A 114,280-nucleotide genomic window follows, 5' to 3' on the forward strand; every position below is an offset into this window, starting at 1 on the left:
GTGCATGGCGGAGTAGGCTATCTTGCAAGCGAAGGCGAGATAGGGGGTTACCAGTGATGCCTGATTGCCTTACGGCGCGCGCCTCTAATTTTTGTCTGTCGTGAATCGGAACGCGCCGGGTGGGCGAGCACTGTCAACTCATCGCTCGAGGTCGGTTATCGGCTGGAACGGGCCCCCACCAGATGCCCTGGCGTGGGCAAGACGGTGCTGGGTTTATCGGGCGCGGCACATCACACTTCCGAACACCAAGTCGTGTGGTTGTTGGAGGGATCTGCGGGCTCCCCGCCGGACCTCCAGCCGACGAGTAGCGTTCGGCGGCCTGTGGATCTCAACTACGTTTCAGTACAACGAATAGGGGAAGAATAATGGGCACGGCGGTCGGCATCGGCGACGTACGAATGAGTCGTGCAAGGTTATATGTCCTTATTGATGGTTTCGAGCACGATATGCGCAAGGTAATCGAAACAACGTTACTTGCTGATTATTCCGAGCGTGAGTTGTTAACTGAAAGCGAGTTCATCGAAGCAGTAAATCGGCAGGATAGAGACGAGAACAGCGACGCTGCGAGTCTAATTCACTATATGGATCTTCGGGCGACATACGACCTGTTGCTCCGAAACAAGGACGAACTGCCGTACGCTTTAACTACCGAGCTCGCCAAGAACGCGCCACGCATCCAGAGCCTGGTCCCGATTCGGCATCGAGTAATGCACGGTCGCCCTCTTAATGCGGATGATCTATTGCAGGCCGTATCTATCCTGGATGAATTTCAAACACGGTATTGGCACAACGTGAAAACGACGCTCACTCGATTGCGAAAGGATCCGGCATGGGAGCCATATTTCGAGCGGTTGTCGCCTTCGGACGAAAAAATTGTACATAACCTTCCTGAGGTTGATTACGACGAGACCACCTTCATTGGAAGAAAGGACGAGGCGGAAAAGCTGCTGCGTGACCTGAAGCGACGTCGCGACGCTGTTATTACCATTATCGGCGAAGGAGGGATCGGGAAAACGGCGTTGGCACTGGACATCGCATATAAGCTGCTTGATAGTGATGACAATCCGTACGAAGCCATACTGTGGGTTTCTCTCAAGACGGAACGACTGACGGCACACGGTGTAGAAGCAATTAGAGGTGCTATTGACGCTGTGCCTGAATCTGTCGTTGAGATCGGCCGTGGAATTTCGGGCGATTTCTCGGGTAGTCTGGGTGATCTAGCTTTTGCCCTGGATGGAATCCAATGTCTCATAATTATCGACAATCTTGAAACAGTGCGCGGCGACGAAGTTGTCGAGATGTATGACCGTCTGCCTACGACGGTCAATTACTTGTTCACAAGCAGGGTTGGAATCGGGCAGATAGAGCGAACTTTCAAACTTCCGCCTCTCAGCGAGAAGGAATCCAAGCTGCTGTTGAGAAAGTTTGCTTCGGCCCGAGGACAAAAGTCTCTACTCCGGATGTCGGATAAAGACCTTGGCGAGACCGTCCGAAAACTGAGGTTTAGCCCATTGGCAATACGTTGGTATGTTCTTTCGGCTGAATCAGGGAGAGTCCCCCTCGACGTGGTCACTGATCAGGGGCAACTTCTCGATTTTTGCGTGCGGAACGTGTATGAACGATTGAGTGACGAATCCCATGTCATACTGAATATATTGCGAACACTGGATCGCGCTATCGGATTCGCTGAATTCTCGGTATTGACCAACTTTGCGATCGATGATCTTCGACGCGCCACACAAGAGCTTAATCGTGGCTCTCTGGTAAGTATCGAGGCCGATTCGAACGGTGCTGCCGCTGGGAAATTGGTGCTGACAGAAACGGCTCGAATATTTCTTCCGCGGCCAGATCTGCAAGGTAGATTTATATCAGAAATTTTGCGTCGTGAGCAGGAACTCCGCGAGTCTGCAAGGGTCGGTATCGGAGGCAGGATCGATCGGATCGACACCACAAGGGTGCTCGCTCGCGATGAGAACGATCGATCTGCAGTATTCCTTCTGAATCGAGCGTTGCGACTCGCGAAGTCGGGCCAATATGCACTGGCTCATGACAATATTGAGCGAGCGGAGGCATTCGCTCCTGAATATTCCGAAGTGCATCGGGTATCTGGTCACGTTCACAAAATGGAGGGTAATCATGGGACTGCCGTTGAGAAGTTCCAGCATGCACTTGGTTATGCTTCTGATGATGCATCTGTCGCGACAACCAGTTTTGAGCTTGCGAACGTACTCGCTAGACAGAGGCTGGACGCCGAGCTGGCAGTCCCCCACGCTCGCAAAGCATATGATCTCGTTCCAAGCCAGCCCACCGCGCTGCTCCTGGGTCGGGTATTGACCTGGTATGGTGCGTTCGATGAGGGCCAGGGCTATATTGAAAAGGCGCTGGAAAATGCGTCTGGCAGGCATAAGTTGATTGCTTGCTCCGCTTTGGTGGAAAATTGGTGCAAGTGGGCAGACCATGCTATGAAGACAGCTGACTATCAAGGCGCATTCGAAAAGGCTGCTAATGGTGTCCAGGTGGGGTCTGTAATCCTTCGGGAATTTTCGGATGATAGCAAGCTGTACGAGAGGGTTGCGGAATGTGCCATTCTTCTGACTCAATCGAGTAGCACGCTGGCACGCCGCGGTATCGGTCATCCGGAGATGGCATCTCAAACGTTCAAGTCCGTTTACAAGTTTGTAGAGGAAGGCGGCAGCAGGATACCGTTTCGCAAGAGGCGTGTGCTGCATGATGTTCTGGAGACTGCTGCGGCACTATCTAACGGCGGAGACGAGGTAGGGGTATTTCAGGCTCGGACTATTGGAGCTCTTGGCAAGAGTATGACAATTGAGAATACCGACTGACACCTCGGCGACTAAGGCGACAGGATGATATCACCGATAAACGTATTCAGTACGCGACGGCTGGTTTTCGGCGGTACCTGATCATCCTGTTGGAGCAGAATGAGGAGTCGTCGAACCCACAGGCTCGACGCACGTTGATCGGAGCGAGGTATGGCCGACCGGGTGGTCGTCGTTGTCGGTGCGGGGATCGTGGGACTCGCGGTTGCCCGCGAAATCGGCCGCCGGCATCCCGGGGACCGTGTAGTGGTTCTGGAGAAGGAAGACCGGGTAGCTGTGCACCAGACCGGGCACAACTCCGGGGTGGTGCACGCCGGGATCTATTACCAGCCGGGGAGTTTGAAGGCCGTTCTCTGTGCGCGAGGGCGGGGGATGCTGCGCGACTATTGTGCCGAGCGGGGTCTGCCCTACGAGGAGTGCGGCAAACTTGTTGTCGCGGTGGACAACGAGGAAATGGGTCGCCTGGACGTCCTGGAGGCGCGTGCGGGGCAGAATGCTGTGCCGGGGCTGCGGCGGGTGGATTCGGCGGGTATCCGCGATATCGAACCGTTCGCGGCGGGAGTCGCGGCGCTGTACTCACCGTATACCGCGATCACCGATTTCCGGCGCGTGGCCGAGGCGTTCGCGGCGGACGTGGTCGCCGCGGGTGGTGAGGTGTGGACATCGAGTCCGGTCCATCGGATCACGCGTATCGCCTCGGGCGCCGAGCTCGGCACGGGGGAGCAGGTTCTGCGCGCGGATCAGGTCGTGCTCTGCCCCGGATTACACGCCGACACCGTGGCGGGGATGGCGGGAGCCGAATCCGGCCCGCGCATAATCCCTTTCCGCGGTGAGTACATGAACGTCGCGCCGCGGAAAGCCGGTTTGGTGCGTGGGCTGGTGTATCCGGTCCCCGATCCCCGGTATCCGTTCCTGGGAGTGCATTTCACGCGGCGGGTGTCGGGGACGGTGGAGGTGGGGCCGAACGCCGTACTCGCTTTCGCGCGGGACGGTTATCGACGCTCCCGCGTGTCACCGCGAGATCTCGCGAGTACGGTGAGCTGGCCGGGGTTCCGCAGGATGGCGCGGCAGCATTGGCGTACGGGGATCGAGGAGATGTACGGGTCGGTATCGACGGCGGCCTATATGCGGAAGGCGCAGCGCTACATCCCCGAGATCGGCGCGGCGGATGTGGTGCGCGGCGGAGCCGGAGTGCGCGCACAGGCGTTGGATGCCGACGGCACGCTGGTCGACGATTTCCGGATCGACCGGTTGGGCCCGATCACCGCTGTCCGTAATGCACCCTCGCCCGCGGCGACCTCCGCGCTCGCCATCGCCGGATACGTCGTCGATGTGATCGACGGTCAGGACGAGGGTGCGCTGCGCTGATCACCACCAGGACCGGGGCCGCAGATAATTGGCCAGGTCGATCAGGGCGTACCGCTGTAACCGCCGCGGTGCGGTGCGGGCGATGTGACGCAGCACCAGCTCGATCCCCTTACGGAGTTCCTCGTCGGTGTAACGCAGGCCGAGGATGGTGGCATCCGGGTCCTGCGGGCCTTCGCCTTCTCGCAGCCAGGCCAGGGCGGCGCCCAGGACGAGGGCTCGCATCTGCTGGAGGCGGGGTTCGTCGGGGAGCTCCTGCAGGCGCTCGGCGGCCGCGTCGAGATCGGATCGGGTGAGGTCGGCAATCGGACGGGAGACCAGCAGCAGGCAGCCGGTCAGCCGTGCCACATTGTGGTGCCGTGAGGTCTCGGGCATCAGTTGCAGCGTGGCGACTGCCCCGGTGGTGTCGCCGGCGGCGGCGAGCCGGCGGGCGAGGCCGAATGCCGCACTCGCTACGCCGTGATTGGTCTGCCAGACGGCCCGGTAGTACTCGATCGCCGCCCGGTTCCAGCGATCCTGATCCGGTGCGCCGGTGTCGAGCAGGAGTTCGGCGGTCGCGGCCAGAGCCAACTGTGGTGCGATCTCGCCGGGAACCGTGGAATGCACGAGATCGAATTGCTCGTAGGCCTTCTCGTAGTCGCCGCTGGTGAGTTCGGCAACTCCCGAATACCAGTCGATACGCCAGTCCGTGCGGCTTTCCAGCCGCAGGCCGGTGAGTTTGGCGCGCACGTATTCCACCTCGCCCAGATCGAGATAGGCGCGGACCTCTGTCAGGATGCCTTCCAGTTCGAAGTTACCGGGTGTAGCGATCTTGCCGGTGCGCATGTCCTCCCGGGTCTGGCGCAGCGTGTCCAGGGCGCGGCGCGGCGCGCCGTGCAGTAGCGGCAACAACAGATCTGCGGTGGGATCTTCGCTGTCGATCAGGGGTACCGGCAGTGCGGAAACGACACTCGCCGGATCGAGGACGGCCACCCGGTGCACGCCGTCGACGATGCCGTCGGTCTGCCGGATCAGGGTGTCGATTCCGAAATCGCCGCGCGGAGCGCCGAATACGGTGGACACCTGCGGGTAGTCCCGGTCGTTGTCCTCGGCGAGGACGGCCCGCAGCACGCCGAGGAGCTGGCGATACATCGCATAGGCGGACGGAAAGCGTTGTGCTGGGTCCTCTTCGGTGGCTCGTGCCAGCAAGCGTGCGAACGACGGATAGCGGCGCAGCACCGGTTCGTCATCGGGGGAGGGAAGGCCGGGCAGCTTATGGCTGTGCCGGTCGGTCGAGATCTTCATGGTCAGGGCGGCCAGGGTGCGGCCCACCGTATAGATATCGGAGGCCACGGTGGGCCCGGTCCGGGCGAATTCCGGCGCCTGGTATCCGAGGGTCCCGTACAGGCTGCCACCGGACTCCCGGGCAGCGACCGCGCCGAGGTCGATGAGTTTGACCTCGGCCTCGCTGACCATGATGTTGTCGGGCTTCAGATCGTTGTACGCCAGGCCGAAGGAATGCAGATAGTCCAGTGCTGGAAGGACTTCCAGCATGTAGGCGATGGCCGCGGCGACCGGGAGGTGATCCGGGGCGCGGAGATCCAGCTCGGTCCGCAGGGAGCGTCCGCCGACATACTCCATCACGATGTAGCCGATCGGAATCCTGTCCCCGGACTGGTGTTTGACGAAGTTGAAGATCTTCACGATCGCCGGATGCGCCATCTCCGAGAGGAACTGACGTTCGGCCAGTGCCACCACATGAGCCTCGATATCGAGAGGATTCTGCAGCCCTTTCAACACCACCCAGCGGCTGCTGACATTGCGATCGCGGGCCAGGAATATCCATCCCATCCCGCCGTAGGCCAGGCAGCCACGCACCTCGTACTGACCGGCGACCAGCTCGCCGGGCTCGAGCAGCGGCCGGAAGTTGAACGGTGATTCGCAGTGCGCACAGGTGCCCTCGGAGCTACCGTGCCGGCCGTTACCGGACCGCCCGACCGGGTGCCGGCATTTCCAGCAGAACCGTTTGTCCTCGGGCACTTCGGGATTGCGCAGCACGGCGGCCGCCGGATCGAGCGGTGTCACCGGTGGCAGCGTGATCAGCCCGGCCCCGATCCGGCGCAGACCGGGGCGGGACCGTCCGTCCGAATCCGGCTCCGCCGGCCGTGACAGGTCGGCATCCTCCTCCGGTTCCCACGGACTGGTTCGGGTGCCCAGTGTTCGCCGAGTGCCCCATCGATCCGGCGTATCGGTGGCATCGTGCAGCTGCCCGGCGGCCGAGGTGAGCGGCTGCGGGTGGCCGGATGGGCTGGAGTTCTCGACCATTCGCCTTCTCAGAACCTCGAACTTTCGCAGTGGCCCGGAAAATCCGACCGCTCCGCAGCCGGAGGGAATCCGTGCTGCGGAGCGGGGCCGGTTTCGATGGCGTCACGGTCGAATGCCGGGACCAACGGGCATCAGTGCGATTGTGCCTCATCATCCGGCGGGGTGCGACTCGCCGACGGCGGATCCGTGATATCCCCGGCCGATGAAACACCGCCCTCATTACGGTGTTTCATCGGCCGCTCGGGGAGCACCGGGAACTGCCCGGTGTGACCCTCACGGGCCGCCGCCAGGGCCAGCACCCGGCGCCGGGCCAGGAACCAGCCGCCGACCATGAGCGGCGCCACGATGCACACCATGCCGATGACGGCACCGCGCTGCACTATGTCGTCGCTGGTGGCCATGATGACGACCACCCCCGCCAGGAAGACCAGCGTCGCGATACTGGTGTACGGCGCGCCGATCAGGCGGAAGGCGGGGCGCTCGACCTTGCCTTCCCGCGACCACCGCCACAGCTGCAGCTGGCAGAGGATGATCACCGTCCAGGCGAACAGTGTGGCCATTGCCGACACATTCAGCACGATCTCGAACGCCTGGGCCGGGACGATCGCGTTCAGGCCGACACCGGCCAGCGCGACCGTGCCGGTGGCGAGGATGCCCACATACGGCACACCGCGGGTGGACATCCGCGAGTAGATACTGGGCGCGCTGCCGTTCACCGACATCGACCGCAGGATGCGGCCGGTCGAATACAGGCCGGCGTTCAGGCTGGAGAACGCCGCGGTCAGCACGACCAGGTTCATGACCGTCCCGGCGCCCTCGACGCCCAGCTTGCTGAAGAACGTCACGAACGGGCTGGTCTCCGAGTCGAAGTCGGTATAAGGCACCAGCAGGGCAAGCAGTACGAGCGAGCCGACGTAGAACAGCGCGATACGGGCGATCACCGAGTTGATGGCCCGCGGCATGATCTTCGCCGGATTCTCCGTCTCACCGGCGGCGGTGCCGATCAATTCCACCGAGGCATAGGCGAAGACGACGCCGGTGATGGCCAGGACCAGTGGCATCGCACCATGGGGCAGCAGGCCGCCGTTATCGCTGATCACGCTGATCCCGGTAGCGGCGCCGTCGATCGTGAACCGGCCGGCCAGGAAGATGGTGCCGACGATCAGGAAGGTGACCAGGGCCACGACCTTGATCAGGGAGGCCCAGAATTCCAGTTCGCCGAACCACTTCACCGAGATCATATTGATCGCGACCACGATGACCAGCGCTATCAGCGCGATCACCCACTGCGGAACCACCTCGAAGGCGCCCCAGAAGTGCATGTAGGTGGCGATCGCGGTGATATCGACAATGCCGGTCATACACCAGTGGAAGAAGTACATCCAGCCCACGCCGAAGGCCAGTTTCTCCCCGTAGAACTCGCGGGCGTAGGAGACGAACGACCCGGAGGACGGGCGGTGCAGCACCAGCTCGCCGAGGGCTCGCAGGACGAAGAAGACGAAGACGCCGCAGATCGCGTAGGCCAGGAACAAACCGGGGCCCGCAGTGTGGAGCCGGCCGCCCGCGCCGAGGAACAGTCCGGTCCCGATGGCGCCGCCGATCGCGATCATCTGGATCTGGCGGGGCTTCAGGGACTTGTGGTAGCCCGCATCCTCGGCATTGAGAGCGTGGGATTCGGTGCTGGGGGGAGGTTTGACGGTGGTCATGATGGGACCTTTCCAGTGATGCCGATCATACCAATGTTCGGTGTAACGTACCGCTGAAATATGGCACATGCAAGACCTCGCGCGATCGATTAACGCAGAGGAAACCCCAAGTCCGAGATCGCCGGTCGATCGCTACGCTGCGGGTAGGGATAGGTTTCGGTGTGGTTTCCTGGAGGTATGGCAGTGGATTCGGAGTTCACGATCGACGAACTGGCGCGCGAGGCCGGTACGACGGTGCGCACGCTGCGGGTGTACAACGAGCGCGGTCTGCTGCCGCCCCCGGAACTCAAGGGGCGCACCGGCTTCTACGGCGAACAGCACCTCAATCGGGTGCGTATCATCAGCCGTTTGCTCGAGCGTGGGATCAAGCTCAGCGGCGTGCGTGATCTGCTGGACGCGTGGGACCGCGGCGACGACCTGGCGGAGGTGCTCGGCATGAGCGTCCAGGCCGCACCCGCGCCGCCGAAGCCGGCCGGATCGGATGTCGAAACCACCATTGCCGCAACCGATCTCGCCGAACGATATCGGGAGATCCCGAACGGACTCGCGCGGGTCGTCGCCGTCGGGTTGTACGAGCCGGCGGACGCCACCACCTACCGTGTCAAGGATCCGAAGCTGGTCGATATCGCCGCGCAGTTGCTGGGCGCCGGCGTGGCACCGGCCAGAGTGCTGGACGAGCTGGACCGGCTGCGCGACGATTGCGACCATATCGCCCGGCAGTTCGTCGATATGTTCGAGCGGACCGCGGTCCGGGAATTTCGCCGCTCGGAACGCGAATCGCACGATGTGGCCGAACTGGTCGGGCACCTGTCGATGACCAGGACGATGCCGGGGCGGGTGGCCGCCGAGCTCATCGGACAGTACGTCGCCCGGTATCTGGAACACGTGACGCGAGAGCTGGGCGACGTGCTGCCCGACGAGACCTGAAACGGGGTCGTAACGTTCGTCGGCTCTGCGCCGGGGCCGGGGCAAGGTCGCCTGGCGCGACGGTTACGTGCACGGCACACTTGGCCGTGTCTGCGATGGTGTACATCCATCGCAGTGATGAGGAGGACAACAGCGAATGAACCATCCGCACCAGGACTCCGCCGCAGGCGGCGAGACTCCGGACGTTGTCTTCCGCGTGGGCGGTCCGCAGTCGTCCGCGGCACCGTCATCGCCGGCCGCCCACGGTGATTCCGGCACGGTGGACCCCGACGCGCCGACGGCGGATGGTTCGGCCGCGGCCGAAGCAGGCAACTCGACGGCAGCGGACGGCTCGGCGGCCGTGAACGACTCGGCCGCGCCGGCGGCCGAGTCCCCCGACGCCGCCGACGACTCGTCCTCGATCGAGCAGCAGGCGACCGAGCTCACGCACACTATCGCGCGCGAACTCGCCGGCGCGGGCCCGGAAGGATGGCAACGCCTCGAGGCGTACTTCGCCATCACCGTCGCGGGCGGGGTGACCTACACGCTGTACTACGACGACGCCGACCGGGTGGCCAGGCTCGAACCATCCGAGGCGGTCGTCGAACTGGTCCGGCAGCAGCGTGAGATATCGGCCGGGCTCGGTGACGGTCCGTGGTGGCGGATGGTGGTCCAGCTCGATGTCACCGGCGAGCTCGAGGTCGATTACGACTACGGCGACGAGCCGTTCCCGGACGATCAGCTGCTGGTCCCGGACGCGTATCTGGCGGATCTGGAGGCGTTTCCGCGCGACCGCGTGCCGGTCTGGCTGGCGGCCTATGTCGGCCACGGCAACCGGCAGTGGCGGCCGCCGCAGCTGGCGGAGACGCAGGCACGCGCCGACCGGGACGCCGGCATCGCCGCGGTACCGTCCACCGATGATTTCCCGGAGCTTCCGCTGCTGTGGGCACGCTGGGCGACGATCGCGGCGGCCTTCGTGGCCGTCGGCTCGGAATGGGGTCCCCGAATCCTGCCCGCGCTCGGTGTTTTCGAGGGTTCCGCGCGCAGCGGTGCCACCCTGTACGTGCTGCCCGGCGACCGCGCGGTGCTGTCGGGTGGCGTGTGGAACGCCCCTGAACTCGTTGCCGCCTATAACGACGGCGCGTCCATGCCGGACGTGTACGCGGGCGCCCCGGCGTGGGTAGCGAATCAGGTGCTCAATCCGCGGGCGGCGCGCGGCCTGCTCTCGTTCTGCTATTGGTGGGAGCACGGCCGCTGGTTCCGCGGTGAATCCGCAACAGCGGACCTGATCAGTGCGGCAGTCCCGGGCGTGTGGTCGGCGCAGACCGCGGCCGATGTCGTCTGCGGTGTGGTGAGCGCGGACCCGAATGAACAGCAACGCGCCGCCGCGGCCGATCTGGTGACCGCCGCGGAAGCCGGTGTGGTGACCCGCGATACGCTGACGGCCCTGTTCGACAACCCGTCCGACGATATCGCCGGCGCGCTGTATCAGCTGACCCTGGCCGGTCTGGTGGCGGAGGTTCCCGAAGCGCTGCCGCACGATCGCGCGCTCGCCGCGGTGCGCGACCATATCCTCGGGCTGGGCATCGACACCTCCGATTATCCGGTCGAGGAGTTGGTCGCCGAGCGGTTGAGTGTGGGCTGGATGGTATTCGCGCCGACCCAGCCGGGCGAGATCGCCATCGGCCGCGCGATTTTCTACATCGCGGACGACGGGATAATCGAGCAGTCGTCGTCCTCGACCGCACCGTCCGTCTACACAGCGGGCTTCGAGGAACGCTTTCATCAGCGGCACACCGGTACCGCCGATTTCCGATCGGTCGAGTCGGTCGACGGTGCGTAATGTGGAGATCCCCGCGAAGGCGCACGGGAACATCGGCTCGGAAACCTGTGCGCGGAATCGTTGAACCGCTCTCGGATAGGTGAAGGTATCGAACCCCACCGAATACCCGTCCGTCAATCTGCTCGACGCACTATCGGTAGCTGTATCGAGGTGCGGTACAAACCGATTCGCAGGTGCTCGAACGACGCGCGAAAAATTCGCTGTCCGAAGTAATTTCGGTGTCTCAGTTGGTTCCGGTCCGGTCCCTCCCGACCCGGAATTAACGACGCCGAGACCGGAAACTCCGGGTCTCCGCCACATACTGAACCGCGTGAATGGTTACGTCACAGTTGACTTGACAAAAACCGTTCCGGTCGAGACTGTATAGCAAGTGACGACACGAACCGAGCACGATCTGCTCGGCGACCGCGAGGTCCCAGCACAGTTTCTCTACGGGGTTCACACCGCCAGAGCGGTGGAGAATTTCCCTATCACCGGCGTGCCCATCGCAGTACATGCGGAGCTCGTCCGGGCGCTTGCCGCAGTCAAGCAAGCCGCAGCACGAGCAAATCGCGAGCTCGATCTACTCCCGGGCGATATTGCCGAAGTTCTCGATGCAGCGTGCACCGAGATCCACAACGGGAGCTGGCACGATCACTTCGTCGTCGACGTCCTGCAGGGCGGAGCCGGTACCTCGACGAATATGAACGCCAACGAGGTGATAGCGAACCGCGCCCTGGAGTTGCTCGGCCTGGCCCGCGGCCGGTACGACCGGGTTCACCCGATCGACCACGTCAACCTCGGCCAGAGCACCAACGATGTCTATCCGACGGCGATCAAAGTGGGCCTGCAAGCCGCAATGGCCGGTCTCCGTGCCGGATTGAGCGAACTCGTCGCGGCGCTGCTGGCCAAATCGGAAGAGTTCTCGGGAGTTCTGAAGGTCGGCCGCACCCAGCTCCAGGACGCGGTCCCCATGACACTGGGCCAGGAGTTCGGCGCATGGGGCCTGATGCTGCGCGAGGATATCGAGCGGCTCGCCGAATCGGCTTCGCTGATTTCCGAGATCAACCTCGGCGGCACTGCCATCGGCACCGGGCTCAATGCGCACCCACGCTACGCCGAGCTGGTGACGGCCCATCTGCGGGAAATCACCGGATTCGATGTCGTGACCGCCTCCGATCTGGTCGAGGCCACCCAAGACGTGGGCGTGTTCGTGCAACTCTCCGGCGTATTGAAGCGCACCGCGGTCAAGATGTCGAAGATCTGCAACGATCTCCGGCTCCTGTCGTCGGGACCCCGGGCCGGTTTCAGCGAAATCACCCTGCCCAGTGTGCAAGCCGGGTCATCGATCATGCCGGGAAAAATCAACCCGGTGATACCGGAGATGGTCAACCAGGTTGCCTACCGGGTGATCGGAAACGATCTGACTGTCACCATGGCCGCGGAAAGCGGCCAGCTGCAACTGAACGCATTCGAACCCGTGATCGCGCACTGCCTGTTCAATTCCATCGAACTGCTCGAGCGTGCCTGCAGAATTCTCGCCACGAGGTGCATCAGCGGAATCGAGGCGAATACCGAGCGGTTACGCGAGATGGTCGATATTTCCATCGGTGTTGTCACCGCGCTCAACCCCTACCTCGGGTACCGCACAGCCTCCGATGTGGCCGCTGAAGCCCTCGCCACCGGGAGAACTGTCGCATCCCTGGTGCTGGAAAAAGCGTTGATGACGGAGGAACAGCTGGCCTTCGCATTGTCCCCGGAAAACCTCGTGCACGGACTGCCGTCCGAGCCCGTCGTGCCGGTGCGCTGAACTATTGAACAATGCGCTTTCGGCAGCTGTCGAAAGCGCCCGGCCGCGCCTTGAACGAGCTCCCGGCGCTCAGTGCTCGCCGACCAGAAATCGCAGATAGTGTTGCGGCCTGGCCAGGAACTCCCGGGTTACCGTCACCGGGAGAGCCTGGTCATAAGCGACGGTATCGATGGGCCGTCGTCGATCTGGTAAATGGTCGCCGCTGCCGTTCTCGCCCACCAGGAAAGTCGCCCCGGCCCCGATCGGTAGACCGGCGGTCTCGCCCAGGTAGCGCACCGTGGGGAGGTCGAACGGATAGCCGGTCACGCCGGTGGTGTCGAGGCGAATCTGCCGGAGGTAGTGACTGGCCCCGTTGCGCAGAGGGCGATGGTAGCCGGGCGCGAAATCGGCGGGTCAGGGGAAGAGGTTGATCGGGTTGATGATGTCGGCGGCGAGGGTGAGCAGCATGTACGCGCCGCCGATGACGACGGCGACGTAGGTGAGCGGCAGCAGTTTCAGGTAGTCGACCGGAGCGCCGGGGGCGAGGCCCTTCCAGCCGCGGAAGGTGTTGCGGATCTTCTCGTACAGGACGACGGCGATATGGCCACCGTCGAGCGGTAGCAGCGGCAGGATATTGAACGCGCCGAGGAAGAAGTTCAGGCTCGCCAGGACGAGGATGAACATATTCCAGTACCCGCGTTCGGCGGTTTCGCCGCCGATCTTGCTGGCGCCGTACACGCTGACCGGGGTTTCCGGATCGCGTTCCCCGCCGGTCACCGCATCCCAGAGCGAAGCTACCTTCGCGGGCATCTGCGCCAGCGATTCGAACGTGCGCACGAACATTTCCCCGGTGAACGCCCCTGCAGCGGGTAGCGCGCCGAGAACGTCGTACTGGACCGGTTCGTAGAATTCCTGACCCACGCCGACGACGCCGACCTCGCGGCCCGGCCCGCCTTCACTGGGGTAGCGCATCGTCTGTTCCGGAACGACCTGGATATCCATCGTCTGCCCGCCGCGTTCGATGGTGTAGGTGAAGGGGCCGTTCTGCTGCTGGGTCAGCGTCTGGAATTCCTTCCAGGTGTCCACGGGCTCGCCGGCGACCGCGGTCACCACATCACCGCGCTGCAGGCCGGCGCGCTGTGCGGGGCCTTCTCCGGTGCAGGTGCCGACCGTGCCGTCGGGGTTCTGTGGCGCCACGCAGCTCATCTCGCCGAGCGCGGTCTCCGGCGGCTGGTTCAGGTTGGGCAGTCCCCAGCCGACCGCCAGCACAACGATCAGGAGGAAACCGAGCAGGAAGTTCATCCCGATCCCGCCCGACATCACCACGAGACGTTTCCAGGTGGCCTGCCGGTACATGGCGCGGTCGACTTCCTCGGGTTCGAGTTCGTCGAGTGCGGTCATTCCCGCGATATCGCAGAAACCACCGAGCGGGAGCCATTTGACCCCGTACTCGGTTTCCCCGCGCCGGAACGAGAACATCTTCGGGCCGAAACCGATGAAATACCGGCGCACCTTCATTCCGGTGGCCTGCGCGGTCCACATATGGCCGCATTCGTGCAGTGCGATCGAAATCGTGATGCCGAGGGCGAACAGCACGAACCCCAACACGAACAGCATGTGGTCTACAGCCCTCCTGCGATGCGCAGCTCATTACTCCCGGCCCGCACGGAGACCGGAGTGGCCGCGAGCACGTGTCCACAGTAGCCGTCCGGGTGTCGGGCCTCGACCATCTGGGACACGGATTACCGGCCGATCAGGGTGCGAGCGCGGTCACGGGCCCATTCGTCGGCCGCGAGGACCTCGGCGAGTTCGCCGGGCTCGGCGCGCCACTGCCCGGCGTCACGGACCGCCTGCGCGACGGTGCGCACGATCTCCGGGAAGCGGATCCGGCCGTCGAGGAACGCCTGGACCGCGACTTCGTTGGCCGCGTTGTACACCGCGGTGACACAACCACCGGCCGTACCGGCCTCCCTGGCGAGTTCCACGGCTGGGAACACCGCATCGTCGACGGGTTCGAACGTCCAGGTGGCCGCCGCCCGGAAATCGCAGGGCGCGGCGGCGCCGGGCACCCGGTCCGGCCAGCCCAGTGCCAGCGCGATGGGCAGTTTCATATCGGGCGGGCTGGCCTGCGCCAGGGTCGAGCCGTCGGTGAAGGTGACCATGGAGTGCACTATCGACTGCGGGTGCACCGTGACCTCGATCCGGTCGTAGGGGATCCCGAACAGCAGATGTGTTTCGATCAGTTCCAGGCCCTTGTTGACCAGCGACGCGGAGTTCAAGGTGTTCATCGGCCCCATCGACCAGGTGGGATGGGTTTTCGCTTCGGCCGGATTCACCCCGTCCAGCATCTCGGTGGTCCAGCCCCGGAACGGCCCACCGGAGGCAGTGAGGACCAGCCGGTCGACCTCCTCGGCCCGCCCGCCGCGCAGACATTGCGCCAGGGCCGAATGCTCCGAATCGACCGGCACGATCTGGCCGGGCCGGGCCGTCCGGGTGACCAGCGATCCGCCCGCCACCAGCGATTCCTTGTTCGCCAGTGCCAGCGTCGCCCCTGATTCCAAGGTGGCGAGGGTCGGTTCCAGCCCGAGGGAGCCGACGAGTGCGTTGAGCACCACATCGGCTTCGGTACTGCGGACCAGTTCCGTCGCCGCGCCCGCACCCGCGAACGGAACCCCGAGCTCGGCCGCGGCGTCCGGATCGGCGACCGCGACATTGGCCGTACCGGTGGCGGCCATCTGCGCCGCCAGCAGATCGGTGTTCCCACCGCCGGCGGCCAGGCCGACGATCTCGAATCTGTCCGGGTTGCCGGCGATCACCTCGAGCGCCTGGGTGCCGATGGACCCGGTGCTGCCGAGCAGGAGGACTCTGCGGAGATCTGACACCCGCTCATTGTCACCGACCGCGCCCCTACTGGCTACGACGGGCGGTCGTATGCCACGATATCGAGCAGTATCCGTTCTCTCGAGGAGGAGCGATCGTGGCCGCCACGGACGTCGAACCCGCCACTGACCAGCATGTCACCACGGTGGACCCTGCGGAGGTTCCGTCGGCGGCCTGGGGGTGGAGCGGCGAATCGCGCAAGACCTTCCGAGTGGCCGCGGTGGTGGTGATCATCGCGCTGCTCGGCATGCTGATCGGCAACCATTCGGGTCAGGTCGAGAATCTGTTCCTGATCGGGTTCGCGGCAGCGCTCGCCGGGATCCTTGTCTACGACGTGATCTACCGTCGTAAACCGCGCTGACCTGCGCTTTCGTCGATAGTGCCGACCGTGCCGGGCATCGCCGGGGTTGCGCCCCGGTGAAGCTCGGGTGCTGGTCGCCGGTGTAGTCGATGTCTCGGCGGCGCCTCACCGCGGCGCGACTAGACTCGGCACCGACCGGCCGGACCAGTACGAAAGTAGGCAGCCGAAAGTGACCAGCACAATCGGATTGGGGATGCCGACCGCACCGGTCGCGGTGCTCGCACCGCGACGCAAAACCCGTCAGTTGATGGTGGGTGGGGTCGGTGTGGGCAGCGACCACCCGATCTCGGTGCAGTCGATGACGACGACCAAAACCCACGATGTGAACGCGACCCTGCAGCAGATCGCGGAACTCACCGCATCGGGTTGCGATATCGTGCGCGTGGCGTGCCCCCGGCAGGAGGATGCCGACGCGCTTCCCACGATCGCGAAGAAATCGCAGATCCCGGTAATCGCCGATATCCATTTCCAGCCGCGCTATATCTTCGCCGCGATCGACGCGGGCTGCGCGGCGGTGCGGGTGAACCCGGGCAACATCAAGGAATTCGACGGACGCGTCAAAGAGGTCGCCAAGGCGGCCGGGGACGCGGGTATCCCGATCCGGATCGGCGTGAACGCCGGCTCCCTCGACAAACGGATGATGGAAAAGTACGGCAAGGCCACCCCGGAAGCGCTGGTGGAATCGGCGCTGTGGGAAGCGAGCCTGTTCGAGGAGTACGGGTTCGGCGATATCAAGATCTCGGTCAAGCACAACGACCCGGTCGTGATGGTCGAGGCGTACCGGCAGCTCGCCGCGCAATCGGACTATCCGCTGCATCTCGGTGTCACCGAGGCCGGCCCGGCGTTCCAGGGCACGGTGAAATCCGCGGTCGCGTTCGGTGCCCTGCTGAGCGAGGGGATCGGCGATACGATCCGGGTCTCGCTGTCGGCGCCGCCGGCCGAGGAGGTCAAGGTGGGCGGGCAGATCCTGCAATCGCTGAATCTGCGGCCCCGCAAACTCGAGATCGTGTCCTGCCCGTCGTGCGGGCGGGCGCAGGTCGATGTGTACACCCTCGCCAACGAGGTCACCGCGGGCTTGGACGGTTTGGAGGTGCCGCTGCGCGTCGCCGTGATGGGATGCGTGGTCAACGGCCCGGGGGAGGCGCGGGAAGCCGATCTCGGAGTCGCGTCGGGTAACGGGAAGGGGCAGATCTTCGTGAAGGGCGAGGTCGTCAAGACGGTGCCCGAGGCGCAGATCGTGGAAACCCTCATCGAGGAAGCCATGCGGATCGCCGAGGAGATGGGTGAGGACGCCGGGACCGGTGAACCGGTCGTCAGCGTGGGCTGACCGAGCCGGGATATCCGCTCGCGGTGGCCGCGAGCGGATATCCGCTGTCTCGGCTCGCCCACGGCACCGCACGCTTTCGGGATATCTGTACCGAACAGCGGCGGTTCATGGCAGGCTGTACTAGGTGCGGAGTCTGCTGGAGCCGACCCGGCGCGCGAAATACGTTCCCGCGCGTCAGCTCGCCAAGCGGGACCTGGGGCAGGTGCTCAGGGTGCTCGACGACGATCCGGTGGCTGCCTGTATGGTCGCCGCCCGGCTACAGGAATACGGGCTGGACAACAGGTGCGGCCAGGGTGAGCTGTGGAGTCACGGCGGCCCGGCGGAATCGTTGTGCTTCTCCGGAGTGAACCTGATCCCGCTGCGCGGTGATCGCGAGGCGATGCGGGCGTTCGCGGATCGCGCCATCCGCTGGCCGCGGATGTGCTCCTCGGTGGTGGGGCGCCGGGAACTCGCGCTCCCGCTGTGGGAAATGCTGGCCGACCATTGGGGCCCCGAGCGGGAGTTGCGGGACAGACAGCCGTTGCTGGCGCTCACCGGCACCGCCCTCGCCGCGGCGGACCCGGAGGTCCGCCAGGTCCGGCCCGACGAGCTGGACCGCTATCTCGCCGCCGCCATCGCCATGTTCATCGAAGAGGTCGGGGTGGACCCCCGCGCCGGGGACGGCGGCCGCGGCTATCGTCGCCGGGTCGCGGGTCTCATCGGGGCCGGCCGGGCCTGGGCCCGCTTCGTCGACGGTGAGGTGGCATACAAGGCCGAGGTGGGGGCAATGTCGCGGCGCACCGGCCAGATCCAGGGTGTCTGGGTACATCCGGATCACCGCGGGCAGGGCCTGGGAACCGCGGGAACGGCGGCCGTGGCGAACTCGGTGGTTGCCACCGGGCGGACGGCGAGCCTGTACGTCAACGACTACAACGAGATCGCGCGCCGCGCCTACCGTGCGGTCGGATTCCGGCAGATCGCCACTTTCGCCACCGTATTGCTCGACTGACCGGGCCGGATCCGGTGTGCCGCAGGTGATCACCGGCGTGGGGTCGCTACCATCACCCCCGATGAGGTTCCGTCCGGTACTGGTTGTCGCGGTCGCGGTGCTTGCTTTCACCACGACCGGATGCCTCGTGGGTTCGCAAGGCCCGATCACCGCCGCCGACGGTTTCCTGCGGGCGTTCGCCGAGCGAGACCTCGAGGCCGCGGCCGGGCGCACGACCCGCCCCGATAACGCCCTTCCCGCACTCACTTCCGCCTGGACGGAACTGGGCGCCGAGGAACTGGATGCGCGGTCCGGCGCGGCGCGGATCTCCGGGGATACCGCCACCGTCGACTACACCTACGAATGGCGGCTGGCCGGCGGGCGCAGCTGGTCGTACACGGGCCGGTTACCGCTGGTCCGTAGCGGTAGCGGCTGGACCGTCCGGTGGAGCGGCGCGGCGGTCCATCCCCGGCTCGGTGATACGCAAACCCTGGCGTTGTCGGTGCGCCCGGCCCCGGGCGCCCGGGTGAATGAACAGTCCGGTAGCGATGTGCTGATCCCGGGCACGGTATCGCGGGTGACCTTCGACGCCGCCGAGAGTTCGGATCCGGAACGTGTGGCGGCAGCGTTGTCGCAGGCGCTGACCGGGGTCGACGAACGGCTGACGCCGGAGCGGATCCTGGATTCCGCACGCGCCGCCGACGGGCTGTACACGGTGATCGTGCTGAACGAAACGGAATTCGTCCGAGCCGGTCCGCAGCTGATCGGGTTGCCCGGAGTCCGGGTGACCCAGGAATGGGACCTCACACCGGTCGACCGGTCGTTCGCGCCGGACCTGATGACCCAGGTGCGGCAGGCGGTGATCGGCGAGGTGGACGGCCGGGCCGGCTGGCGGGTGGTGGCCCGCAATGCGGGCGGCGCGGAGACCGGGGTGCTGCACGAGGTAGCGGCCCGGCCCGCACCGTCGTTCACCCTCAGTGTGGATCGTCATATCCAGAACGCGGCCCAGCGCGCGGTCGACGGGCGCCGCGAGCAGGCCATGATGGTAGTTCTCGAACCGTCCACCGGAGGGATTCTCGCGGTCGCGCAGAACGCGGCCGCCGACCGCGACGGCCCGGTCGCCACCATCGGCCAGTACCCGCCCGGTTCGGTGTTCAAAACGGTGACCGCGGCCGCCGCGATGTCGGCGGGTCTGGCGGCACCGGATACCGTCGTTGCCTGCCCGAGCGCGATCACCATCGGTGAGCGGATGATTCCGAATTACAATGGTTTCACGATCGGGAATGTCCCGATGTCGGCCGCATATGCGCGGTCGTGCAATACGTCGTTCGCCAAGTTGGCCAGTGAATTGCCGGCGGAGGCGCTTTCCGGGACGGCGGCCGCATTCGGGATCGGCCCGGACTATTCGATCCCCGGATTGCCGGCCTATTCCGGCTCGGTACCCGTTTCCGCGGACCGCACCCAGCGGACCGAGGACGGAATCGGACAGGGCCGGGTTGTGGTCAGCCCGTTCGGCATGGCGTTGACGGCCGCGGCGATCGCGCACGGCAGCGCGCCGACGCCGTATCTGATAGCCGGCCGCGAAACGATTGTGGACGGCCACCGGTCGGCACTGGATCCCGTGGTCGTGCGAGGGCTCCGGGCGATGATGCGCGAGGTGGTCCTGACCGGAACCGCCAACCGGATCGCCGACCAGGGCGAGGTGTTCGGCAAGACCGGCGAGGCGGAAGTGGTCGGGGGCTCCCACTCCTGGTTCGTCGGCTACCGCGGTGACCTCGCATTCGCGACGTTGCTGGTCAACGGCGGTAGTTCCGATAACGCGGTCGCGGTGACCCGCGAGATGCTGGCCGCTCTGCCCGAGGGTTACTGATGTGTCACCGGAGCGGTTACGGTCCGGTGGCCGGGGTGGCGGGTCCGGTTGCGTAGCGGTGACCGCTGTCGGTGCTCACCGGATCGCTGACGCGGGCGGGAGCCACCACCGAAACGGTCCGGTCGGAGACCGGTGCCGAGGAGGCGGTATCGGTGCCGAGGATTTCGACGACTCCGGTGCCGCCGAGAATCAATCCGGCGGTGATGAGAGCAACGGTGGAACGCTTCATTTTCCGGCTCCCTCCGGTTCAGAGGTTCGACAGATAGCGAGCTCGGGTGCCGGGCTCTGCGGAAGAGTTATCTGATGATTTGCTGCTCAGGTCAACCTAAGCCGGAATTGCGCATCGAGACAAGATGGAAAGCTACGGAAAATCGGCGATGAGCAAATCGTGACCCACGGCCTCGAAATTTGTGACGAGTTCGTTACGCGCAGTTCAGACCTTATGCAAACTGGCCGCCAGGTGATCCTGTAAGGGCAGGCCCACGGCGCCCATCTGCAATGTGTAGTCGATGACGCCACCGTGCATGTGGATGGTCCGGCTGAGCGCGGTGACCGTCTTGGCCGTGCTGCTCAGACCGATCGCGGTGGATTCCAGTTCCAGCCGGATCTCGTCGTCGGCGAGGGTGAGTTTTCCTTCGCAGATCTCGGTGATACCGGTGGGATGGGACAGGATCAGCTCCACCCGGTCGGGCCCGGGACAGCGCAGGTAGCCGGTCTCCACGTGCAGCGGGCGGTTGTCGTCCGCGTGCCGGGTGCGCTGCCGGTAGGTCAGGAACGGGCGGCCGAGGTGGCCGAAGGTGATCTCCTCCAGATAGCCGAACGGCTCGATGGTGGGGTAATCGCCCTGTCCGGCGCCGCGCCAGGTCCCCAGTAGGCCCGCCAGGGGCGCGATAGCGGGATGCGGGGCGGCGGGTGTCTGCGGTTCGGCCACGGCCCACAAGCGTAGACCCTCGGCCGGTGATCCAGTACACCCGTCCGGCACCCGCGTGCCGCGTGACCGCTCCTACTTGTTCTTGCGGCGGCCGAACGGCCAGAACGAACGGGTCCGGCGCCGCGGCAGTGCCGCGTACACCATCGTCATCTCGGCGTAGACGCCCGCTTCGCGTTCCCGGTCGGCGCCGAAATCGTCGCGGCCCAGGATCTGGGTGATCGAGCCCGGGGCGATCGTGGCCAGCGCGTCCAGCAGCGAGGGGTTGAGGGCGCCGAGGGAGATCCGGGTGATATCGGCGTCCTCCGATCCCGGGCCGCCGTGGCCGAGCAACATATGGCCGACGGCGTGCAACACAATATGGTCCGCATTGCGTCCGGATGCCGAGGCGTCGTAGACGATGATGTCGTCGTGTTTGCGTGCGATCCAGAGACCGTTGCCGTTGCATCCCAGTTCGGTCAGCGCCGACCGGTGCGCCGGTTGTAGCGAAATCGGCCGCTTCCGGTACGCGGCCACCTCGGCGAGATAGGTGTTGAGATCCCACGGGCTGGGCAGGGGCACCGACCCAGCCGCATCGCCGAATCTGGCGTCCATGCTTGTCATCGGCGAATACGTTACCGATCGCGGGGGCGCTCGTCACTTCAGCGAATTCGGCCCGCTCCCGGCCGGCCGGTGCGGCGTACGAGGGGTGCGCGGCTAGATATCGACCCCCGGACCGAGGGGGCTGACATTGTGCGGTTTGTTCCACGCCGCGGTGAGTGCCCACAGGACCACACCCACAGCCAGCAGGACACCCGCGATCACGTATTGCTGCGGGTTGCGGTCGGTGAACGGCGTGGCCAGGTACGCGCAGCACACCGCGCCGAGCACGGGCAGCGGCGTCGGGGTACGGAAATGACGGTGCTCGACGCGGTCGCGGCGCAGCACCAGCACCGCGATATTGACAATGGTGAACACCACGAGCAGCAGCAGCGCTGTCGTACCACCGAGTTCGGGTACCTCGCCCACGATCAGCAGCAGACCCAGCGCGATCAGTGTGGTGAAGATGATGGCGATATACGGTGTGCGCCGGGCCGGGTGCACCCGGCCCAGTGAGCGGGGCACAACCTTGTGTTTGGCCATTCCGTAGAGGAGCCGGCTCGCCATCAGCATATTGATCAGCGCCGAATTGGCGACCGCGAACATGGTGATGAAGGCGAAGATCTGCGTCGGGAAACCGGGTGCGCCGATCTCCACCACCTGCAGCAGCGGAGTATCCCCCTCGGACAGTTTCTCGGTGGGTACCAGCGCCACCGCAGTGATCGAGACCAGAACGTAGATCGCGCCGGTGATCAACAGTCCGGTGAGCAGGATCTTCGGAAAGATCCGGCTGGGTTCTTTGGTTTCCTCGGCCATATTCACCGAATCCTCGAACCCGACCATGGCGTAGAACGCGAGCGTCGTCGCGGCGATCACCCCGCCGAAGGCGGACCGGTCGCCGGTATCGAATTCGATGATGCGGCCGAAATCACCGTTACCGAATCCGAGTGCCCACAGGCCGATACAGATCACGATCAGCAGACCGGACAATTCGACACAGGTGAGCAGGACGTTGGCCTTGACGCTCTCACCGACACCGCGCAGATTGATCGCCGCGACCGCGGCCATGAAGGCCAGCGAGATGAGGGTGAGCACCAGTGTGTTCGCGCCGTCGAAGTCGAAGGCCTCGGCGAAATTCGCCGCGAACGCCTTGGCCGCGGTGGCGGCGGAGGTGATACCCGAACTCATCACCGCGAACGTCACCATGAAGGTCAGGAAATGGATACCGAAGGCTTTGTGGGTATAAAGGGCCGCGCCGGCCGCCTGCGGATACTTGGTGACCAGTTCCAGATAGCTGAGGCCGGTGATCAGGGCGACCCCGAAGGCGACCAGGAACGGCACCCACACCGCCCCGCCGACCTCACCGGCGACCCGCCCGGTGAGCGCGTAGATACCGGTGCCGAGAATATCGCCCACGATGAACAGCAGGAGTAGCCACGGGCCGATGACGCGTTTCAGTTCGGGCTGCTGCTCCGGATCGGTCCGGGAGGTGATGTCTGCCAAGGTCCCCTCATCTCTCCGCGACGGCCGGCAAGAACGGTGATCGGCCTGGTGCGACCTATATACCCGTTGTCCCGCCCGGCGACTCCTGAGTCGAGTGTCTTCGCGCGTGTTCCGTTGTCAGCTCATGGCTTCGGCGGCCTCGGCGATCACCACGGCGGAGTCGCGGGGGCTGAGGGCCATCGCGCGCAGCTGGTCGAACATCACGCCGAACCGGCGGATCTCGGAATGGCCTTCGACCAGCGCGTCGCCGGAAATGCCTTCGACATAGACCAATTCGGGGTCGTTGGGGTCGGGGAAATCGAGAATGGTGAAGGAACCGGCCATACCGGGGTGCGCGCCCGCGTCGAACGGCAGGATCTGCAGGATCACATTCTTCCGTTTGGTTGCCTCACCGAGCCGCCGCAACTGGCCGCTCATGACCTCCGGCCCGCCGACCACGCGGCGGATGGCGGCCTCGTCCAGGACCACCCACAGTTCGAGCGGTTCGTCCTTGGCCAGGACGGCGGCCCGGTCCATCCGCGCCTGCGCCCGGCGTTCCAGGTCGGAGGCTTCCAGCTTCGGCATACAGGTGTCGATCACCGCCGTGGCGTACTGCTCGGTCTGCAGCAGGCCGGGGATGAACGAGGTCTGGTAGTGGCGGGCCGACAGCGCCACCGATTCGAAATTGATGTACGCGGCGTAGACCTCGGAAAGGCTGGCTTCGTACGGCCGCGACATGCCGGGTTTCTGTGCGTCGGAGAGCAGTTCCAGGGCTTCCTGGCGCCGCGCCTGCTCGACTCCGTAGAGGTCCAGCATGGTCATCAGGGTGCGGCGCTGCGGGCGGGCCTGGGCGGTCTCGATGCGGTAGAGGGTGGTCACGTTGATCCCGGTCCGGGCGCTGACCTCCTCTTTGCTCAGTTCCGCGTCCTCACGCATCTCCAGCAGCAATACCGAGAGCCGGCGCAAACCCGCCGTGAGGACGGTGCGTTTGCCTGCCATGTCATCCCTTTCGCCCAGCGCAGTGTTCCGGTGCGCGGCGCCCGGGGTTCCCTGGCCGCCGTGCGCCCCCTGTGGTGCAACCATAACGAGCAGCGCCGATCGATGTGATGCGCAGTACAGGTGCTGGGCGTCAACAGCGTAAAAACCTACCCGTGGCGGCTGCGCAGGCAGGCCGCCCCGCTACAGGTCGGTGGCGCCGTTCCGGGTACGCCGTAGCGGTCCGGTCGTGCTTTCCGACCCGGCGGAGCCACTCAGCCCGGGCGCCGGAGGCGAGCGGTTGCGCTCACACCGAGAGTTCTCGGCGGAGCACCTTTCCGGTCGCATTGCGCGGCAGCGGTTCGGCGGTGACGATCCAGCGTTCCGGGACCTTGTAATACGCGAGCCGGTCCGCGGTGAAGGCCCGGAGTTCGTCGGCAGCGAGTGTGGCCGGGTCCTCGACGACGACCACGGCCGCGACCCGCTGTCCCAGTTCGTCGTCCGGGATACCGAGGACGGCCGATTCGCGGACCGCCGGATGTTCGTCGAGGACGTTCTCTATCTCGGTCGGGTACACGTTCTCCCCGCCGCGCAGGATGAGATCGCTACGGCGGCCCGCCATGCGCAGGCGTCCGTCCTGGAGCATGCCGAAATCTCCGGTGCGCAGCCGGCGTTCGCCGTCGAGCACCGCGGCCGTGGCCGCCTCGTCCTGCCAGTAGCCGAGCATGACATAGGGACTGCGGATCCAGATCTCGCCTTCCGTGCCGTCGGGAACCGGCACACCGGCGGGATCTCGGATCTCGACGGAGACCCCCAGGATCGGCCGCCCGACGGTTTCCGGGTCGGCCGCGAGTTCGGCGGGGGTGGCGACGGTGGCGGCGGTACCACTCTCGGTGAGGCCGTAGCTGGTGGTCAGCGCGATCCCGGTCGAGGGCAATCGATCACGCAGGCGTTGCTGGAACGCGGGGGACGAGGGTGCGGCGTTGAGCGAGAGTGAGGTGAGCGCGGTCAGGTCGTGGGCGGACGGATCGTGTTCGAGCAGCCGGGCCGCGAGCGTGGGTACCGCGCCCCAGTTGGTGACCCGTTCGCGCGCCATCAGGTCCAGTACCCGCCCGGCGTCGAAGGCGCCGGTATGCACGATGACGGCGGCGCCGGTGGCGAGGCGGGGGATCGCGAGATTGTGCAGGCTGGCGATATGGAACAGGGGAGAGGTCAGCAGGAACCGCTTGTCGCTGGGTTCGCGCGGGCCGGCCGGTCCCGCGGTCACGGCGTCGGTGTAGCGGTGGTAGTCGGTGACGGCGATCAGGTTCCGGTGCGTATGTACGACGCCTTTCGGCCGGCCGGTGGTTCCGCTCGTGTACAGGATCACGGCGGGGTCGTCCTCGCCGACCGGTATCACCGGGGCCGCGCCGCGGTGGCCGGCGATCAGCCGGGGCAGATCCTCGGTGGTGCTGAGCACCGGGACCCCGGTCCCGGCGACCAGCGCGGCGCGCCGGTCGTCGGCGACCACGACGGCCGGGGCGGTGTGCTCGATGCCGTAGGCCACTTCCGGTTCCGCCCACCACGCGTTATAGGCGACCGCGATCGCGCCCAGGCATTGTGCGGCCCAGAAGGTGATCACCCATTCGGGGGTGTTCGCGGCCAGGATGCCGATGCGATCGCCCCGGCCGATGCCGTATCGGCCGGCCAGCGCCAGTGCCAAGGCCTCTGCGGCGTCCGCGTGCTCGGCGAACGAGATCCGGCGTTCGGCGGTGACCAGGTAGTCGCGGTCGCCCCAGGCGCGTGAGGCGTCGAGCAGTTCGCGCAGTGACCGGCGCCGGTGCCGCATCACCGGGATCCGGGTGCCCAGTACCTCTTCGGCTGCCATCTCGAAGGGCCCGCCGGGCCCGGTGAGTTCGGCGGCCAGGCGCGCGGCAGCGGCGCGGGGGTCGGCGGCATTGCTCATGGGCCACATCCTTGTCGACGGCTTCTTCCCGAAATCCATACCGCATCGCCGGCGGGCGGATCCGGGCACCCGCCCCGGAGCGGTGGTGCGAGCCGGGTCCGGAGTTGCAGTGCACGCGGCCGGGACAAACGCAACGAGGGCAAGGTCGGTCACCGATGGCAAACTGGAAGCAACCTCGGGGGAGGGACTTCGGTCATCCCTTCATCCCACGGTGCCGGGGACCGCGGGGGTGGAACGGAAAGGGCCCGCGACGGGTTCGGTGTTCCCGAGTGGGGGAAGCGTAAGGAGGCTGATCGGCAATCCGTGGACACCGTAGGTATGCGTATGGTTCCGGCGCTGTGGCGCGGATAGATCTCGGCACGGTTGCGATGTGGTCGCGTATCGCGCCGTCGGGGCTGGTCGGGCCGGTGTGACGGGTATCGTTCGGCGCGGCGGGGATTCGGCCCGCCGACGGGAACGAGCAAGGCGGGTACGCGTTTTCGGCGGGACCGCGCTGCGGTTCCGGGAGATGGGTCGTTAGGCTTGCGCATCACGCTGTTCGCAACATTGCGTATCGAAGTCTTGTGTTCTTGCATCTGTAAGAGCATGATCCAGCTAGCCTTGTTGTGAACTACGATCCGATGTCCGGGATACCGAATCGAGAGCCGATCATGTTGGTACGGAGTGTGATGGTGTCGGGTGAGTCCGAGGGGTGCAGATGAGCGCGCCCACTCTCGCGACCCTGCCGACAGCGCCACAATTGCTGTGCGCGTTCCAGGGGCGGCGGTTTCAGGAGCGGGTGCTACTACGTTTCGCGCACGCGCTGGTCGAACTCCACAAGCGTCGGGCGCATCTTCGCGATCTGACCGAGATAGCCGAAATAGACGGCCGCAGAGGCGAACTCGTGGATGACATCAACGCCTGGATCATCCGGAAGATGCCGCAGCACCGCAACGGCGCCTCGCTGCACACCGAAAGCCTGGGTGCGGTGATAGATCGGATGGCGCACAGCTGGGTCGCGGCGAATCAGGCCATCGAGGTCGAGGGTGTACGCAGTGACCGGACCCATCGGCACTGGTACCACCTGGCCGAACTGGTGGACGGGTACACGGATTTGATCGCCGAGGTGGCCGGCGGGCGACGTCGGCTACCGGTGCAGTAACGCGGGCGCCCGCGGGCCGCCGGGCCGCTGGGTGCCAACCCCCGTGGTGGACTACTCGGCCACCGTGAAATGTCGAATGGCCTAGACCCAACGATGCGTCGGCGGCGAACCTTTGGTTAACGCTCGGTGGTACAGGTCAATTGGAGGTATTTCTGCCATGACGCAGCTGATGAACGGCGTCGCGACGGTAGCGGCGCGCGAAGACCTCCCGACGGAGGTGCGGACACCGGCCGGGGCGGCCCTGTCGAAGGTCTATCGGGTACGCGCCGAGATCGACACGATGCTCGACGAGCTACGTCCCGGCGACCGGGTGCCCGCCGAACGTGAACTGGCGGGACGTTTCGGAGTCGCCCGGGAAACCGTCCGGCACGCACTCCGGGATCTCGCGGTGGAGGGCCGCATCCGCCGGCAGGGGCGCGGAACGGTCCTGGCCCGGCCGAAGGTCGTCCGCCCGCTCGCCCCCGGGACCGGTAGCGAGGAGACCGCCGGGGTGGTGCGCCGGCTCCTGTCCTGGGAGGACGGGGTCGCCGACGCCGAGGTCGCGCGCGATCTCGAGCTGCCGCCGCGGACACCGATCATGACGCTGGAACGGCTGCTCTTCGCCGACGGTGACCCCATCGCGCTGGAACGGATCGATCTGTCGCTGGACCGGTTCGGCTGGCTGCGCGCGGGTTTCGACCCGCTCGGTTCGCTCGCCGCGACGATCGGAGATTCCGGCGTGGAGTACGCGGGCGCCACCGAACGGATCGAAACCGTACTCGCCGCGCCGCGGGAGGCCGGTTTGCTGCGGTGCCGCCCTGCGGTCCCGCTGTTCCGGGTGGTACGTCGCGGGATGGATACGCAGGGGCGGCCGATCGAACGGGTCGCCGCGCTCTACCGAGGCGACCGGGTCGCCTTCGAGGTCCGCACCGGTGGCCGGGGTCGCTGAGCAGGCGCGCGGCGGAGCCGCCGACCGTACCCGGCGGACCGCCGGCCTGCGCCGACTAGTCTGAGACCATGTCCGTGCGTACCCGCCAGCCGCTGCTCCCCGGAACCCCCACCCCCATCCGCGAGGTTCCCCGCGCCATCGAACGCCCGGAGTATGTGTGGAAGAAGACCGCCCGCGAAGGCTCCGAACCCTGGGTGCAGACTCCCGAGACCATCGAGAAGATGCGGATCGCCGGGAAGATCGCGGCTCAGGCGCTGGCCGAGGCCGGGAAGGCGGTGGCGCCCGGCATCACCACCGACGAACTGGACCGGATCGCCCACGAGTACATGTGCGACCACGGCGCCTACCCCTCGACCCTCGGCTACAAGGGTTTCCCCAAATCGTGCTGCACCTCACTGAACGAGGTGATCTGCCACGGGATCCCCGACAGCACCGTGGTCGAAGACGGTGACATCGTCAATATCGACGTCACCGCCTATATCCACGGTGTGCACGGCGATACCAACGCCACCTTCCTGGCCGGCGAGGTCGACGAAGAAGTGAAACTGCTGGTGGAACGTACCGAAGAGGCCACCATGCGGGCCATCAAGGCGGTGCGTCCCGGCCGGGCGCTCAATGTGATCGGCCGGGTGATCGAGTCGTACGCCAATCGATTCGGCTACGGCGTGGTCCGCGATTTCACCGGCCACGGCGTCGGGCCCACCTTCCACAGCGGCCTGGTGATCCTGCACTACGACCAGCCCGCGGTCGACTCCGTGATCGAACCGGGGATGACCTTCACAATCGAACCGATGATCAACCTGGGCGGGATCGACTACGAGATCTGGGACGACGGCTGGACCGTGGTCACCAAGGACCGCAAATGGACGGCGCAGTTCGAGCACACCCTGGTGGTCACCGACAGCGGGACCGAAATCCTGACGCTGCCGTGAGCAGGCCCGGCGGGGCGCTGCTGGTCGCCGGGACCACCTCCGATGCCGGTAAGAGTGTGCTGGTGGCCGGTATCTGCCGGATGTTGCGGCGGCGTGGGGTGCGGGTGGCGCCGTTCAAGGCCCAGAACATGTCGAACAATTCGGTGGTCACCCTGGACGGCGGCGAGATCGGCCGGGCCCAGGCGCTCCAGGCGCAGGCCTGTGACCTCGAGCCGAGCGTCCGGTTCAATCCCATCCTGCTCAAACCGGGTAGCGACCGGCGCTCGCAACTCGTGGTGCGCGGCCGGGTGACCGATACCGTGAGCGCCGCCGATTACATCACCCACCGCGCACGGTTGCGCGAGGTGGTGGCCACCGAGCTCGCGGCACTGCGCGCCGAATTCGATGTGGTGATCTGTGAGGGGGCCGGGTCACCCGCGGAGATCAATCTGCGGGCCACCGATCTGGCCAATATGGGCTTGGCGCGGGCGGCCGATCTGCCGGTCCTGGTGGTCGGCGATATCGACCGGGGCGGGGTGCTGGCGCATCTCTTCGGCACGCTGGCCGTCCTCGAACCCGCGGACCAGCGGCTGATCGCGGGATTCGTGATCAACAAGTTCCGCGGGGATGTGGAGCTGTTACGCCCCGGCTTGGACCAGTTGGCGGCCCTGACCGGGCGCCCTACCCTCGGCGTGCTTCCGTACCGGGACGATCTGTGGCTGGACGCCGAGGATTCGCTCGGTACCGTCGCCGGTGCCCCGGTCGGCCGTCCCGCTGCGCCGGTCGGCAGTGAATGGCTCACTGTTGCGGCGATCCGGCTGCCCCGGATCTCCAATTCGACCGACGTGGAAGCGCTCGCCTGCGAACCGGGTGTCGCGGTCCGCTGGGTGAGCGATCCGTCCCAGCTGGTGGACGCCGACCTGGTGGTCGTGCCGGGCAGCAAGGCCACCGTCGACGATCTGAACTGGTTGCGCCGCACCGGAATCGCTGAGGCGTTGAACCGGCGGGCGGTAACGGGCCGGCCCCTGCTGGGGATCTGCGGCGGCTATCAGATGCTCGGGCGCCGCATTGTGGATCCGGTGGAATCCCGGGCGGGCGAGGTCGCGGGTCTGGGCCTGCTGGATATGGATGTCGAGTTCGCGCCGCGAAAGGTCCTGTGCCGTACGACGGCGGCGGGCGCGCCGGCACACCCGGGCACCGCGGGGATCGTCGCGACCGGCTATGAGATCCATCACGGCCGGGTGCGGCGCACCGTCGAGGAGCCATGGCTGCATATCACCGGCCGGGCCGACGCGGCCGAGGGTGCGGGCGGCGCAGAGTGTGACGCCTCCGGACCTGGCGGAGGACTGGACGGACCGGGCACCGAAGGAAGCGTTCGCGGCGCCGTCTGGGGCACCCACCTGCACGGACTCCTCGAATCCGACGAGTTCCGCCGGGCCTGGCTCCCTCAGGTCGCACGTGCCGCCGGACGTACCGGTTTCATCGTCGCTCCCGGAACGCGGGTTGCGGCTGTCCGCGCCGCACAGCTGGATCTGCTCGCCGATCTGGTAGCTGAGAATCTCGAGGTGGCCCGGCTCGAGCGACTGCTGTCCGAGGGGGTTCCGGCCGGGTTACCCGTGGTTGGCTCCACGCTGGGTGCGCTCGCCCGGATCGGCTGAACCGGACGGCTGCCGGACGTCTCGAGATCGCGGCGAGACCGGGCGATCGCTGCGCTGTTCCCGGGGAGTGACCCAAAGGTTCCGATCCGCGGTGTAGCGTCAACCGGCATGGAATCTCGGCGCATCGAGGTCGGCGACCAGGGCTGGTCGGTGCGGGTGGACGGTCCGGTGACCCAGCACTGTGTGTTGCTGCTGCCCGATTCCGGCGATCCGCCGGATGTCTACGACCGGGTATGCGCGCGCCTGCACAGTTCCGATCTGCGGACCATCGTGTTCGAGAAGGCGGACGGGCTCGATCTGGCGGGGGTGTACGCGGCGCTGGACGATCTCGGTATCCCCTGGGCCAATGTCGCCGGGCGCGGTGCCGGTGCCAGTGTGGCGTGGCAGGTCTGCGCGAAGGGTTTCGGCCGGTTCGTCAGCTTGATCGTCGCCGATCGAGGGCATCCGGCGGTACCGGACGGTACCGGTGCGGTGCTGGACTCGGAGTGCCCCGCGGTCGAGCTGCCGACGACCGTCCTGGTGACGAAGAGCCTGCCCCGGTCGGTCGCCGACACCTCCGGTCGTCATGTGTACGGCGAATTCCGGGTGGTCGATCTCGACGCCGACAATGTGGCCGCGGAAGCGGATCAGGAGTTCGCCACCGAGATTGTGCTGCGCACCAGTATGTGGTGAGTCAGCCTCTCGGGCGATAGGACGCCAGCCAGTCCAGCCAGCTGTCGAGCTCCTGGAATGCCTCGGTGCGCGGGGCCTCGGCGGACAGGAACACATCGTGGCGGGCACCGTCGATCGGGACGATGGTGGTGCGGTCGCCCAGGCAACCCGACCAGCGCTGGATCTGCGCGACGTCCAGTACCGCGTCGGCCACATCGACCGCCGGACCGTACTCGCGGGCGAATTCGGTGAGCTTCGAGCGCAGCAGCAGCGCCGGAACGCCGATATCCAGACCGCGGTGCAACCGGGCCTGACCCATCCGGATCGCCCGGAGCCAGCCGATCCGCACCGGGAATCCGTCCCGGGGCTTCCAGTCGAGGTCGTAGTCCCACTCCCCGGACAGGCTGTGGTGCAGGCTGTCGCCGTAGGCGCTGGATTTGCTCAGGGGCAGGGTCGACATTGCGCGGAATCGGCCGACGGTGTTGATGAGCTGGGTGCCGACCGTGCGGAAGTAGGCCGGCCCCTGCAGATCGAACCACGGGCTGTTCAGGACCAGTCCGGAGACCGCAGCCGTCGCGCCGCCGGCGCTGCGGTTCAAGCGGTCCAGCCACAGGGGCGCCACCAGGCCGCCGGTCGAATGACCCATCACCAGAACCGGCGCCCCGGTTTCGGCGCCGATGATCCGCAGCGATTCGTTCAGTTCCCGGTCGTAGTACGCCAGATCGCCGATGAAGTGCGGAGTCTGTCCCGGTCGCAGCGACCGGCCGCATTTGCGCAGGTCCAGTGCGTAGAATCGGTGCCCGCGCGCGGTCAGGTGCTCGGCGACGTGCCGCTGGAAGAAATAGTCGGTGAAACCGTGCAGGTACAGGACCGCGCCGGCCGGGGCGGGCGCGGCAGGGTCGGGCAGATGGCGAACCAGGGTGGCGACGATATCGCCCTCGCCGTCGGGATCGTCGCCCAGATCCAGGGTGCGGTATTCGTAGCCGTCACCGAGTACATCGGGCTGCCAGGTGCCGGTCCCACCCGGCGCGCTCGTACCGGCCGGGGATTCGTTCGTCACGGCATCCAATCTAGGTGACATCGGACGCACCGGGGCAAGCTCGGTGGTCGCGCGGGGAAGGAATCTACGTCACAATCGCCGCCCTGGCTGCGGATTCCGCGCGTGCCGAGGTGCACAATTGGCAGTAGTGAACGACGGGTAACCTACATTCGGCCGAGCCCGAGGGCTCATCGCCGCCCGTACACAACTGCACATGCACCCGTGCCCCAGCGGGTCACATCCCGGTCGGGAATGTGTGCCCCGCGCACCAGGACAAGGAAGTCGAACACCCGTGCCGAACGCTGCCCAGACTGAAAAGACCGATGTAGTCCTCATCGGTGCCGGCATCATGAGCGCCACCCTCGGAGCGCTGCTGCGTCAGCTGCAGCCGGACTGGTCGATCTCGGTGTTCGAACGGCTGGACGCCGCCGCGGCCGAGAGTAGCGACCCCTGGAACAACGCCGGTACCGGCCACTCGGCACTGTGTGAACTCAACTACAGCCCGCAGAAACCGGACGGCTCGGTCGATATCGGCAAGGCGGTCGATATCAACGAGCGGTTCCAGGTTTCGCGCCAGTTCTGGGCCTACGGTGTCGAGAACGGGATCCTGAGCAACCCGTCCCGGTTCATCAACCCCATCCCGCACGTGAGCTTTGTGCACGGTGCCGCCGATGTGGAGTACCTGCGCAAGCGCTACGAGGCGCTGGCCCGGCACCCGCTGTTCGCCGGAATGCAGTACATCGACAGCCCCGACGAATTCGCCCGGCGGCTGCCGCTGATGGCCCGGGGCCGCGATTTCTCCGATCCCATCGCCCTCAACTGGACCGACGGTGGGACCGATATCGATTTCGGTTCGCTCACCAAGGAACTGCTTGCCTACATCGGTGCCTCCGGCGGCGAGATCGCGTTCGGTAACGAGGTCCGCAACCTGAGCAAACAGCGCGACGGCAGCTGGAAGGTGACGGTGCGCAATACCCGCACCGGCCGCACCAGGACCCTGATCAGCAAGTTCGTCTTCGTCGGCGCCGGTGGCGGTGCGCTGCCGCTGCTGCAGAAATCGGGGATCAAGGAGATCAGCGGTTTCGCCGGGTTCCCGGTCTCGGGTCAGTTCCTGCGCTGTACGAATCCCGAACTGGTCGGCAAGCACGAGGCCAAGGTGTACGGCAAGGCCGCTGTCGGGGCGCCGCCGATGTCGGTGCCGCATCTCGACACCCGGGTCATCAACGGTAAGCCGGGGCTGCTCTTCGGACCCTACGCCGGCTGGACCCCGAAGTTCCTCAAGGACGGCAGCAACGCCGATCTGTTCAAGTCGATCAAACCCGGCAACCTGGCCCCGATGCTCGGTGTCGGTGTCACCGAGCTGGGCCTGGTCAAATACCTGGTCACCGAGCTGATGAAATCGCAGACCGGCCGGGTGTACACGATGGAGGAGTTCATCCCGCGCGCCGAGGGCACCGATTGGGAGCTCATCACCGCCGGGCAGCGCGTGCAGGTGATCCGGCGTAAGGGCGCCGGTGGTGTGCTCGAACTGGGTACCGCCGTCATCGCCGCCCAGGACGGGTCCATCGCCGGACTGCTGGGCGCCTCGCCGGGTGCCTCGACCTGTGTGACCGCGATGCTGGATGTGCTAGAGCGCTGCTTCCCGGCCGAGTACGCGTCCTGGACGCCGAAGCTGAAGGAAATGGTGCCCTCGCTGGGCGTGAAGCTGTCGGAGAACCAGGGTCTGTTCGCCGAGGTCTGGGACTGGACCGGAAAAGCCTTGCAGCTCACCGGTGCCGGCGCGCACGCGACCGTAGCCGCGGGCGCCTGATCGGGAACTCTCAGCGCCCACGGGGGACCTTTCCCCGTGGGCGGTGCACGGCTGTCCGCGCACCTGCCGCCACCGGCTACAGGCGTTCGCGTGCATCTTGCGCCCAGGTGTGATAGCAAGGCGCGATGATGTCTACGGTTGCCCTCCGACGGTCATGGGCGCAGGATCTCGACACCCCGACCCTGTACGAGCTGCTGAAGCTGCGTGTCGAAGTGTTCGTGGTCGAGCAGAAATGCGCGTACCCGGAGCTCGACGGCCAGGATCTGCTGCCGGAGACCCGGCACCTGTGGCTCGACGACGAGGGCGTGGTCATTGCCACGCTGCGGTTGCTCGAGGAACACGACGACGGAGTGAAATCTTTCCGGATCGGACGTCTGTGCACCGCCGTGGAGGCCCGCGGGCACGGCTACACGACCCGGCTGCTGCAGGCCGCGCTCGCCGAGACCGGGTCGCATACGGTCCGGTTGAACGCGCAGACCTACCTGATCGATCTGTACACCAAGCACGGGTTCGAGGTCGACGGGGAAGAGTTCATCGAGGACGGGGTCGCCCACGTTCCGATGCGCCGCGGGTAGCGGTCCGGAGCGTATCGCCGTCGGTGCGGCGAACGTCCGGGCCGATTGTCCGTGCCGTTCCGGCGGAGCGTGCTGAGAATGGCCACCCCGCCGGATCGGACCGATTTGCCGTGGGGCCGGGTGCGCCGGTTCCGGCCCCATGCGTGGTCCGTCCATCCGGTGCCGTGCCGACGGACCGGTAGGGGCGGCCGAGACGCTGACGGCCACGTCCTAGAGTGGGGCCGTGTCCCACACCGAAATCGCCCGGCCCGCTTCTCGCTCGCTCGCGCCTGCCGGTGGGGAGGGTGAGCCCGGCTTCCCGTTCTCCGCGGTGATCGGTCAGGAACAGTTACAGCTCGCGCTGATCCTGTGTGCCGTCCATCCCGGTATCGGCGGGGTGCTGGTGCGCGGCGAGAAAGGTACCGCGAAATCGACGGTGGTGCGCGCGCTGGCGCGGCTGCTCCCGCCCGTGGTGGACGAATCGGGCGCGCGCCCGGCGCGGCTGGTGGAACTGCCGGTCGGTGCGACGGAGGACCGGGTGGTCGGCTCGATCGATCTGGAGCGGGTCCTGCGCGACGGTGAGCAGGCGTTCCGTCCCGGTCTGCTCGCCGCGGCCCATCACGGTGTGCTGTACGTGGACGAGGTCAATCTGCTGCACGACCACCTCGTCGATGTGCTGCTGGACGCGGCGGCGATGGGGCGGGTGCATATCGAACGCGACGGCGTCTCCCATTCCCACCCGGCCCGGTTCGTCCTGGTCGGCACCATGAATCCGGAAGAGGGCGAACTTCGCCCGCAGCTGCTCGACCGTTTCGGCCTGACCGTGGATGTCACCGCCTCCCGCGAGGTGGATGTGCGAATGGCCGTGGTGCGGCGGCGGCTCGACTACGAGGCCGACCCCGCGGGTTTCGCCGCTGCCTACGCTCCCGCGGATGCCGAGATCGCCGACCGCATCCTCATCGCGCGGGACCGGCTGCCGGGGACCGCACTCGACGATGTGGAGTTGCGCCGGATCGCCGCGGTCTGCGCGTCCTTCGACGTCGACGGGATGCGCGCGGACCTGGTGGTCGCCCGGACCGCCACCGCCCACGCCGCCTGGTGCGGGCGGGACGCGGTGACCGCGGAGGATGTGCGGATCGCGGCCGAGCTGGCGCTGCCGCACCGCCGCCGCCGGGACCCGTTCGACGAACCGGGCATCACCGCCGAACAGCTGGACGAGGCGATGCGCGACGCGGCCGAACAGGCCGGTGACGGCGCCGCCGAACAGACGGGAGGTCAGGACGAATCCCCGGCCGGCGAGCAGCCGAGCGGATCGGACACCGGTGACGGGTCCCCGCCGCCCGACGATGACCCCGACGGCCCCGGTGGCGGTGCGGGCCGGCCGGAGGAGGGTTCCGGCGAGAAGGCCGGGAACTCCGGCGGCCCGTCCGGTACCGGGCAGACCTCGGCCCCGGTCGCGGCGCCGGTGCGACCGCCGCGCTGGGAGGTAGCCGGTCTGGGCGAGGGCGCCCCCGGCCGTCGCTCGCGCGCCCGCACCCGGCAGGGCCGGGTCGTCAACGCGACCGCCGACCTGGCCGGTGGCCTCCACCTGCTCGGCACATTGCAGGCCGCGGCACCACAGCAGTGGGCCCGCGGCCGCCGTACCGGACCGCTGCGGCTGGCCGCACCGGACTTGCGGGGCGCGTACCGGGAAGGGCGCGAAGGCAATCTGGTCGTGTTCGTGGTGGACACCTCCGGCTCCATGGCAGCCCGCGATCGGCTGTCGGCGGTGACCGGGGCGGTGCTCACCCTGCTGCGTGACGCCTACCAGCGGCGCGACAAGGTCGCGGTGATCTCGGTCCGCGGGAGCGAGGCCGAACTGGTGCTGCCGCCGACCTCGTCGACCGATATCGCGGTCCGCCGGCTCAGCGGGCTGCGCACCGGCGGGAAGACTCCGCTCGCCGCGGGTTTGCAGAAGGCCCGCGAGGTGGTGCGCCGGGAACGGGTCCGCGATCCCCGGCGCCGTCCCATGCTGGTGCTGCTCACCGATGGGCGGGCCACCGGCGGCACCGACCCGGTCCGGCGGGCCCGGGCGGGCGCGGACCGGCTGGCCCGCGACGGTGTCACCTCGATCGTCGTCGACTGCGAACGCGGCCTGGTCCGGCTCGGCCTGGCGGCCGAACTGGCGGCGGCGCTGCGCGGCACGATGGTCCGGCTCACCGAGCTGACCGGTTCGGCGGTGGCCGATGCGGTCCGGGCCGGTACCCCGGGAGCACACACCCGGGCGGCGTAATCTGTCGCCGCCGATCGACCGCGAATCCGAGGAAACCGAGGAGATCCCATGCCCCAAGGGGTGCCGGAGAATGTGCCCGACGACGGGCTCACCACACGTCAGCGGCGCAATCAGCCGGTGCTCGCCGTCCATACGGGTCCGGGCAAAGGCAAGTCCACCGCGGCGTTCGGAATGGCGTTGCGGGCCTGGAACCAGGGTTTCGATCTCGCGGTCTTCCAGTTCGTGAAAAGCGCCAAATGGAAGGTCGGTGAGGAGGCGGTCTTCCGCGAGCTGGGCCGGCTGCACGAGGACACCGGGGCGGGTGCGCCGGTGCAGTGGCACAAGATGGGTGAGGGCTGGTCGTGGAGCCGCAAAGCCGGCACCGAAACCGATCATGCCGCCGCCGCGCTCGCCGGGTGGCAGGAGATCGCGCGCCGCTTACAGGCCGAGGAACACCGGTTCTACGTCCTGGACGAGTTCACCTACCCGCTGAAATGGGGCTGGGTCGACGTGGACGAGGTGGTCGAAACCCTGCGGCTACGACCCGGGAACCAGCATGTCGTGGTGACCGGGCGGGATGCCCCACCGGCGTTGATCGAGGCCGCCGACCTGGTCACGGAGATGACGAAGGTGCGCCACCCTATGGACGCCGGTCGTAAAGGGCAGCGAGGTATCGAATGGTGACGTGTGCCGGCGGATGGTCCACCCCGGGGCGCGGGCCCGCGGGTATGCCGCGATGAGTACCGGGGCCGCCGGGGTCGTGCTGGCCGCACCGGCCTCGGGCAGCGGTAAGACCACCGTGGCGACCGGATTGATCGGCGCCCTGCGCCGGGCCGGGCACCGGGTCGCCCCGTTCAAAGTGGGGCCGGACTACATCGACCCCGGCTACCACGGTCTGGCCGCCGGACGACCGGGCCGCAACCTCGACCCGGTACTGGTCGGGCGGGACCGGATCGCACCCCTGTACCGCCATGGGTCCCGCGACTGTGATCTCGCGGTGGTCGAAGGGGTGATGGGCCTGTTCGACGGCCGGATCGATGACCGGTCCGCCGATCCGGTCGCCGAGGGTTCCACGGCTCAGGTCGCCGGCCTGCTCGGCCTGCCGGTGATCCTGGTCGTGGACGCGCGCGGGCACAGTCAGAGCCTGGCCGCGCTGCTGCACGGTTTCGCCACGTTCGATGCCGGGGTCCGGCTGGGCGGTGTCATCCTGAACCGGGTGGGCAGCGAACGCCACGAACAGGTGCTCCGCGCCGCCTGCGACCGGGTCGGGCTTCCCGTCCTCGGCGCCCTGCCGCGGCTGGCCGAGCTCGAGGTCCCGTCCCGGCATCTCGGCCTGATCCCGGCGGTCGAGCACGGCAGCGCGGCGAGGCGCGCGGTCGACGCCATGACCGACCTGGTCGCCCGCCATATCGACCTGCCCGCCGTCGCCGCCTCGGCCGTATCGCCGGGACCCGGCACCGTATGGGACGCCGCCGGGGAGTCGGTGGGGGGCGAAACCACCGCGAGCGACCCGGATCCGGTGATCGCGATGGCCGGTGGGCCCGCGTTCACCTTCGGCTACGCCGAGCACCGGGAGTTGCTCACCGCGGCGGGCGCCGAGGTCGTCGTCTTCGATCCGCTGCACGATCCGCTGCCGGCCGGTGCCGCCGGACTGGTGCTGCCGGGTGGATTCCCCGAAGAGCACGCGGAAGCGCTGGCCGCCAACGCTGTCCTGCGGTCCGCGGTGGCCGCGCAGGCCCGGCAGGGAATGCCGGTGCACGCCGAATGCGCCGGCCTGCTGTACCTCACCGAGTCCCTGGACGGCCATCCGATGGCCGGGGTCCTCGACGCCGTCGCCGAATTCGGTCCCCGCCTGACTCTGGGCTACCGCGAGGCCGTCGCGCTGGCCGATTCCCCGCTGTGGCGGGCCGGGGAACGGGTGTTCGGCCACGAATTCCACCGGACCCGGCTTGTCACGCCGGGCACCCGGCCCCCGGCCTGGGGGTGGCATACCGGTCAGGGACAGGTCCGTGAAGGCGCGCTCGTACACCAGGTACACGCGTCCTATCTGCACACCCATCCCGCGGGGAACCCGGCCGCGGTACACCGTTTCGTCGTCGCCGCCCGCGTCCACCGGCAGGCGCGGACCGCCGCACCTGCCCGGTGACCTCCCCGGACTCGGCGCCCCCGGCCCGACTGGCTGTCGGCCTCGGCATGCGACCCGGCCTGCCCGCCGACCGCATCCTGGCGGCGCTGGCGGCGGCGTTGCCGGATGCGCACATCGCCTGCCTGGCAACGCTCGACCGCCGCGCCGAAGAGCCGGGACTATGCCGGGCCGCCGCGGCACTGAGGGTTCCGCTGCACGGTTTCCCGGCCGATCAGCTCGCGACAGTACGAGTGCCGAACCCCTCCGAGCGCGTGGCTGCGGCGCTCGGCATACCGGGTGTGGCCGAAGCCGCGGCACTGCTGGCCGGCAACGGTGCCTTGATCGTGCCGCGGCGGGTGGTATCGGGAGTGGTGATCGCAGCGGCCGCTGTGGGCTGAAGGTTCGGTGCCGGTGCCGTCCCGGCGGTACGCACGAGGACTCGCGCCGTCGGCGCGGCAACTGCCGCGGCACTGTCGTGTTCGGCTCGATGGGTGCGGCTGCTCACCATAATCGGGAGGCGAGCCATATTTCGGTCACGATCCGGCCTCGTCGGCCGAACGCCATGGCGACCTGGTCCGGCTGACCGTCGATGTCGAGCAGAGCGACAGCCCCGTGATCGAACTGCCGGGCACGGAACTCCGAGGGCTCCTTGTCAGAGCCGAGGGTGACCTGGTCGATTTCCATGCGCTGGCAGCCGATTGGGCCGCCCGGCAACTACCCGACTACGCGTCCCCGGTTACGGCCGCCCTCCTGCGCGTCCTACGCCTGGGCCCGCCCGGGGAGAGCCCGCCGGCTCGGGCCGACCCCCCTTGAGCGTCAGGGCGCTACCGAGAGCAGGTCAGCGAAACCGGAGGGGTCGTGGCGGCCGATGCTGGCGTGTTCGAACAGGCCCCAGCCTTCGGCGTCACCGCAGCGGGCGTGGGCGATATGGTCGGTGACGCCCCACGGGATACGGCCGGCGATGGCCGGGTCGGTGAGGTCGTATCGGTCGGCCGACGACCAGTCGCGTCCCTTCCACTGGCCGTGCTGCCAGTCGGGGTCGCCGCCGTAGCCGCAGCCGATGTGCAGCGGTATTCCGGTGACCGTGCGGATATCGATGGTCAGCGGTTTCCCGTCGGGCGTGCGCAGTTCCAGGCTCGCGGCCGCCGGATGGCGCGTCCCGGACAGGTAGTCGATGGTGATCCGCGGCCAGCCCAGCTGCTCGACCGAACCGTCCGGGAATACCCGGACCGCGTCGTTGAGGGTGCGGTAGCCGTCGGGGTTCTCCTGGATGATCACCACGATCGCGAAATCGTCGAATCGCAGCGGTACGTACAGCCACCAGAAACCGCCGGCGCTCTCGGCCGCGGCCCGGCCCGCCGGCTCGGCCTCGCCGACCGGGCGGATACCCCAGGACCGGTCCCGCGTTCCCAGCCACGACTCCGGGGCGACCGCGATATCCTCGCCGCCGACCGAGATCGTCCCCGCCCAGGAGCCGACCTGCGCGAAACGCGAGGCATCGAGCGTCGGGCGGTTCCCGGCCAGCATCACATGCGGCTGTTCCTGCACCGCCGGGAACGAGCCGGTCCAGGTGAGGTCCAGGCCGAGCTCGTCGTGGTCGCAGACGACCCGGATCCGGCGCAGCGGTTCCACCACTTCGATCCGGTACCCGCCCACCGCCATATCCAGGCCGCGGTCGGTGAGCGCGTCGGAGAAACGCACCGTGGTGATCTCGTCACCGCGGCGCAGCGCCGCATAGGCATCGGTGACACCGAGATTCGGGTACACGCCGAAGCCGGTGACCAGCATGATCGCGCCGTCCCGGTTGTGCGCGTTGAGATAGCTGCGGTCGTAGAAGTTGCGGTCGCTGGTTGCCGCCCGGTTGATCGGCAGCGGGGTCTGGTGGATCGGATATTCGTCCAGCGGTCCGGGAGCCGAAGCCGGTGTGTGCGCGGTGGTTTCGCTCATATCAGTCCCATCCGTAGGTGCCGTCGAGCATGGCTTCCAGGGTGGCGCGGTGCATGATGTAGTCGTCGCGGTCCGCGGGGGCGGTGTCCTCGCCCATATGGATCATCCGGCGTTTGATCCGGGCCATCACGATCGCGTGGCGCAGGGCCGCATAGGTCAGGTGGAAGTCCAGGTTCCGCACGGTGTGACCGCTGAACTGTTCATACCGGGCGACCACCGCGTCGCGGCGCAGGAAATCGGGCAGCCCGGGCATATCGAAACCGGTGGCGATGTCCTGGAAGAAGCGGTGCAGGAAGATCATCCAGGCCAGGTCCAGTTCGCGGGGGCCCAGTGCGGCCATCTCCCAGTCCAGGACCGCGATCGGCGTGCAGCCGTCGTAGATGATATTGCCGGGCCGGGCATCGCCCCAGCTCAGGACATCCGGGCCGGGGTCGTCGGGAAAGTTGCGCTCGAGCCAGTCGAAAGCCCGCTCGATCAACGGGATCTCGAATCCGTCGTCCGCCAGTGCCCACTGATACCAGTCCCGCTGGGCGGTGAGGTGCCGGCGCAGTGCGGACCCGGGACCGGCCAACTCCGGAAAGCGGCGGGCGGGTTCGGTGATCGCGTGGATCCGGGCGAGGATATCGAGGGTGTTGCGGGTCAGTTCGTCCCGTTCGGCGACCGTGGCGTCGTACAACCAGCCCGCGAACACATACGGCGGGTTGTCCTCGGGGATCCTCCCGGCCACCCGGTCCATCACGAAGAACGGCGCGCCGCAGACGCCGCTGTCGGTTTCCAGCCAGTGCAGTCGCGGTACCGGCACATCGGTGTGGGCGGCGATTTCGCTGATGATCCGGTATTGCAAGGGCAGATCGTAGTCCTGGAACACCGGGAAGGCGTCCGCCTCCGGCTCCATCCGCGCGACGTAGGAGCCTTGCCGTGGTGCACCGCCGACCTTCCACTGCGCGTCGAACAGCACCGACGCGCTGGACAGCCCACCGGACTGCGGCCGGCTCAGCGCGGTGATCACCGGCGGTTCGTCGGCCGCCACCCGCGTCTGCAGCCAGCCGGTGAGTTGTCCGGCGAGCATGTCCAGATCGCGTGCACTGGTGGTGAGCTGCATATGTTCGGTGGGGTCTATCTCGTCGGGCATCGTCGTCCTCCTGCCGCCATCGGCCACGGTCCGCGGGCGGACTCGGGCAGCGCTCGAGTGCTGGTGGCAAGGGGGAATTCCGGCCGCCCGCGTGCCGCAGACTGTAACGCGTTTCAGTCCGAGGGGGAGACGATTCGGCCGATCCCCGGGCCGCCGGATCCTCGTTATCGCCACACGTCCGGGGTGCGCCGACCATAATCCCCAGCACGGCGGGGTACCGAGACCGGCCGGATCCACGCAGGAGGTAGTGAATGGAGTCGACCTGTCGCAGGTATCCGGACCCGATAGCCGGACCTACCGGTGGGCGATCCCGAGGCCGGTCGTGAAACGCGTCCGTGAGGGGTTCGCCTACGCCGCTGCGGCCGTTCTGCTCCTGGTTCTCGGCGCCGCGATACGCCCGCTGTTCACCGACGACCCGGCGCCCCCGGAAATACTGTCGGCCGCCGAGCTGGGATTCGTCCAGGACATGGCCACCCACCACCATCAGGCATTGATCATGGTGCAGCGCCTCGATCCCGGTGTCACGCCCGCCGTCCGGCAGCTGGCCCAGCAGATCGACGACACCCAGCGATCCGAAATCGGTACGCTGCTGGGCTGGCTGCGGCTGGCCGGAGCCTCGCCGGCCAACCCGGACCCGATGGGCTGGATGCCCGAACGGTCCCACGGTGGCCACGCCGCGCACGACCCGCAATCCGCAACCATGCCCGGTATGGCCACCCGGGAGCAGCTCGACGCCCTGTCCGCGGCCCGTGGCAACGACGCGGCCGTGCTGTTCCTGACGCTCATGGACAGCCACCATCAAGGGGGTATCGCCATGGCCCGGGTAGCCGACGCGATGCTCACCGGGGGAGTCGTGAAACAGGTCGCCCGCGAGATGATCAGCGCACAAACTCAGGAATCGGGTCTGATGGCCCTGCTGCTGGCGCAACTCGAAGCGGCCCAGCCCGGCTGAGCGGAATGAACCCGCGGCGCAAGCGGTTGCGGATGATCATGAGTGCGATCCAGCTGTCCGACACCTTGAAGAAGTACATCGATGAGAACCGGTTGTTCGTCACCGTGGCCACTGTCGGCCGGGACGGGCACCCGCATCTGACTGTCACCTGGCTCGATCGCGACGGCGACGAACTGCTCTACTCCACCACCACCGATCGGGTCCAGGGCAAGAACTTGGCCCGCGACCCCCGGATCTCGGTCCTGATCACACCGCCGGACAATCCGTACGTCTACGCCGAGGTCAAGGGCACCGCCACCCTGACACCGGACCCCGAACTGCTTCTCGGTAACCGTATCTCGCGAAAGTACACCGGCAAGGACTATGCCGACTTTAATCCGGATGCTGTGAACGACGGCCCCCGCGTGATGGTCCGGATCACTCCCACCAAGGTCACCGGACGGTTGTGAAACCGGAAGGTCGCGGCGCCCGGCAGAGCAGCGAATCCGAATTCGGCGGGCGTGAACACCGGTGTGCCCGGCCCTGAGGCAGAGCGCCTGACTCAGTTCCGGGCGGCGGGTGGCGCGGCCGGAGATCAGGCGGCCTGGGCCTCGTCCTGGGCGTGCTGGGCGCGGGCCACTTCCGCGGCGGTGTAGCGCAGGGTCAGCGCGATCAGGCCGACGAGCAGCGCGCCGCAGGCGGCCACGAACATGGCCAGGGTGTACCCGTCGCCGAGGGCGGTGATCTCGGCGGGAGTCATCTGGGCGGGTTTGCCGTCGGTGCCGCCCTCGGACAGGGTCCGGGAGGCGGCCAGCGGGGTGAGGACGCCGATGGCGATCGGGGTGCCGAGGTTGAGGAACATCTGGCCGATCGCCGACAACGGGCCGATCTCGTCCGGTGGGACCCCGACCAGGACGCACAGCGGGATCAGCACCATGGCGACGCCGATCCCGAAACCGATCACCAGGAACAGCGGCAGCAGGGTGGTCCAGTAGCCGACGCCGCCGTCCAGCGTCGAGCCGTAACCCAGCCCGGCCACCAGCACCACCGCCGCGCCCACCAGCAGCCAGCGAGGCGCGATATGCAGCGCCAGGCGGGTGGCGATCGCGCTGCCGACACCGACGCCGACGGTGAACGGGATGAACGATATACCGGCCACCAGTGGGCTGTAGCCCACCACGTTCTGGACGAACAGGCCCGCGAAATAGGTGGTGGCGCCCAGGATGCCGCTGGCGAGCAGGATCACCACGAAGGTGGCGACGCGGTCGCGGCTGTCGAACAGCGTCCACGGCAGCAGTGGGTTGTCCACCGAACGTTCCGCGAGAACGAAAACCGGCAGCAGCACCGCGCCGGCGATCAACGTCCCGTAGACCAGCGGATCGCCCCAGCCGAGTTCCGGTCCCTCGGTGGCACCCCAGACGATGAGGGCGCACGCCAAGGTGCCGAGGAAAGCGCCGCGCACATCCAGCGTGAGACGGTGATGGCCGGTATCGCGCAGCGCGACCAGTGCGCCGATCACGATGAGCGCGCCGATCGGCACATTGATCAGGAAGATCCACCGCCAGCTCGCCTCGGTGAGCGCCCCGCCGATCACCAGCCCGCCGACCGAGCCCAGCGCGACCATGGATCCGAAGATGGCGAAGGCCTGGTTGCGTACCTTCCCGGGCGCGAATGTGCTTGCGACCAATGCGAACGCGGTGGGGGCGGCGAGCGCGGCGCCCGTGCCCTGGAAGGCGCGCGCGGCGACGAGCATCTGCTCGCTCTGCGCCAGCCCGCACAGCATCGAGGCCAGCGTGAACAAGCCGACCCCGAGCACGAACATGCGCCGGCGGCCGAAGGAGTCGCCGATCCGGCCGCCGAGGAGCATCAGTCCCGCGAAAGGCAGACCGTAGGCAGTGATGGTCCAGGCGCTGCCCGAACTGGACAGGCCCATTTCCTCCTGCAGCCGCGGCAGTGCCAGGATCACGACGGTGCCGTCCAGCACCACCATCAGCTGTAACCCGCTCAGCACGAGAATGGCGAGACCGAACGCTCGCTTCGTCACGGGATACTGCACAGCTGGGGGGTTATCGAGCACAGTGGGTCACTGTAACCGACCGGTAGCGTCGGCGACGGGGGCGGCGGTGAACCCGGCCGTGGGCCCGATCACAACGATCGCGGGCGGCCGGATGCCCTCGTCGCGGACGCGTTCGGCGACGTCCGCGAGCGTCGCCCGCAGAACCCGCTGGCCACGCAGCGTGCCCTCCTGGATCACCGTCGCGGGGGTATCGGCTGGGCGGCCGCCCTCGCGCAGCACGGTCGCGAACTGCGCTATCCGCTCCACCGCCATCATGAGAACGAGAGTGCCGCGCAGGCGCGCCAGGGCGGGCCAGTCGACCAGCGAATCCGGATGGTCCGGCGGAATATGCCCGCTGACCACCACGAACTCATGGGTCACGCCGCGATGGGTGACCGGGATACCGGCGGCGGCCGGGACCGAGATCGGACTCGTCACGCCCGGGACCACGGTCACCGGCACGCCGGCCTCGACGCAGGCCTCGAGTTCTTCGTACCCGCGTCCGAAGACATAGGGGTCGCCGCCCTTGAGCCGGACCACGAATTTGCCCGCCCGTGCGCCTTCGACGAGCGCCGTATTGATCGCGTCCTGTGCCATCGCGCGCCCATAGGGGATCTTGGCCGCGTCCACGACCTCCACATCCGGGCCGAGTTCGGCGAGGAGTTCCGGCGGGGCCAGCCGGTCGGCGACCACCAGATCGGCGCGGGCCAGCAGCCGCCGGCCCCGCACGGTGATCAGATCCGGATCGCCGGGCCCGCCGCCGACCAGTGCGACGCCGGGCGTCATCGGGGTCGCGTCGTCGGTCACGACACCCGACTGCAGTGCTTCCAGCAGTGCGGTACGGACGGCCGCCGAACGCCGGTGCCGGCCGCCGGCGAGCACCCCCAGGGTCATGCCGTCGTAGCGGGCGGTCGCGGGGGTGACCGCGGTACCGGATTGTGCGTGATCGGCGCGTACACAGAAGACCCGGCGTCGCGTCGCCTCGGCGACGACGGCGGCATTGGTCTCCGGTTCGTCGGTGCAGGCGATCGCGTACCAGGCGCCGTCGAGATCACCATCGGCGTAATCGCGCAGCGTGAGTGAGATCTGCCCGCCGGTGGCCATACCCTCGACCGCGGGCGTGGCCTCCCGGGTGATCACTTCCACGGCGGCGCCGGAGGCGATGAGCAGGCCCAGCCGCCGCTGCGCCACGGTGCCGCCCCCGACGACAACGACCCGCCGGCCGTTCAGATCGAGTCCCACCAGGTAGTTCGAATCCCCGGAGGACAGGTTGTCGGTATCGGCTGACGTGTTCGGCACAAGGTGCGAGCCTACGTCCCGGGAACCGGATCGCCGCAGCCGCCCGCCGGAGCGGTCGCGGGCAGAGTGGTGGGGCCTCGTCCCCGGCCTGCCCGAGTTATGTGAGGACGATCAGCTCGCTGTCGGACGCGACTTCGGTGCGCAGCCCCGCCTTCCGGGCGACCCGGGCGAGCGCCCGGATATCGGTGGGCTCGGCCCGGGTCAGGACCAGAGCGCGGGCCAGCAGGCCCTTGTGGTGTTTGTTGAAGTGACTGACCACCGTGCGCGACCCGTCGTCGTGTTCGGTCAGCACGGTCGCGGCGACCGCGCCCGGGACCCGGCCGAGCTGCTGGTAGGTGCCCGACCGCAGGTCCACCACCAGCTCGCCGGCGGTTGCCTCGGCCAATGCCGGTCCCAGACTGTCCCGCCAGACCGCGGCCAGCGTCGGGCGGCCGGGCAATTTCGATCCGCCCGACAGCCGGTAGGCCGGGATCGGGTCGCCCGCCCGGACCACGCCGAACAGCGCCGAACCGATCGCGAGCCGCGCCTCGGCTTTGGCGCGCTGCGCCCGGGTGAACGCCGCGGCGTCCAGTGCGTCGTAGAGGACGCCGGTGTAGCGCTCCAAGGCGGGCCGGGTGGGCGAGCTGCGCAGGGCGGCGTTGCGCGCCAGCTCGGGTTCGGCGTTCTTGCCGAGACCGAGCGCTACGCGGGCCGCGTCCGGATCGCCGGCCAGTTTCACCAGCTCGTCGACCAGCTCGTCGCGGATCCCGGTGAGCGATTCGAAAGCCAGCGCATCCAGGTCGAGCGGGCCGCCGGCACCGCCGTCGGATTTGGTTTCGGAAGGGGGCAACAGCACCAGCACGAGCGGTTACGGTACCGGTCGCCCGTGTCCGCCGCGGAGTCACCGGTGGGCGGGCCCCTATCTCCCCAACGCACCGAGTGCACGATCCGGGTGAGCGGAGGGCTCGGGCGACCGAGTGCGCAGCCGGCCCCGAACCCGGCTCAGCCGACGGTCCCGGAACGAGTTCAGCGGACGGCTTCGAGGAACTCCCGGGTGCGTTCGTGAACGGGTGCGTTGAAGATCTGGTCCGGCGGACCCTCCTCGAGGATCCGGCCGTGATCGAACATCAGCACCCGATCGGAGACATCGCGGGCGAATCCCATCTCGTGCGTGACGATGAGCATGGTGATATCGGTGGTTTCGGCGAGTTCACGCAGGACATCGAGCACCCCGCCCACCAATTCCGGGTCGAGAGCGGAGGTCACCTCGTCGAGCAGCATGACCTTCGGGTCCATGGCACAACAGCGCGCGATCGCGACCCGCTGCTGCTGCCCACCCGACAACTGCGACGGATGTGCCTTCGCCTTGTCCGACAACCCGACCATCTCGAGCAGGTCCATGGCCCGCCGGTTCGCTTCGTCGCGGGATTTGCCCAGTACGTGGATCGGCGCCTCGGTGATGTTCTCCAGGACGTTCATATTGGGGAACAGATTGAACTGCTGGAAAACCATCCCGACCTGTTTGCGCACCTCCCGGAGATGTTTCTCGCGGGCGGGCACCAGTTTGGTGCCGCGCTGTTCGTGCGTGAGCAGCTCACCGTCGACCCGGATAGTGCCGCTGCTCACGGTTTCCAGGGTCATCAGCAGGCGCAGGATGGTGGTCTTCCCGGAACCCGACGGGCCGATCAGGGTCACCTTCTCGCCGCGCTGGACGGTGAAGTCGAGCTGGTCGAGCACCGTCAGGTCGCCGAAGCGTTTGACCACGCCGTCGAATTCGATCATCGGCCGCGTGGGTGCGTCGCCGGCGGGCTCCGGATCAGTAGTAGGCAAGTCGCTTCTCCAGTCTTCTGATCAGCACGGAGGTCGGATAACTGGCCACCAGGAAGAACACGCCGGCCAAGGTCATCGCCTCGAGATATGCGTAATTACGTCCCCCGAATTGCTCTGCGGCGGTAACCAGCTCGACCACCGTGATGGCGAACAGGAACGGGGTGTCCTTGAACATCGACACCGCGTTGGTGCCGAGGGCGGGCACACTGGCCCGGATCGCCTGCGGCAGGACCACCGCCCGCCAGGTGCGCACCGGGGGCAGCGACAGCGCCCGCGCGGCCTCCCACTGGCCCGGCGGTACCGATTCGATTCCGGCCCGGTACACCTCCGCCAGATATCCGGCGTAGTGGATACCGAGTACCACGACCCCGATCTGCAGGGCCGAGAACTGCGGCAGCAGTGCATAGGCGAAGAGCAGCTGCACGACCAGCGGGGTGAACCGGATGAATTCACTCACCGCGTGCACCGGTACGGCGATCCAGCGAGGCAGCGAACGCCGGATGATCGCGACAGCGAGCCCGAGGACCGCGGCGATCGCGAAACCGAGCACCGTCGCCAGCAGAGTGATCTTGAACCCGTCCCACAGGACAGGCAGCGCATCAGCCGCCCGTTCCCAACTCCATTCCACCGTCACGGTGCCACCTTTCCACCAGGTACATGCGGTCGGCGGAGGCCGGAGCGAAGGTAACGCATCGTGGCACCTTTGCCGGACTGGTGCACGCGGTCAGCGGAGGCCGCAGCGGAGGCGGAGGTATCGCAGTATCGCATCACGGTGCCACCTTCCGCGGTGCGGGCCCGGTGTCGGCGGCCGTGTCCAGCGATTTGTCGGGTGCCAGTCGCAGGACGTCACGCAGGGAGGGGCCGCGGCCCAGCTTGTGTTTGGCTCGTGCCTCTACGAGGTTCATTCCGAGACTGAGCAGATAGGCGATCACGAAGTAGATGAGGAGGCCGACGCCGTAAGCGAACAGCGTGTCGCCGGTGCTGTCCCGCAGTTTCGACGTCTCGAATGTCAGGTCCTGCAGCGTGATGTAGGAAGCGACCGCCGTGCCCTTCAACAGATGTACGAGCAGGTTGCCCAGTGGGGGGATCATCAGCGCCCAGGCCTGCGGGAACAGCACCCGGCGCAATCGCTGCCAGGGGCTGAATCCCAGCGCGACCGCGGCCTCGGTCTGGGCCTTCGGTACTGCGTTCAGGGCTCCGCGCACCACTTCCGCGCCGTACGCGCCGTAATTCAGGCCCAGCGCCAGGATCCCGCAGAACACGGGATCGAGCTGATAGCCCAGCAGCGGCAGCACGTAATACAGCCAGAACAGCTGCACCAGCAGGGAAGTCCCCCGGAAGAACTCGATCAGAACCCGGGCGGACCCGCGCACCACCAGGTTGTGGACACGGACCGTTGTGCCCAGTGCCAGTGCGAGAACGAAGGCCAGCAGCGCCCCGCCGGCGGTGAGTTCGAGGGTGACCAGGATTCCGTCGCCGATCCGTGGCAGCGCCTCGACGAGAGCGTCGAGATGGTTCACCGGACGCGTCCCCTCCCCGGCCCCGGCAGGCCGGAAAGGTTCGGCGCCGCTATCGAATTGTGGTAGAGCACGATCAGATATCGCCCGCGCACAGCTTGGCGGTGGTCAGTTCCGGATCGGGCAGTTCGGCCTCGGTGAAGCCGTACTCACCGACGATCGAGAGGTACTTGTCCTTATCCGAGGTGATCTTGGCCAACTCCGCGTTGTAGGCATCGAGCAGATCCTTGTCGTCGGTGCGGAACACCGTACCGCCCGCACCGACCTGCGGTTTCCCATCGATTTCCGCGACGAAGGATTTGGTGACCTCCACCGGCGCGTCCGGGTTGTGGTCGGCCAGCCAGTTCAACGAGATCGCGGTGAGGGCGAAAACATCGGAGCGGCCCGAGGTGACGGCATCCATACCGTCCTGGGGCGAGCCGACCTGGGTGGCGTCGATACCGAGCGAGGTGGCGTAATCCGATTCGATCGCGCCCGTCATCGCCGCCATCTTGGCGCCTTTGTCCTTGATCGACTGCATATCGGTGAGCCCGAGCGGGTTGCCCTTCTTCACCATCAACGCGGTGGTGTACATGAACTCCGGTTCGCTGAAGGCGGCTTGGCTGCACCGGTCCGGCAGGATCGACATGCCCGCGCTCACCGCGTCGAAGCGCTGTGCCTGCAGACCCGGTATCAGGGCACCGAAATCGGTTTGCACGCCGTCGACCGTCTCGATCCCGAGGTTGCGGAAGATCTCCCGGTGCAGGGCGACCGTCGCGCCGGTCAGCTGCCCGTTCTCCTCGAACGAGTACGGTGCCTCGCCGGCGAATCCGACGGTGATCGCGCCCTTGTCCTTCAAGGACTGCAGGAGTTCCCCGCTGGCCGCCGTATCGGTTTTGGTGCACCCCACCAGCGATCCCGCGGTCAGCACCGCTCCCGCGAGGACTGCGATTGCGCGCGCCCTTGATTTCTTGGTTCCCATCACGGCCGACCTTTCCACGGGGCGCTGACGCAGGTTGTCCCGTGTCGTTTTCGGCGCTGGGGTGCACACAGGTCAGCGGCCATTTTCAGTTTGCTCAGGAATTACTCAGGAAATCCCGGTGGACAGAACCCTAGTGGTGTCCGGTACCGACTCTCGGGGTCGCAATGAATCCGCAAAGAGAAGTTCAATATTTGTATATAAAAAAGTTATCCAAACGTATTTGTATTGTTATTCGGTGCGGGCGTACCGAACTGCCCGGAAAGGCCCTCCGACCGGCGGCGACCCACCTCTGGGGCGGAAGAGGTAATGGGGTGTCGGCCCGGATCGGGCAGGGGCTACGCTGAGCAACCGTGATCACCCGCCTCTCCCGCCTCTTCCTCCGTACGTTGCGCGACGACCCCGCCGACGCCGAGGTGCCCAGCCACAAGCTGCTGGTGCGCGCCGGTTATGTGCGCCGGATCGCGCCGGGTGTGTACTCGTGGCTGCCGCTGGGCCTGCGGGTACTGCACAAGGTGGAGGAGGTGGTGCGCGAAGAAATGAACGGCATCGGCGCGCAGGAGATCTCACTCCCGGCGCTGCTGCCCCGCGACCCCTACGAGGCCACCAACCGCTGGACCGAATACGGCGACAGCCTTTTTCGCCTGCAGGACCGCAAGGGTGCCGATATGCTGCTCGGCCCCACCCACGAGGAGCTGTTCACGCTCACCGTCAAGGGTGAGTACAACTCCTATAAAGACCTGCCGGTCACCCTGTATCAGATCCAGGCCAAGTACCGCGACGAGGAACGCCCCCGCGCCGGCATCCTGCGCGGCCGCGAATTCATCATGAAGGACTCCTACTCCTTCGACCTCGACGAAGCGGGCCTGAAGGCGAGCTATACCGCGCACCGCGAGGCCTACCAGCGTATTTTCGACCGGCTCGGCGTGAAGTACGTGATCGTCGCCGCCACCTCCGGCGCCATGGGCGGTAGCGCCTCCGAGGAGTTCCTGGCCGACAGTCCGGTCGGCGAGGATACCTACGTCGTCTGCCGGGAATCCGGTTACGCGGCGAATGTGGAGGCCGTGGTGACCCCGGCTCCCGAACCGCTGCCCCTGGAGGGGCAGCCCGAGGCGATCGTGCACGACACCCCGGACACACCCACGATCGCGACCCTCGTCGACTGGGCCAACGCCGCCGGGATCGCGGATCTGCTGGGTCGCCCGGTCACGGCCGCGGACACCTTGAAGAACGTCATGGTGAAACTGCGGCATCCCGACGGGAAAACCGAGATCGTCGGCATCGGGGTGCCGGGAGACCGGGAAGTCGACGACAAGCGGATCGGCGCCTCGGTGGAACCGGCCGAGGTCGAACTGCTCACCGACACCGATTTCGCCGAGAACCCCTTCCTGATCAAGGGATATATCGGGCCGAAGGGGCTGCAGGCCAACGGTATCCGCTACCTCGTCGACCCCCGCGTGGTCAGCGGAACCTCGTGGATCACCGGCGCCGATTCCCCCGGCAAGCATGTGGTCGGCCTCGTCGCCGGCCGCGATTTCACCCCGGACGGCACCATCGAGGCCGCGCAAGTGCGCGACGGTGACCTCTCGCCCGACGGCCGCGGGCCGCTGGTCTCGGCGCGCGGTATCGAGATCGGCCATATCTTCCAGCTCGGCTACAAGTACACCGATGCCTTCGGGGTCGACGTTCTCGGCGAGAACGGCAAACCGGTGCGGCTCGTCATGGGCTCGTACGGTATCGGTGTCTCGCGCATGGTGGCGGTGATCGCGGAACAGCAGCACGACGACAAGGGCCTGCGCTGGCCGTCCGAGGTCGCGCCCTACGACGTGCACGTGGTGATCGCCAACAAGGACGAGGCCGCCCGCGCGGGCGCCGAAGAGGTCGTCGCCGCGCTGGACGCCCAGGGCCTGGACGTACTCTTCGACGACCGCACCGCCTCACCCGGTGTGAAATTCAAGGACGCCGAACTGCTCGGCATGCCGTACGTGCTGGTCATCGGCCGCGGCTGGGCCGAAGGCAAGGTCGAGCTGCGCGACCGCTTCACCGGCGAGACCCTCGAGATCCCGGCCGATTCCGCCGTTCCGACGGTCGTTTCCCGGATCCGCGGCTGACCGAACGGATCTCGCCCGGTGGCCGGTCTTCCCCCGGGATACCGGCCACCGGAGCAGTGTGCTCAGTGGGCGACCGATAGCTCCGTCAGTTTCCGGGCGGCGTCGTGGACTGCCGCCGCGGCATTCTGCTGCCCGGTGATGGAGTAGCTGACGATCGCACCTTCGTGCAGGCTCAGCAGTTGCACCGCGACGGTGGCGTGATCGGCGGCGCCCGCGTCGATCAGGAGCCGGTCGAACAGGTCGTACAGCCATTGCTTTTCGGCGACGATCACCTGTCTGCCCGGGTGGGCGGGATCGGGGAGTTCGGCGAACGCATTGATGAAACTGCAGCCTCTGCTGCTGCCGGGGAGCCATTCGGGGAGGACGTCGAACGGTGTCAGTACCCGATCGATCGGATCGGTGCGTTCGGCGAGACGAGCCTCGATCAGTGCCCGCCAGCGACGGTCGCGTTGTTCGAGATAGGTGACCAATAACCCGTCCTTCGACCCGAAGCGGTCGTAAAGGGTCCGTTTGGTCACGCCGGATTCGGCGGCGATCGTATCGACCCCGACCGCGTGGATTCCGCGGGTGTAGAAGAGCTCGGCCGCCGTATCGAGGATGCGCTGCGCGGCCGGCGTCAGCGTTGTCTCCGCGTCGTGCGCGGTCGTGGACATACCCGGCTCCCTTGCATTCACAGATCTGTGTACCTATGGTAGCTCCCAGAGGAACTTTACAGATCTGTGTAGTGGAGGTTGTCATGCAACGTGCAGCGCGAGGATTGGTCACCTTCTTTCGCGATTTCGCACTCGGTGTGCACCTGGCGCACGGTATCCGGCACGGCGTCCCAGCCGGCCGTGCCCGGCGGGGGCGGCGGGCGGCCGATATCCGCCGTCCGGTGGAGGGGCGCGCCGAGCAGGCGCTCGCCCGGTGCGATCAGTGCTGGAGCCCGGCTCCTTCGAGTAGCGTCCGCGTGTGATCGGCCAGGCGCCGGGCTGCGCGGGGGTCGAACGCCGCGCTCTCGATATCGACGCTGGTGTCCTGCATGAACGCGGAGAGCGATGCGGTCCGGCGATCGTCGAGGTGTCGCACGATCCGGGCGACGGCGGCGTCGACGGGTTGGCCACGCCGGCGCATATCGGCGACCGTCGTGGCATCTTCCGGTGAGTACTCGCCGGTGAACCCGGTGGCGGTCAGCCCGGGGTGCATCAAGATGTACCGGATGTGGTGACTCGGGTGGTCGCGGGTGAACGCGACCGCGAGTAGATCGCTGAGCTTGCCGCACTGATGCATGACCGCGTCCGGATCGTACGAGCGCGCGAACTGCAGGTCGTCCCAATGGATCCGGGACAGATCTCCGCCGGGGCCGGAAAGGTCCACCACCGCCGGTGCATCGGCCCGCTCCAGATTCTCGGCCAGGCCGTACGTGAGCAGATATCGACTCAGATAGAAGAGGGCGAACGAGGATTCGAACCCTTCCTCGGTCAACGCCCGGGTCGACCGGTAGTAGCGCGCGCCCAGGAACAGGAGGTCGATGACGGGGCAGGAGTCGGTCAGTGTGTCGAGAATGCGGCGGTTCTCGGCGACCAGGCTCAGATCGGCAGGGAGGAATTCGATGCGCTCGGCCGCGCCGCGGCGGGCCGCCGCTTCGAGGGCAGCGTTGCCCTTTTCCGTATTGCGCCCGATGATCACGACCCGATCCCCGCGCTCGAGATAGGACAGCGCCAGCGCCCGGCCGATGCCGTCGGTTCCGCCGGTGATTACTACGGTTCTCATCCACACTCCTTCGGTGATGCTATTCGCATACCGGTGAGACTTTCTTTCCAGACTCACGAGTCTAGTGCACCGAGGCGCAATTGTGTACTCATGAGTCTGGAAAGCTGATCCCATAGGCTTAGAATGCGAGGATGACGACGGCCGGGAACACCGCGCGACCGCGTGGTCGTATCGACAAACAGCAAGCGATCCTCGCCGCGGCGTTCGCGGTCTTCGCCCGCAGCGGATACGCCCAGACGCGGATGGACCAGATAGCCGCCGAAGCCGGGGTCGCAAAAGCCACGGTGTACAGCCACTTCGGGGACAAAGAACAGGTTTTCCGGCATGCCGTGCAGGCGCTGTCGGACGCTGCGCTGGAGTCGAATCTGGCGGTGGTCGAACAATTGGCGGACCCCGGCGCCGATCTCGGGGCCACGCTGCGGTCCGTGGGCGCCGAACTGATCCGGTGTTATTGCAGCCCGGAATCACGCGCGCTGCGGCGTCTGGTCTGCGCGGAGGCGGCGCAGTTCCCAGGTCTGACCGAGACGATGGACGAGGTCTCCGGTCGGGTCGTCCGTGCCCTGGCCGACCGGCTGGCCCGCCTCGCCCTGACCGGAACCCTGCGGATCGATGATCCGGACCTGGCCGCGGCGCAATGGGCGGCCCTGCTCACCGGCCCGCTCCGGGCGCGTTACAAGTTCGGCGCCGAGCCACTCCCGGATGCTGAGGTGCAGGCAGTAAGCGCCGGGGCTGTGACGACTTTCTTGGCAGCCTTCGGGCACTGAGTAACAAACCGGATGCGGATACGCGCAGGAGAGTGCTGTGATTCCGGCTGGTGCGCGGGGCTCTTCCGGCGCTGTCCGTGGGGCTGAACGTGCACTGGCGCCGCGGTGCTGAAGCGCGGTGGCTGCAGTGGTTTCGGTGCGATGCGCCCCAGTGTGACTACTTGTGCGGCACTCCCGTGACCAGTCCGCCGTCGACCACGAACTCGCTGCCGGTGGCGTAGGAGGATTCGTCGCTGGCCAGGAACAGGATGAACGTGGCGACCTCGGCGGATTCGGCGGGGCGGCCCAGTGGGATCGTCACCAGATCGTCGGGGATGCCCTCGGTCATCGGGGTGCGGATCAGGCCGGGGTGTACGGAGTTGACCCGGATGCCGTGCGGGGCAAGTTCGAGTGCCGCTGATTTGGCCAGGCCGCGGACGCCCCATTTGGAGGCGACGTAACCGTGGGCGAACGGGGCGCCGCGCAGTCCTTCGATGGAGGAGACATTGATGATCGACCCGCCGCCGGCGGCGATCATCGGCTCGACCGCGGCGCGCATGCCGAGGAAGGTGCCGACCAGATTCACGTCGAGGACCGCCCGGAACTTCTCCAGCGAAAGCTTGTGCAGCGGTGCGCCGTTGACGATTCCGGCATTGTTCACGAGCACATCGAGTTTGCCGAATTCGGCGGTGGCGGTGGCGGTGGCGGTATCCCACTGGTCGGGTTCGGTGACGTCCAGCGGAACGTAGCGTGCGGCGGCGCCGATCTCCGCGGCGAGTGCCTTGCCCTCGTCATGGAGAACGTCGCCGATGACCACCTGCGCGCCCTCGGCCACCAGCAGCTTCGCATGGGCCGCGCCCATACCCCGTGCGCCGCCACTGATCAGGGCGACTTTGCCGTCTACGCGTCCCATGCCGGTGACGCTACCATGAAACTGGAACACGTTCTAGACACTGTTCCGGAATAGTGTTCGGAGCTGTAAACCGCAGTGGAGCAGCGATTTCACCGCGCATGTCCCCGTATCTAGGAGAAGCAATGCCCCTTCGCGTAGTCCTCGTCGGCACCGGTAATGCCGGCCGGATCGCCCTGACCCAGCTCATCACCGACCCGCGGTTCGACCTCGTCGGTGTGGGTGTCTCCACGCCGGAGAAGGTCGGCACCGACGCGGGGGAACTCGCGGGGCTGACGGTGACCACGGGGGTGACCGCGGTCGGGGATATCGACCAGTTGCTGGCCACCCGGCCCGACTGCGCCGTGTACTGCGCGATGGGCGACACCCGTCTCGTCGAGGCGATGGGCGACGTCCAGCGCTTCCTGGAGGCGGGCATCAATGTGGTCGGCACCTCGCCTGGTCTGCTCATGTACCCGTGGGGGACGTTGCCGCCGAAATTCTTCGCCGGGATCGAGGCGGCGGCCACCGCGGGGCAGGCCAGCCTGTTCGTCAACGGGGTGGACCCGGGATTCGTCAACGATCTCGTCCCGTTCGCGCTGACCTCCACCTGCCAGCGGGTCGAACAGGTGCGCTGTCTGGAGATCGCCGACTATGCGACCTACGACGGATCCACGGTCATGTTCGATGTGATGGGGTTCGGCAAACCTCTCGACGAAACCCCGATGCTGCTGCAACCGGGTGTGCTCGGCATCGCGTGGGGTCCGGCGATGCGTGCACTGGCGGCCGGGCTCGGCGTGCAGATCGACGAGATCACCGAAAGCTACGAACGCGAACCCGCGCCGGAGAGCTTCGAGATCGCCGTGGGCGAGGTGCCGAAGGGCAGCCAGGCGGCACTGCGGTTCGAGATCACCGGTCATGTGGCCGGGCATCCGGCGATCGTCGTCGAGCACATCACCCGGTTGCGCGACGATCTGCGGCCGGACTGGGCACGGCCGGCGCAAGCCGGCGGGTCGTATCGGGTGGAGATCACCGGCGAACCCTCGTATGCCGTGGACATCAGCCCGTCGAGCCGCCGGGGCGACCACAACTACGCCGCGATCCTGGCCGGGGTCGGCCGGGTGGTGAATGCCATACCGGCCGTCGTGGCCGCAGAACCAGGTATCCGAACCACCGGTGACCTGCCGTTGTACACCGGTCCCGGACTCACGGTCCCGGCCTGACCGAGATCAACTGCCTGCGGATTCGGCGGCGATCCGCCGACGCGCCTAAGCTCGGACACTTGAGCGGTCGAGCCGGTGGCTCGCCGCCGACACCAGGGAAGGTTGCGCTGAATGTATGAGCCCGACCGGTCCGGCCCGCGTGAGCCGAACCTGTCCGAACTGCGGGAACGCGCTGCGCACGGCGATTCCGACGCCGTTGCCCAGCTGCTCGATATCGGGGACGAACGAACCGATGCCGTGGACCTGAGCGAATACGACCTCGGCACGGAAACCGCCGAGGGCACCGACGCCGAGCGGTAATCCGCTGCCGGCCCCTGATCTCACATAGGTTCGGACCTGAACGAAATGGGGGGTCACGATCAACTCTCTGTACGCCGATGTCGGCGTACAGACTGGCCCCCTGGACAGTTCTGGCCGGTCACCGCATGGACCGGATAGTCCCGGCTGTCGGGCCTGTCGTGCCGGCCTTCGAATCATGACGCCGGATTGCGGTATCGAATAGTAGGGACCGCCGCTGAGCGGAATCAACGGGCAGCGGCCGTGGATATCTGCCGCCGATAGCGGCGTGTTCCGGGCGACCCACTTGTAGGGTGGGTTGGCATGGGAAGCGCTCCGGTTACCGCACCGGAGCGCACGTCTCTCCGCGATACGCAGGCAACCGGGTCCGGGAATGGATCGGGTTCCGGCCGGATGTCCGGGGTGCTGCGCCGGTGGCGGCGGATGCCCGGCCGGAAGGTACTGGCCGCGGCGGCCGGCCTGGTCCTGCTGCAGCTCGTGGTGCGGGGCTGGGTCCTGGCGAACGGCTACTTCTATTGGGACGATCTCATCCTCGCGGGGCGCGACGGTAGCCATCCGCTGCTGTCCGGTGCGCTGCTGTTCCCCGATCACGACGGGCATGTCATGCCCCTGGCGTTCGCGGTCTCGTGGCTGGTCACCGCGGTCGCGCCGCTCGAATGGGGTGTCGCGGCGGTGGTGATCCTGCTCATGCAGGCGGGCGCGGCGCTCGCTGTTCTGCGCCTCCTGCTGACCCTGCTCGGGCCCCGGCGAGTGGTGCTGATACCGCTGGCCTTCTACCTTTTCTGCCCGCTGACAGTGCCCGCGTTCGCCTGGTGGGCGGCGGCATTGAACGCACTGCCGCTGCAGATCGTGCTGGCCTGGGTCGCCGCGGACGCGGTACTGCTCGACCGCACCGGGCGCCGGCGGTATGCGGTGTCGGGGATCGTGCTGGTGGCCGTGGGTCTGCTGTTCTTCGAGAAGGCCGCGATCGTTCCGTTCGTCGCGTTCGCCGTGGTGGTACTGCGGCGGCAGGTGGACGGCCGCGGTATCGCACTGCGGGAAGTACTGCGCCGCGGTGTGGTGCTGTGGGCCGGGGCGGCCGCGGTGCTGAGCTGCTGGGCGCTGATCTACTACGCGGTGGCCGGGATATCGGGTAGCCACGGCGACAGCGGAGATCTAGCACATATGCTGCCCGGCGCGGCATGGGCCGGGGTGGTCACCGCCTTGCTCGGCGGGCCGTGGGGCTGGGAACGGTGGGTGCCGTCGGCGCCGTGGGCGGTGGCGCCCGACTGGGCGGCCTGGGCGGCGTGGGGGCTGCTGGCGGTGGTGGTGATCGCGACGATCCGGGCCCGGCCGGTGGTCTGGCCGGTGTGGGCCGCGGTGGTGGTGTACCTGCCGGCGGTACAGATACCGGTCGCGCTCATGCGAGCCGGGCCGAACACGGTCGACGAACTCACGATGTCGTTGCGCTACCTGGCCGACGCCGCGGTCGTGCTCACCATCGCGGGTGCGCTTCTGCTGCGGGCGTTCGCCCGCCGCCGGCGCAGACCGGCAGGCAATCGCGTCCGCGGGTGGCCCCGGCTCCTTCCGGCCACCGTCGCGGTCGTGCTGTTCACGGCGAGCAGCCTGTGGTCGACGTACACGTTCACCCGGAGCTGGTCGGAGGGGCCGACGAAAACCTATGTGACGACCGTGAAATCGGAGTTCGCCCGGTGGGACGGGATACCGCTGCTGGAGCAGGAGGTGCCCTGGACCGTGCTCAACCCGACCGCCTATCCGGAGAACGAGGCGAGCCGGGTGCTGTCGTCGATCGCGCCGCCGGGCGCCTTCGCCGATGCCACCGAGCGCCTGCGCATGATCACCGACAACGGCGAGTTCGCGGATGCCCGGGTGTGGTGGAACCGGACCGTCGTGCCCGGCCCGGAGCCCGGCTGCGGCTACCGGATCGCCCATCTGGTACCGGTGCGGGTCGCGCTGGACGGTCCCATGATCGCGCACGAATGGACCGCGCAGCTGAACTACTTCGCGGACCGGGACGCACAGATCGCGGTGGGTTTCGAGAGCGGCGTGAAGGTGCCGGTACCGGTGCGGGCCGGACTGCACACGGTGTTCGTGCGGATCGTGGGAAGCGGATCGGCACTGTTGATCCACAACCGGACCCCAGGGTCGCAGGTGTGCCTCGGTACGGGTCCGGTGGGCGTCGCGTCCTACACCTGACAGCATGTCCGACAACTCGTATGGGGTTATCGGACACCGCCCTTCTCGGGCATCGTCGGTTCACGCCCCGACAGGGATGTGAACGTCGGTTCCCGCGTCTTCCGGGCCGGTTTCACCGACACCCCTGGGTGCCGGTCAGCGCCTTCTCGTCGGCGGGCATTGGTAACCCGGCCCACCGCCGGAGCGCCGCCGGAAGGTGTGTCCGGTGCCTCCAGCGAGGTCAGGGCTGACCCGGAAACGCGGTGGTGGCCGGGTCGGTGCCGCGCACCGACTGCCATACCGCACGCCGGCCCGCGGATTCGGTCAGCGCGTCGATCGCGGTGCGGCGGGTGGTTTCGGCCTCGGCGCGCTCGACCACCGCCCGCCACGCGATCGCGGTATCGGTTTCGACCACGATGGCCAGCTGCGCGGCGGTATCCGGATCGGATACCGGTATCGGCACCGTATAGGCGGGGTCCGGCGCCGGCACCGGACCGCCCTGACCGGTGAGAATATCCACGGTGCCGTCCCGGCGGGCCCGATGGGCGGCGGTGTGCTGGGCGACCGTCCGGCGCTGATCGGCGCCCGCGTGGGCGGCGATCACGCCGTAGGCGTAGACGGCGGCGTACTCGGCCCCGAGTGCGTCGTGCAACGCCTGCTGTTCGGTTTCGCTCATACTGACTCCTCGGGCATGAGTGCGGGCCCTGCGTGGTTATGCTTCGCTGCCGCCTCTGGGCCTGACCCACTCATGCTGTGTCCATTGGGCATGAGTGCGGGCCCTGCGTGGTTACGCTTCGCTGCCGCCTCCGGGCCTGACCCACTCATGCCAGCAGCACCCCCACCTGGACCGCGCACGCGGCGCTGATCGAGGCGAGCAGACCCGCGCGGTACCCGGACTGGGTAACCGCCAGATCGGCCGCCGCCCGCTGGGAGGCGGTGAGCTGGTCGCGCAGCCCGTCGATACTCGGGGGTGCGGCCGGGGCCGGTGTGGTCGTCGGGGCCGGTGTGCGCACGGCCGGCGTCGTCCCGTCGCCGTAGACACCGATCGCCCGATCGATCTCGGTGCGCAGGGCGTCGGCGTGGGCGGTGCGTTCGGCGGCGACGGTGGTCAGCGCGGCGGTGCGCGCCGGATCGATCGTGATCGCGGCGGTCGCGGCGGCCGCATCGGTACGCGCGGAGAACTCCTGGGCGACGAGGACGTCGGGTTCGGTGATGGGGTCCTCGGCACAGGAGATCAGGGCGGGCAGAGTCAGCAGCCCCACGACGCCACCGCCGGCGAACCGCAGCGCGGTACGGCGATTCGGGCGACGGAGTGCACGGCCGTCCGTGCCCTCTGTGGCAGCTCGGCCGTCCGCGGGCCGGTCGGTAACACGCTCGGTCACCGGACCATCGTGCCAGATTCGCGATATCGCCCCCGGCCTGGCATCGTCCGTGGAACTTACCGCCGACCGCTGGACCTTTACCTTCTCGGCGCGCGATAGGCTGGGACACCGGCACAGAACATTCCGTCCGCGTAAAAACTGAACCAGGAGCTGCCCATATGCCGATGCCGACCGAGGAAAGGGTGAGCCGGCTCGTCGCCGGACTCGTCGCCGGTCGAGGATTCGATCTCGAAGGTGTCGAGGTGTCCACCGCGGCGGGGCAGACCCGGGTGCGGGTGATCGTGGACAGCGACGACACCGCGGACCTGGACAGTATCGCCGAACTCAGCACACAGGTGTCGGAATGCCTGGACGAAGCGGACGACGAGTTCGGGGCCTTCCGCTACCTCCTCGAGGTGACCACGCCGGGGATCGACCGTCCACTGACCGCCGACCGGCACTGGCGCCGGGCGCGGGGGCGCAAGGTCCGGGTCGTGCTGCGGCCGGGGGTCGCGGCGCCCGAGCCCGGGCTGCCGGGGTCGTTCGAGGCCCGGGTCGGTGCGCTCGACGGTGACCGGATCGCGCTGGTGCTCGGGGGTAAGCGCGCACCGCGCCTGGTCACGGTCGGATTGGGGGATATCGAACGCGCAGTGGTCGAGGTGGAATTCGCCCCGCCGAGCGCACGTGAACTCGAACTCGCCGGGGGTGTCGCCGCCGGCCGCCCACCCGCGGGAGCGGACGCCGCGGAACCAACCGGAACCACTGTCGCCGCGTCCGATTCGACCGAAGGGACCATGGAATGAATATCGAAATCGAAGCCCTGCGCGCCATCGTCGCGGATAAAGGGATCTCGATCGAGACCGTGATCTCCGCGATCGAAACCGCACTGCTCACCGCCTACAAGCACACCGAGGGGCACCAGCCCAACGCCCGGGTCGAAATCGACCAGCGCACCGGTCTGGTGCGGGTGCTGGCCACCGAACTCGACGCCGAGGGGCAGGTGGTCTCCGAATGGGACGACACCCCCGAGGGGTTCGGCCGGATCGCCGCCACCACTGCCCGTCAGGTGGTGCTGCAGCGGCTGCGTGATGCGGAGAACGAGAAATCCTTCGGCGAATTCTCGACGCACGAGGGCGATATCGTGGGCGGCGTGGTGCAGCGCGACGCGCGTGCCAATGCCCGCGGCACCGTGGTGGTGCGGATCGGCAGCGAACTGCACGGCACCGAAGGACTGATCCCTTCGGCGGAACAGGTGCCGGGGGAGAACTACGAACACGGTGACCGGATCAAGTGCTATGTGGTCGGCGTCTCACGCGGTCCGCGGGGTCCGCAGATCACCCTCTCGCGTACTCACCCCAACCTGGTCCGGCGCCTGTTCGCCCTGGAGGTGCCGGAGATCGCGGACGGGTCGGTGGAGATCGTGGCGGTGGCCCGGGAGGCCGGGCACCGATCCAAGATCGCGGTCCGCTCCACGGTGTCCGGTGTGAATGCCAAAGGCGCGTGTATCGGGCCGATGGGGCAGCGGGTGCGCAATGTGATGAGCGAACTGGCCGGCGAGAAGATCGACATCATCGACTACGCGGAGGATCCGGCGACCTTCGTGGGCAACGCGCTGTCGCCGTCGAAAGTGGTATCGGTCACAGTCGTCGATCCCGATGCTCGTGCGGCGCGGGTGATCGTGCCCGATTTCCAGCTGTCGCTGGCCATCGGCAAAGAGGGGCAGAACGCCCGGCTCGCGGCCCGGCTCACCGGCTGGCGGATCGATATCCGCAGCGATGCCGCGCCGGATGCCGGTGGTTCGGTGCGGACGGAGGCTCAGCGCCGTTGACTCCTACCCCGCACTCGGCGCGCCCCGCGCGCGCCCATCGGCCCGACCAGCGAACACGCCGTGCCGACCCGCCCGTGGAGCCGTCGGCGGGGGCGGGGTTGGAGGGCGCCGACCGGTCAGCGGTAGAGTGGTGTCAGGTTCGGTCCGAGTCTTCGGTATCCGCCCACGAACGTGGAGAGTCCGCGGCGCTCCGGCGCCCGGTATATCCGCTACGGACGTGCGTCGGTTGCCGGAAACGCGAACCGGCCGCCGAACTGCTGAGGATCGTGGCGCGTGGGCCCGGCACCGGTAACGGTGCGGACGCTCTCGTGATCGTTCCCGATCCACAGCGCAGACTTCCCGGACGGGGTGCCTGGCTGCACCCCTTTTCGTCTTGTCTGAGCACCGCGGTCCGGCGCCGAGCGATCGGCAGAGCACTACGAGTGTCCGGAAATCTGGATATCTCAGCCCTGGAGCAACACCTCGAGAACAGGCACGAGCACTCATGAGCACACCGTGAAGTACCAACGATGAACGTCCATCGGAGTTAACCCGAGGTCGTGCGGGTCCCCGCCAGCAGGCGGGAGGCACTGCTCGACCTCTCAGTGAGGAGAGCAGTGGCAGGCAAGGCCCGCGTGCACGAGTTGGCAAAAGAACTCGGTGTCACGAGTAAAGAACTACTCGCGAAGCTCAAGGAGCAGGGCGAGTTCGTGAAGTCGGCATCGTCGACGGTGGAGGCACCCGTCGCGCGTCGGCTCCGCGAGTCGTTCTCGGCGAAATCCGCGCCGGGGAAATCCGACCGGTCGAACGGAACCAAACCACCGGCCCGTCCCGGCCCGGCGACCGGAGCGAAACCCGCGGCCCCGGGGCCGCGTCCCGGACCCCGGCCCCCCGCCCCGGCGACGAAACCGGGTCCCGCCGTATCCACCCCGGCCGCCGAAAGCGCTCCGGCGCCGGCGGCTGCCGAATCCGGCCCGGCGCCCGCCGCCGCGGGCCCACGGCCCGGTCCCGCGGTGAAGCCCGGTCCGGCCCCTACCCGGGAAGCGGCGCAGGCGCCCGCGGCCAAACCGGCCACGCCGCCCGCCGCCCGTCCGGGCCAGCAGCAGCGCCCGGCGCCCGGGCAGAGCCCGGCCCGTCCCGGCCCCAAACCCGGCCCGAAAACCCCTCGGGTCGGCAACAATCCGTTCTCCTCGGCTCCCGAACGTGAGCGTCCGACGCCGCGTCCGCAGCCGGGTCAGGGTGGCCCGCGTCCCACTCCGGGTCAGGGCGGTCCGCGTCCGGGTCCGGCGCAGGGTGGTCCCCGCCCCGGCCAAGGTGGTCCCCGTCCCGGTGGTAACGCACCGCGGCCCGGCCCCGGCGGCCAGCGGCCCGCAGCGGCGCAGGGTGGTCCCCGTCCCGGTGGTCCGCGGCCGAGCCCGGCCTCGATGCCGCCCCGCCCGACCCCCGGTGCCATGCCGCAGCGTTCGGCGCGGCCCGGTCCGGCGGCCGGTGGTCGTCCCGGTGGTGGCCGGCCCGGCGCCGGTGGCGGCGGTCGTCCCGGTGGGGGCGGCGGCGGTTACCGCGGTGGCGGTGGCGGCGGCGCGCCCGCCGGTACCGGCGCGCCCGCCGGTGGTGGCGGTTTCCGTGGTCGTCCCGGTGGCGGCGGTGGCCGTCCTGGTGGCCCCGGTGGTCGCGGTGGCGCGGCCGGTGCGTTCGGCCGTCCCGGTGGTGCGCCTCGGCGTGGTCGTAAGTCGAAGCGGCAGAAGCGCCAGGAATACGATTCGATGCAGGCCCCGTCGGTCGGCGGTGTGCGGCTGCCCCGCGGCAACGGTGAGGTCATCCGCCTCGCCCGCGGCGCGTCGCTGTCCGATTTCGCGGAGAAGATCGACGCCAACCCGGCCGCATTGGTCCAGGCGTTGTTCAACCTGGGTGAAATGGTCACCGCGACCCAGTCGGTGAACGACGAAACCCTCGAGCTGCTCGGCGGCGAGATGAACTACGTCGTGCACGTGGTGAGCCCCGAGGACGAGGACCGCGAACTGCTGGAATCGTTCGACCTCACCTACGGCGAGGACGAAGGCGGCGAGGAAGACCTCGAACAGCGGCCACCGGTGGTCACCGTCATGGGCCACGTCGATCACGGTAAGACCCGCCTGCTGGACACGATCCGCAAGGCCAACGTCCGCGAGGGCGAGGCCGGCGGGATCACCCAGCACATCGGCGCCTACCAGGTGATGACCCATCTCGGCGACGACGACCGGCTCATCACCTTCATCGACACCCCGGGTCACGAGGCGTTCACCGCCATGCGTGCCCGTGGTGCGAAGGCCACCGATATCGCGATCCTGGTGGTCGCCGCCGACGATGGTGTCATGCCGCAGACGGTGGAGGCCATCAACCACGCGCAGGCGGCCGATGTGCCGATCGTGGTGGCGGTGAACAAGATCGACAAGGAAGGCGCGAACCCGGAGAAGATCCGGCAGCAGCTGACCGAGTACAACCTGGTGGCCGAGGAGTACGGCGGCGACACCATGTTCGTCGACATCTCAGCCAGGGAGAACATCAATATCGAGGCCCTGCTCGAGGCGGTACTGCTCACCGCGGACGCCGCCCTGGACCTGCGGGCCAATCCGGAACAGGATGCCCAGGGTGTGGCCATCGAGGCGCATCTGGACCGCGGTCGCGGCCCGGTCGCCACGGTGCTCATCCAGCGCGGCACGCTGCGGGTCGGCGATTCGATCGTGGCGGGCGATGCCTACGGCCGCGTCCGGCGCATGGTCGACGAACACGGCGCCGATGTCGAGGCGGCCCTGCCGTCGCGGCCGGTCCAGGTCGTCGGCTTCACGTCGGTGCCGGGCGCGGGTGACAACCTGCTGGTCGTCGACGAGGACCGGATCGCCCGGCAGATCGCCGACCGGCGCAATGCGCGTAAGCGCAACGCACTGGCCGCGCGTAGCCGTAAGCGGATCAGCCTCGAGGATCTGGATGCCGCGCTGAAGGAAACCAGCGAGCTGAACCTGATCCTCAAGGGCGACAACTCCGGTACCGTCGAGGCGCTGGAAGAGGCCCTGCTCGGGATCGAGATCGACGACGAGGTGCGCCTGCGGGTCATCGACCGCGGTGTCGGTGGTGTCACCGAAACCAACGTCAACCTGGCGTCGGCCTCGAACGCGATCATCATCGGGTTCAACGTCCGGGCCGAGGGCAAGGCCACCGAACTGGCCAACCGCGAAGGCGTGGACATCCGGTACTACTCGGTGATCTACCAGGCCATCGACGAGATCGAGAGCGCGCTCAAGGGCATGCTCAAGCCGGTCTACGAAGAGGTGGAACTGGGCCGCGCCGAGATCCGGGCGATCTTCCGTTCGTCGAAGATCGGTCTCATCGCCGGTTGCATGGTGACCTCGGGCGCCGTCAAGCGCAATGCCAAGGCCCGCCTGCTCCGCGACAACATGGTGGTCGCCGAATCCACGACGATCAGCTCGTTGCGCCGGGAGAAGGACGATGCCATGGAGGTCCGCGAGGGCTTCGAATGCGGTATGACGCTGACCTACTCCGATATCAAGGAAGGCGACATCATCGAGGCCTACGAGTTGCGCGAGAAGCCGCGCGACTGACCGTGACGCGGGCCGGAACCAGACGTCCGGCCCGCTCGTCTCATCGGCACGACCGGCCCGGGACTCGCCGCGTACCGGCGGGTCCCGGGGCCGTGTCGTCGCTATAACTGGGAGGTTGCGTGTACCTGGGTGCACTCGAGTTCGACATCCTGCTGGGTGATGTGCACTCTCTGAAAGAGAAGCGTTCGGTGATCCGGCCGATCCTGGCCGAACTCCAGCGCTTCGGGGTGAGCACCGCCGAAGCCGGGGATCACGACCGCTACCGGCGCACACTGCTGGCGGTGGGCATGGTGTCGGCCGGAATGGACCACCTCACGACCGTGCTCGACCGATGCGAGCGGCATGTCGCGGCCCGTCCGGAGTTACAGTTGCTGGCAGTACGCCGGCGCGTCTTCGGACCAGAGGACTGACCGGCCGCGCAGGTGATATCAGCGGTGGCCGCGCGCGTGCGGCAGAGTGCGCCCACGCGGACCGTCCCACCGTCGCTGAACAGGGAAAGGAGCGGCCATGGTGGATCAAGCCAGGGCACGCCGGCTCGCCAAACGGATCTCCGCGATCGTGGCCACGGCGATCGAATACGAGATCAAGGACCCACGGCTGGGTTTCGTCACCGTCACCGATGCGAAGGTCACCGGTGACCTGCGTGAGGCGACCGTCTATTACACGGTCATGGGTGAAACCGTCGACGCCGAGCCCGATTACACCGGGGCGGCCGCCGGGCTGGAGAAAGCCAAGGGTGTGCTGCGCTCGAAAGTGGGCGCCGGGACCGGGGTGAAGTTCACCCCGACACTGGCCTTCGTACTCGATACGGTGCCCGACGCCGCCCGCCAGATGGAGGATCTGCTGGCCCGCGCCCGGGCCGCCGACGACGCTGTCGCCCGGGTGGCGGCCGACGCCACCCCCGCCGGCGAGGCGGACCCGTACAAAACACCCCGCGACGACGACTGAGCCGCGGGCCACTATGACCACAACCGGTGCCGCTGTGGATTACACCGCGGCCGTTCGGGCGCTGGATACCGCGCGTTCGGTGACCATCCTCTGTCATATCCAGCCCGATGCCGACACCCTCGGCAGCGGGCTGGCTCTGGCGCTGGTGCTGCATCGGCGCGGGGTCCCGGTGCGGGTGTCGTTCGCCGAACCCGCCGAACTGCCGATGGGCCTGCGGACTCTGCCCGGCACCCGCTTCCTGGTTCCGCCGGCCGAGGTGCCCGCGGCGGTCGACGTGCTGGTCACCGTGGACTGCGGCGCAGCCGGTCGGCTCGGCGCACTGGCCGATCGGTTACCGGGCGCGGGAACCACAGTGGTGATCGACCATCATCGGTCCAACACCCGGTTCGGGACCGTCAACCTGATAGATCCGGACGCTGTGTCCACCGCGAGTGTGCTCACCGCCCTGCTGGATATCTGGCAGGAGCCGATCGACGCCGACATAGCGCACTGCCTGTTCGCCGGGCTGGCCACCGACAGCGGATCGTTCCGCTGGGTGACACCCGGTACGCATGCGCTGGCCGAACGGTTACTGGCCACCGGGATCGACGGCGCCGCCATCACCCGCACGTTGATGGACACCCATCCTTTCGCCTGGTTGCAGATGCTCTCGACGGTGCTCGCCTCGGCGCGACTGGATCGTGCGGCCCACGGCGGTACCGGCCTGGTTGCCGCGTTCGTCCTGGCCACCGATCTGGCGGGCGTGCGCCAGGAAGAGGCCGAGAGTGTTGTCGATATCGTGCGGGCTACCGCGGAGGCCGGTATCGCGGCGGTGTTCAAGGAAGCCCGTCCGGTGGACGAGCGGCGGCGGTGGACGGTATCGCTGCGGTCGAAGGACAGTGGTCCCGGTACCGGCGACGGCGCCGATGTCGCCGCGATAGCCACCGGGCTCGGCGGCGGCGGGCATCGTTACGCGGCCGGCTACACGACCTACGGCGAACCGGACGAGATCCTCACCCAGCTGAGTACCGCGCTGGGTTGACGGTGCCTGGGGGAGGCAGTGGCAGCAGAGGCTCCGAATCCGTCCGATCAGCCCCGGCGCGGCCGGACGCCGGGCCTGGTGTCGACCGGCGCCGGTTCGATCGGATCCGGTCCCGTCCGGCCGGATACTGGCCGTGTGCCCGGCAAGCACGGAGTGCGGTACCGGTTCCCTCATGATTCGCGACACGATCAGCGGTCGGAAGTGAGCGCGTTCGGGTATGCGGGGTCGGATGGGACGCGGTTCCCGGTCGCGCGGTAGGCGAACATGTGCTCATGGCTGCGGTGGCGGACTGCGCGCTGCGATTCCGCGCTGAGGCTGCATTTCGTGGAGGTTCTCGGTATGCATCGCGCGGGATGCATACCGGTGGGCTGCGGCGGTGCCGGTGGGTGCGTCGAGCACGTACGAGGTGCGCTCGGTGTGTCCGACGGTTCCGCTAACGTTGCTCGGCGGCGGGATGAGCGCTGCCCCGTCCCGCGACCTGTGAGTGTGTCGTGGTCGTGAGTACGGACGGGGTGTGGATATGCAGAGGGAGGCGACCGCGTCGCCGGTGGACGTGGACGCCGGGCCGCGGCGAATTCTGGGTTTGGCCCTGCCGACGCTCGGCGTGCTGGTAGCCGAACCGATCTATCTGCTCTTCGATCTCGCGGTGGTGGGCCGGCTCGGCGCCTTGGCATTGGCCGGGCTGGCGGTGGGGGGTCTGATTCTCACGCAGGTCAGTTCACAGCTGACCTTCCTCGCGTACGGCACGACGGCCCGCTCGGCGCGGCGGCACGGTGCGGGTGACGACGCCGGTGCGGTCGAGGAGGGGGTGCAGGCGAGCTGGCTGGCCGGCGGTATCGGGCTGCTGATCCTGGTGGTGGTACAGGCGGCCGCGGTGCCGATCGCCGCCGCGATCTCCGGCGATACCGAGATCGCGGCGGAGGCACTGGCCTGGCTGCGGATCGCCCTGTTCGGGGTGCCGCTGATCCTGCTGTCCATGGCCGGAAACGGCTGGATGCGCGGCGTCCAGCAGACCCGCCGCCCGCTCACCTATGTGGTGGCGGGGCTGGCGCTGTCGGCGGTGCTCTGCCCCCTTCTCGTGCACGGTCTCGTGGGTCTGCCCCGGCTGGGACTGCCGGGGTCGGCGGTGGCCAATGTCCTCGGCCAGCTGGTAACGGCGGGGTTGTTCCTGGGTGCGCTGGTCCGTGCCCGGGTCCCGCTGGCACCGCGACTGTCGGTGATGAAGGCGCAGCTGGTGCTCGGCCGCGATCTGATCGCGCGCAGCCTCGCCTTCCAGGCGTGCTTCATTTCCGCGGCCGCGGTGGCGTCGAGGTTCGGGGCGCCCTCGGTAGCGGCCCATCAGCTGGTGCTGCAGCTGTGGAATTTCCTCGCTCTGACGCTCGATGCGCTGGCCATCGCGGCGCAGACATTGGTCGGTTCGGCGCTGGGCGCGCGCAATGCGGCGGGTGCGCGATCGGTGGCCCGCCGGGTCACCGCGTGGTCGGCGATATTCGCGCTGGGGCTGGCCGCGGTGTTCGCGGCGGGAGCTTCGTGGATACCGCCGCTGTTCACCGCCGACGCCGCGGTGCTGGACCGTGCCGGTGTGGTGTGGTGGTTCTTCGTGGTGATGATCCCGGTGGCCGGTGTGGTGTTCGCGCTGGACGGTGTGCTGCTGGGTGCCGGTGACGCCGCCTATCTGCGCACCACCACGCTGGGCGCGGCGCTGGTCGGGTTCCTGCCCGCGATCTGGTTGTCGCTGGTTTTCGACTGGGGTATCGGCGGAATCTGGTGCGGCTTGATCGCGTTCATGTTGTTACGGCTGGCCGCGGTGAGCGCCCGGTGGCTGTCGGGCCGGTGGGTCCGGGTCGGGGCCGATATCCCGGCATGAGCAAGTCAGGCCCGGAGACGGTAGTGCGATACCTTCGCCTTCGCTTCGGCCTCCGCGTCAGAATGTGGACCGATCGCCGGTCTCGCTCATGGCCCGGTGACGCGGCGTGATACGGCTCGGTGGCCGGGCGGTCCGGTGCGTTCCGCGATATGCGAAGGTAGGTGTGGTGATACCCAAGTTGATGGCAGTGAGCGATATCCATGTCGGTCACCAGGGCAACAAACCGGTCGTCGAAGACATCCGTCCCGATTCCCCGGAGGATTGGCTGATCGTCGCCGGTGATGTCGCCGAGCGCAGCGACGATATCCGCTGGGCGCTGAAACTGCTGCGCGAGCGGTTCGCGAAGGTGATCTGGGTGCCCGGTAACCACGAACTGTGGACCACCGCCAAGGACCCGGTGCAGATGCACGGTGCCGCGCGCTACGACTACCTGGTGGCCATGTGCCGGGATCTGGATGTGCTCACCCCTGAGGATCCGTTCCCGGTGTGGACCGGTTCGGGCGCCGAGGCGCACGGCGGCGCGGTGACCATCGCTCCGCTGTTCCTGCTGTACGACTACAGTTTCCTGCCCGCCGGAACGCAGACCAAGGCCGAGGGGCTGGCGCTCGCCCGCGAGCGCAATGTGGTGGCGACCGACGAATTCCTGCTCTCCCCGGACCCGTATCTCACGCGCGACGCCTGGTGTGAGGCGCGGCTGCGGTCCACCCGCCGCGCACTGGACAATCTGCCCGCCGGCACCCCGCTGGTGCTGATCAACCATTTCCCGCTGGTCCGCGAACCCACCGATATGCTCTGGTACCCCGAGTTCGCCCTGTGGTGCGGCACCGAGCAGACCGCGGATTGGCACACCCGGTACAACGTGCTCTGCGCGGTCTACGGCCACCTGCACATTCCGCGCACCACCTACTACGACGGTGTCCGGTTCGAAGAAGTCTCGCTCGGTTATCCCCGGGAATGGCAGAAGCGCGGTAAACCGGACAAACTGCTGCGTCAGATCCTGCCCGACCCCGAATACCGGCCCGGTGACCTCAACGAGTGGGGCGGTCACTTCCGGGTGACCCCGGAAATGGCTGCCGCGGCGGCCGAGATGCGAGCCAAGGCCGACCGTAACCGCGGGCTCGCCTGAGTCGGCGCCCGCGGTGACCCAGTAGGCTCACCGACGATGATCGAGACAATCCTGCCCGCCGATATCGCCTCCGCCGAGTTGCTCGACTACCCGGAGGATCTGAAAGCGCACCCCGCCGAGGAGCATCTCATCGCGAAATCGGTGGAGAAGCGGCGGCGTGATTTCATCGGCGCCCGCCACTGTGCCCGCCAGGCGCTCGCACAGCTGGGAGAGCCACCGGTGGCGATCGGTAAGGGTGAACGCGGCGCGCCGGTCTGGCCGCGCGGGATCGTCGGCAGTCTCACCCACTGCGACGGTTTCCGCGGGGCCGCGCTGGCCCACAAGATGCGGTATCGATCGATCGGGATCGACGCCGAACCGCACGAACCCCTCCCGGAGGGGGTCCTGGACTCGGTGAGCCTGCCCGCGGAACGGGACTGGTTGCGGGTCACCGATTCCGCGCTGCATCTGGACCGGCTGCTGTTCTGCGCGAAAGAGGCCACCTACAAGGCATGGTTCCCGCTCACCACCCGCTGGCTCGGGTTCGAGGACGCGCACATCACTTTCGACGTCGAGGAAACCGGCGCGGGCGCGGGTGCGGGGACGTTCCGGTCGCAGCTGCTGGTACCCGGTCAGACCGGCGACGGCGGTGTGCCGCTGACCTCGTTCGACGGCCGCTGGCTGATCACCGGCGGGTTCATCCTGACCGCGATCGCGCACAGCTGATGGCCGATATCCTGGGCGGTCTGCTGATCGTCGACAAACCCGGCGGCCCGACCAGCCACGATATCGTGGCCCGGACCCGGAAATTGCTGCACACCAAGAAGGTCGGCCATGCGGGCACGCTGGACCCGATGGCCACCGGGGTACTGGTACTGGGTGTGGAACGCGCCACCAAACTACTCGGCCTGCTCACCCTCACCAGCAAGGCCTACACCGCCACGATCCGGCTGGGCTGTGCCACGACCACCGACGATGCCGAGGGCGAGATACTCACCACTGCCCCGGCCGGGCACGTCACCGACGCCGAGATCGCCCGGGAGATCGCCGCACTCACCGGTGAGATCCAGCAGGTCCCCGCGACAGTGAGCGCCATCAAGGTCGGCGGCGAACGCGCCTACGCGCGGCACCGCGCCGGCGAAGACGTGAAGCTCGCCGCCCGCCCGGTGACCGTCTCCCGCTTCGAGGTCCTGGCCCGCCGCGACCATGCGGCGCAGGAACTGGTCGATCTGGATGTGGTCGTCGAATGTTCGTCGGGAACCTATGTCCGCGCACTGGCCCGCGACGTGGGTGCCGCACTCGGCGTGGGCGGCCATCTCACAGCGTTGCGCCGCACCAGGGTCGGGCCGTTCACGCTCGAGCACGCCCGCACTCTCGACGAGCTCGCCGAGGATCCCGTGCCGAGCCTCGATATCGACGCGGCCGTACGCCTCGCGTTCCCGCAGCGCATGATCGACGCCGCCGAAGCCGAGAAACTGCGGGACGGCCGCTGGCTCGATCCGGTCGGCACGACCGGCGTCCATGCCGCGTTCACCGAGGACGGGCGGGCGATTGCGTTGCTGGAGGAGAAGGGCAAGCGCGCGTCACCCGTGTTCGTAGTGCGCCCGCGCGGCCTGATCGACTGAGCGCCGCTCGGCCGCGCCGTCGGTCGGCCGGGGCCGGCATCCTGGTGGGCGGGTGATCGACTGGATGTCGTGGGGAGGCCGATCGGAAAACTCGCCGCACGATCATCGCCGATCTGCATCCACGTCGGCCGGGACGGACGCTGTTGCGCGATCCGGTGGGAGGTCACCGGCCCGGGTAACCGGCGAAGCCTCGGCCCGCAGGGTTTGCGCGAGGTTCGAGATCGAGCACCGGGCCCTGGTGCGGGGTGACCCACGGGCATCTGGATCGAACCGGAGTGCCGGCGCGGTCCGGCTACCGAGGTTGCCCGACAGTACCCCGGTGCGACTCGGGAGTGCGGGCAGAGCCGGGGAACCCTGAGCTCGCGCCGGTCTCAGCCCGAGACCGGCTCTTCGGCGAACTTGCCGCGCAGCCGCTGGACGGCATCGTCCATATGGTCGCGGAGCAGCGTATGCGCCCGGTCGGCCGAGGCCGCACCGATCGCCTCGCGCAGCGCCACGTGTTCCTGAGCCTGTTCGCGCAGGTCGGGGTAGGTGGTCTGCAATTTTCCCAGGCACATGCGGGTTTCGATCAGTAGCGTGCGGGCCGCGCGGACCAGGCGGGGGCTGCCGGCCGCTGCCACCAGCGCCTCGTGGAACTGCTGGTCGGCATCGGAGACACCGGTGGCGTCGCCGGCCGCGGCGCGGTCGAGCATCGCGGTGACGCTCGGTGCCAGCGCCTCGTGGGCGATATCGCGGCGGCCGTCGAGGATCAGGCTCAGGGCACCGCCCTCGATCGCGGTGCGGGACCGGTAGATATCGACGACATCGGCCAGGCTGAGTTCGATGACGAAAATGCCGCGGTTGCGGATGCTGTGCAGCAGCCCCTCCGAAACCAGCCGCTGCATGGCTTCCCGGACCGGCCCGCGGGAGACCCCGAACTGCGCGGCGAGATCGGTTTCGCCCAGCTGCGCGCCCGGTTCGAGGCTGCCGTGCACAATGGCCGCCCGGAGCCGGTCGGCGATCATCTCGGCGGTGGAGCGCTGATTGACGGGTTCGAAATCAACGACCGACATATGCGGGCCTTTCCGCGAACAACGCACCGAGTGCGGGTGAGATCCGGGCGGCGCCGGCCAGCCGCAGCCCCTCCCAGATGGTGACCTGGTTGGCGGTGAGCACCGGTTTACCCAGCGCGGCCTCCAGCCGGGGCAGCACCTCGAGGGTGTGCATGGCGGTATCGGGGATGAGCAGTGCGTCCGCCTCCGGATGGTCGTTGGCCACGGCCAGTGCCAGCACCTGCTCGGCGTCGAGGGTGCCGACCTCGGCGGCGGTTTCGATACCCGCGCTCGCGAACCCGGCCACGGTGATACCGGCATCGGCCAGGAAGTCGGCGAACAGTCGTGCCACGTCCTCGGGGTAGCTCGCGGCGACCGCCACCCGCCGCACGCCCAGTGCTCGCGCGGCCGCCACGAACGCGAAACTGGTGCTCGACGCCGGTACGCCCGCGACCTCGGACAATCCGCGGACCTGCTCGCGTGCCCCGTCCGGACCGTAGACGAAGCTGCCGGACGTGCATGCCCAGACGACCGCGTCGGGCCGGTGCGCGGCGAGTTGTGCGGCGCCGCCGCGGAGTTTGTCCGGACTGCCCAGATCCAGCAGTTCCGGGACCGCGTGCAGATCGGTGCCGTAGATATGGGCCACCGGCAACTGGGCATCCAGCAGCGCCTCCGCCCGTGGGTAGTCGTCCTCGGCGGCGTGGTCGGGATAGATGAATCCGATGGTCGGTGCCGGCATGGGCCCTCCGTTTCCGAGCTGGGTTCCGTTCGGGGACATCATTTTTCAGAAGACCTCCAGCAGCCATCGGCCGGGACCCATCATGGGCAGTTTCATCCGCCCGAGGCAGGCCCACATGGTGAGCTGATTGGCCGTGAGAATCGGTTTGCCCAGGACCTTCTCCAGCGGTTCGATGATGTCGTAGGTGGGCAGGTTCGTACAGCTGACGAAGATCGCCTCGGCCCGCGGGTCGTCGGCACCCAGAATCCGTTCGGCGATGGTGCGGTAGTTGACCTTCCAGATCCCGCCGCCGAGACCGAGATGTTCGGAACGGACCACCGCGCAGCCCGCCTCGTCGAGGAAATCGCGGAGTTTTCCGGTGAGAACCTCGTCGTAGGGGGTCATGATGGATACCCGGGTGATACCGAGATGCTGGATGGCCTCGAGCAGGGCTCCGGACGTCGTGACGGCGTTGGCGGCGCCGGCGCGGCAGATCGTCTCGCGCAGTGACCGTTCGTAGTCGATGCCCTTGATGAAGCTGCCGGAGGTACACAGATAGGCCACGACTTCCGGTTCCACATGCAGGACATTGCGGGTCGCGGCGGTGAGATGGGTGGCATCGGAGACCAGCTCGGCCATGGCCAGCGATACCGGTACCGGTTCGTAGGGTGTGCGGGCCAGGTGCAGGCTCACTTCCAGTGGTGCCCAGCGCCAGAGTTCACGCTCCAGTGCCAGATCGAAGGGTGCGATGACACCGATGCCCCGTTGCGCGACCGGGCCCTCGATATCGGGAAAATCGAACTCCACTGCGGCCCCTCTCGCGCTCAGCCGGGTAGACCTCCGAGAACGATCGGATTGTTGACAATCATACGATGTGACCATACCGTGTCAATATGGAATCGGGCCCAATTGTCACCGTGGTGCACAGTGACCAGCTGCCCGACCCGGCCCTGATGGCGCCGGTGAGTGCGCGGGCCACGGTGCGGTACACGGATTCGGCCGGACTGGTGTCCGCGCTGCGCGGTGCCGATGTGCTGTTCGTCTACGACTTCCAGACGCGCGCCGTACCGGACGCGTGGCCGGCGGCCGACCGGCTCAGCTGGCTGCACATCGGCGCTACCGGTGTCGATACGGTGATGTTCCCGGAGCTGCGCGACAGTGATGTGGTCGTCACCAATACCCGCGGCGTCTTCGATACCGCGATCGCCGAGTACGTTCTCGGCCAGATCCTCGATTTCGCCAAAGATCTGACGGGTTCGACCCGGCTGCAGCAGCAGGAGATCTGGCGGCACCGGGAATCGGAACGGGTCGCGGGGTCCACCGCGCTGATCGTCGGTACCGGATCCATCGGCCGCACCATCGCCGGACTGCTGCGCGCCGCCGGGATGCGGATCCGCGCGGTCGGCCGCCGCGCCTGCACCGACGACCCCGACTTCGGCACTGTCGCCACCGATCTGTACGCCGAACTCCCGGGCGCCGACTACGTCATCGCCATCGCCCCGCTCACCGACCGGACGCGGCATATGTTCGACGGGCGCGCCTTCGGCGCCATGAAACCGCATGCCCGCTTCGTGAATGTCGGCCGTGGCGAGCTCGTGGTGACCGAGGATCTGGTCACCGCGCTGGAATCCGGCGCGATCGCGGGCGCCGCCCTGGATGTGGTGGATCCGGAACCCCTGCCACCCGGCCATTCGCTGTGGCAGTTGCCGAACGCGCACATCACTCCGCACAATTCGGGTGATTTCGTGGGCTGGCGCGACGATATCGTCACCACGTTCACCGCCAATTTCGACCGCTGGCTGGCCGGTCGGCCGCTGGACAACGTTGTCGACAAGACGCTGGGGTATGTGCCCGGCTGAAGGAGGGCCGCAGATGAACCAGCCGGAGACACCCCGACCGACCGACCCGGCCGCGATGACCGCCGTCGAGCTCGTCTCGGCGTATGCCGCGGGGACGCTGTCACCGGTCGAGGCGACCGAGGCCGTACTCGCCGCCATTTCCGCGCGCGATGATGCGGTCAACGCCTACTGCCTGGTCGACCCCGACCGGGCCCTGGTGCAGGCCAAGGATTCCGAGGCACGCTGGCAATCCGGGCATGTACGCGGGTTGCTCGACGGGGTCCCGATTTCGATCAAGGACATCTTCCTCACCGAGGACTGGCCGACGCGCCGTGGTTCCCGCAGTATCGGTGCGGACGGGCCGTGGCCCGTGGACAGTCCGGTCGCCGCCCGGGTCCGCGAGGACGGCATGGTGATGGTCGGCAAGACCACCACACCGGAAATCGCCTGGAAGGCGGTTACCGACAGCCCGCTCACCGGGATCACCCGCAATCCGGTCGATCCCGGACGAACCGCGGGCGGATCGTCGGGTGGTAGTGCCGCGGCGGTCGCGGCGGGGATGGGCCCGGTGTCCGTGGGAACCGATGGTGGCGGCAGTATCCGGATCCCCGCGGCGTTCTGCGGCATCGTCGGATTCAAGCCGACCCACGGCCGGATCCCGCTGTATCCGGCCAGCCCGTTCGGCCCGCTGGCACATGCCGGTCCGCTCACCCGCACCGTCGAGGACGCGGCGCTGCTGCTGGATATCCTGGCGCTGCCCGATCCGCGGGACCCGACAGCTCTGGCCCCCACGCTGACCACCTTCCGGGGGGAGATGCAGCGGGATGTCCGCGGTGTCACCGCCGCGTATTCCCCGACGCTCGGTTATGTCCGTAACGATCCCGAGGTGGAGGCCGTGGTCACCGCCGCGGTGGGTGCCCTGGATACCGCGGGCCTGCGAATTTCCGTTGCCGACCCGGGGTTCGACGATCCGCGGGCGGCATTCGACGTGATGTGGGCCGCCGGCGCCGCCGCCATGCTGGCGACCTTCCCGCCCGGCGCTCGCGAGAACGCCGACCCCGGTCTGCGCCGGGTCTGGGAATACGGGGAGACCCTCAGTGCGGTGGACTATCTCGACGCCCGCAATACCGCCGCCCAGGTGGCGATCACCATGGGCACTTTCCACACCGCCTACGACCTGCTCATCACCCCGACCGTGCCGATCCCGGCCTTCGCCGCCGGATACGATGTTCCGCCCGGTAGCGATATGAGCGGGTGGCCGGAGTGGACACCCTTCACCTACCCGTTCAACCTCACCCAGCAGCCGGCGCTCAGTATCCCGGCGGGATATACCAGCGACGGGATGCCGGTGGGTTTGCAGATCATCGGCCCCCGGCACTCCGACGATCTGGTGCTGGCGGTCGGGCGGTACGCGGAAGCGGTCCTGGCCGCGCGCTGACCTCGCCGTGCTGACCCGTGGCCGGTCAACCGGTGGCAGGTTCGGGCGGATCGCCGAACAGGACCCCGATCCCGACCGCGATGAGGGCCGCGCCCACTACGGCGTCGAACCGCCGCCACATGCCGGAGTCGGCGAACTTCCGGTGCAGCGCGGCGACCGTGGTGGTGAGCGCCAGGTTCCACGCCGTCATCACGACAGCGGCAATCAGCGGAAACGCGATGGCATCGGATACGCCCACACCCCCGGGCGGAACGAACTGGGGGATCAGCGCGACGAAGAGCACGGCGGCCTTGGCATTGAGGATGTTCGACAGGAATCCCCGGACCGCGTTGTCGAGTGGGGTTCCCGGTCGCGCGGGAGCAACGGCACCGGGCGCACCGCCGGGCCGGCGCGCGGCGCGCAGTGCGCGGATTCCGAGGTAGATCAGATACAGCGCCCCCGCGATCTTCACCACCGTGAAGGCCTGCGCGGAAGCAGCCAGGAGTGTGGCGATCCCGGTGACGGCGGCCAGCACCCAGACGAAAATGCCGATCGCTACTCCCAGGGTGGCTGCCGCGCCTGCAGCCCAGCCGCTCAACGCACGGTTGACGATCACGGCCATATCCGGCCCCGGAGACACTGCGATGAACAGCATCACCACCGCGAACGCGGCGTAATGCCCGGCAGCGGACATCACCAGCTCCTGACGACGAAAGGAAGGCCCAGCGACCAGCCGATCGGATCCGCCTGGACCGGTACCGGAATCAGTGTTGCCGATTGCCCCCGGCAGAGTCCATGTCAGGGAGAGGTTCCGCGGCCCCGACGGCCGGCGGCGCCGGGCAGTGGCGTCACCACCAGTCACCAGATGCGCCTGTGTAGTGTCTGCGCAGCAGAGGACGCGCCGCCACCGCCCGCCGCGCCGTTCGTGTGCCGCGAACGGGCCGGGCAACGGTGCGTTTCTCACCGCCGAATTCGTCCCGCGGATACCGGGTTCTGGAGTAGGTAAATATTTCGCGCTCGATGCGGCGACCCAGGTCGGGCGGTCGAGGCGTTGCCACAGCCGCGCCGATCACTCCGTGGCCGCGGCGCCCGATACCCGGGCATCGCCGAGGTCGGCGGTGAAAACCGAACCGGTCCGGCGTGCCGGACGGTGGCAGTGTGCGGCGCCGACCTCCGGGCGCGGTCGAGCACACCGGCCGCGCCCGGCCGAGTTGTCAGGCCCGGGCGAAGGCGAGGGTTTCGCCCGCCACCCCGTTCAGCCACAGGCTGTTGCAGGCGGCAGCCAGTTCGCCGAGATCGCCTTCGATGGTGGCGAAGACATTGCCGGGTACCCAGCCGAGATCACCGTTGATGAGCAGGTTGTTGCGGCCGTAGAACAATGCGAGATCGGTGGCGCCCTGGTCGTGGTGCGCGGCCGACCCCGGTTCGTAGCCGTAGGCGGGATTACCGATCTCCCAGGGCTCGAAATCGAACAGGCAGACATCGCCGGGAATCGGTGTGACGGTGGGGTTCTCGCGATGCGGTGCTCCGCTGATCCGGGGCACCAGCGTGTAGAGCTCGTTGCGGGCGTATTTGGCGTGGAAAGCGTCGCCCTCCTGGGGAAGGGCATCCCATACCGCGGTGCAGGTGCGGGGGGCCTCGTCGTCGAGCAGGCGGGCCCGGCAGGTGATCCCCGCCTTGGTGAGGGTGATCGTCATATAGCGCGCCATATATCCGTCCTGGTAATCGTGCGGGAAACCGGCCGCGGCCCGGTCTGTTCGGAGTGCCGCGGCCGGCACGTTCGGAGAGCGGGTCAGCGGCCCAGTTCGGCGAGTACCTCGGACCAGATGTCGAGGGCGTCGGTGATCTGGGTTTCGGAGACGATGAGCGGCGGGATCATCCGCACCACGTTCATATGCGCACCGCAGGTCAGCAGCAGCAGGCCCTTGGCCGCCGCGAGCTGCTGGGCGGCGGTGGCGGTGTCGCGGTCGGGCGTGCCGTCGGCAGTGGTGAATTCGGAGCCGACGAGCAGGCCCAGGCCCCGGGTGTCGCCGACCGCCTTGGACTCGGCCGACCGCACCCCGGCGAGGAGTTGCTCGCCGCGGACCCGTGCGTTCTCGACCAGATTCTCCGATTCGATCACCTCGATGGTGGCCAGGGCGGCGGCGCAGGCCACGGCGTTACCGCCGTAGGTGCCGCCCTGCGACCCGGGCCAGGCCGCGCTCATGAGCTCGGCCGAGGCGGCGATTCCGGAGATCGGGAATCCGCTGGCCAGGCCCTTTGCCATGGTGATCACATCCGGCCGGACCCCGAAGTGCTGGTGCCCGAAGAATTTTCCGGTCCGGCCGAATCCGGTCTGGATCTCGTCGAAGATCAGCAGGATGCCGTGCTGGTCGGCGCGTTCGCGCAGGCCCTCGAAGAACGCCCGGTTACCGGGGACGTACCCGCCCTCGCCGAGAACGGGTTCCACGATGAAGGCGGCGGTCTCGGCGGGGGAGGTGAGCGTCGCGAAAATGAAGTCGAGTTCGCGCAGTGCGAAGGCGGTGGCCTCGGCTTCGCTCCACCCGTAGCGGTAGGCGGTGGGGAAGGGGGCGACGTGCACACCGGACATCAGCGGGCTGAACCCGGCGGAGAACCGGGTGCCGGAGGTGGTCATGCTCGCGGTGGCCACGGTGCGGCCGTGGAAGCCGCCGTGGAAGACGATCACATTGGGTCGCCCGGTGGCCTGGCGGGCCAGGCGCAGTGCCGCTTCGACCGCTTCGCTGCCCGAGTTGGCGTAGAACACCGAATCGAGTCCCTCGGGCAGTACCGTGCCGAGGCGCTCGGTGAGTTCCAGCAGCGGCCGGTGCATCACCGTCGTGTACTGGCCGTGGATCAGCTTCGCCACCTGGGCCTGGGCGGCCGCCACCACCTTCGGATGGCAGTGGCCGGTACTCGTGACCCCGATACCGGCGGTGAAATCGAGGTAGCGGCGACCGTCGACGTCGTAGAGGTAGCAGCCGGCGCCGTGGTCGACGGTGACCGGGGTGGCCTGCTTCAGGATCGGGGACAGTTCGGCCATGGTGGCGCCTCCCGGGACGGTCGGTGCGGCGATCCGGACCGACGAGTTCGTGAGCTCGGGTATGAGATTGTCGGATTGTCGACAATTATGGATAGCACGGCGGACCGGTACTCGGCAATGCCCGGGTTCGCGACCCCGGGCGTGTCGGGATTATCCGGGGATCAGCACACCAGCCAGATCGCTTCCGCGGCGATACTGCCCAGATCGGTGAGGGTGTCGTCGCGCCCGATCCGCACCGCGATGGTCCCGGCGAAATCCCGCCGTTCCACCACCACGATCAAGGTGTCCAGGGCGATCCCGACCGAATCGAAATACCGCAGCATCTCCGGGTCGGAATCGGAGATCCGGGCGACCCGGCCCGATTCGCCCGCCTCGAAATCGATCAACCGCCGGGCGGGTGGTGTCGGGACCGCGCCGTCCACCGACGGAATCGGGTCGCCGTGCGGATCCCGGTCCGGGAAACCGAGCTTGGCGTCGATCCGGGCCATCAGCAGATCCGATACCGCGTGCTCGAGGATCTCCGCCTCGTCGTGGACCTCGTCCCAGCCGTATCCGAGCTCGCTCACCAGGAACGTCTCGATCAACCGGTGCCGGCGCACCATGGCGATCGCCGCGCGGCGGCCCTCCTCGGTCAGCGTGATCGCACCGTACCGGGCATGTTCGACCAGGCCCTGATCCGAGAGCTTGCGCACCGCCTCCGACACCGTCGACGCGGAGACCCCGATCCGCTCGGCGAGCAGTTTCGTGCTCACGCGCTCCTGCGACCACTCCTGGGTCGTCCAGATGACTTTCAGATAATCCTGGGCCACCGACGACAGCCCGGGAGCGGCCGATTCCCCGGCGTCGGCGAGTTCCCGTCGGGTGGCGATATCTCGTTTTCCGGGCACAACTACGAGCTTAAGCATTCCCACCGCGATCCACTGATCCCGCCACCTCCGGGAAACCCGGTGTTCGCGCGCGCGTAGCCGGGCCGGCGACCGGTCCCACCCGAATACGCTGCGGCCGCCTGTTTGCGTAGGCTTGGCGTCTGTGCAGAGGTGGCGAAGTCTCGACGACGTACCCGCGGATTGGGGTCGGTGCGTTCTCACGATCGGCGTTTTCGACGGTGTTCATCGCGGTCACGCGCAACTGATCAGCCGGGCGGTGAAGTCCGCTGCCGCGCGCGGTGTCCCGGCGGTCCTGATGACCTTCGATCCGCATCCGATGGAGGTGATCCGGCCCGGTTCGCATCCCGCGCAGCTCACCACGCTCACCCGGCGCGCCGAACTCGCCGAGGAGCTCGGGGTCGACGTGTTCTGTGTGATGCCGTTCACCCACGATTTCATGAAACTCACCCCGGCCGAATACGTGCACGATCTGCTGGTGGAACGCCTGCACGTCGCCGAGGTCGTGGTCGGTGACAATTTCACCTTCGGCAAGAAGGCCGCGGGGACGGTCGCGACCATGGCCGACCTCGGCGGCCGGTTCGGCTTCGCGGTCGACGCGGTCACCCTGCTGGGCGAACACGCGGTCACGTTCTCCTCGACCTATATCCGCGCCTGCGTGGACGCCGGTGATATGGCCGCCGCCGCCGACGCGCTCGGCCGGCCGCACCGGGTCGAGGGGGTGGTGGTACGTGGTGACGGCCGCGGTCGCGAACTCGGTTTCCCCACCGCCAATGTCGCCCCGCCCATGCATGCCGCGATCCCGGCCGACGGGGTCTACGCGGGCTGGTTCACCGTGCTCGGTCCCGGGCCCACCATCGGTACGGTGACGCCCGGGCAGCGCGCCATGGCCGCGATCTCGGTGGGCACCAACCCCACCTTCTCCGGCCGTGCCCGCACCGTGGAGGCCTATGTGCTGGACCGCGAGGCCGATCTCTACGGTCAGCACGTGGCCGTGGATTTCGTGGATCATCTGCGCGGTATGCGGAAATTCGAGTCGATCGACGAACTGATCGCCGCCATGGGCCGCGACGTCGATACCGCCCGCAAGATCCTCGGCGCCGGAAACTAGCCGGCCACACCCCACCCGGCCGGGGTCGATACGGCTCCGGTATGGTGGCTCGTCGGGTCTGCTGCGGTCCGCGGCGGCGCCCACCCCGGAAAAAGCGTGACCGAAGAATCACCTCTCGGCGATTTTCTTCGGCGGCCGAACCCGGGCCCCTTACGCGCGGAACTGAGAAACAGGAGTGGATGCCCCATGGCGCTGACCACCGAGAAGAAGAAGGCGATTCTCGCCGAGTACGGTCTGCACGAAACGGACACCGGTTCGCCGGAGGCGCAGATCGCGCTGCTGTCCAAGCGGATCTCCGAGATCACCGAGCATCTGAAGGTGCACAAGCACGATCACCACACCCGGCACGGCCTGATGGCGCTCATCGGCCGCCGGAAGCGGCTGTCGAAGTACCTGCAGAACAAGGACATCAACCGGTACCGCAGCCTGATCGAACGTCTCGGCCTGCGGCGCTGACAGAGCGTGAATCGCCCGGTTCCATGAGCCGGGCGATACGTATGCCGACGGGGCGCATACAATCGCCCCGTCGGCATTTTCGTGTACGGGGAACCCCCTGGACATGAGACGACAGAACCAGCCGTGCGCACCCGTGTTCGTGGCGTCGGTCTTCGGTAGTGGCTTTTCGGCCCGGACGAGATACGCCGGAGAGCTTCGATCGATGACCGCCTCCGCGTCGCCGTATCCAAGGGGATCCGGCCGGGTGTACGCGTCGCAGCCCGAGATACGGCGACCGCTGACCTCGACGGTCACCGCGGTAACGCCGTCGCGCCGCGTCCAGACCTGGTACGGCTGACACAGCCGGATCGCGCCACCGGGCGCCGATATCCGGCGAGACGAGAGGTTGAGAACAGAGATATGCCAGAAACCACCGAACGTACGAAGAGCTCGGCCATCGAGGTCGAACCCGGAGTGTTCGAATCCGTCGCGCTGATCGACAACGGCGCGTTCGGCACCCGCACCATTCGCTTCGAAACGGGCCGGCTCGCCAAGCAGGCCGCCGGATCGGTCGTCGCCTACCTGGACGACGAGACCATGCTGCTGTCGGCCACCACCGCCGGTAAGCACCCCAAGGAGCAGTTCGATTTCTTCCCGCTGACCGTCGACGTCGAAGAGCGGATGTACGCGGCGGGCCGGATCCCCGGGTCGTTCTTCCGCCGCGAGGGCCGCCCCTCCACCGACGCGATCCTCACCTGCCGCCTGATCGACCGGCCGCTGCGCCCCTCCTTCGTCGACGGACTGCGCAACGAGATCCAGGTCGTCGTGACGGTCCTGAGCCTGGATCCGAAGGATCTCTACGATGTGGTCGCCATCAACGCGGCCTCGGCTTCCACCCAGTTCGCGGGCCTGCCGTTCTCCGGCCCCGTCGGCGGCGTGCGGGTCGCGCTGATCAACGACGCCGACGCCGGCACCCCCGCCGGTGGGCAGTGGGTGGCCTTCCCGACCAACGAACAGCTGGAAAAGGCAGTCTTCGACATGGTCGTGGCCGGCCGGGTCACCGATACCGGTGACGTCGCGATCATGATGGTCGAGGCGGAAGCCACCGATAACGTGATCGAGCAGGTCGCGGCCGGTGCGCAGGCTCCGACCGAAGCCGTGGTCGCCGAGGGCCTCGAGGCCGCGAAACCGTTCATCGCCCGCCTCTGCCGGGCGCAGCAGGACCTGGCCGAGCTGGCGGCCAAGCCCACCGAGGATTTCCCCCTCTTCCCGCCGTATGCCGACGACGCGTACGCCGCCGTCGAAGAGGCCGCCAAGGCGCCGCTGTCCGAGGCACTGAGCATCGCCGGTAAGCAGGAGCGCGACGAGAAGATCGACGAGGTCAAGCTCGACGTGCTGTCGCGGCTCGGGGCGTCGTTCGAGGGCCGGGAGAAGGAACTCGGCGCCGCCTTCCGGTCGGTTACCAAGAAGCTGGTGCGCCAGCGCATCCTCACCGACGGCTTCCGGATCGACGGCCGCGGCCTGGCCGATATCCGGGCGCTGTCCGCCGAGGTCGCCGTGGTGCCGCGGGCGCACGGTTCGGCGCTGTTCGAGCGCGGCGAAACCCAGATCATGGGTGTCACCACCCTCGATATGGTCAAGATGGCGCAGCAGGTCGATTCGCTCGGCCCGGAAACCTCCAAGCGCTATATGCATCACTACAACTTCCCGCCGTACTCGACCGGTGAGACCGGTCGCGTCGGCTCGCCCAAGCGGCGCGAGATCGGCCACGGTGCGCTGGCCGAGCGGGCGCTGATCCCGGTGCTGCCGAGCCAGGACGAATTCCCCTACGCGATCCGTCAGGTCTCGGAGGCGCTCGGCTCCAACGGGTCCACCTCGATGGGTTCGGTGTGCGCGTCGACCCTGTCGCTGCTCAACGCCGGTGTGCCGCTGAAGGCGCCGGTCGCGGGTATCGCCATGGGTCTGGTCTCGGATACCGTCACCAACGAGGCCGGTGCCGCCGAGGTCCGCTATGTGGCGCTGACCGATATCCTCGGCGCCGAGGACGCGTTCGGCGATATGGACTTCAAGGTCGCCGGCACCCGTGATTTCGTCACCGCCCTGCAGCTGGACACCAAACTCGACGGTATTCCGTCGCAGGTCCTCGCGGGTGCGCTGGGCCAGGCGCACGATGCCCGCACCACGATCCTGGATGTGATGGCCGAGGCCATCGCCACCCCGGACGAGATGAGCCCGTACGCACCGCGGGTCACCGCGATCAAGATCCCGGTCGACAAGATCGGCGAGGTGATCGGGCCCAAGGGCAAGATGATCAACCAGATCACCGACGACACCGGCGCCAATATCTCCATCGAGGACGACGGCACCGTGTTCGTCGGCGCCACCGACGGTCCGTCGGCGCAGGCCGCGATCGACGCCATCAACGCCATCGCGAACCCGCAGCTGCCCAAGGTCGGCGAGCGGTTCCTCGGCACCGTTGTCAAGACCACCGCGTTCGGTGCGTTCGTTTCGCTGCTGCCCGGCCGCGACGGTCTGGTACACATCTCCAAACTCGGCAACGGCAAGCGCGTGGCCAAGGTGGAGGATGTGGTGAACGTCGGCGACAAGCTGCGCGTGGAGATCGCCGATATCGACAACCGCGGCAAGATCTCGCTGGTCCCCGTCGACGAGAGCGCCGACGAGGCTCCCGCCGATGCGGATACCGCGGCGACCGAGTAGTACTGGTCGTGTGACGGAGCAGAAGACAGCGGCCCCCCTGCGCCCGAGTGGGCAGGGGGGTTCGTCATCGACGTGGCGGATCGGCGAAACCGTCGATATCGACAACGGAGTACGGCGTACCGTCCTGCCGGGTGGTCTGCGGGTCGTGACCGAGCAGGTACCGGGTGTGCGTTCGGCGTCCGTCGGGGTCTGGGTCGGGGTCGGTTCCCGCGACGAGGGCCCGACGGTCGCCGGCGCGGCGCATTTCCTGGAGCACCTGCTCTTCAAGGCGACCCCGACCCGCTCGGCGCTGGATATCGCCGAAGCCATGGACGCGGTCGGCGGGGAACTCAACGCGTTCACCGCCAAGGAACAGACCTGCTACTACGCCCACGTCGTGGACGAGGACCTGCCGCTGGCGGTGGACCTGGTCTCCGATGTGGTGCTCAACGGGTTGTGCCGGGCCGTGGACGTGGATGTGGAACGACAGGTCGTGCTGGAAGAGATCGCCATGCGCGACGACGACCCGGAAGACCTGGTCGGCGATGCCTTTCTCACCGCCCTGTTCGGGGATCACCCGATCGGGCGGCCGATCATCGGTTCCATCGAATCGATCGAAGGGATGCGGGCGAGCCAGCTGCGGTCCTTCCACCAGCGCCGGTACACACCGGACCGGATGGTGGTGGCGGTGGCCGGAAATATCGACCACGAGCACACCGTGGAGCTGGTGCACCGGGCAGTGGCCGGCCGGTTGGACCCCGCGGCCGTTCCGGCGCCGCGCCGGGAGGGACATTTCCGGACCCGTTCGGCGCCGGCGCTGAGCTGGAGCCACCGCGACAGCGAACAGGCGCATCTGGTGTTCGGTGTCCGGGCCTACGGCCGGCACGAGGGACCGCGGCGCTGGCCGCTGTCGGTGCTGAACACCGTGATCGGTGGGGGCCTGAGTTCCCGGCTGTTCCAGCGGATCCGGGAGGAACGCGGTCTGGCGTACTCGGTCTACTCCAGCGTGGACACCTTCGCCGACACCGGCGCGTTCTCGGTGTACCTGGGCTGCCAGCCCGAGAACCTGAACGAGGTGACCACACTCGCGCGCGACGTCCTCGAGGAGATCGCGGCCGACGGCATCACCGATGCCGAATGTGCCCGGGCGAAAGGGTCGTTGCGTGGCGGGCTGGTGCTCGGGCTGGAGGATTCGGCGTCGCGGATGAACCGCATCGGCCGCAGCGAACTCAGCTACGGCAACCACCGAAGCGTCTCCGAAACGCTGGCCCGGATCGACGCGGTCACCACCGACGAGGTCGGCGAGATCGCCCGCGCGCTGCTCGCCCGGCCCTTCGCCGCCGCGGTCGCCGGACCGTACCGCCGCAAACGCGATCTGCCTGCCGCCGTGGTCCGGTTGGTTGGTTGAGCTGGTCACCGGGCCCAGCCTGTTATCGAGGGTGGATTGGCACGGTCGCCGGACCGTACCAGCGTAAACCGGCTCGGCCCACCGTTGTTGCCCGGCTGATCGGCTGGTCTGGGGGCGGTGACCGGGTGGCTCGTCGCCTGGGGCCGCCGGCCCGCGTGCACGCCTGCGCGCGGCGGTCCGATGCGGTGCCGAGGTCCGGGATTGTGGTCAGCGTCCGGTATTTCGAAGCGCTCACCGAGGAGATCGATCGAACGGTGCGGGTGGGTCGCCCGTCGATCTGCCGCTGACGGTTTCGGGTGCGCCGTGGTGTTCGCGGGCCGCCGGCACCGGTCGGGAGATACGTCGTCCGGGCGCCGGCCGCTCAGTCCTGCCGGGCGCGGTTGGCGGCGCCGACGATCGAATCGAGCAGGCCGGGCAGTGCCTCGTCGAGGGCTTCGGTGCGCAGCCGCTGACAGGTCTGGCCGTCGATGATCAGTCGGTCGGTGACACCGGCTTCGCGCAGGATTTTGAAATGGTGCGTCGCGGTCGACTTGTTGATCCCGTCGTAGAGGGTGGCGCAGCGCAGTGCGGTGCCCGCGTTGCTGAGCCTGCGCACCATTTCCAGGCGGACCGGATCCTGTAGCGCGCCGAGCACCGCGGGGAGCGCGGCTACCGGGTGGGCCTCTGTGGTGATGTCCGTCATGGTCTACCTTCGGGCGGTTTGATGATCGTCGTACTGTACGTTACTGTCGATCAAGTTCGATAATCTTCAAACTTACCTGATCGGGGTCTCGATGGCAGCGATAACCGCAGCGACCGCGCCGGATCGAGTAGCGCAATCCTGGGCCTATACGCTGGTGCTGGCGGCCACCGGTGTCGCTCTCGGAGTATCGGGGGTGCCCGCCCCGCTGTACGGCCTGTACGAGCAGGAATGGCATCTGTCGCCGCTGACCACCACGATCGTCTTCGCGGTCTACGCGGTCGCCGCGCTGGTGGCGGTGCTGGTCTCCGGGCGCATCTCCGATGTGGTCGGTCGTAAACCCGTGCTGCTGGGCGCTTTCGCCACCATGATCGCCGGACTGGTGGTCTTCGTCCTCGCCGATACCGTGGCCATGCTGGTGCTGGCGCGGGCACTGCACGGGCTGGCTGTCGGCGCGACGGTCGTTGCCGGCGCCGCGGCCCTGCTCGACCTGCGCCCGCACCGAGGAGCCCGATCCGGCCAGCTCAGCGGGGTCGCCTTCAACGCCGGGATGGCGGTCGCCATCATGGGTTCGGCGTTGCTCGCGCAGTATGCGCCCAACCCGCTGCGTACTCCGTACGTGGTCATCACGGTGATCTGCCTGGTCGTGGCCGCCGGTGTCCTCGCGTTGCGTGAACCGCACGCCGCCCGGGTAGCCGGCCGGATCCGGATCGCGCGTCCGGCGGTACCGCAGGAGATCCGCGGTGATTTCTGGTTCTCGGCGCTGGGTGTGATGGCGGCCTGGTCGGTTCTCGGTGTCCTGTTGTCGCTGTATCCGTCGCTGGCGGCGGAGCAGACCGGAATCCACAACCTGGTCTTCGGTGGAGTGGTCGTCGCCTCGACGGCGCTGGCGGCGGCCGTCGTCCAGCTGTTCGCGACGCGGATACCCGCCCGCCGGGCCGCGGTCTTCGGCGATATCGGGATGGCCGTCACCTTGCTGCTGACCATCCCGGCCCTGGGTACGCACCACTGGGCCGTCGTGGTCGGTATCGGGCTGGTGCTCGGCGCCACCTTCGGACTCGGCTTCGGCGGTTCGCTGCGCCACCTCTCCAATGTCGTGCCGCACCACAAACGCGGCGAGACGATGTCCGCCTACTACCTGCTGGCCTATACGGCCATGGCTCTGCCCACGGTGCTTGCGGGCTGGGCCGCGACGGCATGGGGCTTGGAGAACGTGTTTCCGTGGTTCATCGGCGCGGTGGCCCTGGCCTGCCTCGTCGCGGCGGGTCTCGGGATGCGACGCGGTCGTATCGAGGTAGCGGCCTGAGCCGGTCCGGGTGGCCGGTGACCACCCGGACCGGGCCGGTTACTGCGGCCAACCCCCGTACGGGACCGTGATCAACTCCAGGTAGTGACCGCTGGGGTCCAGGAAGTACACCCCCCGGCCGCCGTCGTTGTGGTTGATCTCGCCCGGCGCGTGCTGATGCGGATCGGCCCAATGCTCGAGACCGTAGCGCTGGATCTTGGCGTACGCGCTGTCGAATTCCGGCTCCGAGACCAGGAAGGCGTAATGCTGGCCCTGGATCTCGGTGATATGAGCCGGGACATTCGCGAAATCGAACGTGACCCCGTTCGCGGTGGGAAGCGGAATGAACGGACCCCATTCGGGACCCAATTCCAGGCCGAGGATATCGGCCCAGAATTCGGCCGATACCCGGTTGTCACGACAGCCGACAATGGTGTGGTTGAACTGGATGGACAAAGGAAGATCTCCTCGAATCGTGATGATCCCGACCCCGGGCTCGGTACAAGGCGGCCAACGGGAGCACCATCACGAGAATTCAGGATAGTCCGATGCGGATCATGAGCAAGACTCCGCCGCGGCCTACCGTGGTCCCATGAGAATTCGTGGGGCAGTCCTGGAACGTATCGCCGCGCCCGCACCGTACGCCGCTTCGGCGCCGATCACCGTCGGCGAACTCGACCTCGCCGACCCCGGCCCCGGCGAGGTGCTGGTACGGATCGAAGCAGCCGGAATCTGCCATTCGGACCTTTCCGTGGTCGACGGCAACCGGGTCCGGCCGGTACCCATGCTGCTCGGCCACGAAGCCGCCGGAAAGGTCGTGGCGGCCGGTCCGGACGCCGGCCTGCCCATCGGACAGCGGGTCGTCATGACCTTCCTGCCCCGCTGCGGCGAATGCGCCGGCTGCGCCTCGAACGGCCGGACACCGTGCATCCCCGGTAGCGCCGCGAACAATGCCGGTGAACTACTGAACGGCGGCCGGCGGCTGCATCGCGGCGGCGCCGAAGTGCAGCATCACCTCGGGGTGTCGGGATTCGCCACCCACGCTGTCGTGGACCGCAGGTCGGTGGTGCCGGTCGACGACGATGTTCCGCCGGACGTCGCGGCCGTCCTGGGCTGTGCGGTGCTGACCGGCGGGGGAGCGTTGCTCAATTCCGCGAAACCGGCCGCCGGCGACCGCGTGATGGTGGTCGGCCTCGGCGGGGTCGGGATGGCGGCGGTGCTGGTGGCGGTATCACTGGGCGTCCGCGAGGTGATCGCCGTCGACACGGTGCCGGAAAAACTCGATCTGGCCCGCAGCCTCGGGGCGAACAGTGCGTATACGCCCGCGGACCTGGCCGAACAGGAAATCCGGGCCGAAGTGGTCGTGGAGGCCGTGGGGTCGGCGCGCGCGTTCGAAAGCGCGGTGGCGGCCACGGCCCCGGGCGGTACCACCGTGACGGTGGGGCTCCCGTCGCCGGAGGCTCGCGCGAGTATCTCCCCGTTGGGCCTGGTGGCCCAGGGCCGGTCGATCGTGGGCAGCTACCTCGGCTCGGCGGTGCCGTCGCGCGATATTCCGGAGTATGTGCGGATGTGGCGGGAGGGGCGGCTGCCGGTGGAGAAACTCATCTCGGCGCGGATCGGGCTGGACGAGATAAACCGGGCGATGGACGAATTGGCTGCCGGGCACGCACTGCGCCAGGTGATCGTTTTCTGAGTTGCTTGCGCGTCGGCGGGCTCCACCGCCTCGGTGTCGAGTCCAGCGAGGCCCTGGGTGCCGGGGCCACGGGCCGACCCGCGACGCCGCAGTAGGCGCCGAGACACACCGCAGTAGGCTCGTCTCCGAATCCGACGACAGGCAGGAGTGGCGAGGTGACGGCACCGATTCGGGTGGGCGTTCTGGGGGCGCAGGGCAAGGTCGGGCAGGCCATCTGTGCCGCGGTCGAGGCGGCCGTCGATCTCGAGCTGGTCGCCACCGTGGACAAGGACGATTCGCTGGACCGGTTCACCGAGACCGGAGCCCAGGTCGTCGTCGATTTCACCCACCCCGATGTCGTGATGGGTAATCTGCGGTTCCTGGTGGACAACGGTATCCACGCTGTCGTCGGCACCACCGGGTTCGACAGTGCGCGGCTCGACGAGGTGCGCGGCTGGTTGTCCGGGCGGCCGGAGGTCGGGGTGCTGATCGCGCCGAATTTCGCGATCGGCGCGGTGCTGTCGATGCGGTTCGCGGAGCAGGCGGCGCGGTTCTTCGAATCGGCCGAGGTGATCGAACTGCACCACCCGAACAAGGCCGACGCGCCGTCGGGTACCGCGTACCGGACCGCCGGGATCATTGCCGAAGCCCGCAAACAGGCCGGGGCCGGGCCGGTTCCGGACGCCACCACCACCGAACTCGACGGGGCGCGGGGCGCCGAGGTCGACGGCGTGCGGGTGCATTCGGTGCGTGTGGCCGGGCTCGTCGCCCATCAGGAGGTGCTGTTCGGCACCCAGGGGGAGACGCTCACCATCCGGCACGATTCCCTCGATCGTTCGTCGTTCGCGCCCGGCGTGCTGCTGGGGGTCCGGCAGATCGGCGGGCGTCCCGGTCTCACCGTCGGACTCGATCCCTTCCTCGACCTGTGAGCGAGCTTGCGAGCGAACCGTCGGCGCAGCGCGCATCGCGCACGACGGAGCCGAGCGCCAGCGAGGTGCAGTCGTGAGCGAGCTTGCGAGCGAACCGTCGGCGCAGCGCGCATCGCGCACGACGGAGCCGAGCGCCAGCGAGGTGCAGTCGTGAGCGAATCCGGCAGCACGACCGGAGATTCCGGGTCCGACCGGGCGGTGGCCAAGATCGTCGTGATGGTGGCGGTCCTGGTCCTGGCGCTGATTTTCTACTTCCTGTGGCTGGGCCGGATCGCCGTGGAACTGCTGACCTCCGGCGATATCGCGGCCGTCGGCCTGGGCGCCGGGGTGTTGATCCTGCCGCTGCTGGGGGTGTGGATGGTCGTGTCCACCATCCGGTCCGCGCTGGACCATCAGCGGCTGGCCCGCCGGATCCACGACGAGGGACTGGAATTGGATGTCTCCGATCTGCCGCGCCGGGCCTCCGGCCGGATCGAGCGCGCGGCCGCCGACGAACTGTTCCTCACGGTGAAACAGGAATGGGAAGCCGACCCGGACAATTGGCGGGTCTCCTACCGGCTGGCCCGCGCCTACGACTATGCCGGTGATCGGGCCCGGGCCCGCAGCACCATGCGCCGCGCGGTGGAATTGGAAAGACACGAACGCGATCCCGGCTCCCGCTAGGTTCACCGCCGGCGCCGTCCGGTTCGCCCACTAGGCTGGCAAGGATGCCGACGTTGCTGATCATCCATCACACGCCGTCGCCGTATATGCAGGCGATGTTCGAGGCACTGGTATCCGGCGCCACGGACCCGGAGATCGAAGGTGTGCAGGTCGTGCGCCGGGCGGCCCTGGCGGTTTCACCGGCCGATGTGCTCGAGGCGGACGGCTATCTGCTCGGCACCCCGGCCAACCTCGGGTACATGAGCGGCGCCCTCAAGCACGCCTTCGATGTCGTGTACTACCCCTGCCTCGACTCGACGCGCGGACGTCCGTTCGGTCTCTACCTCCACGGCAACGAGGGCACCGAGGGAGCCGAGCGGGGTGTCACCTCCATTACGACCGGGCTGGGGTGGGTGAAAGCCGCCGACTACGTCGTGGTGTCGGGCAAGCCGGCCAAGGACGACCTGGAGGCGTGCTGGGAACTCGGCGCAACGGTTGCGGCGCAGCTGATGGGCTGATCCGGCGGTTCCCCTGGAATCGGGGGCTGACCCTGCCGCGCCCGGAACGCCATACTGCTCTGCAAGGGGGGTGGCTGATAGGAGTTGTGCAGTGACGGAGAGCGTCCCGGACCGGAGCGCGCCACGCCGCATCGGTTTGGTGGAAGACCACGAATCGGTGGCGATCGGACTGGCTGCGATGCTCGAACCGCAATCCGACCTGGAGTTGGTGGTGGTCGCCGAAACGGTCGCCGAACTGCTGGAGCACCCGGTGTGCCGGGTCGAGGGTGGGCCGGCGCTGGATCTGGTCGTTCTGGATCTGCGCCTGGCCGATGATTCCACGCCCGAGGACAATGTCGCGACGTTGCGCGCCCACGGCGTCGAGGTTCTGGTGTTCACCGGCGCCGACAACGCGTATCTGGTGCGGTCGGCCGCCCGGGCCGGGGTGCTGGGCGTGGTTCGTAAATCGGAGGATGTGGCGGCCGTGGTCGCCGCGGTGCGCCGCGCCGCGTCCGGTGAACAAGTCGTCACCACCGACTGGGCCGCCGCTATCGACGGTGATCCGCAGCTGTCCAGTGTCGGTTTGAGCCCTCGGCAGGAAGAGGTGCTCACCCTGTACGCGTCCGGCGAGAAGGCGTCGCGGGTGGCCCGGCTGACCGGGCTGTCGGAGCAAACGGTGAACGACTATCTGGGCCGGATCCGGCAGAAGTACGCCGACGCGGGACGGCCGGCTCCCACCAAAACAGACCTCTACAAACGCGCCGTCGAGGACGGCTGGCTGCCGGTTCCCGAACACCGGCGGTCATGAACGCTTCCTCCACGTCCGTCGGCGCGCCGCGGCGTCCGGCGGTGTGGTTCCAGCGCCCGCGCGCCCTGTGCGCCCGGGTCGTTTTGCTGGTCCGCGCGCGCAATAACGGCCCCGAACTCGCCGCCGACCGGGTGGTGCGGCGGTTCGGCCTGGTGCTCGGGCTGGTCGGGACGATCGTCGCGGGACTGGCGCTGCCCGAGGTCGTCGTGCAGCACCACTCGGTCCCGCTGATCTGGACGGTGATCACCGTCCTGGTCGCGTTCGGCATGCTGCCGGTACTCGCGGTGGTGTCGTTGGTCGCGGGTCCACGCCTGGTCGGGTGGGTGGCCGGTGCCGCCGCCCTGGGATATCTCGCGGCGATGGCGCTGGTGATGCCCTACTACTACGAGATCAGGGACGGGGCCGGGCCGATCTGGGCGCATCGGCTGGTCGTGCTCGGCGTGGTGGCGGCGGGTGTGGCGTGGCGGCCCTGGCTGGCCGGTATCTACCTGGTGGGTGCGGCGGCGGCACCGGGCGTCGCGCTGTATGTGATGTTCGACGACACCACGGCATGGTCCGTCGTCGGCAATTTCTTGCGTAATGCCGGATTGTGCCTGCTGTTCCTGTGGTGTGTGGTGCACGCGCGGGCAGCCGGGGCCCGGGTGGACCGGGAATCGGTGGTCGCGGGCGAACGGGCGGCGGTGGTCGCGGGAACAGCGGCCAGGGAACGGGAACGGGCGCGTTTCGCGGTGCTGATCCACGATGCGGTGCTGTCCACGCTGCTGGATGCCTCCCGATCCGGGAACACTTCCCCGGTGCTGCGGGAGCAGGCGCGGCGCACGCTGGACCAGCTCGACGCCACCCGGATCTCCGATACCGGCTCCGGACTGCTGGAGGCGAATTCGGCGATCGGTTTCCTGCGTGCCGCGGTGCACGAGGTGAATCCCGGGATCGGGTTCACCGTGCAACGGGGCGGTAGCGAGAGCGAACTGCGGATGCCGCTGGCCGCGGCGGGCCCGCTGGCCGCCGCCCTGGCCGAGGCAATCCGGAACAGTCTGCGGCATGCCGGGGTGCTGGGGCGGCCGGTGCGCCGCGAGGTCACCGTGACGGTCGCCGCGGGCGGGTTGCTGGTCGTATTACGGGACGACGGCGCGGGATTCGACCGGCTGGCGGTGCCCGCCGACCGGCTCGGGATCTCGGCGAGCATCCTGGGCCGGATGCGCCAGTTGCCCGGTGGCGCCGGTTTCGTCGAATCGGAGCCCGGCTGTGGGACAACGGTGACCCTCATGTGGGCCAACGCCGGCAGCGGTGACGGTGACCTCGGTGCCGGCGGCGGTGACGACGACCCCGGCGTCGGCGGTGATGCCAACGAACCCACCGCCGGCGGCGGTGCCGAGAACTTCCGACGCGGGAGGCGGTGGAATGACCGAGCGTGACGACGATTTCGAACTGCGCTCCCTGCTCGGTATGCGCGGGCGCCTGGGCTGGGTTTTCCAGCTGGGTCTCGCCGCGACCATCACGCTGTACACGACCCCGTCGTTCGACCACGTTCCGCTCGCGCAGTTCGCCGTCGCGATGGTGGCGATGCTGGGTGCGGGGGCGATGGTGGTCCGGCTACCGGGCGATCCGCTGCCGTGGCCGGCCACCGTCGTGGTGATCGCGGCAGGGCCGCTGGCCGTGCTGGCGACCCACCTGAACTTCGCCGCGGACGTGGCGCGTCAGCCCTGGGCGGTTTTCGCCGCGTCCTATGCGCTGGCGGTACTGGCGGTGCGCGGCCGGATCGCCGCGGCCTGGGCGGGCGCGGCCACCGTCGCGGCCACCCTCGGATTCGTGGGTTTCGTGCTGGATATCTCGGTCGGTTCACTGTCCGTCTCGATCATCGCCCTGGCCAGTCTGGCGGGGGCTACGATCTCTGCGCTCATCCTGCGGCCCACGCAGCGGTCGCTGCGCCTGCTGCACGATGATGCCGCGATGCGCGCGGCGGCCGCGGCGAGTATGGCGGCCGAGCATTCCGAGCGGACCCGCCAGTTGAGCCGTTTGGACGAACTGGCGCGGCCGATGCTGGAACGGATCGCTCGTGGGGTGGAACTGACCCCGGTCGACCGCGAGCAATGCCGGCTGCTGGAGGCCGAACTGCGTGACGGTCTGCGCGCGCCGCAACTGGTCACCGATCAGCTCAACGCCGCGGCGCGCGGCGCCCGCTCCCGCGGGGTGGAGGTGCTTCTGCTCGACGACGGCGGATTCACCGGTGTCGCGGCCACCGTGCGCGAGCGGGTGCTCGACCTCGCCGTGCGGGAACTCGACGCCGCGAACTCGGGCTCGGTGACCATCCGGGTCCTGCCGGTGGGGCGGCGCAATGTGGTGACGATCCTGGCGAGCGCACCGGGCGGTGACCGGCGGACCGAGATCGGCCGGGACGGCGAGGTGCTGGTCTCTACGTGATCCGGTCGCTCCGTGATCAGGGCGTGTCGTCGCGTTTGCTCGTCCCGTAGCCGCCGCGCATCTGGTCGCGCAGGGCCCCGGACACCACTCCGGCCATCCAGGAGTTCAGCGATTGGCCGCTCTGCGCGGCGGCGTCCTCGGCGCGGGATTTCACCTGCTCCACCAGACGCAGGGTCACCCGGCTGATATCGCCGGTCATTTCCTCGAACGAGGGGTTGTCGTTGGACGATGCGCGGCCGACTTCGACCGTTGCTTCGGTGTCGTGCAGGGAGACGCGCACCGTGCGGTCGCCCAGCTCGGTAGTGACGGTATCGGCGAGTTCGGTGAGCGCCGCGAGCAGCGCCAGCCGCGCCGAGTTCTCCACGGTTTTGGCGAGTGCATCCGCTGTGGCCTGCGTTTTCTCATCGCCGAGGGCGGCCGCGGCCAGGAGATCGTCGCGGATTCGAGCGGTGTATCGGGTGAGATCCATGACATCAGTGTGACGCCAAAATTGATGTCATACAACCATGGGTTCGACGTCAGGATTATGTCACCATGTCGTCATCGGGTGGCTCGGCGGCCGATAACACAGACGAGGGTGTCGAGGTCGGCCCGGTGACCGGGTAGCCTTTCTGACCATGACGAACGGTGAATCGATGCCTCCGGTGTTGAGCGCGTCCGGCACGGTAGGTGTCGCGATGGTGACCCCCTTCAGCGCCGAGGGCAAGCTCGACATAGACACCGGCGTCTCCCTTGCGCATCGACTCGTCGACCGGGGTGTCGACCTGCTCGCGATCTCCGGCACCACCGGGGAGTCGCCGACCACGACCGAATCGGAGAAAGCCGATCTGCTGCGTGCCGTGGTGGACGCGGTCGGTAACCGGGCGACCGTGATCGCCGGCGCCGGCACCTACGACACCGCGCATTCGATCGAGCTCGCCCGTAACGCTCAGCGGGCCGGCGCGCACGGCCTGCTGGTGGTCACTCCCTACTATTCGAGACCGACCCAAGAGGGCCTGTTCGCGCATTTCACGGCCGTGGCCGATGCCACCGATCTGCCGGTGACCCTCTACGACATTCCGCCGCGTTCGGTGGTTCCGATTGCCTCCGATACGATCCGCCGGCTCGCCGAACATCCGCGGATCGTCGCGGTCAAGGACGCCAAGGGCGATCTGAACGCCGGTGCCGCGCTGATCGCCGAAACCGATCTCGCCTTCTACTCCGGCGACGATATGTTGAATCTGCCGTGGCTGGCGATGGGTGCGGTCGGCTTCATCAGTGTGATCGGCCATCTCGTCCCGGAACGGCTGCGCGAAATGGTGGATGCCTTCTCGGCCGGTGATGTGGTGCGCGCCCGCGAGATCAACACCAGCCTGTTGTGGCTCAATGCCGCCATGGCCCGGCTCGGTGGGGTGGCGATGACGAAGGGCGGTCTCCGATTACTCGGCGTGGATACGGGCGAACCTCGACTGCCGCAGATCATGCCGAGCCCCGAACAGCTCGAGGATCTGGCCGCCGACCTACGCGCCGCCGGGGTGCTCGAATGACCGATCCCGCAGCGCGTCGTCCCCGCCGTACCGCCCGGCGAGACCCCGGTCCCGCGGCGCCCTCGCCGGCGCCGCAGACCGAACCCACCCACACTCCGCCGGTGCCGGATTCCGCGGCCGTACCGGCCGAACGGGAACCTGAGATCGTCGCCGCCGAACCGGACACGGCAGCACCCACGGAAACCGCTCCGGAGCCGCGGGCCCAGAAGGACCGGCCGCGCCGGGGCAAGGGCCGCCAATCCGGCCGCGGCCGTGGTGATTCCGGCCGTCCCGCACCGGCGGTGACTCCGGAGGCCGCCGCACAGGACCGGCTGCCGCTACCGCCGAAGCTGCCCCGCCAGGGGTTGCGCGTGTTCGCGCTCGGCGGTATCGGCGAGATCGGTCGCAATATGACCGTTTTCGAGTACGGCGGGAAACTGCTCATCGTCGACTGCGGTGTGTTGTTTCCCGAGGACCAGCAGCCCGGCGTGGACCTCATCCTGCCCGATTTCCGGCCGATCGAGGACCGGATGGACGATGTGGCGGCCGTGGTGCTGACCCACGGCCACGAGGACCATATCGGTGCCGTCCCGTTCCTGCTGCGGTTGCGGCCCGATATCCCGGTGGTGGGGTCGAAGTTCACGCTCGCGCTGGTAGCGGCGAAATGCCGGGAACATCGACTGCATCCGCGGCTCGTCGAGGTCACCGAGGGGCAGCACACCGAGCACGGGCCGTTCGACTGCGAGTACTTCGCGGTCAACCACTCCATCCCCGACGCTCTGGCGGTGGCCATCCGCACACCCGCCGGAACGATCCTGCACACCGGCGACATCAAACTCGATCAGCTTCCGCTGGACGGCCGGCTCACCGATCTGGCCGGTTTCTCGCGCCTCGGTGACGAGGGCGTGGACCTGTTCCTGGTCGATTCCACCAATGCCGAGGTGCCCGGATTCGTCACCCCCGAGCGGGAGATCGGCGGGGTACTGGACACGGTGATCGGCAAGGCGCGCAACCGGGTGATCGTGGCGTCCTTCGCCAGTCACGTCCACCGGATTCAGCAGGTGGTGGACGTGGCCCAGAAGTACGGCCGCCGCATCTGTTTCGTCGGCCGGTCGATGGTGCGCAATATGCAGATCGCGCAGGACCTCGGCTATCTGTCGGTACCGGACGGGCTCGTGGTCGATCTGGATCAGGCGGCCACCTTGCCGGGCGACAAACTGGTCCTCATCTCCACCGGTTCCCAGGGTGAACCGCTGTCGGCGTTGTCCCGGATGGCGCGGGGTGAGCACCGCCAGATCCACATCCGCGCCGACGATCTGGTCGTGCTGGCGTCCTCGCTGATCCCGGGCAACGAGAACTCGGTGTTCACCGTGGTCAACGGCCTGGCCCGGCTCGGCGCGACGGTGATCACCCAGCAGAACGCGAAAGTGCATGTCTCCGGGCATGCTTCGGCCGGGGAGCTGCTGTACCTGTACAACGCGGTGCGGCCGACCAATGCCATGCCGGTGCACGGGGAATGGCGGCATCTGCGGGCCAACGCCGCGCTCGCGGTCGCCACCGGTGTGCCCGAGGACCGGGTGGTGCTGGCCGAAGACGGGGTGGTGGTGGACCTGGTCGACGGGATCGCCTCCATCGTCGGCCGGGTGCCCGTCGGGCACGTCTATGTGGACGGTCTGTCGGTGGGTGACGTCGGTGAGTCGACGCTGTCCGATCGGCTGGTCCTCGGCGAGGGCGGGTTCATCGCCATCACCGTCGCGGTCGACTCCACCACCGGCAAAGCGGTGAGTCCCCCGGAGGTGAGCGGTCGCGGTTTCTCCGACGATCCCACCGCCCTGGCCGAAGCCGCCGAACTGGTGGAAGCCGAATTGCTGCGCCTCGCGGGTGAAGGTGTCACCGATACCCATCGGATTGCTCAGGCGGTGCGCCGGATCGTGGGCCGCTGGGTCGCCGATACTTACCGTCGCCGTCCGATGATCGTGCCGACCGTGCTCGGCGTCTGACGCTCGTTCACGACCAGCGGAAAACCGCCGGAGGGCAGTGCCCTCCGGCGGTTTTCGTGGTGTCCGGGTCCGGTCTCGCGGTGGATCAGGCGTCGGGCTGGCAGGCCGCCGAATCCAGCTGCGCGGATTTCACGATATTGCAGGCGAAATCATGCGCGATCTTCCACTGATCACCCTCGGCCACGAAATCGACCGACGCGTTCTCCACCGGGCTTCCCGCGATGGTGACGTCGGCGTCGGCCTTGACCTTGCCCTCGGCCGGCTCGCCGACATTGGTGATCTTCACCGTGACTTCGTTCTTCTTGGCCGCCTCGACCAGCTTGTCGACCAGCTCGGGATCCTGTTCGGCATCCTCGATCCAGGCCAGCTTCTCTTCTTCGCTGACCGATCCGTCGAGCGCCCGGTTGATCTTGTCGTTGAGCTCTTCGGCGGTGGGCTTCGGCAGGTTCGGCGGCGGCGTGGTGGTCGGCGCCTTACCTTCCTCGCGCCCGTCCTGCGATTTGCCGGATTCGAACTCGGCAGGAGCTCCGGTGCTGGTGGCGGCCGCGTCGGTCGAGGTGGTCTCCTCGGTGGACGAGCACGCGGTGAAGGTGAGGGCGGCGGCGGCCAGTGTCACGGCAGCCACGACCCGGAACGGACGGATTTTCACAGTTCTGATTCCCCTACGAAGGTTGTCGGCGAATTCGGCGCCGGCCGGAAATGATGGACGGTACGAACTCACGAGCCGTAGCCGGAAGTGCAGTTCCAGTGCTCGATGTAGGCGTTGCCCGGGTTGTTGGACAGTGCCTCGGCGCGCGCCGCGGACCGGCTCGAGCCCGAACCGTAGCTCAGCCAGTTGTCCGACACGGCGAGCGCTCCACAACCGTTGCGCCAGGAGATCTTGGCGACACAGTCGGCGGCGCCGCACCGGTCCTCGGCGGCCGACTCGGCCTCGGAGTAGCTGTCGTAGTCGTAGGACCAGCCGTAGTTACCGGTGGACAGCGAAACCGCGATGGCGCCGTAGTAGCTGTTGTACTGCGCGTGCGCCGGTGCCACCGAAGCGGCGAACATCGAACCGATGGTCGCCACCAGGACGGCGGCAACGGTGAGAATCTTTTTCAAAGGTGTTCCCATTCTGTGTGTATCGGTCCACGACCCTATGGACCGAATGACAAAGTACAGAGCATCTCTGCTGCGTAGCAACCGGTTCGGATCGCATCCCCTCCCCGATGGCTGGGTCTCGGCTAGATTCATCGTGTGAACATGGCTCAGCGTGAACGCCGTGCAATGGTCGAAACGATGGACGAGACCGGGCCGGACGCGCCAACCCTATGCGGTGATTGGTCGGTGCGCGACCTCGCAGCTCACCTGGTGGTCCGGGAACGCCGGCCGGATGCCGCGCCCGGGATCATGTTGCGTCCGTTCGCCGGTTACCTGCAGCGCCGGCAGGACAAGGCGGCGCAGCGTCCCTTCGCGGAACTACTGGAGCTGGTCCGGACCGGGCCGCCGTGGTGGTCGCCGTTACGTCCGGTGGACGCGATCGCCAATCTCAGTGAAATGTTCGTCCACCACGAGGATGTCCGGCGGGCCCGGCCCGGCTGGGAGCCCCGCGAGCTGCCCGCCGCCGACGAGCAGCGGCTGTGGTCGGTGCTGCGCCGGATGGCGAAGATGGCCTATCGCAAATCTCCGGTCCCGGTGGAACTCTCGACCCCGGCGGGCGACCGGGTCCGGGTGGTGAACGGGTCCGGCCCGGTGGTGACCCTGACCGGGCCGCCCGGGGAACTGCTGCTGCACGCTTTCGGGCGGGATCAGGTCAGGATCGAGACGGACGGGGAGCCGGACGCCGTCCGGCAGGTACTCGAACTCGATCGCTCGATCTGAGCGATCCGTCCCGGTACCGGCCGGGTGATTCGGCCGACCCGCCGGTTGCGGGCCGGTCCGGAAAGCAGCTCCGGACCGGTATTCGGGCGCACCGCACCGGGCGGTACCAGTGTTGCGGATGGTCCGGATGGGGTTGTTGCGGCTAGCCTGAGCTCATGGCAGGTAAGTCCCGCACAACCACACCGGGTGCGCGGGCGGGATCGGCTCGGGGGCGGACCACCGCGGCCCGTTCTCGTTCGGGTACGTCGCGGCAATCGGACGGCGCCACGCGGGCCCAGGGCCCGGCGCGTAAGACCACCCGGCAGGGCGCCGCGCGCAAGGCGCCCGCGCCCCGCGCCCGGCGCACCGCTCGCCGCCCCGCGGCACCGCGCCGCTCGGACACCGCGCCGCTGGCCGTCTTCGGCCGGCTGGTGAGCGGCGGCTGGACCATGGCGGCCCGCGGCGTCGGTGCCACCACGCGGGCGATCAGCCGTGCGGGGGAGATCGAACACGGACACCGCCGCGACGGCGTCGCGCTCGGGCTGATCGCGGTGAGCGCCGTGATCGCGGCCGCGGTCTGGCTGTCGGCCGGCGGCCCGATCGGGCATTGGGTGGAGGGCCTCATCCGTGCGGTGACCGGTTCGGCCTCCTCGGTGCTCCCGTTCGTGGCCTCCGGTATCGCGGTCGTGCTCATGCGCACCGAACCGCGACCCGATATCCGGCCCCGCCTGGTACTGGGCGGGTTGCTGATCGGACTGCCTTTCCTGGGGCTCTGGCATATCGCCGACGGCGGCCCGGCCGACGCGGCCGGGCGCGCCGAGGCCGCGGGTTTCGCCGGCTTCGTGATCGGCGGTCCGCTGACCGATGGGCTCACGGCCTGGCTGTCGGTGCCGATTCTGCTGCTGGCCATGGTGTTCGGCGTGCTCCTGGTGACCGGGACGACGGTCCGGGAAGCCCCGCAGCGGTTGCGGGAATTCTTCGGGGCCCCCATCCCACAGGAGGATTACCGCGACGGTTTCGACCCGGTCGACGACTACGAGGCCACGGCTCCGGCGGGCCGATCGCGCCGCCGCGGCCGCACGCCCGAGGCCGGCTACCCGTCCGACGAATTCATCGGACCCATGGCGGATCCGGGCGAGCCACCGTTACGCGATGCCAAACCGATCGCCCCCGCCGACGGCGAACGGCCGGCCGCGCGGAAGAAACGCACACCCGCCGCCCCCGCACCGGTCGATCAGACTCCGGCACCGCCTCCACCGGAACCGGAATTCGTCGCCGACCGGGTCGCCGAGGGCGATTACACGCTGCCGCCGATGAATCTCCTGGTCGACGGCGATCCGCCGCGCCGGCGCAGCGCCGCCAACGAATCGATGATCGAGGCGATCACCGAGGTACTGGTGCAGTTCAAGATCGATGCGGCGGTGACCGGGTTCGTCCGGGGCCCGACGGTCACCCGGTACGAGGTGGAGCTCGGCCCCGGCGTGAAGGTCGAGAAGATCACCGCGCTGACCCGCAATATCGCCTATGCCGTGGCCACCGAGAATGTGCGCCTGCTCGCACCCATTCCGGGAAAGTCCGCGGTGGGTATCGAGGTCCCCAATGCCGACCGCGAGCTGGTGCGCCTGGCCGATGTGCTGAAGGCGCCGTCCACCCGTAACGACCACCATCCGCTGGTGATCGGCCTGGGCAAGAACATCGAGGGCGAGTTCCTCGCGGCGAACCTGGCCAAGATGCCGCATCTGCTGGTGGCCGGTTCCACCGGTTCCGGTAAGTCGAGTTTCGTCAATTCGATGCTGGTATCGCTGCTGCAGCGGGCCACCCCGGACGAGGTCCGGATGATTCTGATCGACCCGAAGATGGTGGAACTGACCCCCTACGAGGGCATCCCGCATCTGATCACGCCCATCATCACCCAGCCGAAGAAGGCCGCCGCGGCGTTGGCCTGGCTGGTGGAGGAGATGGAGCAGCGGTATCAGGACATGCAGGCCAGCAAGGTCCGCCATATCGACGATTTCAACCGGAAGGTGAAATCCGGCGCCATCACCGCACCGCTGGGCAGTGAACGCGTCTACCGGCCCTACCCGTACATCCTGGCCATCGTCGACGAACTCGCCGACCTCATGATGACCGCCCCGCGTGATGTGGAGGACGCCATCGTGCGGATCACGCAGAAGGCGCGGGCCGCCGGGATCCATCTGGTCCTGGCGACTCAGCGGCCGTCGGTGGACGTGGTGACCGGTCTGATCAAGACGAATGTTCCCTCGCGGCTGGCCTTCGCGACCTCCTCGCTGACGGATTCGCGGGTCATCCTGGACCAACCGGGCGCCGAGAAGCTCATCGGTATGGGCGACGGCCTGTTCCTGCCCATGGGTGCCGGTAAACCGACGCGCCTGCAGGGCGCTTTCATCAGCGACGAGGAAATCCACGGCGTCGTCGAGTTCACCAAGAACCAGGCCGAACCCGAGTACACCGACGGAGTGACCGCCGCCAAGGCGGGGGAGAAGAAGGATGTCGATCCGGATATCGGCGAGGATCTCGACGTGTTCCTGCAGGCCGTGGAGCTCGTGGTCACCTCCCAGTTCGGTTCCACCTCCATGCTGCAGCGCAAACTGCGGGTCGGGTTCGCCAAGGCCGGCCGGTTGATGGATCTGATGGAGACCCGGGGCGTGGTGGGGCCGAGTGAAGGCTCCAAGGCCCGCGATGTGCTGGTGAAACCCGATGAGCTGGATGGTTTGCTCTGGTCGATCCGCGGGGGCGGGGACGAATCCGCCGAACCGGACGACGAATGATCCGCGGTGCCCGGTACCTGCTGTGAGAGGATGACCGGCAACCACCCCGCAAGCCGACCGAATCGGGCATATCGGGCATGATGGGTGTCATGACTCGCACCGCTGAACGGATCGCCGTATGCAGGTAACCGCTCTCGTCTGGGTGATCACCATCCTGGTGATCCTCGGCCTGTTCGTCTTCGACTTCTTCGCCCACGTGCGCACCCCGCACGAACCGACCTTCCGGGAATCCGGCTTCTGGTCGGCGGTCTACATCGGCCTGGCGCTCGCCTTCGGCGGTATCGTCGCCTGGAAATGGGGCGGCACCTTCGCCGGCGAGTACTACGCCGGTTTCGTCACCGAGAAAGCGCTCTCGGTGGACAACCTGTTCATCTTCCTGATCATCATGTCCACCTTCGCGGTGCCGCGGATATACCAGCAGAAGGTGCTGCTGATCGGCATCGTGGTCGCCCTGGTGATGCGTGGCGTGTTCATCGCGGTCGGCGCCGCGGCCATCAGCGCTTTCAGCTGGGTCTTCTACCTGTTCGGCCTGTTCCTGGTCTACACCGCGGTCAAACTGCTGCGGGAGAGTGGACACGAGGTCGAGGAAGAACAGAAACGCGACAGTCGCATCGTTGCGTTGACCAAACGGTTTCTGCCGACCACCGACACCTACGACGGCGACAAACTGATCACTCGCATCGACGGCCGCCGCGTGATCACTCCGATGCTGCTGGCGCTGCTGGCGATCGGGTTCGCCGACCTGCTGTTCGCCCTCGATTCCATCCCGGCGATCTACGGTCTCACCGAAGAGCCCTACATTGTGTTCACCGCCAATGCTTTCGCACTGATGGGGCTGCGGCAGCTGTACTTCCTGATCGGCGGCCTGCTCGACCGGCTCGTCTATCTGTCCTACGGGCTGTCCGCGATCCTGGCGTTCATCGGCGTCAAGCTGGTGCTCCATGCCCTGCACGAGAACACTCTGTGGTTCATCAACGGTGGCGAGCATGTGAGCGTGCCGGAGATCTCCACGGGGCTGTCCCTATCGGTGATCCTCGGAATTCTCGTCATCGCGACCGTGGCCAGCCTTCTGAAAACCCGGGGCCGCGCCCGGCCCGAATCGGCTTCGGAACCCAGGGACTGACCCGCGCGCCGGCCGGCCGCGTACTCCCGGTGCTGTCCGCCGCGGGACGCGGGCGGCCGGGAGACGCGGAACCGGTGAGAGGAGCTACCGGCTACCGATCGGCCGGCCGGCGGGCTGCGATCGTTCAGTCGGCGAACACGCCGAATACGGGCTGCCATTCGACGGCCCGCACGGCATCGATCAGTTTCTCCTGGGCGAACGGATCCTGTGCCAGCAGTTCGGCGAGGGTTCCGGCGTCCGTCGCCCGGAACAGCAGCAGCGCCCCGGAACCGTCCGGGTACGGCCCACTGCTGAGCAGCGAACCCGCCGCGAGCCGGTCGGCGAGCCAGGCCCGGTGGCGGGGGCGATGGGTGTCACGATCGGCGATCGTGGCGTCGGAATAGGTGTAATGGACGGCGAATATCGGCACGGCACGACTTTAGTGCGCAAGCGCCCGCCACAGTGGCCGCCGGCTCTCGCCGCGGAGACCGCTCCGGGCGACACCTGCGTAGTCTCGCTCGGACAGTGCCGGGCTCCACGTTGCGCACCCACCAGTTCGGACGGTGCCGGGCTCCGCGCCCCTGCGGCTACCCGTTCGGACGGTGCCGGGCTTCAGGCTATGGCCCCATGTGCTCAGAGCGTCAGCAGCATCCGGGTATTGCCGAGAGTGTTCGGTTTCACATAACTGAGGTCCAGGAACTCCGCCACACCGGTGTCGTAGGACCGGCACATTTCGGCATAGACCTCCGCGGTCACCGGGGTGCCGTCGATCTCGGCGAAACCGTGCCGGGCGAAGAACTCGACCTCGAAGGTGAGCACGAACAACCGGCTCAATTCCAGCTCCCGGGCCACTTCGACGAGCCGTTCCACGATGAGTTTGCCCACGCCGTGGCCCTTCACCTCGGGCATCACCGCGACCGTGCGCACCTCACCGAGATCCGCCCACAACACGTGCAAGGCGCCGCAGCCCACCACGCGGTCACCGAGTTCGGCGACCCAGAACTCCTGGACCGATTCGTAGAGGTTGACGAGGTTCTTCTCCAGCAGGATCCGGCCCGCGTACACATCGACCAGTGTCTTGATCGCCGGGACATCGGAGGCGCGGGCACGACGTACCCGTATCGAGGCGGTCTGCGTACCGGGCGCGTCGCCGGTCGCGCTGCCCAGGGGTCCCCGTGAGGTCATGGGGTGCACAGTAGTCGGCGGCGGTACCGATAGTCTGATTGTGTGCTGCAGACCCCGCCCGCCCGCTCGACTCCGCGCGCCCGTCTCGGCGCGGCGGTGCGGAGCCGGTGCTACCCGGCAGCACAGTTCCCGTCCGATGCGGCAGCGCAGCGGCGCTTGTGCGCGACCGCGCAGAGGCGGCTATGACCGTGCACCCCGAGGAGATGGAGCTGGGACCACGGCCTGCCCCTGCGCCGATGCGCGGTGGGCTCGCCCCGGCCCCCGCAGAATCAGCGGTCCCACTGCTGAACATCGCCAATATTCTCACCATGGCGCGGATCGCGCTGGTCCCGTTGTTCGTGCTGGCCCTGTTCGCGGGCGGCGGGCACGAGACCGGCTGGCGGATCACCGCGACCGTGCTGTTCGCGCTCGCCGCGATCACCGATCGGTTCGACGGCCAGCTGGCGCGTAAATACGGTCTCGTCACCGATTTCGGCAAACTCGCCGACCCCATCGCCGACAAGGCCCTCATCGGATCCGCCCTGATCGGGCTCTCCCTGCTGGGCGATCTGGCGTGGTGGATGACCGTCGTCATCTGTGCCCGCGAGATCGGGGTGACCCTGCTGCGGCTGGCGGTGGTCCGGCGCGGTGTCATCCCGGCCGGCCGCGGCGGGAAACTCAAAACACTCGTCCAGTCCCTGGCGATCGGTGTGCTCCTGCTTCCACTCTCCGGCGGGTTCGCGACCGCGGGAATGGCGCTGATGTGGATCGCGTTGGTGCTGACGGTGGCGACCGGACTGGACTATGTTGGTCAGGCCGCACGCCTCTGGTTGGCCGGACCGCACCGCAGCCGCCGATGACCGCCGGCTCCGCCGACCCGCTCACCGCGGGCACCGCCGCCGCCGAACTGGTCGCGGCCCTCCGCGCCGGTGGCCGGACCGTCGCCACCGCCGAATCGCTCACCGCGGGCCTGGTCGCCGCCACGATCGCGGGGGTGCCCGGAGCCAGCGCGGTGCTGCGCGGCGGACTGGTGGTCTACGCGACCGATCTCAAACAGCACCTGGCCGGGGTTTCCGAACAGGTGCTGGCCACCGAGGGCCCGGTGGCCGCGAGCACCGCCGAACAGCTCGCGGTCGGCGCCCGGACCAGGTGCGGCGCCGACTGGGGGCTCGCGCTCACCGGGGTCGCGGGACCCGACCCGCAGGACGGGATCGAGGTCGGCACTGTCTTTCTCGGCCTCGCCGGACCCGGGCATACCGAGGTGATGCGGTTGAAACTGACCGGCGACCGGTGGAATATCAGGTCCACAGCGACTCGCACCGCGGTACAGGAACTGCTGCGGTGCGTGCGGGGCGCGACACCCACCCGGTGAGCGATTCCGCATCCGGCCCGGGAACCTCCGGGACCGGTTCCGACGTTGTGCCAGGAGAGAACCGCGAGCGTGCCGTGGGCGACGCCTACCGGGAGAAGGAGAACTCGATGACGCTGCTGCGAGAAGCGATCGGGGACAGTCTGCGGCGTGCCCGCCTCGCCCAGAGCCGGACCCTACGCGAAGTATCCACCTCGGCCCGGGTGAGCCTGGGCTACCTGTCCGAGGTGGAACGGGGTCGTAAGGAGGCCTCCAGCGAACTGCTGGCGGCGATCTGCGATGCCCTCGACGTTCCGCTGGCCCGAGTGCTGTGGGACGTGAGCACGACCATCGCCGGTGCGGACGCGCCGGTGTCCGGAGCATCACGGCCGGCCGCGACCGAACCGGCCGCCGTCACCGAACCCGCTGCCGAACCGGCCGCGACCGAACCCGCCGCTGCGGCGGCGGCCGGCGCGTCGATGTCGGCAGGTGCCGCCCGGCCGCAGGTCGACGGCGATACCCGGATTGTCATCCCGGCACCGACGAACGGTCCGCTGGTCCTGGTCGAAGCGGCCTGACCGGTTATAGCCGAGGTATACCCGATCGTGACAATGCGCGGGGTGCACCGGAGCGGATAGATTCGTACTAGGCGTGCGCGGGCCGTCCGTGGCGAGACGCGGCGCTGTTCGGTGGCCGGTACCGGGCGCCGCATGGTGGAGGATAGGCACATATCGAGTGCGTGACGGTCGCGCACTCCGAGTCGCCCAGGCGGCACACAGATGGAGGCGGGATCAACCGATGGCTAATCCGTTCACGAAGGCCTGGAAGTATCTGATGGCCCTCTTCGACTCCAAGATCGAGGAGCACGCGGATCCGAAGGTCCAGATTCAGCAGGCTATCGAAGAAGCGCAACGTCAGCACCAGGCCCTGTCGCAGCAGGCCGCCTCGGTGATCGGGAACCAGCGGCAGCTGGAGATGAAGCTGAACCGCCAGCTCGACGAGGTGGAGAAGCTCAACGCCAATGCCCGGCAGGCGGTCGTGCTCGCCGACCAGGCCACCACCGCCGGCGATACCGAGAAGGCGATCCAGTACACCAATGCCGCCGAGGCTTTCGCCGCGCAGCTGGTGACCGCGGAACAGTCGGTCGAGGACCTCAAGGTTCTGCACGACCAGTCGCTGCAGGCCGCCGCGCAGGCCAAGAAGGCGGTCGAACAGAACGCCATGCTGCTGCAGCAGAAGGTCGCCGAGCGCACCAAACTGCTCAGCCAGCTCGAACAGGCCAAAATGCAGGAGCAGGTCAGCGCCTCCCTGCAGCAGATGGACAGCACCCTGTCCGCGCCCGGGAGCGTGCCCAGCCTCGACGCGGTGCGGGACAAGATCGAACGCCGCTACGCCACCGCGCTCGGCTCGGCCGAACTTGCCCAGAACACTGTTCAGGGCCGGATGATGGAGGTCCAGCAGGCCAGCATCCAGATGGCCGGACACAGCCGGCTCGAGCAGATCCGGGCCTCCATGCGTGGCGATGCGCTGCCCGCCGGAAACACCAACGCCGCGATCGACCCGGGCGCATCCGCCACCGAGCCGGCCCAGCCGCAACCGCAGATGAACAAAGGCCAGACCGCTCAGCAGTAGCGGATCGAGAGAGTTCGGCGAGGACAGCGCATGAAGCCTGATCGACCCCGGTTCCCCGCCGGGTACCCCGACCTGGACCGCGCCTGGCCGGAACTCCCGCCACAGGCCGCCTATGTCACCGGCACCCTCCGCTCGGCCGGGGAGAACGCGCTGGTCGCGGTCCGCCGCTGGGCGGACCCGCGTGAGCGCGAACTACGCCGCCGCCGCCGGGCCCGGCGGCGCAGCATAAGTCTCGGAACCGCCTCCGGGCTCACCACCGCCGGTGCGGTGGGCCTGGTCATCTTGTCGGCCCCTGCCTGGGCGGTGGTCGTGCTGGGTGGTGGAGCCGTCGCACTGGTCACCGGGGCGGCGCTGAGTACCCGCCGCTACCTGCAGTTACGGCGTAATCCGCTGCCGCCGCCCGGTTACGTTCCGCGGAAACTGCCCCCCGCCCGTTCCGTCGCGCGCCCGGCCATGGCCCGGCTCGCCCGGGCCGAACGTGCCCTGCACGATGTGGCCGGTCAGATCGCCCGGTCGCGCCGGTTGCCCACGGGCGAACTCGACGATCTGATATCGACCGCTGCCTCCGGTGCCGCCGCCCTCACGGCGCTCGCCACCGATATCGCCACCATGGAAGGTGCCGTGCGCGCCCTGCGTGGCGGTGCGGCCGAACTCACCGACGCCGCCGATGTGCACCGGCTGAACGAGACCCTGCGCTCGATCGTGTCCCGGCTCGACACCGGTGTCGCCGAATACGAGCAGGTCGTCGCCGCGGCCACCCGCGTGCTGGCCGTGGACGAAAAAGGCGCTCTGCGCTACGAATTCGACGGTATCGTCGCCGACCTCCGCCACGCCGCCGACCGGATGGACGGTTGGGCACAGGCACTCACCGAACTCGCCGACCGGCCCCCCGAAACCTTGCTCCCGCCGGCCGCGCCCGGTGTGCCGCGGCCTTCGCCCGTCGCCGAGCCGGCGCCGCGCCGCGTGCGCCCGTAACTCCCTCAGGGTCAACCCTGATCTTCCCCCGATATTGCTTCTCACCTGGTGATTTCCCAGACCCGCAGTGCCATGCTCGAAGGAGGAGACAACCGCTGGGAGGCAAAATGCTGTGGAAGATCATCGGCGTGGTGGCCGTCGTCTGGATCGCGCTGGCGGTGATCGGTGCCCTGATCAAGGGGCTGTTCCCGATCCTGGTGGTCAGCGCGGTGGTATTCGGGCTGTACCTGCTCTACAAGGCGATCTCGGGATCGGACGACAATACGGTCACCAAGGTCTGATCGGCCGTCGCGTCACCGGCCGGATGCTCCTCCGACACGGGGGACATCCGGCCTTTCGCATTCCCGGCCGGACCGCCACGATGGACAGATGACGACCATGCCGCATCTTCCGGACGACTGGCAGCGCGCACTGGTGATCGTCGCCCACCCCGACGATATCGAGTACGGGGTCGCCGCGGCTGTCGCCCGGTGGACGAGCGCCGGCAAAGAGGTCCGCTATCTCCTGGTGACCTCCGGTGAGGCCGGTATCGCCGGTATGCCACCCGCCGAAGCAGGTCCCCTGCGAGAAGCCGAGGAACGGGCGTCGGCGGCGGTGGTCGGCGTGCACGACGTCGAGTTCCTCGGCTATCCGGACGGCCGGATCGAGGAAACCCCGGCGCTGCGGCAAGACCTGGCGGGCGCCATCCGCCGGCACCGCCCGGATCTGGTGGTACTGGGGCATTTCGGGCACACCTGGGCGCCCGGTATCGTCAACACCCCCGATCACCGGGCGGTGGGCCGGGCCGGTCTGGACGCGGTATCCGATGCCGGCAACGAGTGGATTTTCCCGGAGCTCGCGGATCTGCCGCCGTGGACCGCGCGCTGGGCAGCCGTCGCGGTTCCCAGCGGGGCCACCCACGCCGTGGACGTCACCGCCACTATCGACACAGCCGAGGCGTCCCTGGCCGCACATCGCCGCTACCTCGAGATCCTGAACCCGCGGGAACCGGTTGCCGACCAGGCGCGGGCCGTCGTGGCCATGACCACCGCCCCGATCGCCGGCTTCGCCGCCACCCGCGCGGTCGGCTTCGAACTGTTCACCTTCACCGGCTGACCCGAAAACACAACCCAGCGCCCCCCTATGCGGCGCGGCGCCCTAAACTCACCGGATGCGAGTAGCTGTTGTCGCCGGTCCCGACCCGGGTCATGCGTTTCCCGCTATCGCGTTGTGCGTCCGTTTCTTGGAGGCGGGTGATGATCCCGTCCTGTTCACCGGTCCCCGCTGGTTCGACGCCGCGCGGGCGGCCGGGATCGGCGTGCGCCGCCTGAAGGGGTTGGCGCCCCGCGCGATCGATGACGATGCCGATGCCGGCGCGCGGATTCATCAACGCGCGGCCTATATCTCCACCGAGATCTTGCCCGAACTCGGTGCCATGCTGCCCGAATTGGTGGTCTCGGATGTGCTCACGGCGGGCGGCGGTATGGCCGCCGAACGACTGCGGGTGCCCTGGGTGGAATTGTCTCCGCATCCGCTGTACCTCCCGTCGCAAGGGTTGCCGCCCATCGGAAGCGGTCTCGCGCCGGGTACCGGAGTGCGGGGCCGGGCGCGGGACGCGGTGCTGCGGATGTTCACCGCCCGGGCCTTGCGCACCGGTACCCGGCAACGTGAATTGGCCAGGGCCGGGGTGGGTTTGCCCGCGACCGACCCGGGGCCGGCTGCCCGCCTCGTCGCGACACTGCCCGCACTGGAGGTGCCCCGGCCGGACTGGCCGGAGGAGGCCGAACTGATCGGGCCCCTGCTGTGGGAACCGACCGATCGGCGCCTGGAGTTGCCACCCGGCGACGATCCGCTGGTGGTCGTGGCTCCCTCTACCGCCCACACCGGAGTCGCGGGGATGGCGGAGACCGTCCTGGCCGCGCTGGACGGAGCAGGTGTCCGCGTGGCTGTTTCGATGCTCGACGAACCACCGCACCCGCTGCCGGAATGGGCCACCGCGGGTCTCGGCCGGCAGGACGAACTCCTGCGTCATGCGGCCGTGGTGGTCGGTGGCGGCGGGCACGGACTGCTCGCGAAATCGCTGTCGGCCGGTGTGCCCGTGGTGACCGTACCCGGCGGTGGTGACCAGTGGGAACTCGCCAATCGCGCGGTCCGCCAGGGCTCGTCGCTGCTGGTCCGGCCGCTCACCCCGGAGGCGATCCGCGATGCGGTCCTGCGCGTGCTGGCGGAACCGGATTTCACGGTGGCGGCCCGCAGCGCGGCCGCGGGACTCGCCGGGCTGGCCGATCCGGTGCGGGTATGCCATCGGGTTCTCGACTCGGTGCGGGCGCACTGACCGGGTCGCGCCGGCCCGCACGAGGGCGAGTATCTTGTGCCCGGTGCGGTTGACGGAATTCCAGGAACTCTTGCACACCGAATTCGGCGAGGCCCGGGGCGATACCCTGCTCAGCGATCACGTCATTCTCGCGCTGGGCAGCCGGACGGGGGCCGCCGCCATCGAAGCCGGGGTGGACCCGCGTGAGGTCTGGCGCGCGCTGTGCGCCGAATTCGATGTCCCACGCACCCGATGGTGAACGAATTACCCCGTGGGGCGGTCACGTCCGGCGGGCGTGGTGCCGCGCCGCTTTCGCGCGGTTGCCGCAGGTAGTCATGGAATGCCACCGGCGGGTGCCGTTCTTGGACGTGTCGTAGAAGAACAGGACGCAGTCGGGATGGGCGCAGCGGCGGATGCGGGCGGGTGCTTCGCCGAGCAGCGTCAGCAGATTGTCCGCGGCCAGCCACCCCGGTAGCCAGGCGGGATCGACCTCGGGGGTATCCGCCGGGCCGTCCTCGGTGAGGTGCCGGCGGATCCGTCCACGGTCGAGCACGTCGTTGAGGGCGTCGCGTGATCCGTGGACGACCGCGTCGTAGATGGCCGTGCGGGCGGTCAGTACGGCGTCGAGCGTTCGCTCGTTCGCGGGCGCCGCGCCGGAGAGGCCGGCCGAGTCCAGCCAGATCGCCAAACCGGATACATCCGTCAGCAGGTCGCGGGGGCCGTGGTCCATCCACCGCGTGTTCAGCAAGTCCAGAGCCGGCGGTTCACCGAGGTGGGGGCGTGGATCGAGCATGCCTGAGGGTAACGGTCTCCTTGTCTCGGGTTCGGTGTCCACCAC

Annotated in this window: 109 protein-coding genes; 67 read left to right on the forward strand and 42 right to left on the reverse strand. The window is 68.0% G+C overall.

Annotation, left to right across the window (positions count from 1 at the left end; translation table 11 throughout):
* Positions 1-365: 365 nt before the first annotated feature.
* Together ACIA75_RS21210 and lhgO are read left to right on the forward strand one after the other, a co-directional pair.
* Positions 366-2,843, forward strand: coding sequence for an NB-ARC domain-containing protein (locus ACIA75_RS21210; protein WP_397106465.1), 2,478 nt, complete (start codon positions 366-368; stop codon positions 2,841-2,843).
* Between the two features lie 150 nt (positions 2,844-2,993).
* Positions 2,994-4,208: an L-2-hydroxyglutarate oxidase gene (gene lhgO, locus ACIA75_RS21215; RefSeq protein WP_397106467.1), complete on the forward strand. Its 1,215-nt coding sequence runs from the start codon at positions 2,994-2,996 to the stop codon at positions 4,206-4,208.
* Here the strand turns inward: lhgO and ACIA75_RS21220 are convergent, their stop codons facing one another.
* Together ACIA75_RS21220 and ACIA75_RS21225 are read right to left on the reverse strand one after the other, a co-directional pair.
* Positions 4,209-6,509 carry a tetratricopeptide repeat protein gene (locus ACIA75_RS21220; protein WP_397106469.1) on the reverse strand — a complete coding sequence of 767 codons (2,301 nt, stop codon included), beginning with the start codon at positions 6,507-6,509 and terminating at the stop codon, positions 4,209-4,211.
* Positions 6,510-6,640: 131 nt separating this feature from the next.
* Positions 6,641-8,215, reverse strand: a complete 1,575-nt coding sequence (locus ACIA75_RS21225; RefSeq protein ID WP_397106471.1) for an amino acid permease — start codon at positions 8,213-8,215, stop codon at positions 6,641-6,643.
* Positions 8,216-8,392: 177 nt separating this feature from the next.
* On the opposite strand from ACIA75_RS21225, the gene ACIA75_RS21230 reads away from it, so the two are divergent.
* The 3 genes from ACIA75_RS21230 (at position 8,393) to ACIA75_RS21240 (ending at position 12,753) form a co-directional block, all read left to right on the forward strand.
* Positions 8,393-9,142 carry a MerR family transcriptional regulator gene (locus ACIA75_RS21230; RefSeq protein WP_397106473.1) on the forward strand — a complete coding sequence of 250 codons (750 nt, stop codon included), beginning with the start codon at positions 8,393-8,395 and terminating at the stop codon, positions 9,140-9,142.
* 136 nt (positions 9,143-9,278) lie between these two features.
* Entirely contained in the window at positions 9,279-10,964 is a 1,686-nt protein-coding gene (locus ACIA75_RS21235; protein WP_397106475.1) for a hypothetical protein, read from the forward strand.
* A gap of 370 nt (positions 10,965-11,334) precedes the next feature.
* Entirely contained in the window at positions 11,335-12,753 is a 1,419-nt protein-coding gene (locus ACIA75_RS21240) for an aspartate ammonia-lyase (protein WP_397106477.1), read from the forward strand.
* Between the two features lie 69 nt (positions 12,754-12,822).
* Here ACIA75_RS21240 and ACIA75_RS21245 read toward each other — a convergent pair whose 3' ends face one another.
* The 3 genes from ACIA75_RS21245 to dxr all read right to left on the reverse strand — a co-directional run bounded on the left by ACIA75_RS21245 (position 12,823) and on the right by dxr (position 15,614).
* Positions 12,823-13,059 (reverse strand): hypothetical protein, encoded by a 237-nt coding sequence (locus tag ACIA75_RS21245; RefSeq protein ID WP_397106479.1) that lies wholly within the window; start codon positions 13,057-13,059, stop codon positions 12,823-12,825.
* Between the two features lie 87 nt (positions 13,060-13,146).
* On the reverse strand, positions 13,147-14,349 hold the full coding sequence (locus tag ACIA75_RS21250; RefSeq protein ID WP_397106481.1) for a M50 family metallopeptidase: 1,203 nt from the start codon (positions 14,347-14,349) through the stop codon (positions 13,147-13,149).
* Between the two features lie 125 nt (positions 14,350-14,474).
* The gene (gene dxr / locus ACIA75_RS21255; protein ID WP_397106483.1) at positions 14,475-15,614 is read right to left on the reverse strand and encodes a 1-deoxy-D-xylulose-5-phosphate reductoisomerase; all 1,140 of its coding nucleotides are present in this window, start codon (positions 15,612-15,614) and stop codon (positions 14,475-14,477) included.
* A 95-nt stretch (positions 15,615-15,709) separates the two neighbouring features.
* Between dxr and ACIA75_RS21260 the strand changes: the two genes are divergently transcribed.
* From ACIA75_RS21260 to ACIA75_RS21275, 4 genes are all read left to right on the forward strand, one after another.
* Positions 15,710-15,973, forward strand: a complete 264-nt coding sequence (locus ACIA75_RS21260) for a DUF2631 domain-containing protein (RefSeq protein WP_397106485.1) — start codon at positions 15,710-15,712, stop codon at positions 15,971-15,973.
* A 169-nt stretch (positions 15,974-16,142) separates the two neighbouring features.
* Entirely contained in the window at positions 16,143-17,300 is a 1,158-nt protein-coding gene (ispG, locus tag ACIA75_RS21265; protein WP_397106487.1) for a flavodoxin-dependent (E)-4-hydroxy-3-methylbut-2-enyl-diphosphate synthase, read from the forward strand.
* A 124-nt stretch (positions 17,301-17,424) separates the two neighbouring features.
* A complete protein-coding gene (locus ACIA75_RS21270) occupies positions 17,425-18,288 on the forward strand; it encodes a GNAT family N-acetyltransferase (RefSeq protein ID WP_397106489.1) in 864 nt (287 codons plus the stop codon).
* Positions 18,289-18,349: 61 nt separating this feature from the next.
* Positions 18,350-20,137, forward strand: coding sequence for a penicillin-binding transpeptidase domain-containing protein (locus ACIA75_RS21275; protein ID WP_397106491.1), 1,788 nt, complete (start codon positions 18,350-18,352; stop codon positions 20,135-20,137).
* A 16-nt stretch (positions 20,138-20,153) separates the two neighbouring features.
* Here the strand turns inward: ACIA75_RS21275 and ACIA75_RS21280 are convergent, their stop codons facing one another.
* From ACIA75_RS21280 to ACIA75_RS21305, 6 genes are all read right to left on the reverse strand, one after another.
* Positions 20,154-20,366: a hypothetical protein gene (locus ACIA75_RS21280; protein ID WP_397106493.1), complete on the reverse strand. Its 213-nt coding sequence runs from the start codon at positions 20,364-20,366 to the stop codon at positions 20,154-20,156.
* A 204-nt stretch (positions 20,367-20,570) separates the two neighbouring features.
* Complete coding sequence (locus tag ACIA75_RS21285; RefSeq protein WP_397106495.1) at positions 20,571-21,068, reverse strand: peroxynitrite isomerase; 498 nt, start codon at positions 21,066-21,068, stop codon at positions 20,571-20,573.
* 72 nt (positions 21,069-21,140) lie between these two features.
* Entirely contained in the window at positions 21,141-21,668 is a 528-nt protein-coding gene (locus ACIA75_RS21290) for a hypothetical protein (RefSeq protein WP_397106497.1), read from the reverse strand.
* A 93-nt stretch (positions 21,669-21,761) separates the two neighbouring features.
* Entirely contained in the window at positions 21,762-23,147 is a 1,386-nt protein-coding gene (locus ACIA75_RS21295; RefSeq protein ID WP_397106499.1) for an APC family permease, read from the reverse strand.
* A 117-nt stretch (positions 23,148-23,264) separates the two neighbouring features.
* A complete protein-coding gene (locus tag ACIA75_RS21300) occupies positions 23,265-24,125 on the reverse strand; it encodes a helix-turn-helix transcriptional regulator (RefSeq protein ID WP_397106501.1) in 861 nt (286 codons plus the stop codon).
* A 283-nt stretch (positions 24,126-24,408) separates the two neighbouring features.
* On the reverse strand, positions 24,409-26,046 hold the full coding sequence (locus ACIA75_RS21305; protein ID WP_397106503.1) for a class I adenylate-forming enzyme family protein: 1,638 nt from the start codon (positions 26,044-26,046) through the stop codon (positions 24,409-24,411).
* Positions 26,047-26,743: 697 nt separating this feature from the next.
* On the opposite strand from ACIA75_RS21305, the gene ACIA75_RS21310 reads away from it, so the two are divergent.
* The 5 genes from ACIA75_RS21310 (at position 26,744) to ACIA75_RS21330 (ending at position 31,356) form a co-directional block, all read left to right on the forward strand.
* The gene (locus ACIA75_RS21310) at positions 26,744-27,187 is read left to right on the forward strand and encodes a DUF4254 domain-containing protein (RefSeq protein WP_397106504.1); all 444 of its coding nucleotides are present in this window, start codon (positions 26,744-26,746) and stop codon (positions 27,185-27,187) included.
* Between the two features lie 169 nt (positions 27,188-27,356).
* The gene (locus ACIA75_RS21315; protein WP_397106726.1) at positions 27,357-28,115 is read left to right on the forward strand and encodes a GntR family transcriptional regulator; all 759 of its coding nucleotides are present in this window, start codon (positions 27,357-27,359) and stop codon (positions 28,113-28,115) included.
* 68 nt (positions 28,116-28,183) lie between these two features.
* The gene (map, locus tag ACIA75_RS21320; RefSeq protein ID WP_397106506.1) at positions 28,184-29,047 is read left to right on the forward strand and encodes a type I methionyl aminopeptidase; all 864 of its coding nucleotides are present in this window, start codon (positions 28,184-28,186) and stop codon (positions 29,045-29,047) included.
* On the forward strand, positions 29,044-30,684 hold the full coding sequence (locus ACIA75_RS21325) for a cobyric acid synthase (RefSeq protein WP_397106508.1): 1,641 nt from the start codon (positions 29,044-29,046) through the stop codon (positions 30,682-30,684). The genes map and ACIA75_RS21325 overlap by 4 nt, the downstream gene beginning before the upstream one ends.
* Before the next feature lie 108 nt (positions 30,685-30,792).
* Positions 30,793-31,356 (forward strand): alpha/beta hydrolase, encoded by a 564-nt coding sequence (locus ACIA75_RS21330; protein WP_397106510.1) that lies wholly within the window; start codon positions 30,793-30,795, stop codon positions 31,354-31,356.
* A 1-nt stretch (position 31,357) separates the two neighbouring features.
* Here the strand turns inward: ACIA75_RS21330 and ACIA75_RS21335 are convergent, their stop codons facing one another.
* Positions 31,358-32,395, reverse strand: coding sequence for an alpha/beta hydrolase (locus ACIA75_RS21335; protein WP_397106512.1), 1,038 nt, complete (start codon positions 32,393-32,395; stop codon positions 31,358-31,360).
* Positions 32,396-32,723: 328 nt separating this feature from the next.
* Between ACIA75_RS21335 and mqo the strand changes: the two genes are divergently transcribed.
* From mqo to ACIA75_RS21365, 6 genes are all read left to right on the forward strand, one after another.
* Complete coding sequence (gene mqo / locus ACIA75_RS21340) at positions 32,724-34,184, forward strand: malate dehydrogenase (quinone) (protein WP_397106514.1); 1,461 nt, start codon at positions 32,724-32,726, stop codon at positions 34,182-34,184.
* Between the two features lie 125 nt (positions 34,185-34,309).
* The gene (locus tag ACIA75_RS21345) at positions 34,310-34,759 is read left to right on the forward strand and encodes a GNAT family N-acetyltransferase (RefSeq protein WP_397106515.1); all 450 of its coding nucleotides are present in this window, start codon (positions 34,310-34,312) and stop codon (positions 34,757-34,759) included.
* A gap of 238 nt (positions 34,760-34,997) precedes the next feature.
* The gene (locus tag ACIA75_RS21350) at positions 34,998-37,010 is read left to right on the forward strand and encodes a VWA domain-containing protein (protein ID WP_397106728.1); all 2,013 of its coding nucleotides are present in this window, start codon (positions 34,998-35,000) and stop codon (positions 37,008-37,010) included.
* A gap of 48 nt (positions 37,011-37,058) precedes the next feature.
* Positions 37,059-37,673 (forward strand): cob(I)yrinic acid a,c-diamide adenosyltransferase, encoded by a 615-nt coding sequence (gene cobO / locus ACIA75_RS21355; protein ID WP_397106517.1) that lies wholly within the window; start codon positions 37,059-37,061, stop codon positions 37,671-37,673.
* Positions 37,674-37,725: 52 nt separating this feature from the next.
* On the forward strand, positions 37,726-39,135 hold the full coding sequence (locus tag ACIA75_RS21360) for a cobyrinate a,c-diamide synthase (RefSeq protein WP_397106519.1): 1,410 nt from the start codon (positions 37,726-37,728) through the stop codon (positions 39,133-39,135).
* Positions 39,132-39,512 (forward strand): cobalamin biosynthesis protein, encoded by a 381-nt coding sequence (locus tag ACIA75_RS21365; RefSeq protein ID WP_397106521.1) that lies wholly within the window; start codon positions 39,132-39,134, stop codon positions 39,510-39,512. The genes ACIA75_RS21360 and ACIA75_RS21365 overlap by 4 nt, the downstream gene beginning before the upstream one ends.
* Before the next feature lie 103 nt (positions 39,513-39,615).
* On the opposite strand, the gene ACIA75_RS21370 is transcribed toward ACIA75_RS21365, so the two are convergent.
* From ACIA75_RS21370 to ACIA75_RS21380, 3 genes are all read right to left on the reverse strand, one after another.
* Entirely contained in the window at positions 39,616-39,798 is a 183-nt protein-coding gene (locus ACIA75_RS21370; RefSeq protein ID WP_397106523.1) for a hypothetical protein, read from the reverse strand.
* Positions 39,799-39,930: 132 nt separating this feature from the next.
* Positions 39,931-41,061, reverse strand: coding sequence for a hypothetical protein (locus tag ACIA75_RS21375; RefSeq protein ID WP_397106525.1), 1,131 nt, complete (start codon positions 41,059-41,061; stop codon positions 39,931-39,933).
* A gap of 1 nt (position 41,062) precedes the next feature.
* Positions 41,063-42,193, reverse strand: coding sequence for a phosphotransferase family protein (locus ACIA75_RS21380; protein ID WP_397106527.1), 1,131 nt, complete (start codon positions 42,191-42,193; stop codon positions 41,063-41,065).
* Between the two features lie 322 nt (positions 42,194-42,515).
* Here ACIA75_RS21380 and ACIA75_RS21385 point away from each other — a divergent pair, with 322 nt between their 5' ends.
* Together ACIA75_RS21385 and ACIA75_RS21390 are read left to right on the forward strand one after the other, a co-directional pair.
* Positions 42,516-43,145: a DUF305 domain-containing protein gene (locus tag ACIA75_RS21385; protein WP_397106529.1), complete on the forward strand. Its 630-nt coding sequence runs from the start codon at positions 42,516-42,518 to the stop codon at positions 43,143-43,145.
* A gap of 38 nt (positions 43,146-43,183) precedes the next feature.
* Complete coding sequence (locus tag ACIA75_RS21390) at positions 43,184-43,594, forward strand: PPOX class F420-dependent oxidoreductase (protein ID WP_397106531.1); 411 nt, start codon at positions 43,184-43,186, stop codon at positions 43,592-43,594.
* A gap of 125 nt (positions 43,595-43,719) precedes the next feature.
* On the opposite strand, the gene ACIA75_RS21395 is transcribed toward ACIA75_RS21390, so the two are convergent.
* The 7 genes from ACIA75_RS21395 to ehuB form a co-directional block, all read right to left on the reverse strand.
* Entirely contained in the window at positions 43,720-45,201 is a 1,482-nt protein-coding gene (locus tag ACIA75_RS21395; RefSeq protein ID WP_397106533.1) for an MFS transporter, read from the reverse strand.
* Positions 45,202-45,207: 6 nt separating this feature from the next.
* Positions 45,208-46,479, reverse strand: a complete 1,272-nt coding sequence (cobA, locus tag ACIA75_RS21400) for a uroporphyrinogen-III C-methyltransferase (RefSeq protein ID WP_397106535.1) — start codon at positions 46,477-46,479, stop codon at positions 45,208-45,210.
* A 97-nt stretch (positions 46,480-46,576) separates the two neighbouring features.
* The gene (gene yaaA, locus ACIA75_RS21405) at positions 46,577-47,320 is read right to left on the reverse strand and encodes a peroxide stress protein YaaA (RefSeq protein ID WP_397106537.1); all 744 of its coding nucleotides are present in this window, start codon (positions 47,318-47,320) and stop codon (positions 46,577-46,579) included.
* Positions 47,321-47,484: 164 nt separating this feature from the next.
* Positions 47,485-48,240: an ectoine/hydroxyectoine ABC transporter ATP-binding protein EhuA gene (gene ehuA / locus ACIA75_RS21410; protein ID WP_397106730.1), complete on the reverse strand. Its 756-nt coding sequence runs from the start codon at positions 48,238-48,240 to the stop codon at positions 47,485-47,487.
* 34 nt (positions 48,241-48,274) lie between these two features.
* Complete coding sequence (gene ehuD / locus ACIA75_RS21415) at positions 48,275-48,922, reverse strand: ectoine/hydroxyectoine ABC transporter permease subunit EhuD (RefSeq protein WP_397106539.1); 648 nt, start codon at positions 48,920-48,922, stop codon at positions 48,275-48,277.
* A gap of 133 nt (positions 48,923-49,055) precedes the next feature.
* Positions 49,056-49,808, reverse strand: a complete 753-nt coding sequence (gene ehuC / locus ACIA75_RS21420; RefSeq protein ID WP_397106541.1) for an ectoine/hydroxyectoine ABC transporter permease subunit EhuC — start codon at positions 49,806-49,808, stop codon at positions 49,056-49,058.
* A gap of 73 nt (positions 49,809-49,881) precedes the next feature.
* The gene (ehuB, locus tag ACIA75_RS21425) at positions 49,882-50,766 is read right to left on the reverse strand and encodes an ectoine/hydroxyectoine ABC transporter substrate-binding protein EhuB (RefSeq protein WP_397106543.1); all 885 of its coding nucleotides are present in this window, start codon (positions 50,764-50,766) and stop codon (positions 49,882-49,884) included.
* Between the two features lie 350 nt (positions 50,767-51,116).
* Between ehuB and ACIA75_RS21430 the strand changes: the two genes are divergently transcribed.
* Complete coding sequence (locus ACIA75_RS21430) at positions 51,117-52,874, forward strand: proline--tRNA ligase (RefSeq protein ID WP_397106545.1); 1,758 nt, start codon at positions 51,117-51,119, stop codon at positions 52,872-52,874.
* A gap of 62 nt (positions 52,875-52,936) precedes the next feature.
* Here the strand turns inward: ACIA75_RS21430 and ACIA75_RS21435 are convergent, their stop codons facing one another.
* Together ACIA75_RS21435 and ACIA75_RS21440 are read right to left on the reverse strand one after the other, a co-directional pair.
* A complete protein-coding gene (locus tag ACIA75_RS21435; RefSeq protein ID WP_397106547.1) occupies positions 52,937-53,527 on the reverse strand; it encodes a TetR/AcrR family transcriptional regulator in 591 nt (196 codons plus the stop codon).
* Positions 53,528-53,786: 259 nt separating this feature from the next.
* Positions 53,787-54,626, reverse strand: a complete 840-nt coding sequence (locus ACIA75_RS21440; RefSeq protein WP_397106549.1) for an SDR family NAD(P)-dependent oxidoreductase — start codon at positions 54,624-54,626, stop codon at positions 53,787-53,789.
* 131 nt (positions 54,627-54,757) lie between these two features.
* On the opposite strand from ACIA75_RS21440, the gene ACIA75_RS21445 reads away from it, so the two are divergent.
* Positions 54,758-55,390, forward strand: a complete 633-nt coding sequence (locus ACIA75_RS21445) for a TetR/AcrR family transcriptional regulator (RefSeq protein ID WP_397106551.1) — start codon at positions 54,758-54,760, stop codon at positions 55,388-55,390.
* A gap of 157 nt (positions 55,391-55,547) precedes the next feature.
* On the opposite strand, the gene ACIA75_RS21450 is transcribed toward ACIA75_RS21445, so the two are convergent.
* Positions 55,548-56,282 carry a glucose 1-dehydrogenase gene (locus tag ACIA75_RS21450; RefSeq protein WP_397106553.1) on the reverse strand — a complete coding sequence of 245 codons (735 nt, stop codon included), beginning with the start codon at positions 56,280-56,282 and terminating at the stop codon, positions 55,548-55,550.
* 122 nt (positions 56,283-56,404) lie between these two features.
* Between ACIA75_RS21450 and ACIA75_RS21455 the strand changes: the two genes are divergently transcribed.
* The 3 genes from ACIA75_RS21455 (at position 56,405) to ACIA75_RS21465 (ending at position 59,974) form a co-directional block, all read left to right on the forward strand.
* The gene (locus ACIA75_RS21455) at positions 56,405-57,481 is read left to right on the forward strand and encodes a diacylglycerol kinase (RefSeq protein ID WP_397106555.1); all 1,077 of its coding nucleotides are present in this window, start codon (positions 56,405-56,407) and stop codon (positions 57,479-57,481) included.
* 111 nt (positions 57,482-57,592) lie between these two features.
* On the forward strand, positions 57,593-57,781 hold the full coding sequence (locus tag ACIA75_RS21460; protein WP_397106557.1) for a hypothetical protein: 189 nt from the start codon (positions 57,593-57,595) through the stop codon (positions 57,779-57,781).
* A 300-nt stretch (positions 57,782-58,081) separates the two neighbouring features.
* Positions 58,082-59,974 carry a hypothetical protein gene (locus ACIA75_RS21465; RefSeq protein WP_397106559.1) on the forward strand — a complete coding sequence of 631 codons (1,893 nt, stop codon included), beginning with the start codon at positions 58,082-58,084 and terminating at the stop codon, positions 59,972-59,974.
* 220 nt (positions 59,975-60,194) lie between these two features.
* Here the strand turns inward: ACIA75_RS21465 and ACIA75_RS21470 are convergent, their stop codons facing one another.
* Both ACIA75_RS21470 and ACIA75_RS21475 read right to left on the reverse strand, forming a co-directional pair.
* Positions 60,195-60,629 carry a ferritin-like domain-containing protein gene (locus tag ACIA75_RS21470; RefSeq protein WP_397106561.1) on the reverse strand — a complete coding sequence of 145 codons (435 nt, stop codon included), beginning with the start codon at positions 60,627-60,629 and terminating at the stop codon, positions 60,195-60,197.
* 145 nt (positions 60,630-60,774) lie between these two features.
* Positions 60,775-61,335, reverse strand: coding sequence for a hypothetical protein (locus ACIA75_RS21475; RefSeq protein WP_397106563.1), 561 nt, complete (start codon positions 61,333-61,335; stop codon positions 60,775-60,777).
* A 158-nt stretch (positions 61,336-61,493) separates the two neighbouring features.
* Between ACIA75_RS21475 and rimP the strand changes: the two genes are divergently transcribed.
* From rimP to truB, 11 genes are all read left to right on the forward strand, one after another.
* Positions 61,494-62,117 carry a ribosome maturation factor RimP gene (gene rimP / locus ACIA75_RS21480; RefSeq protein ID WP_397106565.1) on the forward strand — a complete coding sequence of 208 codons (624 nt, stop codon included), beginning with the start codon at positions 61,494-61,496 and terminating at the stop codon, positions 62,115-62,117.
* On the forward strand, positions 62,114-63,142 hold the full coding sequence (gene nusA / locus ACIA75_RS21485; RefSeq protein ID WP_397106567.1) for a transcription termination factor NusA: 1,029 nt from the start codon (positions 62,114-62,116) through the stop codon (positions 63,140-63,142). The genes rimP and nusA overlap by 4 nt, the downstream gene beginning before the upstream one ends.
* A gap of 266 nt (positions 63,143-63,408) precedes the next feature.
* Complete coding sequence (locus tag ACIA75_RS21490) at positions 63,409-63,630, forward strand: YlxR family protein (RefSeq protein WP_397106569.1); 222 nt, start codon at positions 63,409-63,411, stop codon at positions 63,628-63,630.
* A 108-nt stretch (positions 63,631-63,738) separates the two neighbouring features.
* Entirely contained in the window at positions 63,739-66,717 is a 2,979-nt protein-coding gene (gene infB, locus ACIA75_RS21495) for a translation initiation factor IF-2 (RefSeq protein WP_397106571.1), read from the forward strand.
* Positions 66,718-66,836: 119 nt separating this feature from the next.
* A complete protein-coding gene (locus tag ACIA75_RS21500) occupies positions 66,837-67,127 on the forward strand; it encodes a DUF503 domain-containing protein (RefSeq protein WP_397106573.1) in 291 nt (96 codons plus the stop codon).
* Positions 67,128-67,224: 97 nt separating this feature from the next.
* On the forward strand, positions 67,225-67,665 hold the full coding sequence (gene rbfA / locus ACIA75_RS21505; RefSeq protein WP_397106575.1) for a 30S ribosome-binding factor RbfA: 441 nt from the start codon (positions 67,225-67,227) through the stop codon (positions 67,663-67,665).
* A 13-nt stretch (positions 67,666-67,678) separates the two neighbouring features.
* The gene (locus ACIA75_RS21510; protein WP_397106577.1) at positions 67,679-68,686 is read left to right on the forward strand and encodes a bifunctional oligoribonuclease/PAP phosphatase NrnA; all 1,008 of its coding nucleotides are present in this window, start codon (positions 67,679-67,681) and stop codon (positions 68,684-68,686) included.
* Positions 68,687-69,206: 520 nt separating this feature from the next.
* Positions 69,207-70,553, forward strand: coding sequence for an MATE family efflux transporter (locus tag ACIA75_RS21515; protein WP_397106732.1), 1,347 nt, complete (start codon positions 69,207-69,209; stop codon positions 70,551-70,553).
* A gap of 181 nt (positions 70,554-70,734) precedes the next feature.
* Positions 70,735-71,679 carry a metallophosphoesterase family protein gene (locus tag ACIA75_RS21520; RefSeq protein ID WP_397106734.1) on the forward strand — a complete coding sequence of 315 codons (945 nt, stop codon included), beginning with the start codon at positions 70,735-70,737 and terminating at the stop codon, positions 71,677-71,679.
* Between the two features lie 36 nt (positions 71,680-71,715).
* Positions 71,716-72,384, forward strand: a complete 669-nt coding sequence (gene npt, locus ACIA75_RS21525; protein ID WP_397106579.1) for a 4'-phosphopantetheinyl transferase Npt — start codon at positions 71,716-71,718, stop codon at positions 72,382-72,384.
* Positions 72,384-73,283, forward strand: coding sequence for a tRNA pseudouridine(55) synthase TruB (truB, locus tag ACIA75_RS21530; protein ID WP_397106581.1), 900 nt, complete (start codon positions 72,384-72,386; stop codon positions 73,281-73,283). Before npt ends, truB begins: the two co-directional genes overlap by 1 nt.
* Positions 73,284-73,654: 371 nt before the next feature.
* On the opposite strand, the gene ACIA75_RS21535 is transcribed toward truB, so the two are convergent.
* Genes ACIA75_RS21535 through ACIA75_RS21545 form a run of 3 tightly spaced genes read right to left on the reverse strand, consistent with a single transcriptional unit; the run spans position 73,655 to position 75,839 of the window.
* The gene (locus ACIA75_RS21535) at positions 73,655-74,335 is read right to left on the reverse strand and encodes a GntR family transcriptional regulator (RefSeq protein WP_397106583.1); all 681 of its coding nucleotides are present in this window, start codon (positions 74,333-74,335) and stop codon (positions 73,655-73,657) included.
* The gene (locus tag ACIA75_RS21540) at positions 74,322-75,053 is read right to left on the reverse strand and encodes a maleate cis-trans isomerase (protein ID WP_397106585.1); all 732 of its coding nucleotides are present in this window, start codon (positions 75,051-75,053) and stop codon (positions 74,322-74,324) included. Before ACIA75_RS21540 ends, ACIA75_RS21535 begins: the two co-directional genes overlap by 14 nt.
* Positions 75,054-75,098: 45 nt before the next feature.
* Entirely contained in the window at positions 75,099-75,839 is a 741-nt protein-coding gene (locus ACIA75_RS21545) for an Asp/Glu/hydantoin racemase (RefSeq protein ID WP_397106587.1), read from the reverse strand.
* An 86-nt stretch (positions 75,840-75,925) separates the two neighbouring features.
* Here ACIA75_RS21545 and ACIA75_RS21550 point away from each other — a divergent pair, with 86 nt between their 5' ends.
* Positions 75,926-76,891 (forward strand): D-2-hydroxyacid dehydrogenase, encoded by a 966-nt coding sequence (locus ACIA75_RS21550; RefSeq protein ID WP_397106589.1) that lies wholly within the window; start codon positions 75,926-75,928, stop codon positions 76,889-76,891.
* A gap of 13 nt (positions 76,892-76,904) precedes the next feature.
* A complete protein-coding gene (locus ACIA75_RS21555) occupies positions 76,905-78,308 on the forward strand; it encodes an amidase (RefSeq protein ID WP_397106591.1) in 1,404 nt (467 codons plus the stop codon).
* Between the two features lie 25 nt (positions 78,309-78,333).
* Here ACIA75_RS21555 and ACIA75_RS21560 read toward each other — a convergent pair whose 3' ends face one another.
* From ACIA75_RS21560 to ACIA75_RS21575, 4 genes are all read right to left on the reverse strand, one after another.
* Positions 78,334-78,981 carry a LysE family translocator gene (locus ACIA75_RS21560; protein ID WP_397106593.1) on the reverse strand — a complete coding sequence of 216 codons (648 nt, stop codon included), beginning with the start codon at positions 78,979-78,981 and terminating at the stop codon, positions 78,334-78,336.
* A 520-nt stretch (positions 78,982-79,501) separates the two neighbouring features.
* Complete coding sequence (locus ACIA75_RS21565) at positions 79,502-79,996, reverse strand: DUF3830 family protein (RefSeq protein WP_397106736.1); 495 nt, start codon at positions 79,994-79,996, stop codon at positions 79,502-79,504.
* A gap of 83 nt (positions 79,997-80,079) precedes the next feature.
* Entirely contained in the window at positions 80,080-81,327 is a 1,248-nt protein-coding gene (locus tag ACIA75_RS21570) for an aspartate aminotransferase family protein (RefSeq protein ID WP_397106595.1), read from the reverse strand.
* 161 nt (positions 81,328-81,488) lie between these two features.
* On the reverse strand, positions 81,489-82,232 hold the full coding sequence (locus tag ACIA75_RS21575) for a metal-dependent transcriptional regulator (RefSeq protein ID WP_397106738.1): 744 nt from the start codon (positions 82,230-82,232) through the stop codon (positions 81,489-81,491).
* Between the two features lie 124 nt (positions 82,233-82,356).
* On the opposite strand from ACIA75_RS21575, the gene ACIA75_RS21580 reads away from it, so the two are divergent.
* From ACIA75_RS21580 to ACIA75_RS21600, 5 genes are all read left to right on the forward strand, one after another.
* Positions 82,357-83,322 carry a bifunctional riboflavin kinase/FAD synthetase gene (locus ACIA75_RS21580; protein ID WP_397106597.1) on the forward strand — a complete coding sequence of 322 codons (966 nt, stop codon included), beginning with the start codon at positions 82,357-82,359 and terminating at the stop codon, positions 83,320-83,322.
* Positions 83,323-83,508: 186 nt separating this feature from the next.
* Positions 83,509-83,778 (forward strand): 30S ribosomal protein S15, encoded by a 270-nt coding sequence (rpsO, locus tag ACIA75_RS21585; protein ID WP_397106599.1) that lies wholly within the window; start codon positions 83,509-83,511, stop codon positions 83,776-83,778.
* Between the two features lie 399 nt (positions 83,779-84,177).
* Complete coding sequence (locus tag ACIA75_RS21590) at positions 84,178-86,475, forward strand: polyribonucleotide nucleotidyltransferase (RefSeq protein WP_397106601.1); 2,298 nt, start codon at positions 84,178-84,180, stop codon at positions 86,473-86,475.
* The gene (locus tag ACIA75_RS21595) at positions 86,450-87,862 is read left to right on the forward strand and encodes a M16 family metallopeptidase (RefSeq protein WP_397106603.1); all 1,413 of its coding nucleotides are present in this window, start codon (positions 86,450-86,452) and stop codon (positions 87,860-87,862) included. Before ACIA75_RS21590 ends, ACIA75_RS21595 begins: the two co-directional genes overlap by 26 nt.
* A gap of 125 nt (positions 87,863-87,987) precedes the next feature.
* Entirely contained in the window at positions 87,988-88,149 is a 162-nt protein-coding gene (locus ACIA75_RS21600) for a hypothetical protein (RefSeq protein ID WP_397106605.1), read from the forward strand.
* A gap of 74 nt (positions 88,150-88,223) precedes the next feature.
* Here the strand turns inward: ACIA75_RS21600 and ACIA75_RS21605 are convergent, their stop codons facing one another.
* A complete protein-coding gene (locus tag ACIA75_RS21605) occupies positions 88,224-88,544 on the reverse strand; it encodes an ArsR/SmtB family transcription factor (RefSeq protein ID WP_397106607.1) in 321 nt (106 codons plus the stop codon).
* Between the two features lie 91 nt (positions 88,545-88,635).
* Here ACIA75_RS21605 and ACIA75_RS21610 point away from each other — a divergent pair, with 91 nt between their 5' ends.
* A complete protein-coding gene (locus ACIA75_RS21610; protein WP_397106610.1) occupies positions 88,636-89,847 on the forward strand; it encodes an MFS transporter in 1,212 nt (403 codons plus the stop codon).
* A gap of 39 nt (positions 89,848-89,886) precedes the next feature.
* Here the strand turns inward: ACIA75_RS21610 and ACIA75_RS21615 are convergent, their stop codons facing one another.
* Positions 89,887-90,282 carry a VOC family protein gene (locus ACIA75_RS21615; protein ID WP_397106612.1) on the reverse strand — a complete coding sequence of 132 codons (396 nt, stop codon included), beginning with the start codon at positions 90,280-90,282 and terminating at the stop codon, positions 89,887-89,889.
* A 136-nt stretch (positions 90,283-90,418) separates the two neighbouring features.
* Here ACIA75_RS21615 and ACIA75_RS21620 point away from each other — a divergent pair, with 136 nt between their 5' ends.
* From ACIA75_RS21620 to ACIA75_RS21650, 7 genes are all read left to right on the forward strand, one after another.
* On the forward strand, positions 90,419-91,519 hold the full coding sequence (locus tag ACIA75_RS21620) for a zinc-binding dehydrogenase (protein ID WP_397106614.1): 1,101 nt from the start codon (positions 90,419-90,421) through the stop codon (positions 91,517-91,519).
* Positions 91,520-91,674: 155 nt separating this feature from the next.
* Positions 91,675-92,427 carry a 4-hydroxy-tetrahydrodipicolinate reductase gene (gene dapB / locus ACIA75_RS21625; protein WP_397106616.1) on the forward strand — a complete coding sequence of 251 codons (753 nt, stop codon included), beginning with the start codon at positions 91,675-91,677 and terminating at the stop codon, positions 92,425-92,427.
* Between the two features lie 216 nt (positions 92,428-92,643).
* Positions 92,644-93,090, forward strand: a complete 447-nt coding sequence (locus ACIA75_RS21630; protein WP_397106740.1) for a hypothetical protein — start codon at positions 92,644-92,646, stop codon at positions 93,088-93,090.
* A 44-nt stretch (positions 93,091-93,134) separates the two neighbouring features.
* Complete coding sequence (locus ACIA75_RS21635; protein ID WP_397106618.1) at positions 93,135-93,587, forward strand: flavodoxin family protein; 453 nt, start codon at positions 93,135-93,137, stop codon at positions 93,585-93,587.
* Positions 93,588-93,678: 91 nt separating this feature from the next.
* Entirely contained in the window at positions 93,679-94,374 is a 696-nt protein-coding gene (locus tag ACIA75_RS21640) for a helix-turn-helix transcriptional regulator (protein WP_397106620.1), read from the forward strand.
* Entirely contained in the window at positions 94,371-95,789 is a 1,419-nt protein-coding gene (locus ACIA75_RS21645; RefSeq protein ID WP_397106622.1) for an ATP-binding protein, read from the forward strand. The genes ACIA75_RS21640 and ACIA75_RS21645 overlap by 4 nt, the downstream gene beginning before the upstream one ends.
* Complete coding sequence (locus ACIA75_RS21650) at positions 95,776-96,795, forward strand: hypothetical protein (protein WP_397106624.1); 1,020 nt, start codon at positions 95,776-95,778, stop codon at positions 96,793-96,795. Before ACIA75_RS21645 ends, ACIA75_RS21650 begins: the two co-directional genes overlap by 14 nt.
* Before the next feature lie 16 nt (positions 96,796-96,811).
* Here ACIA75_RS21650 and ACIA75_RS21655 read toward each other — a convergent pair whose 3' ends face one another.
* On the reverse strand, positions 96,812-97,264 hold the full coding sequence (locus tag ACIA75_RS21655) for a hypothetical protein (RefSeq protein WP_397106626.1): 453 nt from the start codon (positions 97,262-97,264) through the stop codon (positions 96,812-96,814).
* A gap of 148 nt (positions 97,265-97,412) precedes the next feature.
* On the opposite strand from ACIA75_RS21655, the gene dapA reads away from it, so the two are divergent.
* Both dapA and ACIA75_RS21665 read left to right on the forward strand, forming a co-directional pair.
* Entirely contained in the window at positions 97,413-98,321 is a 909-nt protein-coding gene (gene dapA, locus ACIA75_RS21660; RefSeq protein ID WP_397106628.1) for a 4-hydroxy-tetrahydrodipicolinate synthase, read from the forward strand.
* On the forward strand, positions 98,318-100,300 hold the full coding sequence (locus ACIA75_RS21665; RefSeq protein WP_397106630.1) for an RNase J family beta-CASP ribonuclease: 1,983 nt from the start codon (positions 98,318-98,320) through the stop codon (positions 100,298-100,300). The genes dapA and ACIA75_RS21665 overlap by 4 nt, the downstream gene beginning before the upstream one ends.
* 85 nt (positions 100,301-100,385) lie before the next feature.
* On the opposite strand, the gene ACIA75_RS21670 is transcribed toward ACIA75_RS21665, so the two are convergent.
* Together ACIA75_RS21670 and ACIA75_RS21675 are read right to left on the reverse strand one after the other, a co-directional pair.
* A complete protein-coding gene (locus tag ACIA75_RS21670) occupies positions 100,386-100,925 on the reverse strand; it encodes a hypothetical protein (RefSeq protein WP_397106632.1) in 540 nt (179 codons plus the stop codon).
* A 92-nt stretch (positions 100,926-101,017) separates the two neighbouring features.
* Positions 101,018-101,413: a DUF4189 domain-containing protein gene (locus ACIA75_RS21675; RefSeq protein ID WP_397106634.1), complete on the reverse strand. Its 396-nt coding sequence runs from the start codon at positions 101,411-101,413 to the stop codon at positions 101,018-101,020.
* Positions 101,414-101,536: 123 nt separating this feature from the next.
* On the opposite strand from ACIA75_RS21675, the gene ACIA75_RS21680 reads away from it, so the two are divergent.
* The 3 genes from ACIA75_RS21680 to ACIA75_RS21690 all read left to right on the forward strand — a co-directional run bounded on the left by ACIA75_RS21680 (position 101,537) and on the right by ACIA75_RS21690 (position 106,051).
* Entirely contained in the window at positions 101,537-102,160 is a 624-nt protein-coding gene (locus ACIA75_RS21680) for a TIGR03085 family metal-binding protein (protein WP_397106636.1), read from the forward strand.
* 155 nt (positions 102,161-102,315) lie between these two features.
* Positions 102,316-104,928 carry a DNA translocase FtsK gene (locus ACIA75_RS21685; RefSeq protein ID WP_397106638.1) on the forward strand — a complete coding sequence of 871 codons (2,613 nt, stop codon included), beginning with the start codon at positions 102,316-102,318 and terminating at the stop codon, positions 104,926-104,928.
* Between the two features lie 118 nt (positions 104,929-105,046).
* Positions 105,047-106,051 (forward strand): TerC family protein, encoded by a 1,005-nt coding sequence (locus tag ACIA75_RS21690; RefSeq protein ID WP_397106640.1) that lies wholly within the window; start codon positions 105,047-105,049, stop codon positions 106,049-106,051.
* A 124-nt stretch (positions 106,052-106,175) separates the two neighbouring features.
* On the opposite strand, the gene ACIA75_RS21695 is transcribed toward ACIA75_RS21690, so the two are convergent.
* Together ACIA75_RS21695 and ACIA75_RS21700 are read right to left on the reverse strand one after the other, a co-directional pair.
* Complete coding sequence (locus tag ACIA75_RS21695) at positions 106,176-106,460, reverse strand: YciI family protein (protein WP_397106642.1); 285 nt, start codon at positions 106,458-106,460, stop codon at positions 106,176-106,178.
* A 203-nt stretch (positions 106,461-106,663) separates the two neighbouring features.
* Entirely contained in the window at positions 106,664-107,215 is a 552-nt protein-coding gene (locus ACIA75_RS21700; RefSeq protein WP_397106644.1) for an amino-acid N-acetyltransferase, read from the reverse strand.
* A 182-nt stretch (positions 107,216-107,397) separates the two neighbouring features.
* Between ACIA75_RS21700 and pgsA the strand changes: the two genes are divergently transcribed.
* The 9 genes from pgsA (at position 107,398) to ACIA75_RS21745 (ending at position 113,701) form a co-directional block, all read left to right on the forward strand.
* Positions 107,398-108,054: a CDP-diacylglycerol--glycerol-3-phosphate 3-phosphatidyltransferase gene (gene pgsA, locus ACIA75_RS21705; RefSeq protein WP_397106646.1), complete on the forward strand. Its 657-nt coding sequence runs from the start codon at positions 107,398-107,400 to the stop codon at positions 108,052-108,054.
* Positions 108,051-108,566: a CinA family protein gene (locus ACIA75_RS21710; protein WP_397106648.1), complete on the forward strand. Its 516-nt coding sequence runs from the start codon at positions 108,051-108,053 to the stop codon at positions 108,564-108,566. Before pgsA ends, ACIA75_RS21710 begins: the two co-directional genes overlap by 4 nt.
* A gap of 107 nt (positions 108,567-108,673) precedes the next feature.
* Complete coding sequence (locus ACIA75_RS21715) at positions 108,674-109,120, forward strand: helix-turn-helix domain-containing protein (protein ID WP_397106742.1); 447 nt, start codon at positions 108,674-108,676, stop codon at positions 109,118-109,120.
* A 220-nt stretch (positions 109,121-109,340) separates the two neighbouring features.
* Entirely contained in the window at positions 109,341-110,174 is an 834-nt protein-coding gene (locus tag ACIA75_RS21720) for a PspA/IM30 family protein (RefSeq protein ID WP_397106650.1), read from the forward strand.
* 30 nt (positions 110,175-110,204) lie between these two features.
* Positions 110,205-111,149 carry a hypothetical protein gene (locus ACIA75_RS21725; RefSeq protein ID WP_397106652.1) on the forward strand — a complete coding sequence of 315 codons (945 nt, stop codon included), beginning with the start codon at positions 110,205-110,207 and terminating at the stop codon, positions 111,147-111,149.
* A 107-nt stretch (positions 111,150-111,256) separates the two neighbouring features.
* On the forward strand, positions 111,257-111,430 hold the full coding sequence (locus tag ACIA75_RS21730) for a hypothetical protein (protein WP_397106654.1): 174 nt from the start codon (positions 111,257-111,259) through the stop codon (positions 111,428-111,430).
* 97 nt (positions 111,431-111,527) lie between these two features.
* A complete protein-coding gene (locus ACIA75_RS21735) occupies positions 111,528-112,244 on the forward strand; it encodes a PIG-L deacetylase family protein (RefSeq protein WP_397106744.1) in 717 nt (238 codons plus the stop codon).
* A 55-nt stretch (positions 112,245-112,299) separates the two neighbouring features.
* Entirely contained in the window at positions 112,300-113,463 is a 1,164-nt protein-coding gene (locus ACIA75_RS21740) for a glycosyltransferase (RefSeq protein WP_397106656.1), read from the forward strand.
* 43 nt (positions 113,464-113,506) lie between these two features.
* Positions 113,507-113,701: a DUF3046 domain-containing protein gene (locus ACIA75_RS21745; RefSeq protein ID WP_397106658.1), complete on the forward strand. Its 195-nt coding sequence runs from the start codon at positions 113,507-113,509 to the stop codon at positions 113,699-113,701.
* A 21-nt stretch (positions 113,702-113,722) separates the two neighbouring features.
* On the opposite strand, the gene ACIA75_RS21750 is transcribed toward ACIA75_RS21745, so the two are convergent.
* Positions 113,723-114,235, reverse strand: a complete 513-nt coding sequence (locus ACIA75_RS21750) for a CGNR zinc finger domain-containing protein (protein WP_397106660.1) — start codon at positions 114,233-114,235, stop codon at positions 113,723-113,725.
* Between the last annotated feature and the right edge of the window lie 45 nt (positions 114,236-114,280).

It is taken from the genome of Nocardia sp. NPDC051750 (assembly GCF_044453135.1).
Taxonomy (GTDB): Bacteria; Actinomycetota; Actinomycetes; order Mycobacteriales; family Mycobacteriaceae; genus Nocardia.

Excerpts from the sequence above, each read along its gene's own strand:
- ACIA75_RS21510 (WP_397106577.1), top strand. The coding sequence starts at position 67,679 with ATGACCACAACCGGTGCCGCTGTGGATTACACCGCGGCCGTTCGGGCG.
- ACIA75_RS21210 (WP_397106465.1), top strand. The coding sequence starts at position 366 with ATGGGCACGGCGGTCGGCATCGGCGACGTACGAATGAGTCGTGCAAGG.
- ACIA75_RS21515 (WP_397106732.1), top strand. The coding sequence starts at position 69,207 with ATGCAGAGGGAGGCGACCGCGTCGCCGGTGGACGTGGACGCCGGGCCG.
- ACIA75_RS21520 (WP_397106734.1), top strand. The coding sequence starts at position 70,735 with ATGGCAGTGAGCGATATCCATGTCGGTCACCAGGGCAACAAACCGGTC.
- ACIA75_RS21440 (WP_397106549.1), bottom strand. The coding sequence starts at position 54,626 with ATGAGAACCGTAGTAATCACCGGCGGAACCGACGGCATCGGCCGGGCG.
- ACIA75_RS21445 (WP_397106551.1), top strand. The coding sequence starts at position 54,758 with ATGACGACGGCCGGGAACACCGCGCGACCGCGTGGTCGTATCGACAAA.
- ACIA75_RS21610 (WP_397106610.1), top strand. The coding sequence starts at position 88,636 with ATGGCAGCGATAACCGCAGCGACCGCGCCGGATCGAGTAGCGCAATCC.
- ACIA75_RS21690 (WP_397106640.1), top strand. The coding sequence starts at position 105,047 with ATGCAGGTAACCGCTCTCGTCTGGGTGATCACCATCCTGGTGATCCTC.
- ACIA75_RS21675 (WP_397106634.1), bottom strand. The coding sequence starts at position 101,413 with ATGGGAACACCTTTGAAAAAGATTCTCACCGTTGCCGCCGTCCTGGTG.
- ACIA75_RS21460 (WP_397106557.1), top strand. The coding sequence starts at position 57,593 with ATGTATGAGCCCGACCGGTCCGGCCCGCGTGAGCCGAACCTGTCCGAA.
- ACIA75_RS21715 (WP_397106742.1), top strand. The coding sequence starts at position 108,674 with ATGACGCTGCTGCGAGAAGCGATCGGGGACAGTCTGCGGCGTGCCCGC.
- mqo (WP_397106514.1), top strand. The coding sequence starts at position 32,724 with ATGAGCGCCACCCTCGGAGCGCTGCTGCGTCAGCTGCAGCCGGACTGG.
- ACIA75_RS21455 (WP_397106555.1), top strand. The coding sequence starts at position 56,405 with ATGCCCCTTCGCGTAGTCCTCGTCGGCACCGGTAATGCCGGCCGGATC.
- rbfA (WP_397106575.1), top strand. The coding sequence starts at position 67,225 with ATGGTGGATCAAGCCAGGGCACGCCGGCTCGCCAAACGGATCTCCGCG.
- cobO (WP_397106517.1), top strand. The coding sequence starts at position 37,059 with ATGCCCCAAGGGGTGCCGGAGAATGTGCCCGACGACGGGCTCACCACA.
- ACIA75_RS21230 (WP_397106473.1), top strand. The coding sequence starts at position 8,393 with ATGGCAGTGGATTCGGAGTTCACGATCGACGAACTGGCGCGCGAGGCC.
- dapA (WP_397106628.1), top strand. The coding sequence starts at position 97,413 with ATGACGAACGGTGAATCGATGCCTCCGGTGTTGAGCGCGTCCGGCACG.
- ACIA75_RS21750 (WP_397106660.1), bottom strand. The coding sequence starts at position 114,235 with ATGCTCGATCCACGCCCCCACCTCGGTGAACCGCCGGCTCTGGACTTG.
- ACIA75_RS21685 (WP_397106638.1), top strand. The coding sequence starts at position 102,316 with ATGGCAGGTAAGTCCCGCACAACCACACCGGGTGCGCGGGCGGGATCG.
- ACIA75_RS21560 (WP_397106593.1), bottom strand. The coding sequence starts at position 78,981 with ATGTCCGCTGCCGGGCATTACGCCGCGTTCGCGGTGGTGATGCTGTTC.
- ehuA (WP_397106730.1), bottom strand. The coding sequence starts at position 48,240 with ATGATCGAATTCGACGGCGTGGTCAAACGCTTCGGCGACCTGACGGTG.
- ACIA75_RS21535 (WP_397106583.1), bottom strand. The coding sequence starts at position 74,335 with ATGTCGGTCGTTGATTTCGAACCCGTCAATCAGCGCTCCACCGCCGAG.
- ACIA75_RS21700 (WP_397106644.1), bottom strand. The coding sequence starts at position 107,215 with ATGACCTCACGGGGACCCCTGGGCAGCGCGACCGGCGACGCGCCCGGT.
- ACIA75_RS21360 (WP_397106519.1), top strand. The coding sequence starts at position 37,726 with ATGAGTACCGGGGCCGCCGGGGTCGTGCTGGCCGCACCGGCCTCGGGC.
- ACIA75_RS21310 (WP_397106504.1), top strand. The coding sequence starts at position 26,744 with ATGAGCGCGCCCACTCTCGCGACCCTGCCGACAGCGCCACAATTGCTG.
- ACIA75_RS21710 (WP_397106648.1), top strand. The coding sequence starts at position 108,051 with ATGACCGCCGGCTCCGCCGACCCGCTCACCGCGGGCACCGCCGCCGCC.
- ACIA75_RS21630 (WP_397106740.1), top strand. The coding sequence starts at position 92,644 with ATGGTGGCGGTCCTGGTCCTGGCGCTGATTTTCTACTTCCTGTGGCTG.
- ACIA75_RS21345 (WP_397106515.1), top strand. The coding sequence starts at position 34,310 with ATGATGTCTACGGTTGCCCTCCGACGGTCATGGGCGCAGGATCTCGAC.
- map (WP_397106506.1), top strand. The coding sequence starts at position 28,184 with ATGTCCGTGCGTACCCGCCAGCCGCTGCTCCCCGGAACCCCCACCCCC.
- ACIA75_RS21220 (WP_397106469.1), bottom strand. The coding sequence starts at position 6,509 with ATGGTCGAGAACTCCAGCCCATCCGGCCACCCGCAGCCGCTCACCTCG.
- nusA (WP_397106567.1), top strand. The coding sequence starts at position 62,114 with ATGAATATCGAAATCGAAGCCCTGCGCGCCATCGTCGCGGATAAAGGG.
- ACIA75_RS21740 (WP_397106656.1), top strand. The coding sequence starts at position 112,300 with ATGCGAGTAGCTGTTGTCGCCGGTCCCGACCCGGGTCATGCGTTTCCC.
- truB (WP_397106581.1), top strand. The coding sequence starts at position 72,384 with ATGGCCGATATCCTGGGCGGTCTGCTGATCGTCGACAAACCCGGCGGC.
- ACIA75_RS21290 (WP_397106497.1), bottom strand. The coding sequence starts at position 21,668 with ATGACAAGCATGGACGCCAGATTCGGCGATGCGGCTGGGTCGGTGCCC.
- ACIA75_RS21555 (WP_397106591.1), top strand. The coding sequence starts at position 76,905 with ATGAACCAGCCGGAGACACCCCGACCGACCGACCCGGCCGCGATGACC.
- ACIA75_RS21375 (WP_397106525.1), bottom strand. The coding sequence starts at position 41,061 with ATGAGCGAAACCACCGCGCACACACCGGCTTCGGCTCCCGGACCGCTG.
- ACIA75_RS21565 (WP_397106736.1), bottom strand. The coding sequence starts at position 79,996 with ATGGCGCGCTATATGACGATCACCCTCACCAAGGCGGGGATCACCTGC.
- ACIA75_RS21655 (WP_397106626.1), bottom strand. The coding sequence starts at position 97,264 with ATGGATCTCACCCGATACACCGCTCGAATCCGCGACGATCTCCTGGCC.
- ACIA75_RS21470 (WP_397106561.1), bottom strand. The coding sequence starts at position 60,629 with ATGAGCGAAACCGAACAGCAGGCGTTGCACGACGCACTCGGGGCCGAG.
- pgsA (WP_397106646.1), top strand. The coding sequence starts at position 107,398 with ATGACCGTGCACCCCGAGGAGATGGAGCTGGGACCACGGCCTGCCCCT.
- ACIA75_RS21305 (WP_397106503.1), bottom strand. The coding sequence starts at position 26,046 with ATGAGCAATGCCGCCGACCCCCGCGCCGCTGCCGCGCGCCTGGCCGCC.
- ACIA75_RS21665 (WP_397106630.1), top strand. The coding sequence starts at position 98,318 with ATGACCGATCCCGCAGCGCGTCGTCCCCGCCGTACCGCCCGGCGAGAC.
- lhgO (WP_397106467.1), top strand. The coding sequence starts at position 2,994 with ATGGCCGACCGGGTGGTCGTCGTTGTCGGTGCGGGGATCGTGGGACTC.
- ACIA75_RS21280 (WP_397106493.1), bottom strand. The coding sequence starts at position 20,366 with ATGAAGCGTTCCACCGTTGCTCTCATCACCGCCGGATTGATTCTCGGC.
- ACIA75_RS21390 (WP_397106531.1), top strand. The coding sequence starts at position 43,184 with ATGAGTGCGATCCAGCTGTCCGACACCTTGAAGAAGTACATCGATGAG.
- ACIA75_RS21725 (WP_397106652.1), top strand. The coding sequence starts at position 110,205 with ATGAAGCCTGATCGACCCCGGTTCCCCGCCGGGTACCCCGACCTGGAC.
- ehuB (WP_397106543.1), bottom strand. The coding sequence starts at position 50,766 with ATGGGAACCAAGAAATCAAGGGCGCGCGCAATCGCAGTCCTCGCGGGA.
- ACIA75_RS21645 (WP_397106622.1), top strand. The coding sequence starts at position 94,371 with ATGAACGCTTCCTCCACGTCCGTCGGCGCGCCGCGGCGTCCGGCGGTG.
- ACIA75_RS21370 (WP_397106523.1), bottom strand. The coding sequence starts at position 39,798 with ATGGAAATCGACCAGGTCACCCTCGGCTCTGACAAGGAGCCCTCGGAG.
- rpsO (WP_397106599.1), top strand. The coding sequence starts at position 83,509 with ATGGCGCTGACCACCGAGAAGAAGAAGGCGATTCTCGCCGAGTACGGT.
- ACIA75_RS21275 (WP_397106491.1), top strand. The coding sequence starts at position 18,350 with ATGAGGTTCCGTCCGGTACTGGTTGTCGCGGTCGCGGTGCTTGCTTTC.
- ACIA75_RS21720 (WP_397106650.1), top strand. The coding sequence starts at position 109,341 with ATGGCTAATCCGTTCACGAAGGCCTGGAAGTATCTGATGGCCCTCTTC.
- ACIA75_RS21235 (WP_397106475.1), top strand. The coding sequence starts at position 9,279 with ATGAACCATCCGCACCAGGACTCCGCCGCAGGCGGCGAGACTCCGGAC.
- ACIA75_RS21540 (WP_397106585.1), bottom strand. The coding sequence starts at position 75,053 with ATGCCGGCACCGACCATCGGATTCATCTATCCCGACCACGCCGCCGAG.
- ACIA75_RS21330 (WP_397106510.1), top strand. The coding sequence starts at position 30,793 with ATGGAATCTCGGCGCATCGAGGTCGGCGACCAGGGCTGGTCGGTGCGG.
- ACIA75_RS21620 (WP_397106614.1), top strand. The coding sequence starts at position 90,419 with ATGAGAATTCGTGGGGCAGTCCTGGAACGTATCGCCGCGCCCGCACCG.
- ACIA75_RS21575 (WP_397106738.1), bottom strand. The coding sequence starts at position 82,232 with ATGCTTAAGCTCGTAGTTGTGCCCGGAAAACGAGATATCGCCACCCGA.
- ACIA75_RS21380 (WP_397106527.1), bottom strand. The coding sequence starts at position 42,193 with ATGCCCGACGAGATAGACCCCACCGAACATATGCAGCTCACCACCAGT.
- rimP (WP_397106565.1), top strand. The coding sequence starts at position 61,494 with ATGCCGATGCCGACCGAGGAAAGGGTGAGCCGGCTCGTCGCCGGACTC.
- ACIA75_RS21435 (WP_397106547.1), bottom strand. The coding sequence starts at position 53,527 with ATGTCCACGACCGCGCACGACGCGGAGACAACGCTGACGCCGGCCGCG.
- ACIA75_RS21300 (WP_397106501.1), bottom strand. The coding sequence starts at position 24,125 with ATGGCAGGCAAACGCACCGTCCTCACGGCGGGTTTGCGCCGGCTCTCG.
- npt (WP_397106579.1), top strand. The coding sequence starts at position 71,716 with ATGATCGAGACAATCCTGCCCGCCGATATCGCCTCCGCCGAGTTGCTC.
- ACIA75_RS21450 (WP_397106553.1), bottom strand. The coding sequence starts at position 56,282 with ATGGGACGCGTAGACGGCAAAGTCGCCCTGATCAGTGGCGGCGCACGG.
- ACIA75_RS21730 (WP_397106654.1), top strand. The coding sequence starts at position 111,257 with ATGCTGTGGAAGATCATCGGCGTGGTGGCCGTCGTCTGGATCGCGCTG.
- ACIA75_RS21635 (WP_397106618.1), top strand. The coding sequence starts at position 93,135 with ATGCCGACGTTGCTGATCATCCATCACACGCCGTCGCCGTATATGCAG.
- ACIA75_RS21605 (WP_397106607.1), bottom strand. The coding sequence starts at position 88,544 with ATGACGGACATCACCACAGAGGCCCACCCGGTAGCCGCGCTCCCCGCG.
- ACIA75_RS21550 (WP_397106589.1), top strand. The coding sequence starts at position 75,926 with ATGGAATCGGGCCCAATTGTCACCGTGGTGCACAGTGACCAGCTGCCC.
- ACIA75_RS21590 (WP_397106601.1), top strand. The coding sequence starts at position 84,178 with ATGCCAGAAACCACCGAACGTACGAAGAGCTCGGCCATCGAGGTCGAA.
- ACIA75_RS21465 (WP_397106559.1), top strand. The coding sequence starts at position 58,082 with ATGGGAAGCGCTCCGGTTACCGCACCGGAGCGCACGTCTCTCCGCGAT.
- ACIA75_RS21650 (WP_397106624.1), top strand. The coding sequence starts at position 95,776 with ATGACCGAGCGTGACGACGATTTCGAACTGCGCTCCCTGCTCGGTATG.
- ACIA75_RS21250 (WP_397106481.1), bottom strand. The coding sequence starts at position 14,349 with ATGCTGTTCGTGTTGGGGTTCGTGCTGTTCGCCCTCGGCATCACGATT.
- ACIA75_RS21225 (WP_397106471.1), bottom strand. The coding sequence starts at position 8,215 with ATGACCACCGTCAAACCTCCCCCCAGCACCGAATCCCACGCTCTCAAT.
- ACIA75_RS21595 (WP_397106603.1), top strand. The coding sequence starts at position 86,450 with ATGCGGATACCGCGGCGACCGAGTAGTACTGGTCGTGTGACGGAGCAG.
- ACIA75_RS21735 (WP_397106744.1), top strand. The coding sequence starts at position 111,528 with ATGCCGCATCTTCCGGACGACTGGCAGCGCGCACTGGTGATCGTCGCC.
- ACIA75_RS21570 (WP_397106595.1), bottom strand. The coding sequence starts at position 81,327 with ATGGCCGAACTGTCCCCGATCCTGAAGCAGGCCACCCCGGTCACCGTC.
- ACIA75_RS21315 (WP_397106726.1), top strand. The coding sequence starts at position 27,357 with ATGAACGGCGTCGCGACGGTAGCGGCGCGCGAAGACCTCCCGACGGAG.